Here is a 115343-nt window from a genome sequence, read left to right as displayed (position 1 = left end):
CCCGCCCAGGCACAGCTCGCTGACCGTGGTGCGCCGGGCGGCCTGCTCGTCGGTGAGGTCGCGGACGGTGTACCGCAGGAAGCCCCGGTGCTTGTCCAGCGTCTGCAGCAGGTCCGCCCGCTCCCCCGACAGCGCGGCGGAGTCCGAGGTCACTCCGCCACCATCCCCGGCATGTCCCCGGCCGTCCTCCCGAGGTCGATCACGCCGAACGCGGCCCCCTGCGGGTCGCCGACGGCCGCGAACCGGCCGAACGGGCTGTCCATCGGGCCGAAGTACAGCTTTCCGCCCCGCTCGGTGATCTTCGCGATCGTCGCGTCGCAGTCGTCCACCGCGAAGTACACGCTGAGGTAGTTCGGCGCCTCGGGCGGCAGGTCCTTCGGGCCCGCCTGCATCCGGCCGAGCACCGGCTGCTCCCGGACGTGGTAGATCTTGTAGTCGATCTGCCCGGAGTCCATCCGCTTCACGGCGTACGGGAAGACGGCGGGGAAGAAGCCGTCCGCGGCGGCCCCGTCGCGGGTGATCACCTCGGCCCAGGTGTACGCGCCCGGCGCGCCCTGCTTCTCGAAGCCCTCGTGGGTGCCGGCCTGCCAGACGCCGAAGACGACGCCCGCCGGGTCCTTGGCGATCACCATCGAGCCGAACTCGCCGACCGTCATCGGGCCCATCAGCACCTCGCCGCCGTTGCCGCGGATCTTCTCGGCGGTGCCGGCGGCGTCGGGCGAGGCGAGGTAGAGGCACCAGGCGGAGGCCGCCTCGCCCTCCTGGTTCGGCATCGGCGGGACGATCGCGGCGACCGCCTTGCCGTCGGAGTAGGCCTGGGTGTAGTTGCCGTACTCGGTGGAGGACTCGCCGAAGGTCCAGCCGAGCACCTCGCCGTAGAACGCCTTGGCGCCCTCCAGGTCGGCGAACATCGCGTCGGCCCAACAGGGCGTTCCCTCGGGTAGCACAGCCATGGCGAAGCCTCTCGTGTGACGTTTTGTCCCGATTTGCCACCCTAGCCAGTCCGCCACCCGCTCGCGCGCGCACAGCGGCGGCGGCCCGTCGGGGCCGGAACCCCCGACGGACCGCCGCACACCGTCCGGCCGATCCGCTACCCGACGGCCACCCGGCCGACCGCCCCCGCGACCGAGGCCGCCGACGTCCCCAGCCCGGTGGGCCGCACCAGCAGGGCACCCACCACCCCGCCGCCCGGCTCGACGGCCTCCTCCGCGACGGCGCCCGGCGCCCCGGCCGCCTCCCGCCCGAAGTGGCGCAGCAGGTCCTCCTCCCGGTACCGGCGGCAGTCGCGGTGCCACACCAGGATCCCGGCGAGCCAGTTCTCCAGCTCCTTGACGTACCCGGCGAGCACCGCCCGCGCCGGCCCGTCCAGCCCGAAGTCCTCGAACAGCACCGGGAACTCCTCGGCCACCACGTGCCGGAACTGGTCGAGGCGCGCGTGCATGAGGTCGTCGACGATCCGCACCGCCGCCGGGTAGTCGCAGTTGAAGAAGTTCTGCACCACCAGGGTGGCGTTGTGCACCTCGCCCTCGAACTCGATCTCCTTCTGGTACGAGAACAGGTCGTTCATCATGCAGGCGTAGTCGGCGGCCGCGTTCTCCAGCGAGCGCATCGGGCCGCTCGCGTAGACCTCGACCGGCACGACGGCCCCGTGCGCCAACCGCGAGAGGCCCATGGTGAGGTCGGAACCGAAGGTGGAGCGGCGCATCTCCAGGTAGTCGACCGGGTCCGGGATCCGGTTCTGCGCCTGGTTGTGGAGTTCCCAGATCCAGCTCAGCGTCATCTTCTCGACGGCCTCGCGGAACGTCCCGCGCGCCTCGGCGGTCATCGGCCCGGCGGTCCGCTCCCAGAGGTCGGCCAGCCCGCGCTCCAGCGCGGTGAGCGGCTCGGCGGCGGGCTCGCCGTCGACCGGCATGAGCAGCTGGAACCGTGCGTGCTGGGCCTTGGCGCCGGCCAGGTCGCCGGTCCGGCCGAACGCCACCGGGAAGTAGTCGTCCGCGTAGGTGCCCCAGGCCAACCAGTCGGTGGTGCGGTCGAGTTGGTCGGCACTGGCGTCCGGGTGGATACCGGCCGCACAGAGCGCGAGGTCGTAGTCCGCCATGCTCTCGGCGGTCCACAGGCCCGCGGTCGGGTCGTCCGGCCGGGTCTCCAGCAGGCCGATCCGCTCCGCCCACGCGAGGGTGTGCAACCGCGAGGACTCCAGGTAGGGACTCAGGTCGGCCGTGAACGGCAGCCGGAACTCCGGCAGTCGGGACGGTCCGACGGCCTGGAACGGCACGTGCGCGTGCGACCGCGCCCGCCGCACCCCCGGATCGGCGTCCCCGTGCGAACCCCCGACCAGGCCGGTCCCGGGCGACTCCAGCGACGCACCCGAACCCGCCCCGGCCGTCGCCGCCCGCATCGCCTCCAGCAGCGCGGCCACCGGCGACTCCCCGACCGTCGGAGCCCAGGCCTTCGTCACCGGGCCCGACCGGCTCAACGAGCCCAGCTCGTCGGCCAGATCGTCCAGCGCCCCGCCCGCCTTCAGCACGTCCAGCGCCGACGTCCCCACCCCGCCGATCGCGAACGGGTCCCACCAGCTGGCCCCGCCCGCCGAACCCGTCCCGCCCACCGTGCCCGCCGTACTTGCCGAACCCGCCGAACCGGCCGAACCCGCCGCCGCCCCACCGCCGTTCATGTACCGGCTGGACCGCATGTGCCATTCGTGCCCGCCGGCCTGCCAGTCCTGCATGCCCTTGACGTACGCCAGCACCCTGGCACAGCCCTCCGGGTCCAGCCCGGTGTCCGCGAACAGCTGCGGCAGCTCGGTCACCGCGGTGTTCTCGAACTGCTGGAGCCGCGAGGTGAGCAGGTCGTTGACGGCCTCCGCCGCCTCCTGCGTCGAGCACTCCAGGAACTTCTCCAACACCAGGACGCCATTGCTGAGTTCGCCCTCGTCCTCGACCTCCCGCTGGTACGAGAACAGGTCGTTGCGCAGGTGGACGCCGTCCGAGAAGGCGTCCATCAGCACCCGCAGCGGCCGCGCACCCGACACCGCCGCCGGCACCTCCGCCCCGGCCGCGTACTCGATCAGCCCGGCGGACCAGGGCGCGCCGCCCACCTTCCGGCGCATCTCGATGTACTCGACGGGGTTGGAGACCCGGCCCGCGTTGATGTTGGCGAGCTCCCAGAGCGACTCGTTGAGCAGGTTCCGGGTGCTCTCCGCGAACCGCACCCGCCAGTCCTCGCCCATCGCCGGCACGGTCCGCCGCCAGAGGTCCGCCAGCCCGGCCTCGACCGGGTTGGTCGGCTCGGGCACGACCGCCTCCGGGTCGGCCGGCATGAACAGCGGCAGCCGGTCCAGGTACGCCTTGCCGCCCGCCCGGTCGTTGGTCCGCTTGAACATCTCCAGGAAGTGGTCGTCGAAGAAGAACACCCAGACGTACCAGTCGGTGACCAGCGACAGCGCCTCCGCGGACGCGTCCGGGTGGGTGTACGCGCAGAGCAACCCGTAGTCGTGGGCCTCCAGATCCGCCTGCGTCCAGACCCCCGACCCCTCCAGCATGCCCATCTCCCGGGCCCACCCCGAGGAATGGTCCCGGGCCTCGTCGAGATGCGGGTTGAGCCGCGCCGGGTGCGGCACGTAGAAGGACGGCAGTTCGAACGGCTGGGACACCGGGCGAGCCTTTCTGGACGCGTCGACAAGGCCGACTCAGCTTTACCCGAGTTCAACGATCTCAGCCGGAGAACCGGAACAGTCATATGAGATAGGCCGACCCAATCGAACACCTGCCCAACTCCCCACCCCCGACTAGCTCATCCGTGCGACTGATCGGCCCCACCCCACCCTTCCCCGGTTCCCCGTGGCTCTGCCCTCCGGCGAATCGGGTTCCACCACACCCCCGACCGTCCGCTGGTAGGGTCCGTCCGCACCCGCACCCGCACCCGCACCCGCGACTTCGACAACTGACAAGGGGTCCGCCCTCCGTGGAGTACATCGAGGTCGAGCAGAAGTTCCGACTCCTCGGCCCCTCCGGCGAGTTGAAGGACCGGCTCACCGCGCTCGGCGCGACGCCGGGGCGGGCGGGGCGGCAGGTCGACACGTACTACAACGCGCCGCACCGGGACTTCCTCGACGGCGACGTGGTCTCCGAGTGGCTGCGGGTGCGGGTCGAGGACGGGGCGGCGTCGGTCAACTTCAAGCGGTTCCATCCGATCGCCTCGCCGGTGAAGACGCACTGCGACGAGTACGAGAGCACCGTGTCGGACGCGGAGGCGGTCCGGCGGCTGCTGGCCTCGCTCGACTTCGCCGAGCTGACCGTCGTCGACAAGACGCGCGAGGAGTGGCACGTCGACGGGATCGCGGTCGCCTTCGACACCGTGGCCGGTCTCGGCGACTTCGTCGAGTTCGAGTTCAAGGGCGACGCGGAGACCGTCGAACAGGCCACCGCCCGCCTGGACGCGTTCATCGCCGCGCTCGGCGTCGGGCTCGGCGACCGGATCCGCCTCGGTTACCCCCATCTGACCCTCGGCCTGGAGTAGGCGGCTCCCCACCTCCGGCCCCTCCCCCGCCGGTGTTCCGCTTCGAACAGCTCTGCCGACGAACCACCCCTTGCCCCCAAGGAATCACCCGGTCATGGCGTGTTGACGCGGCCGCCTCACCGCCCGTCCAGCAGACTGGGCGCGACCCGAGTCCACGCTCCGAGGAGGTCGTCCCATGAACGTCACCGTGCGGCTCGCGCAGCAGCCCCGGGCCGACGAGCTGCTCGGGCGGAGCCCGCTCGCCGCGCTCGTCGGGATGCTGCTGGACCAGCAGGTGCCCATGGAGTGGGCGTTCACCGGGCCGCTCACCATCGCGCAGCGGCTGGGGCACGAGGACCTCGACGCGCACGAGATCGCCACCTACAACCCGGAGGAGTTCGTCGCGCTGCTCTGCGAGAAGCCGGCCGTGCACCGCTATCCGGCGGCGATGGCGAAGCGGGTGCAGCAGCTCTGCCAGTTCCTGGTGGCGCAGTACGACGGGGACGCCGGCGCGCTGTGGAAGGACGTGGCCACCGGCCGCGAGCTGCTCAGCCGGCTCAACGCCCTTCCGGGGTTCGGGAAGCAGAAGTCGCAGATCTTCCTCGCCCTCCTCGGCAAGCAGTACGGCGTGCGGCCGCAGGGCTGGCGCGAGGCGGCCGGGCTCTACGGCGAGGAGGGCTCGTTCCGCTCGGTCGCGGACATCACCGGGCCGGAGTCGCTGGAGCAGGTGCGCGCCACCAAGCAGGAGGTGAAGCGCGCCGCCAAGGAGGAGAAGGCCGCGAAGGAGGCCCAGGCGAAGGCCAAGGTCCGCGCCTGAGCGGCCCCCGCGCCCTGCCCCGCCACCGGCCGCCGACCGCCGGCCGCCGACCGCCGAAAACCCGTTGCCGGATGCCCGTCCCGCGCGCGACGCTCGTCGGATGACCACCCCCGCCGTCTCCGCGCTGTTCGCCCCCGACGGGCGGCTGATCGCCGTACCCCGCCGCGCCGCCCGCCGCGAGCAGCTGCTCGACCACCTCGCCCGGACGCTCTTCGAGCCGGACCGCTCCTACACCGAGCGCGAGGTCAACGACGCGCTGCGGACGGTCCACGACGACTTCCCGGCCCTGCGCCGCTACCTCGTCGAGGGACGCCGCCTCACCCGGGCCGAGGACGGCAGCAGCTACCGCCTCGCCGCCGCGTAGGGCCCGCTCACCGCAGCCGCCGCCAGTCGTACCGGTCCCGGATCTCCCGGACGAAGTACCGTCCGCGGCTCTCGGCCGCCATCAGTTCGCGGTGCACCCGCCCCGGCACGGCCAGGTACGCGTACACGCCCCCGGCCGCGAACTCCAGCTCCAGGACGCGCCGCGCCGCGTCGTAGCCGACCGAGCGCAGCGCCGAGGAGTCCACCGGCGTACGGTTCATGGCCCTCCCAGTGTGCGCACGAAGGCCCCGGCCGCGCACACCGCGCGCGACCGGGGCCCGACCCGCCGGACCGGCTACACCAGGACCAGCTCCTGCTCGGCCTCCTCGGCGGCGGCCGGGGCCGGGCCGGCCTTCCGGCCCCCGGGCAGCGCGAACATCAGCAGGAACACCACCCCCAGCACCCCGAGCACCCACCACATCGCGTGCTGGAACGCCCCGACGAACGGCTCGCCGGCCACCGTCCCGGTCGGCACCGCGCCGAAGAACGCCACCGACACCAGGCCCAGGCCGAGCGCCAGGCCCACCTGGTTCACCGTGTTGATCAGCCCGGACGCCGAACCGGCGTGCTCGCGCGGGACCTCGGCCAGCACCGCGTTCGTGATCGGCGCGACGATCAGGCCCATCCCGGCGCCCATCACCACCAACGGCAGCGCCATCTGCCAGGGCGCGATCCCGGTGCCGTACCGGTCCGCCTCCGCGATGTAGACGAGCACCCCGGCCGCCATCACCAGCGCGCCCGCCTGGAGCACCTTGCGCCCGAACCGGGGGACGAGCTGCTGCACGGAGACGCCGGCCGCCGTCGAGCAGGCGAGCGAGAACGGGATGCCGGTCGCGCCGGCCTTCAGCGGGCTCCAGCCGAGGCCCAGCTGCATGTAGAGGGTCCAGACCAGGAAGAAGATCCCGGTGACCACACCGAAGGTCAGCTGGACGCCGATGCCCGCGGCGAAGGACTTCACCCGGAACAGCGACAGCTCCACCAGCGGCGAGCCGTCCCGCCTCGTCTTCACCCGCTCGTAGGCGACGAACAGCGCGAACACGGGCAGGCTGCCGGCCATCACCAGGTGGCCCCAGAGCGGCCAGCCGGCCTCCCGGCCGTGGGTCAGCGGGTAGATCAGCATCAGCAGACCGGCGCTGGCCAGCAGCACGCCCGGCAGGTCCAGCTTCAGTGCGCGCTCGGCCTTCGACTCGCCGATGAAGACCCGGCCGAGCAGCAGGCCGGCGATGCCGACCGGCAGGTTGATCAGGAAGATCGGGCGCCAGCCGAGGCCGAACACGTCCCACTCCGTCAGCACCGCGCCGATCAGCGGGCCGCTGACCGCGCCGAGCCCGACCACCGCGCCGAACAGGCCGAACACCTTGCCGCGCTCCTCCGCCGGGAAGGTCGCGTGGACGATCGACAGCACCTGCGGCACCATCAGCGCCGCCGTCCCGCCCTGCAGGATCCGCGTCGCGACCAGCATCTCGGAGCCACTCGCGAAGCCGCAGAGCGCCGAAGCGATCGTGAAGCCGGCCATACCGATCAGGAACAGCCGCTTCCGGCCGTAGACGTCACCCAACCGGCCACCGGTGATCAAGCCGATCGCGAAGGCCAGCGCATAGCCACCGGTCACCCACTGCACGGCGGAGAACGACGCGCCCGTGGACTCCTGGATGCTCGGGATCGCGATGTTCACGATCGTGACGTCCACCAGGTCCATGAAGGAGGCCGTCATCACGATCGCCAGCGCGATCCACCTCCGCCGGTCCGTCACCGGATCCGCCACCGGATCCACCACCCGCTCCGCCATCCCGCCCTTGCCCACCACATGCTCCTCGTCGCCGTTCCTCGTCAGCACGTCGAGGAAACTACGGGGCATCTAGGTCAGATCCTGACCGCGACTTCCGGCACCCTGGACCCCATGACCGACACCCCGGCACGACTCCTCAGCCTGCTCTCCCTCCTCCAGACCCCGCGCGAGTGGCCCGGCAGCGAGCTCGCCGAACGGCTCCAGGTCAGCCCGCGCACCATCCGCCGCGACATCGACCGGCTCCGCGAGCTCGGCTACCCGGTCGAGGCCACCATGGGCCCGGTCGGCGGCTACCGGCTGGTCGCGGGCACCGCGATGCCGCCGCTGCTGCTCGACGACGAGGAGGCCGTGGCCATCGCGGTCGGCCTGCGGGCGGCGGCCGGGCACGCCGTGGTCGGCATCGAGGAGGCCTCGGTGCGCGCCCTCGCCAAACTGCTCCAGGTGCTGCCCGCCCGGCTCCGGCACCGGGTCGCCACCCTCGACCGGGCCACCCTCCCGCTGCTCAGCGGGGACGGCCCGACCGTCGACCCGGAGGACCTCACCGTGCTGGCGGGCACCGTCGCCAACCGCGAGCGCCTGCGCTTCGGCTACCGGGCCGGCGACGGCGCCCAGACCCGGCGCCAGGTCGAGCCGGACCGGCTGGTCTCGGCCGGCCGCCGCTGGTACCTGGTCGGCTTCGACCTCGACCGGGACGACTGGCGGCTGTTCCGGGTCGACCGGATCAGCGAGCCCTTCGCCACCGGCGTCCGCTTCACCCCGCGCCCGCTGCCCGCCGAGGACGCCGCCGCGTACGTCGCGGGCAAGCTCCGCCGCCAGTCGCCCACCCCGACCCTGGAGGCCACCCTCCACCTCTCCGCCGACGAGGCCCGCCACCGCCTGGGCAGCCACGGCGACGCCGACCAGGTCGACCCGGTCGACGAGCACACCTGCCGCCTCCGCTCGCACACCGACGCCCCCGACTGGCTGGCCGTCCGCCTCCTCATGCTCGACTGCGACTTCGAGGTCCACTCACCCCCCGAGATGCGCACCCGCCTCCGCGCCCTCGCCACCCGTGCCGCCCGCGCCGCCGACCCGGCCTGAGAACGACGACGCCGCCGCCCGTGGTCGCACGGGCGGCGGCGGCAGGACTCCGGACGCGTCAGACGCCGAACTCGGCGGTGATGACGGCGCGGGCCAGGGTGTGGAAGGTGATGTTGAAGCCGACCTGGGCCGGCGGGATGTCGGCCGCGACGTCCAGGGCGTCGACGTCCAGGGCGTGGACGGCGAAGGCGTAGCGGTGGGCCGGGCCGGGCGGCGGGGCGGCGCCGTCGTACTTGTTGCTCGGGAAGTCGTTGCGGGCGTGGAAGGAGCGCTCGCCCGGCAGGTCGGCGTCCGAGGCGCCGGCGCCGCGCGGCAGCGAGGTGGTGCCGGCGGGCAGGTTGAGGGCCAGCCAGTGCCACCAGCCGGAGCCGGTCGGGGCGTCCGGGTCGTAGCAGGTGACGGCGATCGAGCGGGTGCCCTCCGGCAGGCCGGACCAGGCCAGCTGCGGCGAGAGGTTGTCCCCGCCGTAGATGAACTCCTTGGCCAGCGTCCCGCCGTCGGTGATGTCCTCGCTGGTCAGCGGGAAGGACGGCACCTGCGGCAGGAACTCGTACGGCAGCGGCGGACGCACACTCATGGAGGGTCACCTCTCGGCACGGTGGGAAGGGGGCGTCCGGCCCGGGTGCGGGCTGTCGGACAGGGTTCACCTTAGTGGGGTGACCAACCACCCACTTCGGCCCTACAGTCGGATCATGTCACCGCGATTCGCCCGACTGCTCCGTGACTCCCGCGCCGCGCTGTTCACGATGCTCGGCGTCCTGGCCGCCATCTGGGCGGTCCAGGTGGCGAACTGGCTCGACGACTACCGGCTCTCGTACGAGTACGGGATGAACTCCGGGGAGCTGACCGAGCTGCCGGACATGCTCACCATGCCACTGCTGCACTTCGGTTGGGACCACATCGAGGCCAACTCCTGGCCGCTGTTCGCGTTCGGCTTCCTGGCCGCGTACCGGGGCATGAAGCGGTTCCTGCTGGCGACGGTGCTGATCGTGGTGACCAGCGGCCTGACGGTCTGGTTCTTCGAACGGCCCGACGTCGTCACGGCGGGGGCCAGCGGGGTGGTCTACGGGTACTTCGGCTACGTGGTGCTGCGCGGGGTCTTCGACCGCAACCTGGTGGACACGGTGATCGGCGTGGTCGTGGCCGCCGTGTACTCGTACCTGCTGCTGGGCGTGCTGCCGAGCGCCCAGGGCGTCAGCTGGCTGGGCCATCTGGGCGGGCTGATCGGCGGCCTGGTCGGCGCCTGGCTGCTGCGCGACCGCGGCGACCGGGCCACCGGAACCGGCTCCAAGGCCGCCGCGACCCCGGCCGGCCCCGGCTCCGCGCTGCTCAAGGAGCTCGACGACCTGGGCATCTGAGGGCGGCACCGCCTCGGCCAGGTATAGACCACTCCCTTCCCCTGCGGTTAGCGTGAGCGGGCACCTGCCCCCAGCTCCGGAGCCGCACCGTGGAGTCGTCCGTCCTCGCCTTCGCCACCGACCTCCTCGACGAGGGTGCCGACACCTTCTTCGGCAACCTCACCGACCGGGCCGGGGTCGGCGGCGTCACCCTCGCCTCGGTCTACCACGAGGCCCGCGACGTCTTCCCGCACAACCCCCGCCGGGTGATCCGCTACCTGGAGCCGGGCGCCGCCTACTTCCGCCCCGACCCGGCCCGCTGGTCCGGACGGCGGCTGCGGCCCGTGCCGTCCACCGCGATCGGCGAGCGCGACCCGTTCGCCGAGGCCGCCGAGGAGGCCCGCCGGCGCGGCCTGAAGCTGCACGCCTGGACGGTGTTCTGCCACAACGACCGGCTCGGCTTCGAGCACCCGGACTGCGCACCGGCCAACGCCTTCGGCGACCGCCACCTCACCGAGCTGTGCCCGGCCCACCCGGAGGTGCGCGCGTACGCCCGCACCCTGGTGGAGGAGCTGGCCCGGTACGGCGTGGACGCGATCCGGGCGGAGTCGCTGCACTTCCACGGCCTGCGCCACGGCTACCACCACGAGCGCTACTTCGAGGAGCTGGGCCCGGCCGCCGAGGCGCTGCTCGGCCTCTGCTTCTGCGCGAACTGCCGGGCGGCGGCCGTCCGCGCGGGCGTGCCGGCCGACGAGGCGGCCGCGGCGGTCCGCGCCGAGCTGCGCCGCCGGCTGGCCGACGACGCGGCCGCCGCCGAGCCGGCCGCGCTGGACGAGCTGGCGGACGGCGCCGTCGCCGCCTACGTGGACGCCTCCGCCGCGACGGTGACCTCGCTGGCCGCCGAGCTGGCCGAGGAGGCGGCGCGGCACGGCATGCGGCTGAGCTTCATGGACGGCGGCGGGCCGGGCACCGGCTGGCTGTCCGGGATCGACCTGCCGCGGCTGGCCGAGGCCGCCCACCAGATCGAGACGCTCGGCTACGCGCGCACCCCGGAGGAGGTCCGCGAGAAGGTCGCCGCCTTCGCCCTGCACGGGGTGCGGCCGCAGGACATGGCGGTGATCCTGCGCCCGATGGCCTCGGACTGCGACGGCCCGGAGAACCTCGCGGCCAAGATCGCCGTGCTGCGCGACCTGGGCGTGCCGGAGGTCGAGTTCTACCACTACGGCCTGATGCGCCTGTCCTCCCTCGACCGGATCGGCGCCGCCCTCGGCTGATCGGCGCGGCGCCAATGCTCGGCGCGCCACCACTGCTCGGCGCAGCGCCGCACGGTCGGAACCGCTCTCCGGTTGGCCGGAATCGATCGATCGACTGCGCGAAATGATCCTGACCATGCCAACATACGGACCCTAAGCTCCCCCTCAGTCGTGATCATCCGACGAGGGGGAGCACTCCATGTCCGCACCACGGATCACCCGCCGCGGCCTGCTCGCCGGTGCCGCCGGCACCGCCGGCGCCGCCGCACTGGCCACCGTCGCCGGGGCCGCCGAGGCGTCCGCCGCCACCGTCCCGGCCGCGAGCCCGTACACCCTCAAGCTGCCGCACCAGATCGAGGCCGAGGCGCTGATCGACAACCTGCGCCTGCGCCCCTGGGAGCACCTCGCCAACCGGTACAAGCGGGCCGGCGAGTTCGAGGACGTCCCCACCGGCGTCCGCTGGGGCACCGCCGGCCACCCGGAGGAGTTCTCCAACCTCTCCCAGTGCTCCTCGTTCCTCACCCTGGTGCTCCAGCGCGCCTACGGCACCGCGCCCACCGCGCCCGCCGGCACCCCGATGCCCTGGGGCGGCTACAGCTACGGCTGGGCGACCCGGGAGTACTTCCAGCAGTACGTCATCAAGGATCCGGCCAACACCAACCCGTACCCGACGGCGGAGAAGTACCAGCAGGCCTTCCTGGACACCGCCGCGCTCCCGCACTTCACCCGCGTCACCAAGCCGGTGAACCTGCGCCCCGGCGACCTGGTGGCCCTCGACTACTACCCGAACGAGGACAACACCAAGCCGTACACCGGGCACATCGTCATGATCCGCGAGCGCAAGGGCACCTGGTCGGAGCCGGCCGTGGACGCCAGGATCGGCCGCCCGGTCGTCCCGTACGTCTTCGAGGTCATCGACTGCACCAGCGACCCGCACGGCAACCCGGCGCTCGGCGGCACCGCCACCGACCTCTACCGGGCCTTTCCCGACACCCGGATCGAGGAGGTCCCGGGCACCACCGGCACCTCCACCTGGAAGGAGCACGACGGCGTCGGCTACGGCCACATGGTCCTCTACGCGGACGCCGAGACCAAGCTGTTCGCGGGCTACCGCTGGAGCCTGAACTCCACCGTGCCGCGCACCGTCGCCGAGCGCCCGATCTCGGCCGGGCGGGTCTGGCTCAGCGACAGCGTCTGACCCCCGCACGGCCCTTCAGCGGCGCCGCCGGGACGTCCCGAACAGGCTCCGGGAGATCTCCCTCCCGAGCTGTGTCCCGGCGGAGCGGGCGAAGGACTTCAGCGCCGGGTTGCCCAGCAGCGACCCGAGCAGCCCGGCGCCCTCCTTCTCCCGCCCGCGCCCCGGCTCCCGCTCCCGCCGCGCCTCCGCCTCCTCCGCGGACGCCGGCACCGGCACCGGCTCCGCCTCCGGCCGGGCCGCCCGCGCCGCCAGCTTCTCGTACGCCGACTCCCGGTCGATCGCGTCCCGGTACTTCCCCACCAGCGCCGAGCCGTCCACCGCCGCCCGCAGCGCCGCCGGCTCCAGCGGCCCCATCAGCGACTGCGGCGCGCGCAGCCTGGTCGCCGCGACCGGCGTCGGCGCGCCCTTCTCCGACAGCACCGTGACCACCGCCTCGCCCGTCCCCAGCGAGGTCAGCACCTCCCCCAGGTCGTACGCGGGCGACTTCGGGAAGGTCGAGACGGTCGCCCTGAGCGCCTTGGCGTCGTCCGGGGTGAACGCCCGCAGCGCGTGCTGCACCCGGTTTCCCAGCTGCGCCAGCACGTCCCCCGGCACGTCCTTCGGCGTCTGGGTGACGAAGAAGATCCCCACCCCCTTCGAGCGGATCAGCCGCACGGTCTGGGTGATCGCCTCCAGGAAGGCCTTGGATGCGCCCTTGAACAGCAGGTGCGCCTCGTCGAAGAAGAACACCAGCTTCGGCCGGTCGAGGTCCCCGACCTCGGGCAGCTCCTGGTAGAGGTCGGCGAGCAGCCACATCAGGAAGGTCGAGAAGAGCCGCGGCCGGTCCTGCACCGCGGGCAGCTCCAGGACCGACACCACGCCCCGCCCGTCCTCCGCCCGCCGCAGCAGCTCGGCGGTGTCGAACTCCGGCTCGCCGAAGAACGCCCCGGCGCCCTCGTTCTCCAGCAGGGTGAGCGAACGCAGGATCACCCCGGCGGTGGCGGCGGAGAGCCCGCCGATCCCCTTCAGCTCCTCCTTGCCCTCGGGCGAGGCGAGGAAGGTGATGACCGCCGTGAGGTCCTTGAGGTCGTACAGCTCCAGGCCCTGCCGGTCGGCGTAGTGGAAGACCAGGCCGAGCGAGGCCTCCTGGGTCTCGTTCAGGTCCAGCACCTTGGACAGCAGCAGCGGCCCGAAGCTGGTCACCGTCGCCCGCAGCGGGATCCCGGTGCCCTGGCCGCCGAGCGCGTAGAACTCGGCGGGGCAGCCGCGGGCCCGCCAGTCCTGGCCGACCTCGGCGGCCCGGGCGGCGGTCCGCTCGCCGGGCGCGCCGGGCGCGGCCACCCCGGAGACGTCGCCCTTGATGTCGGCGAGGAACACCGGCACGCCCTGGGCGGAGAGCTGTTCGGCGATCAGCTGGAGGGTCTTGGTCTTCCCGGTGCCGGTGGCGCCCGCCACCAGCCCGTGCCGGTTGAGCACCCCGAGCGGCACCCGCACCGGCGCACCGGCGTACGCGGTGCCGTCCAGCAGCACCGCGCCGAGGTCCAGCGCGGGCCCGGTGAAGGCGTACCCGTCGGCGATCTCCTGGACGGCGGACGGAACGGCAGGTGACATCGGACACCCTCCAGAGGGGCACGGCGGACCGGCTGAACGGTCGGCGACCGCGTGGGACCTACACGACATTTCCCATGAAACAGCCGCAATCCCCCGCCCGCAGCCCGTACCCGTGCGCGTGGCGGCGTCGCGGCTGCTGCGCCATCCGCCGCCCAAACGGTAGGCTTTCCGTGTGATCTTCAAGCGCATCGGCAATGGGCGGCCGTACCCGGATCACGGCCGTACCAGCACCCGCCAGTGGGCGGACGTCGCCCCGCGCCCGGTGCGACTGGACCAGCTGGTGACCACCAAGGGACAACTGGATCTGGAAACCCTCCTGGCGGAGGACTCCACCTTCTACGGGGACCTCTTCGCGCACGTCGTGAAGTGGCACGGTGACCTGTACCTGGAGGACGGACTGCACCGGGCGGTCCGCGCCGCGCTCCAGCAGCGCCAGGTGCTGCACGCGCGCGTCCTCGAAATGGAATGACCCGGGGGCCGGCCTCCCGGCCCCGCACGCGTTCGGACCGCCCGCCGGCCAGCCCGGCAGGGCGGTCCGTTCGTACCCGGGTGCGGGCGCGGTGCCGCCATTCGGGTACCGGCGTACTCCTGATGATGATCGTTTAGTACCTTCACCGCTGTACGGCACTAATCTGCTGACTACGGCCGCGAGGGCGTTCGCGTGACACCGCGTTCGCGCGACACCGCGCCCGGCCCACCGTCACCCGATCCCCGCCCCGGCACGAGGGGGAGACAAACCGTGAGCATGTTGACTCCCCAAGGCCTGAAGGGGAAGCAGTACCGGATCACCGGCAACTCCTATCCGCGGCTGGGCCGCCCGCCGAAGAAGAGCCGCAAGGTGTTCGCGCTGATCGGCGCACTGCTCGCACTGGCCCTGATCGGGCTCGGCGGCGTCCAGCTCTGGGACATCTTCAGCGGCAAGGGCAAGAACGCCTCCGCCGAGGCCTGCGCCACCCCGTCCGGCAAGCCGCTGGCCGCTCCGGCCACGGAGGCGCCGCCGACCGTGCCGGGCTCGGCCGCCGCGCCGATCGACCCGGCGGCCGTGCCGCAGCCGGCGGCGGTCACCGTGAACGTCTACAACGCCACCGCCAAGGCCGGACTGGCCGCCCGCACCGCCGAGGAGCTGAAGAAGCGCGGCTTCACCATCGGCAAGGTCGGCAACGCCCCGGCCGAGCTGGACAAGAAGGTGCCCGGCACCGCCCAGGTGATCGCCGGCCCGGCCGGCGCCGGGGCGTCCACCCTGGTCGGCTCGGTGATCGCGGGCGCGACCAGCACCGCCGACGCCCGTACCGACGGCACCGTGGACTTCGTCATCGGCGACAGCTACAACGCGCTGCTGGACGAGACCCAGGCCGCCGCCGCGCTGGCCCTGGCCACCAAGCCGGTCCCGGCCCCGAGTTCCACCGGCAGCTGCTGACCGGTCCCCGAGGAACGGACGAAGCCCCCCGGCGGCGCGCCGGGGGGCTTCTCGTCGTCCGGGAGCGTCCGGGGGACCGCTCAGCCCGCCGTGCCGTACAGCCGGTCGCCCGCGTCGCCGAGGCCCGGGACGATGTAGCCGTTCTCGTTCAGCCGCTCGTCGACGGCCGCGGTGACCACGGTGACCGGCAGGCCGGCCAGCTCGCGCTCCATCACCACGACGCCCTCGGGGGAGGCCAGCAGCACCACGGCGGTGACGTCGGTGGCGCCGCGCTCGATCAGCATCCGGATCGCCGCGACCAGCGTGCCGCCGGTGGCCAGCATCGGGTCGAGCACGTACACCTGGCGGCCGGAGAGGTCGTCCGGCATCCGGGTGGCGTAGGTGGAGGCCTCCAGGGTCTCCTCGTTGCGCACCATGCCCAGGAAGCCGACCTCGGCGGTCGGCAGCAACCGGGTCATGCCGTCCAGCATGCCGAGGCCGGCCCGCAGGATCGGCACCACCAGCGGGCGCGGGTACGACAGCCGGGTGCCGGTGGTCACGGCCACCGGGGTGGTGACCTCCACCTCGTCGGTGCGGACGTCCCGGGTGGCCTCGTAGGCGAGGAGGGTCACCAGCTCGTCGGTCAGGCGACGGAAGGTCGGCGAGTCGGTGCGCTCGTCGCGCAGGGTGGAGAGCTTGTGGGCGACCAGGGGGTGGTCGACGACGTGGATCCGCATGCATCGAGGTTAGCCCGGGTCCGGACGCCCGTACGACACGCCGTGCCAGGCCGGGGCGGCGGGCCGACCCGGGCGGGTGCGGGTTCCACCGTAACGCGCCGTGACGCCGGGAGAATGTCCGGACGGATCGGCCTCCTGTGGTATCAATCCGGCCGATCTGGGAAAGTCACGTCCTATGACGAGCAACCCGAACCCCGGGAACGGCTCGGCGGACGGGGCCGCGGCCCCGTCGGGCGGCCGCTCGGACCCGCCCCCGGACCGTCCGGAGACCGAGGCGGAGCGCCGCAGGCGCCGCGCCGTCTTCCTGCGCGAGCTCACCGAGGCGCGCGAACTCCGCGAGCGGGTGCAGCCCCGTCGGACCAAGGAGCGCCGGATGCGCGAAGCGATGCGGATGCGAACCTTCCGCATCTGACGCGCCCTCCACGGCTTCTCCACACCGCCGCTGCCGGCCGGTCGCCGTTCACCGTCCGGCGGCCAGCCCTTCCGACACGACCTGCAAAGACGCGCTGCAGAACACCCCCCGCAGAGCCGTGCTTTCTGTCACGATTCCGATGGGACGGTCCGAACAGCGGACCGCCTCTGGCGCGGGGGCGGCCAGTTCCGCGCCGCCCGCGAGCGCCGACAGCCGAGACCGAGAGATCTTGGGAGTGTCCCTGGTGGCGTACTTCGCTGCAGTGCTTGCTCGCACCGAGGACGGGTGGGATGTGAGCGAGACGGAGCTCGACGACGTCGAAACCCTCGCCGACCTCGCCGACCTGGCCCGCGAAGCGGCCCAGGACGACGACAGCGTCCTGGTCTTCATCGAACAGGAGGACGCGTGGTTCGCCATCGTCCGGGTGGACGGTGAGGAGGACCCGCGGATCTTCGTGTCCGACGGCGCCGCCGCCGCGCGCAGCTCCTACGGCTCCGTCCTCACCGACGAGCTGGTCGACCAGGCCGGTGAGAGCGAGTTCGGCGACCTCGACAACCTGGTCGCGGAGCTGGAGGACGGCGCGGAGGCCGAGGAGCAGGAGGACGCCGAGGACGGCGACGGCCGCGGCGGCGTCCCGGTCGGCCCGCTCGGCGACTCCCACCTGCTGACCGAGTTCGGCCTCGCCTCCGAGGAGCTGCTCGCCCTCAGCGGCGAGGGCGCGGTGCCCGGCGACGCCCTGGAGGAGATCGCCGAGGCGCTCGGCTGTGGCGAGGTCCTGGAGGCCGTCCGGTAACGCACCGTGTCCGCCCTCCGGACGGCCGGACCCCCGCCATGCCCGACACTGGATGCCATGCAGTCCGCCCGCCCGATCCCCCCGCTGCCCGCCCCCGTCCGCCCCGACCCGGTCCGCGACCGCTGGGCGGCGCCGATGCGCCTCGCCATCGCCGAGGCCGCCCTGGCGCCGGCCACCGGTGACGTCCCGGTCGGGGCGCTCGTCCTCGGCCCGGACGGCGAGGTCCTCGGCCGCGGCCACAACGAGCGCGAGGCCGTCGGCGACCCGACCGCCCACGCCGAGGTGGTCGCCATCCGGGAGGCCGCGAGGAAGCTCGGAGGGGCCGCGCGAAGCGCGCCGAGCGGGGCCGGCGGCGGGCGACGGGAGGGCGAGTGGCGGCTGAGCGGATGCACGCTGGTCGTGACGCTGGAGCCCTGCACGATGTGCGCGGGCGCGATCGTGCTCTCCCGGATCGACCGCGTGGTCTACGGCGCCCTCGACGAGAAGGCCGGCGCGGCCGGCTCGCTCTTCGACGTGATGCGCGACCGGCGGCTCAACCACCGGCCCGAGGTGATCTGGGGCGTCCTCGCCGACGAGTGCGGCGAGCAGCTGCGCGCGTTCTTCGACACCCATCGCTGAACCCCCGCCCGGCCCCGCCCCCCGGCCCCTCCCCGGATACGGATTTCGTTCCCGCGCCACCCGTCCGGTAGAGTTCCCCTCGGTAGCGTGTCCGAGCGGCCAAAGGAGCACGCCTCGAAAGCGTGTGTGGGGGCAACTTCACCGTGGGTTCGAATCCCACCGCTACCGCCAGCAAGCCCGAAGGCCCGTCCGGTCGAACCGGACGGGCCTTCGGCGTTCCCGCGCACCCTCGAACGCGGAAAGGGCTCCGTACCCGTCGGCCGATGACCACCAACGCCTGTCGAGTACGGAGCCTGGAAGAGGGGGAGCGGCTCGGGGGGACTGACCGCTCCCCCGGGCGGAGTCCCACAACCGGGGCCGCGTCGGGGGGAAGTCGCGGCGCCCGGTCCCACAGCGGGGAGCTCCGGATCCACGTACCGGGGATTCCTGCCAGATCCTCGGTACATCAACCATCCTGCCGCCCGCCGACGACCGGGGCACCCGGAGAAAGGCCCCTGTCGCGGGGACCTTCGTCCCGGCAGCTGAACGCGTCGCACACCTGATAGGCCGTCCGGGTGGATAAGCTGCCCGTTGCACCGGGCCGCTCGGGGACCGAGTGACGACGGCCCACAGCAGGGAGGAAGGTCACCGGATGGCACAGGCGAAGAAGATCGGAATGGTCCTCCTGCTCGTCTTCGTGCTCTACACGATCATCACGTCGCCCGCCCGTGCGGCCGAACTGGTCCAGTTGGGGTTCGAAGGAATCTCGAACGCCGCGAAGGCGGTCGGCACCTTCATGACCGGCCTGGTGAAGTAGCCAGGACCCCACCGGCTACGGTGGGCCCGACACCCGACCCCGTCCGCGAGGAGCGGCACCGTGATCCGCCACCTGGTCCTGTTCAAGCTCAACGAAGGCGTCAGCAAGGACGACGAGCGCGCGCTCGCCGGCGCCGAGGCCTTCGCCGGGCTCGGCCCGGTCGTTCCCGAGCTGCGCGAGTGGGAGTGCGGCTGGAACACCACCGACCGCGACATCGCCCACGACTACGCCATCAACAGCCTCGTCGAGGACCGCGAGGCCCTCCAGGCGTACCTCACCCACCCGGCCCACCAGGCCGCGGCGGCGCAGTGGCGCGAGTTCGCCACCTGGGTGATCGCCGACATCGAGGTCTGAGTCAAGCGCGTCCCCCGGACGGCCCGCGGCGCCCCGCCCGACATCCGGGCGGGGCGCCGCGCGCTGTCCCGGGACGGCCCTTCCCCCGCACCGCCCCCGCACCGCCGCCACGCCCGGACGGGCCCGGACGGCGCACCAACACACCTCCCTCGGTACTTGCCCGACGCGTGCCCGCCTTGTGATGCTATGACCGGTTTTGCCGGACATGGCGAGGGCGGTGAACGAGACGCGACACCCGGTCCGCAGGTCCCGCCGTTGTCGACTTTGGGAGGGGTGACGTGTCCGTGCGGACACCAGGGAGCGCACCGGACGACGAGGTGCTGGCCGCCGTGATCAGCCCGGCCGGCGAGCTCCGCCCGGACCGCCTGCGCGGCCCCGGCGGCCGCCCCGTCGTCGACGTCCGCACCCTCACCCGGGTGCTCTTCGAGCGGCTCGCCGAGCTGCCCCCGGACGCCCCCGAGCGCGAACGGGTCCGGGCCGCGCTGATCGAGGTCAACATCCCCCTCGTCCGGTACGCCGCCACCCGCTTCCGCAGCCGCAGCGAGCCGATGGAGGACGTCGTCCAGGTCGGCACCATCGGCCTGATCAACGCCATCGACCGGTTCGACCCCGGCCGCGGCGTGCAGTTCCCCACCTACGCGCTGCCGACCATCCTCGGCGAGATCAAGCGCTACTTCCGGGACAACGTCCGCACCATGCACGTCCCGCGCCGGCTCCAGGAGCTCTGGGTGCAGGTCAGCGGCGCGATGGAGGAGCTGACCGTGCTGCACGGCCGGGCCCCCAAGGTGCCGGAGATCGCCGCCAGCCTGCGCATCCCCGAGGAGGACGTCCGGGCCTGCCTGGACGCCGGGCGGGCGTACAACGCGGCCTCGCTGGAGGCCGCCCAGGAGCACGAGGGCGGGCTGGCGCTGCTCGACCGGCTCGGCTACGAGGACTCCGCGCTGGCCGAGGTCGAGCACCGGGACATGGTCCGCCACCTGCTGGTGCAGCTGCCCGAGCGGGAGCGCCGGATCGTCATGCTGCGGTTCTTCGCCAATCTGACCCAGTCGCAGATCAGCACCGAGCTGGGGATGTCCCAGATGCACGTCTCGCGGCTGCTGTCACGGATCCTCACCAGGCTGCGGACCGGAAACTCCTGGGAGGACTGACCGGCGGAGCCGTTACGGCGCGATAGCGGCCCGTCACCACCGCGTGACATCTTGCGACGCTCGGGTTTGCCGGGGACCGTGAGCCGGTATGCAGGGTGGGAGGGGGCCGGACGCGAGCGCGGGAACGTTCCGACGACGGCACCCGTTGGACCGTCAGTCACAAGGGGGTGGGTGCATGTCCGGAGATGTGGGCACTGCGGAGATCCACGCTGCACCGGCCGGCGCCGCGGAGATCCCGCTCCAGCGCGCCGCGACCGCGCCGGACGCCGGGCTCGACACCCGGACGCTCTCCCGCTCCCTCTTCGGGCGGCTGGCCGCCCTCGACCCGGGCAGCGCCGAGCACACCTACGTCCGCGACACCCTGATCGAGCTCAACCTGCCGCTGGTCCGCTACGCCTCGGCGCGCTTCCGCAGCCGCAACGAGCCGATGGAGGACATCGTCCAGGTCGGCACGATCGGGCTGATCAAGGCGATCGACCGGTTCGACCCGGAGCGCGGGGTCGAGTTCCCGACCTTCGCGATGCCGACGGTGGTCGGCGAGATCAAGCGCTTCTTCCGGGACACCAGCTGGTCGGTGCGGGTGCCCCGGCGGCTCCAGGAGCTGCGGCTGGCGCTCACCAAGGCCGGCGACGAGCTCTCCCAGCGCCTCGACCGCTCCCCCACCGTGGCCGAGCTGGCCGTCTGCCTCGGCGTCAGCGAGGAGGACGTGGTGGAGGGCCTGGCGGTCGGCAACGCGTACACCGCCAGCTCGCTGGACTCCAGCCCGAGCGAGGAGGACGGCGAGGGCCCGCTGGCCGAACGGCTCGGCTACGAGGACCTCGCGCTGGAGGGCGTGGAGTACCGGGAGTCGCTCAAGCCGCTGCTGGCCAAGCTGCCGCCGCGCGAGCGCCGGATCATCATGCTGCGGTTCTTCGGCAACCTGACCCAGTCCCAGATCGGCGAGGAGATCGGCATCTCGCAGATGCACGTCTCGCGGCTGCTGACCAGGACCCTCACCCAGCTCCGCGAGGGCCTGACCGCCGAGGGGTGAGCGCGGCGGGCCCGGCGGGCGCCGGGGGCCGCCTCAGGGCGCCAGCAGGTTGGCCCGCAGGCCCGCCAGCACGGCCTCGTCCAGCCCGAGGCCGTCGGCCCAGAACGCGCCGAAGTCCGGCCAGCCGGTCTCGACCTCCGCGAAGGCCGCCTCCAGGTAGCGGCGTTCGGCCCGGAACACCGGCAGCAGCAGCTCGGGCTCGTGCATCAGGCCGCGGGCCCGGAAGCCCTCCAGGACCGACTCCACGACGGCGGCCGACCGCTCATTGGTGAGCAGGTAATCCGTGACCACCGTCTCCCGGTCCACGCCGAGCGCGGTCAGCAGCACGGCCGCCGTCCAGCCGGTGCGGTCCTTTCCGGCCGAGCAGTGGAACAGCAGTGGCGCGCCGTCCGGATCGGCCAGCAGCCGCAGCACGCCGGCGAACCGTTCGCGTGCGATCCGGTCGGTGACGAACCACCGGTAGAGGCCGGTCATCATGGCGTCGGCGCGACCGCCGCCGAGCAGGGCGCGCTGCCTGCCCGGATCGCGGTCCGCGAGAGCCTCGCGCAGCATCGCGAAGATGTCGAAGTCGGCCGCGAAGACCGGGAGCTGATGGAGCGCCATGCCGTCGGCGATCCGGTCCGCGCCGGCCTCGCGGACCTCGTCCGGGCTGCGCAGGTCGACGACCCGCCGCAGGCCCAGCCCGGTCAGCCGCCCGAGGTCCTCGTCGGTGAGCCGGTTGAGGCCGTCGCTGCGCAGGGCGACGCCGGCCCGGAGCACCAGCCCCTCGGCCGTCCGGTAGCCGCCGAGGTCGCGGGCGTTCACGGCGCCGAACAGGCCCAGGCTGCGGGCGGCCGGAATTGCGGCGGTTTCGGTCTGTTGTTCGGCCACTCGACGACCTCCATTGGATATTCGGACGGTGACGTTGCACAACCCTGAGCGATATTGCATGAACCTGCCCACCTAAACGACAGGATGTGCAACAGTGTCAGGGGCAACGCCGCCAGTGTAGGGTCCGGTTCATCCATCGGATCGCACGATGGGTGAGCAGCGGTAACGCTAGGTTCCGGGTTTTAATTTTTAATTCATTATTTGCGCAGCCGGTACGGTTTCGGCCACAATCAGCGCCCTCATGGCCTGACCATGAACGTTGGTAACAGATTCGCTGCACTCCTGCCCATTCGGTCCCTCCTGCCACGGATGTTCCATCAGGATGGGCGCCGGGCAGCCTGCTGCCCGCGAACAGCTACAGGGCAGGTGGACGCCGGCAGCGGAGCGCCCTGCCCAGGGGAGGAAAGACAACATGGGTCGAGCGACCCGAAGAGTCGCCGCCTGCGCGGCAGCCGTCCTGCTGGCCGGAGGCCTGCAGTCGTCCCTCGCGCACGCCACCACCACCACGCCCCGGATCGATCTGACGGTCCTGGTGCTCAGCGACGGCGGGCCGGCCACGGCCGCGATCGCCGCGGAGCTCAAGAGCCAGGGCGCGCCCTACAAGCTCATCGACCTCAACGACACCAACCGCCCGGTGATCGACGCGGCCTTCCTCAGCGACACGCTGAACGGCCAGCCGCGCGGCAAGTACCAGGGCATCGTGCTGCCCAACGACAACCCGTTCGCGGCCGGCTCCCCGGAGATGGCCGCGATCGCCACGTACGAGGCCGCCTTCGGCGTCCGCCAGGTCGACGCGTACACCTACGCCCGCCCCGACGTCGGCCTGAACTGGGCCCAGAACCCGGGCTACATGGGGACCCTGGACGGCTTCCAGGGCCAGGTCACCGCGGCCGGCCTGAGCGGACCGTTCGACTACCTCAAGGGCGGCGTCCCCTTCGAGGACAACGACCCGACCGTCTCGGAGAGCTACGGCTACCTGGCCACCCCGCTGGCCACCTTCCCGGCCGGCGCCGGCTTCACCCCGCTGGTCGAGGTGCCGATCCCGAACAGCACCGCCAAGGGCTCGCTGGTCGGCGAGTACCAGCACGCCGGCCGCAAGGAACTGGTCGTCACCTTCGTCTACAACCAGTACCAGCAGCAGTACCGCCTGCTGGCCCGCGGCATAGTCGACTGGATAACCCAGGGCGTCCACCTGGGCTACGACCGCAACTACCTCGCGGCCCACGTCGACGACGTCTTCCTGGCCGACGACCGCTGGGACACCGTGCTCAAGTGCACCCCCGGCGACGTCACCTGCCCGCCCGGCACCCCGGAGACCGCCAACCCGATCCGGATGACGGTCGCCGACGCGCAGTACGCCAAGCAGTGGCAGCTGGACCACAACTTCACCCTGGACATGGTGTTCAACGGTGGCGGCAGCGAGGACTGGAAGTCCGACCACGAGACCACCGCCGACCCGGTGGTGGACCAGATGGTCGCCGACCAGACCAGCTACCGGTGGATCAACCACACCTACACCCACCCGTACCTGGGCTGCCTCCAGGACGTCTCGGTGGTCCCGTGGAAGTGCACCAAGACCTCCTCGGGCAGCACCGTCTGGGTCGACCAGGCCACCATCACCTCGCAGATCAAGAACAACCTCGACTGGGCCGCCGCGCGGGGCCTGCAGCTCGACAAGACCGAGCTGGTCACCGGCGAGCACTCCGGGCTGCTGACGGCGCCCCAGGAGACCAGCGACAACCCGTACCTGGCCCCCTCGCTGGCCGCCAACGGCGTCAAGTGGACCGCCAGCGACGCCTCCCGCGAGCCCGCCCAGCGGGCCGTCGGGGCCGCGCTGACCGTGCCGCGCTACCCGATGAACATCTTCTACAACGCCGCCACGGCGAAGGAGGAGACGGACGAGTACAACTGGATCTACACCAGCGTCGCCAACGGCGGCAGCGGCGTCTGCGAGAACAACGCCAACTCCACCTGCCTGCCGGCCCCGCTGGACGTCAACACCGGCTACCAGTCGTACATCGTGCCGCTGGAGGCCCGGATCGACCTCGGCCACGTGCTGAACAACGACCCGCGGCCGCACTTCATCCACCAGTCGAACCTGTCCGAGGACCGGATCGTCTACCCGGTGCTGGAGAGGATCCTCTCCACCTACCGGTCGCTGCACGCCGACAACGCCCCGGTCGTGAACCTCTCGCAGAAGGAGATCGGCCTGGAGTTCCAGCGGCGGGCGGCCTGGAACAGCGCCCTCGCCTCCGGCCAGGTCACCGCCTACCGCACCGGCGACTCCGTCTTCGTGCATGCCCCGGCCGGCGTCCAGATCCAGGCCACCATGCCGACCGGCACCGTCCAGCAGCTCGCCATCGGCACCACCGCCTTCGGCACCGCCTACGCGGGCGAGGTCTCCGGCTGGGTCAAGCCCGGCCAGCTGCAGAGCGGCGTCCAGCTGACGCTGCCCGCCGCGGGCACCCCGGCCGCCCCGGCCGGCACCAGCCCGAGCCTGGCGGCCAAGTCCGTCGCGGCCCCGGCGCCGGCCGACACCAAGGTCGTCCCGCAGGGCACCGCGGACGCCGTCCCCGCCGGTCCGGGCGACACCGACCGCACCGACGCGCCCACCCTGGTCCCCGGTAGTGGGGCCCCGGTGGCGGGCAAGGACGCCGCTCCTGGTACGACTTCGGGTACGGCGAGCAGCACCGGCGGGAAGGCGGCCGGCCACGGCGGCACCCCGCAGCAGCACGGCAAGGCCTCCGGGGGGAAGGCCGAACCCGCGAGGAAGACTGCCGGCTCGCCCGGCAACCGCTAGACAGGTGAACCCGGTGGCGGCCGCAGTGCGGCGGCCGCCACCGGCACCACCCGACCGGCCTGCTCGGCCGGGAGCTTGAGGCAAGAACAGGAGGGGGGACAGAGATGCGCGTCACCCTGCTCACCGAGGGGACGTACCCGCACCAGCACGGCGGTGTGAGTGTCTGGTGCGACCAGCTCGTGCAAGGCATGCCGGACGTCGACTTCGACATCATCGCCGTCACCGGCACCGGCCACGAACCGTTGGCCTGGGAACTGCCCGCCAATGTGCGGTCGGTCACCACCGCCCCGCTGTGGGGCCCGGCCTCGGAGGCGAAGGCGCCGCGCGGCAAGGAGATGCGCCGCTTCCTCAACGCCTACGAACGGTTCCTGCACTCCCTCCTGGACCCGGTCTACACCACCCACTTCGGCACCGAGCTGTACGGCTTCGCCGACCTCGCCCGGCGCGGGCTGCTCAGCCCGGCGCTGCGCAGCGAGCGCGCCCTGCGCACCCTCCAGCACGTCTGGACCCGCGACTACCTCTCGACCGCCGTCTCCCGGCCCACGATGCACGACGCGCTGAACGCCACCGACCTGCTGGAGCACGCGCTGCGTCCGCTCGCGGTCGAGCCGCCGCGCGACGGAGTGGCCCATGCGGCGAGCGGCGGACTGGCCACCCTTCCGGGGCTGATAGCCGCTCAGCAGTTCGGCGTACCGTTTCTCCTCACCGAGCACGGCATCTATCTGCGCGAGCGCTACCTCGGCTACCGCACCGGCCCCTACCGCTGGCCGGTCAAGGCGCTGCTGCTCGGCTTCTACCGGATGCTCGCCGAGGAGAGCTACCGGCGGGCCGCGCTGGTCACCCCCGGCAACCGGTACAACCGGCGCTGGGAGGAACGCGGCGGCACCCCCTCCACGCACATCCGCACCGTGTACAACGGCGTCGACCCGGCGGCCTTCCCGCCCGCCGGGCCGGAGCCCGACACCCCGACGCTCAGCTGGGCCGGCCGGGTCGACCCGATCAAGGACCTGGAGACGCTGATCCGCGCGTTCGCGATCGTGCGGCGCGAGATACCCGACGCCCGGCTGCGGCTGTTCGGCGGCACCCCCAAGGGCGGCGAGGCCTACCGCGAGACGTGCGAGGCCCTGGCGGCCGAACTCGGCACCGCCGACTCGGTGGTCTTCGAGGGCCGGGTCGCGGACATCACCGACGCGTACGCGGCCGGGAACGTGGTGATGCTCTCCTCGATCAGCGAGGGCTTCCCGTTCACCCTGATCGAGGCGATGTCCTGCGGCCGCGCCACCGTCTCGACCGACGTCGGCGGCGTGCGCGAGGCGGTCGGCGACACCGGACTGGTCGTCCCGCCGCGCGAGCCCGAGCCGATGGCCGCGGCGGCGATCGAGCTGCTGCGCGACCCGGAGCGCCGGGCCCGGCTCGGCGAGCAGGCCCGGCTGCGGGTGATCGAGCAGTTCACGCTCCGCCAGAACATCGACGGCTTCCGCGGCATCTACACCGAGTTGCTGGGCACCTCCCGCTGGCTGCCCGAGGGCGTGGTCGCCGTCACCGACGGACCGCCGGACCCGGACTGGGAGCAGGATCCGGGCCTCCCGGAGCGTAGCGAGGTGACCGCATGAGCGAGCGCAGCGAGCTCATCATCAACAGGTGCGCGTCCCGCGAAGCGGCCGCCGAGCGCAGCGAGGTGGCGGCATGAGCGAGCGCAGCGAGCTCGTCATCAACAGGTGCGCGTCCCGCGAAGCGGCCGCCGAGCGCAGCGAGGTGGACGCATGAGCGGGCCGCTGCGCCTCGTTCCGAACGAGGCCGACGAGACCGTCCAGCTGCGGGTCCTGCCGCTGAAGCGGCGCCGCCCGACGCTGCCCGCGCAGCGCGGCGGGCCGGAGACGGACCAGCTCGACCTCTCCCCCGACCCGCTGGACGAACTCGCCGAGCGGCTGCAGGACATCTGCGCCGACGCCGTCCACCCGTACGAGATCGCGGCCTTCCTGGAGTCCGACGGCCTCTCCGACGAACAGGCCGGTCTGCTGTACGGCCGCCCCGACGCGTTCACCGTCGCCGAGGAGCTGTTCGAACGGGTCGAGCGCCGCTACCCCGGGCCGAGCGCCGAGTTCGCCAACCCCTGGCGGGCCGACCCCTGGCGGTGCGTCGTGCGCGGCCTGGTGTTCGCCCTGCCCGGCCTCGGCTACCTGCTCGGCGCCAACCTGTTCGCCGCCGACCGGATGCGCTTCGGCCTGCCCTCGGGCATGCTCGCGCTGTCCGTGGCGACCCTGGTCAGCTGGTCGTGGAACCAGGCGCTGGCGCACCGCGCCTACGCCTGGCTCGGCCGCGGCCGGCGCCGGTCGGCCGCGGCCTGCCTGGCGATCGGGGCCCCGGTCGGCGCGCTGACTGCGGCCACCGCCGGCTACGTGGTCGGCGGACCGCTGGGCGCGCTCTGCTTCGCCGCCGGGCAGTCCGTCTACCTGGCGGCCGCCACCGTGCTGCTGGTGCTCGGCCGGGAGAAGTTCCTGCTGCTGGCGCTGGCGCCGTCGGCGGTCGGCGCGGGCGTGGTGCTCGCCGTCGACGTGCCGCAGGCCGTCCGCACCGCGGTGCTGCTGGCCTCCCTCGGCCTGGCCGTCGGGCTCGCCGCCCGGGAACTGCTGCGCTGCCGGCGCGCCGAGGCGGAGCCCGTCCCGCTGCGGCTGCCGCTGCACAAGGAGATCCCGCACCTGCTGTTCGGACTCGCGGTCGGCACCCTGACCCTGATCGCCGGACTCGGTGTCACCGTCCACCAGGCGGTGAGCACCGGCAGCGCCCAGGGCGCCTCGGCCAGCCCGACCGGGCCGGCCATGATCGCCCTGACGCTGAGCCTCGGCCTCGCCGAGTGGCTGCTCTTCCGCTACCGGGCGATGGCGGTGGCCGCGCTGCGCACCAGCCACACCCCGGTCGAGTTCGCCCGCCGCACCGGCGGCGTGCTGCTCGGCTGCCTGTTCATCTACCTCACCACCGTGGCCGCCCTCGACGCCGCCGCCACCGTGCTCTGGCCCGGCGCCCCCGCGCTGGGCGTCCCGGAGCTCGGCGCGCTGCTGCTGCTCGGCGGCTCGCTCTGGCTGGCGCTGCTGCTGAACGCCTTCGGGCTCAGCTGGAGCACCGCCCTCATCTGTCTGGCAGCCGCGGGCGCCGAGTGCGCCGGACTGCTGACCGGTGCGGACCCGACCGTCCTGCAGCTGATCGGCTGCGGGGCCGCGGCGGCCGTCCTCACCGCCACCGCCGGGCCCGTGCTCGGCCGCACCACCAAGCACCGCTGAAACCGGCACCGCTGAACAGCTGAACAGCGCACCACGGAACCAGCACGACGGAACAGCACCACCCGTACCGCCCGGCCGGGTCACCACCGTCGCACCACCCGGCCGGGCCCGTACACCACGTCCCCTGAAGACACAGGAAGCGATTCACCATGAGCAGCGTCGCCGTCACCGGAGCCGAGGGTTTCATCGGCTCCCACCTCGTCGAGACCCTGGTGGCCGACGGCCACCGGGTCCGGGCGATGGTCCAGTACAACTCGTTCTCGTCGTTCGGCTGGCTGGAGACCCTCCCGAAGGAGGTGCTGGACTCCGTCGAGATCGTCCTCGGCGACGTCCGCGACCCCGGCTCGGTCAACGGCCTGGTCAAGGGCACCGAGGCGGTCTACCACCTGGCCGCCCTGATCGCGATCCCGTACTCCTACCGCGCCCCGCACTCGTACGTCGACACCAACGTCACCGGCACCCTGAACGTCCTGGAGGCCGTGCGCCACCTGGAGATCCCGCGCCTGGTGCACACCTCGACCAGCGAGACGTACGGCACCGCGCAGACCGTGCCGATCAGCGAGGACCACCCGATCAACACCCAGTCCCCGTACGCCGCCTCCAAGGCCGGCGGGGACCGGCTGGCCGACAGCTACCACGCCAGCTTCGAGACCCCGGTCGTCACCCTGCGCCCGTTCAACACCTTCGGCCCGCGCCAGTCGATGCGCGCCGTCATCCCGACCGTGATCGCCCAGCTCGCCGCCGGCGAGACCGAGATCACCCTCGGCGACCTGCGCCCGACCCGCGACTTCATGTTCGTCAAGGACACCGCGCTGGCGTTCCGCACGGTCGGCACCGCCCCCGCGGAGACCGTGGTCGGCCGGACCTTCAACGCCGGCACCGGCGGCGAGATCTCGGTCGGCGACCTGGTCTCGCTGGTCGGCAAGCTGATGGGCGTGGACGTCACCGTCAAGGAGGACGAGCAGCGCATCCGGCCGACCAACTCCGAGGTCATGCGCCTGGTCGCGGACGCCACCCGGCTGCGCACCGCCACCGGCTGGGCCCCGGCGTACTCGCTGGAGGAGGGTCTGGAGCAGACCATCGAGTTCTTCCGCGACCCGGCGAACCTGGCCCGCTACAAGACCGACATCTACAACGTCTGACCCGGCTCCGCCTTCCGTCCGCTCCCGGCACCGAAGGCCCCTTGTCGAACCGACTTCCGTGGGGGAACCACATGCACGCAGTGATCCTGGCCGGCGGTAAGGGCGTACGCCTCCGCCCGTACACCACCGCGCTTCCCAAGCCACTCGTCCCGATCGGCGACCAGCACGCGATCCTGGAGATCGTGATGCGCCAGCTCGCCGCCGCGGGCTTCCAGACCGTCACCCTGGCCATCGGCCACCTCGGCCACATCATCCGCGCCTACGTCGGCAACGGCTCCCAGTGGGGGCTGCGGGTCGGCTACGCGGTCGAGGACAGCCCGCTCGGCACCCTCGGCCCGCTGCTCAACCTGCAGGACCGGCTGCCGGACAACTTCCTGGTGATGAACGGCGACGTCCTCACCGACCTGGACTTCGCCGGGGTGCTCAAGCACCACGAGGGGTCCGGGGCCCCGCTCACCATCGCGACCTACGCCCGCCAGGTGAAGATCGACTTCGGTGTGCTGACCTCCGAGGGCGGGTCGATCACGGGCTTCCAGGAGAAGCCGAGCATCGACTACCGGGTCTCGATGGGCGTCTACGGCGTCTCCCGCGCCGCGCTCGCCCGCTACACCCCGGGCCTGCCGCTCGGCTTCGACGAGCTGGTCCTGGACCTGCTGGCCGCCCAGACACCGCCGTCCGCCTACGAGTTCGACGGCTACTGGCTGGACATCGGCCGCCCGGACGACTACGACCGCGCCAACGCCGAGTTCGCGCTCAACCGCTCGCTGCTGCTCCCGGGCGAGCCGGCCGGCACCGCCCCGGCCGCCGGCGAGGGCCTCTACGCCGTACCGAACGGGCAGGGACTGCCGATCCCCGCCGCCAGAACCGCCCCGGAGGCCGCCGACGGGCAGCAGACGGCCACCGTCCCGGCCGGCCCCGAGAACGACGGACGGGCCGCGTGAGGATCCTGCTGCTCGGCGCCGACGGCTTCCTCGGCCGGCACGCCGCCGCCGCCCTGCGGGCCCTGCCCGGTGCCACCGTGCTGACCGCCGGGCGGCGGGCCGACCACGACCTGCGGCTCGACCTGGCCGCCGCCCAGGCCGGCCCGCTCGGCGAGGACCTGGCCGCGCTCGCCCCGGACGCGGTGGTGAACTTCGCCGGCGCCGTCTCCGGCAGCGCCGTCACCCTCGCCGAGGTCAACGCCCGCGGTCCGGCCGTGCTCGCCGAGGCGCTCGGCCGGGGCGCCCCGGCGGCCCGGCTGGTGCACATCGGCTCGGCCGGCGAGTACGGCGTCTGCGCCCCCGGCAGCTCGCTCGCCGAGGACGCCGACGCCCGCCCGGTCGGTGTCTACGGCGCCACCAAGCTGGCCGGCTCCCTCGCGGTGGCCGGCTCCCCGCTGGACGCCGTGGTGCTGCGGGTGTTCAACCCGGTCGGCCCCGGCGCACCGGCCGGCTCGCTGCCCGGCCGGCTCGCCGCCGAGCTGCGCCGGGCCGTGCCCGAGGGCGCCGACGGAGTGGTGCGGGTCGGGGACCTCTCGGCCCACCGCGACTTCGTCGACGCCCGGGACGTCGCCCGCGCGGTCGCGCTCGCCGTCACCGCCCGGGGCCCGCTGCCCCGGGTGCTCAACCTGGCCTCCGGGCAGGCCCGGCCGGTCCGGGCGATCGCCGACGGTCTGGTCGCGGCGGCCGGCTTCGCCGGCCGGATCGACGAGAGCGGCGCCGGTTCGGAGCGGTCCGCGGCGGTCTCCTGGCAGCAGGCCGACGTGTCGGCCGCCGCCCGGACGCTCGGCTGGCACCCGGCGACCGGACTCGACGAGACGCTGCGCGACCTCTGGCTGTCCACCGAACCGCTGGTCGCCGCATGACCGGGGGCCACCACCCCGACGGCCGCCTGCTGGTGCCGCTCTACGTCCACCCCGCGGTGGACCCGGCGGCCTGGCAGGCGGTCGCCGCCGCCGACCCGAAGCGCGTCGCCGCCGTCGTGCTCAACCTCGCCGACGGTCCGGGCGAGCCCGACCACGTCTTCACCGAGGCCGCCGAGAAACTCCGCAAGGCCGGCCTTCCGCTGCTCGGCTACGCCGACACCGACTACGGCCGGCGGCCGCACGCCGCCGTGGTGAACGACATCCTGACTTACCGTCAGCGCCACGGCATCTCCGGCGTCTACCTCGACCAGGTGTCCGCCGTGCCCGGCGCGCTGCCGCACTACCGGCGCCTGGCCACCGCGGCCCGGGCCGCCGGCTGCGCCACCGTGGTGTTCGGCCACGGCGACCACCCGGACCCCGGGTACGCCGAAGTCGGCCTGGCCGACCTGCTGGTCACCTTCGAGGGCGACTGGACGGCGTACCAGGCGCTGGCCCTGCCGCTGTGGACCGGACGGCACGCCGCCGCCCGGTTCTGCCACCTGGTCTACGACGTCCCCGCCGAACGGGCCGGGGAGGCCACCGCGTTGATCGCCGCCCGACGGGCCGGGGTCGGCTGCGCGGTGCCGGGAGCCGGGGAGAACCCCTGGAGCACCCTGCCGCACCAGCTGACCGCCGACCGGCCGCTCGCCGAACCCGAACCCATCTGACCCGATCCGGAGTCCGTGCACCGTGACCCGCCGTACCCGGCCCCTGTGGGCCGCCCTCGCCCTCGCCACCGCCACCGCGATGCTGGCGACGTCGTGCAGCAGCTCCGGCTCGGACAACGAGGACGACGCCTCGGCCGACGCCACCGCGGCCCCGCCCCCGGCGGCCACCGCCGCCCCCGTCCCGGGAGCTCCGACCGCGCCGGCCACCCCGGACACGCCGAGCACCCCGGGAACACCGGCCACCCCGGGCACCCCGACCTCGCCCGACGGCCCGGGCTCACCGACCGCCCCGGGCCGCCCTCCGGCCCCGTCCGGCACCCCGGGCACCCCTGCTGCTCCTGGCACCCCGGGAACCCCGGGAACCCCCAACTCCCCCGGCACGCCCGGCACTCCGGGCACCCCCGGCACGCCCGGCGGCGCCGGGGCCCGCTGGCAGCCCGCCCCCGGCCTCGCCTGGCAGTGGCAACTCGGCGGCAGCGTCGACCAGTCCGTGGACGTCCCCGTCTACGACATCGACGGCTTCGAGACCGACGCCTCCGTGGTCGCCGCCCTGCACGCCAAGGGCCGCAAGGTGATCTGCTACATCAACGCCGGCTCCTGGGAGGACTTCCGCCCCGACTCCGCCGCCTTCGCCCAGGCCCTCCAGGGCTCGGGCAACGGCTGGAAGGGCGAGAAGTGGTTCGACATCCGCAAGATCGACCAGCTGAGGCCCCTCATGGCCGCCCGCTTCGACATGTGCCGGCAGAAGGGCTTCGACGCCGTCGAACCCGACACCATCGAGGCCTACAACCAGAACAGCGGCTTCCCGCTGACCGCCGAAGACCAGCTCCGCTACAACCGGATGCTCGCGGCACTCGCCCACGAGCGCGGCCTGGCGATCGGCCTGAAGAACGACCTGGAGCAGGTCCCGGCGCTGCTGAACGACTTCGACTTCGCCGTGAACGAGGAGTGCGCGCAGTTCGACGAGTGCGCCCGCCTCTCCCCCTTCATCCAGGCGGGCAAGGCGGTCTTCCACGTCGAGTACAAACTGGGCACCGAGAAGTTCTGCACCCGTACCAAGGCGTTGGGCTTCAGCTCGATGCAGAAGAAGCTTGAGCTGGACGCCTGGCGGAAGCCCTGCTGAAGAGGCAGGGTCCGGCACCCGCGGGCCGCCGGACCGCCAGGCATTCCACCCCGGGAGCTACTTGACGGCCAGCCAGACGACGGCACCCAGCACCACGAGGGCGACCACGGCGATCACCGCGATCTTGCCGGTACGGCCACCGCTGTTGCCGCCGTAGGTGTTGACGGAGGAGCCCGGCGCCTGGGGTGCCGGGGTCTCCTCGACGAAGGCCCGGAACATCTGGGTGCTGCCGGCGGGGTCGTACTCGTTGTCAGCCATGGCACGGACTCTAACGAATCCGCGGACCGCCCCGACACCCGGTCTCCGCGCTGCGGACGTGCGAAGGGCGTGTGAAGTCCGCCTCGTTCACGGAATGACCACCCGGCCGATCGGGTTGACTCGGACCATGACCGATTCCCGCAGCGACGCCCCCCGTTACGTGCAGCTCGGCCACTCCGAGCTCTCGGTGTTCCCACTCTCCCTCGGCGGCAACGTCTTCGGCTGGACCGCCGACGAGGCCGAGTCCTTCGCCGTCCTCGACGCCTACGCCGCGGCCGGCGGCAACTTCGTCGACACCGCCGACACCTACTCCTCCTGGGTGCCGGGCAATACCGGCGGCGAGTCGGAGGCCATCATCGGGAAGTGGCTGCGCAGCCGCGGCAACCGCGACTCCGTCGTCGTCGCCACCAAGGTCGGCCTCCACCCCGAGGCCCGCGGGCTGGCCGCGACCACCATCAAGGCCTCCGCCGAGGGCTCGCTGCGCCGCCTCGGCGTCGACCACATCGACCTCTACTACACCCACCAGGACGACGACACCCCGGTGGAGGAGTTCGTCACCGCCCTGGACGCGCTGGTGCGCGAGGGCAAGGTGCGCGCCGTCGCCGCCTCCAACATCGGCGCCGACCGGCTCGCCGAGGCGCTCGCCTTCGCCGAGCGCGAGGGCCTGACCGGCTACACCGCCGTCCAGCCGCACTACAACCTGGTCTCCCGCGGCACCTTCGAGGGCCCGCTCGCCGACGTGGTCGCCGCGCACGGCCTCGCCACCGTGCCGTACTACGCGCTGGCCTCCGGCTTCCTCACCGGCAAGTACCGCCCGGGCGGCGCCGAGGTGGCCAGCGCCCGCGCCGAGGGCGCCGCCCGCTACCTGGACGACCCGCGCGGCCCCAAGGTGCTGGAGGCACTCGACACCGTGGCCGCCGAGCACGACGTCGAGCCCGCCACCGTCGCCCTGGCCTGGCTCACCGCCCGGCCGACGGTCGCCGCACCGATCGCCAGCGCCCGCACCGTCGGCCAGCTCCCGCCGCTGCTGGCCGCCGCCGCGCTGGAGCTCACCCCGGCGCAGACCACCCTGCTGGACGAAGCCTCCGCCTGAGTCCGTCACCCGGAAGGGGCGCGCCGTCCACCGGTCGTGGACGGCGCGCCCCTTCGCGCGCTCGCGCGCCGGGCCCCTACGGGCGGCCGAAGTGGGTCGGGTAGAAACCGCTGCTGATCACCGACACCCGGACCGTCTTCCCGGGCCGGGGCGCCTCGACGAACTTGCCGCCGCCCAGGTAGATCCCCACGTGGTGGATGCCCGAGGCCCGACCGCTGTCCGACCAGAACAGCAGGTCGCCGCGGCGCAGCTGCCCCGCCGTGATCGGCGTGGTCGCCGCGTACTGGTCGTCGGCCACCCGCGGCAGGCTGATCCCCGCCCGTCGGTAGGCCTGCTGCACCAGCCCCGAGCAGTCGTAGCCGGAGGGACCGTTGCCGCCCCACACGTACGGCTTGCCCTGCTGCGCGAGCGCGTACTCGATCGCCGACTCCAGACGGCCGGCAGACCGCGTCTCGGGCTGGGCGGGCGCCGAGGTGCCGGCCGACGCCCCCGAGCCGCCGCCGGACTGGCCGGTGCGGGCCAGGTAGACGTCGTAGTGGCTGGTGTAGCGCCACTCACCGCTGCCGTTCTTGAACCAGTACTTCGAACCGTCCCAGCCCTCCCGCATCCCGCCGGAGGAGGCCGAGCCGTTGGAGACGGCCTGCTGCGCGGTGGAGGAGCCGGAGCCGCCGCCCCCCACGGCGCTCGTGTAGACGCTGTAGTGGCTGGTGTAGCGCCACTCACCGCTGCCGTTCTTGAACCAGTACTTCGAACCGTCCCAGCCCTGCTTGCCCGGCGCGGCGTGCGCGGCCCCGGCGCCCGCGGTCAGTCCGACCACGCCGGCGCCGGCCAGCACCGTGGTGGCCAGGCAGGTATTTCGCACCGCCCGGTGTATTCGGCCCCCGCCGGACGGCTCCGCCGGGCGGGCGGTGCGCGGCCGGGCGGCGCAGTTCGGGCAGGCGCAGCCCGTGATCGCCGGGACGCTGCCGAGGCTCTCCTCGAAGCCGATCAGCGCCGCGTCGTCCGCGTCCACGTCCGCGAACGCCGCGACGGCGTCCGTGCCGGTGGCTATCCTCATGCCGGTCGTCCTTCCTTCCGCCCGGCCCGGGCGGCCGGGGACGGTACCGAGGCGGCCACTCCGGCCGGGGCGACGAAGGCGACCAGCAACTGCTCCATCAGCGCGCTCCGGGCGGCTTCGTCCAGCTCGTGCGCGGTGGCCCGCTCCAGTCGGCGCACGGCCAGCGCCGCCGCCTCGACCGCGTCGTCCACCAGCACCGTGCGCAGGCCCGCGTCCAGGTCGGCCAGCCGGCGGCGGCGCATCGACTCGGCCACCTCCGGCGCGTAGTCCAGCGCCAGCGGCTGCGCCGAGTAGACCTCCAGGCCGGCCGGCGCGACCTCGGCGGCCAGCGCCCGGGTCAGCTCGTCCGCGAACCACTGGCCGTCGCGCAGCGCGGGCCCGGGCGCCGCGTTGCTGTCGCAGGGCAGGGTGGAGGCGGTCCGGGTGAGCACCGCCTGGACCTGCTCCCGCAGGTAGCTCTCGTGGTCCTCGATCGCCAGGGTCGCGCGGGCGGTGTCCTTGACCCGCCAGACGATCAGCAGCCGCACGACGATCGGCGTCCCGGTGCGGTCGACCACCTTGACCGGCTCGCTGCGCCAGTGCCGCAGCCGGACGTCCACCCGGCGACGGCGCAGCAGCGGGTTGACCCAGACCAGGCCGGTGCGGCGGACGGTGCCCCGGTAGCGGCCCCAGCGGGTGAGCACCCGGGTCTCGCCGCCCGCGTTGGCCAGCAGGCCCGCGAGCGAGAGGACGACGAGCATCCCGGCGGCGGCCACGGCGGCCACCGAACGGGCGGTCACCTCGGCCCGGCCGCTGGCCCTGGCGGCCTCCGAGCGCAGGTCGGGCAGCACGTCCCAGTGGGGGACGGCGCCGTCGCGCACCAGCACCAGCAGGACGGCGGCCGTGCCGATCAGCAGTCCGAGCAGGGCGACCCAGCCGGGCAGACCGGAGGCGGTGTGCTCGCGGAGCGCCTGGTCGGCGCGCGGGGGGCGGCGTGAGGTGACGGTGGTCGCCGCCGCGGCCGGGGAGGTGTCCGCCTCGTCCAACGACGGGAGGCTCGCGGTCACCGACGGCATCGGGTCCGCCGTCTCCAGCGGATCGCGCAGGTCGACGGGCGTGCCGACGGCCGGCCCGGGGACCACCGCGATCGGGGTGGTGGCCGGGCCGCTGTCGACCGGCTTGGCGGGTCTGGGCGTCCTCGCCGCCCTGGCCAGCGGGCTGGAGCCGGAGGCGGAACGTTCCGGCAGTGCCGGAGGGAACGCCTTGGGCAGGTGGTCGGGTCGCTGCGAAGAATCGCGGGTGACGTCCATGCACGGATCCTCAGGTTCAGTGTGTCGCGCAACGGGCGGCCCGGATCTGACGGGCAGTGCCAGAGCCAGGCTAAGTTCATACGTCATCAAATGCGACATTTGAACCAGTGCGTGTCGACATTTCTTGACGAATCATCCGAAGCCGGGACTGACGCGCAGACACATGAGCGGACTGGGAGAGCGGTTCAGCGCCGCCGGGGGCCGGATCCCCGGCCGACCACCCGGCGGGTGATCAGCCCGATGCCGGCGAGCACCAGCAGGACCCCGGCGAGCGCTCCGCGCCAGCCGTCCGACCGGTGCCGGTCGGACGCCGTCGGCGAGGACGGCTCCGGCGCGTCCGCCGGGCCGGCGGAGTCGGTGGGGTCGGCGGTGTCGGCCGCGGCGTCGGTGGCGGTGGTCCGGGCCGACTGCCGCGACCCGCCCGGCGGCGGCGCGGCCGGCGCCCGGTCGGCCCGCTCCTGGTCCGAGGCGGCGGCCGGCCCGGCGGGGGCCGGGGTGACGGAGGGGGTGACGAACGGGGTGACGGTCGGGGTCGGGGACAGGGACGGGGTCGGAACGGAACTCGGACTCGGGGAGGTCGGGGCCGAGGAGGGCCGAGCCGCGGAGACGGGAGCCGGGAAGGCGCTCCGGGTCGCGGTCGGGGACGGGTTCGCCGGGGCGGGCGCCACCGCGCTGACCGGCGGCACGACGACCGGCAGCAGCCCGGGCGGGACGGAAGCCGGCACCGCGGCGGGCACGGGCACCGTCGGAGACGGGGTTGCCGGGACGGACGCGGCGGGGACGGACGGGGACGGCACGGACGGGGACGGCCGGGCCGGGGTGGCGGCCGAAGGCTTCGGCACCACCGGGGAGGCGGTCGCCGGGGACGGGACGGCCACCGAGGGCGCGGGCACGGAGGGCGTCGCCGAGGGCCTGACCGTGGTCGGCACCGCTGCGGCTGTGGCCTGGGCCGTGGGGATGGGCGTGGGCGTGGGCGTTGTCACCGGCGTCGGCGTGGCAGCCGTGGCGGTGGACGCGGCGGGCGTCGGCACGGCGCTCGCCGTCGCCGTCGAGGTCGGCGTCGGCGTCGAGGTCGGCACGGGGGCCGGAACCGCCGCCTGGCCGGCCGTCTCGACCCGGACCGCGACCGCGTCCGCCGCCGTCCCGTTCCCCGCCAGGTCGGTCGCCGTGACGACCAGCCACTGCTCCCCGTCCGTCAGATCCCGGTTGGCCGTGCAGGTCCAGCTGCCGTCGACGGCCGCCGTCGCCCCGCAGGCGACGATCCGCGCGGCCCCCTCACCGCGCTCCGGCCCCGCGGTGACGAGCACCCGCGCCCCGGGTTCGGCCTTCCCTGCCAGCCGGGGCCGGGCCGCCCGGACGGTCTCCCCGGCCGCCGGCGCGGTCAGCACCGGGCGGTCCGGCGGCACGGTGTCGACCACCAGCTCGACCGGCTGCCCGGCGGTCCGGTTCCCGGCGAGGTCGGCGGCGGACGGGGTGAGCCGGTGCCGCCCGTCCGCCAGGTTCTCCACCGGCAGGCAGGACCAGCCGCCGTCGGCCCGGACGGCCGTGCTGCAGAGGTCGGCCTCCTGGCCGTCGGACGTCCGGTCGGTGACGACCACGGTGCTGCCCGCGCCGCCCGTGCCGGTCAGCCGGATGCCGGGGTCGTTGGTGGACTCGGGCAGGGCGAGCACGGCCGTGCCCGGCGCCGCGGTCCGCACGGTGAGCCGGACCGGATCGCCGCGCAGCACCGCGCCGGCACCGGTGGTCAGCACCGGAGTGAGGGTGTGCGGGCCCTCGGCGAGCGCCGTGTCCGGGCGGCAGGACCAGTCACCGCCCCGGGCGGCCCGGCCCCGGCAGAGCGCGGTGTCGCCCTCGCGCACCTCGACGGTGGCGCCGGTCGCCGCCCGCGTACCGGAGATCCGGGGGCGGGTCTCGGTGAGGGTGGCGCCGTCGGCCGGCTGGGAGATCTCCGGGCGGGCGGCCCCGACGGTCAGTCGGACCCGCTGGTCCAGGACCTGCCCGGAGTCGGCGAAGCCGTCGGCCGGCACCACCTGGGCGGCGTCCCGGCCGATCCGCAGCCGGGCCCAGGTCTCGCCGGAGGAGGCCCCGGCGGGGACGGTCCACTCCAGGGTGGCGCTGCGCTCGCCGGGGGCGATCTCGGTCTGCACCCGTTCGACCGGGTCGAACCGGCCGTTGCGGTCGAAGTCGACCCAGCCGGCCAGCACGGCGGGCGCGTCGCCGACCGCGACGGGCAGGGTGAGCCGGTAGTCGTGGCCGACCGCCGCCTCTGCGGGGAAGCCGACGGCCGGGTCGGCGCCCTGGTACTCGTCGCGGCCGGGCTGCAGCCGCGGTGGCTCCGGGGTGGTCCCGGCGGCGGGCTGCCGGACCAGCCGGGTGGGCCGGGCGTCGGCGCGGGCGCCCGAGGTGGCGGCGTCACCGCCCAGGTAGAGGTCGGAGCGCAGGTGGGAGGCGCTGCCGTAGCCCTGCGGGGCACTGCCGACGCCCTCGTCGAGGGTGACCGTGTACGCCTGGGTGAGCGGCGGCGGGGCGGTGGTGGAGCCGGCCCGGGCGGTGGAGCGCCGCTCGACCCGGAAGACCGCGGAGCGGACGGTGCCGACCAGTTCCAGGCTGCCCTCGGCGGCGGACCCGGCGTCGCCGTCGGCCGCGCCGTCCGCCCGGGCCGGGGCGAGCGTCCTGCCGTCGACCGTCCAGCCGGGCCAGTCGGTGCGGTTGACCAGGGTCGGGGCGGCCGGGGCTCCGTCGATCAGGGTGAGCCGGGTCGCGGTGCCGGTGGAGCCGGAGTTCCCGGCGGCGGCTCCGGTGAGTCCGCTGAGGTGCAGCCGGGGATTGCGGACCGCCCGGGAGAACGTCAGCCGGAGCGTTCCGACGGTCCGCCAGGAACCGTCCGCCTGCGGACGGTCCTCGGAGATCCGGAAGGCCTGCGCGGGCTCCCCGGGCCGGATTCCGTCCGCGTACGGCGCGGTGGAGCGATCGCTTCCGGAGCGGTCGGCCAGTTCCCCGGGACCGCCCGTGACGGTCACGCCGGGAGCGGCGGAGAAGTCGAGCTGGGCGGAGAGGCCGGAGGGGAACACCGCACGCCGTTCGGCGGTCCAGGTGGCCGGGGCCTGCCGGGCGGCCGAGAGCGGCGGGTTCCAGCCGATCAACAGCCCGGCCGCCAGGGCGGCGGCGGCCGCAGCCGGGAACTGTCGGTTCATCCGGCCTCTCCTTCGCATCGACTGCCGAGCGGCCTGGATGGCCGGGCAGGCTGGACACAAGATCAGACAAAACGGAATCACGATCCTGAGCCGGTCATACCGCGACACTTGCGCCCTTGGCCGCATAACACCCGATTGGCGGCCCTCCGACCGGCAGGACGGGATGTACCCGAAAGAACCGCATTTCACCCATAGGGCGGCCAACCGGGCCGAACACCCGAACCCGGGCCCGGCAAACGCAGAGACCCCCGGCCGACGGCCGGGGGTCTCTCGATGGTGCGCTCAGCAGGATTCGAACCTGCAACCTCTTGATCCGTAGTCAAGTGCTCTATCCGTTGAGCTATGAGCGCAAGTTCCGGGCGGACCCGGTCTTGCGGGATTTGGTGCGCTCAGCAGGATTCGAACCTGCAACCTCTTGATCCGTAGTCAAGTGCTCTATCCGTTGAGCTATGAGCGCTCGCCCTGGCGAACGTTCCTCCGGGGCGGTGCGGGGACAACATTACATGACCTGCGGCGCGGGGCGAAATCGATTGATCCGGGCACCTCGGACACCCCTCGCCGGCCCGCCCCGGGTGCGTCCGCAGGGCACGCCCGACACCTCCCGGACACACCCCGGCACACCCCCGGACATGCCCCGACATGCGAAGAGCCCCGCCGACAAGATCGTCGGCGGGGCTCCCGGCTGGCGGAGGCTGAGGGATTTGAACCCTCGATCAGGAATAACCCCGAAACCGCATTAGCAGTGCGGCGCCATAGACCGGACTAGGCGAAGCCTCCTCCACATGGAGCAAGCCCGCGTGCGCGGACTCGTTCCCTGTGCCTGTGATGATGCCACAACCCGGGGGCCCGGCACCAACCGCCGCCAACGTTACTAGGCGGGTCGTCCCCGCCGCAAAGAAGAATGAGATACTGCCGTCTCCGGAGAGAGCTGCCCTGAGCCGAGGAGACCTGTCGACGTGAGCAGCAGGCCGATCCGAGGCGCTGCTCGCCTCGCCGCCATACTCGACGCCCTGCCCGACGCGCTGTTGCTGGTCAACAGCAACGGCACCGTCGTCGACGCCAACAGCGCGGCCGTCCAGGCGCTGCAGGCGCCGGGCACCTCGCTGGTCGGCATGGGCGTGCTCGACCTGCTCCCGGAGTTCGACCCCAGCCGGATCCCCGGCTCGATGCGGCCCGCCGCCCGCGAGGACGAGGCGCTCGACCGCCCGGTGCGGATGACCGCCCGGCGCACCGACGGCACCACCTTCCCGGTCGAGGTCTCCGGCAACGACTTCGACGACGACGGGTCCGGCTCCGGTTCCGGGTCGAGCTACGCGCCCCCGGCGCCCTACGACCCGTACCGCGAGGGCTCCCGCTCCTCCGACCTGCTCCTGCTGCTGGTCCGCGACCTCACCGGCCGGCTCGGTGTCGAGGCGGAGCTGCGCCGCCAGCACAAGCAGACCGAGATGATCCTGCGGGCCGCCGCCGAGGGCGTGCTCGGCGTCGACCTCGAAGGCCGCTGCGTGCTGGTCAACCCGGCCGCCGCGCACATCCTGGAGTACCGGGCGAGCGAGCTGGGCGGCCGCGAGCTGCACCCGCTGATCCAGCACTCCCGGGCCGACGGCACCCCGCTGGCGCTGGAGGAGTCCGCGCTGCTGGACACCCTGACCTCCGGGCGCAAGCACCGGGTGCGCGGCACCGTGCTGTGGCGCAAGGACGGCCGCCCGGTCACCGTCGACCTCACCACCGCCCCGGTCCGGGACGGCGACCAGCTGGTCGGCGCCGTCATGACCTTCACCGACCGCAGCCGCGAACTGGCGCTGGTCGCCCGCAACGAGCACCTCACGGCGGTCCTGGAGAGCGAGCTGGGCGGCGCGCTGACCGCGCTGCACCGGCGGATCGACGCGCTCGCCGCCGACCCGGCCGGGCAGCTCTGGCCGGAGGCCAACTGGACCCTGCGCCGGCTGGCCGACGAGTGCCGCCGCTACGGGAAGCTGATCGAGGGCGTGCTGGACCACCAGCGCTCCGAGGCCGGCGAGGGCGGCGGCTCCGACGGCAAGGGCGCCGACGCGGACGGCAAGGGCGGGCGGAAGACCGCCGAGCGGGTGCCGGTCGCGCTGGACAAGGTGGTCCGCCGGGCCGTCGAGCACGCGGGCGAGCTGGTCGGCGCCGGCCGGGTGCGGTTCTCCGTGCACGCCGCCGCCGTCGAGGTGATCGCCGACGAGCACCGGCTCGCCCGGGCGCTGGCCCACCTGGTCGCCGACGTCAGCGGCATCGGCCTCGCGCTGGACGACGCCGCCCCCGAACTCCCCTCCCCCGGACTCGCCACTCCTGGTACGCCCGCCCTGCCGCCGGCCGGCGGCGACGTGCCGGCCGTGGTGCTCGCGGCCGCCCAGCGCGGCGAGGTCGCCCGGGTGGAGATCCGCGGCCCCGGACGCGGCGGCAGCCCCGTCCACCTGCCGATAGCCCGCGCGGTGGTCGAGCGCCACGGCGGGGTGCTCCAGCCGCACGAGCTGCCGGGACGCGCCGGCACCACGTACGTCGTCGAGCTGCCGCTGGACCCGGCCGCCGCCAAGGCGGCCGCCGAGCGCGCGTCCACCGAGGGCCGGTCGGACCGGCCGAAGGAGAGCGACAGCGCCGTCCTGCCCGACCTTCCGGGCATCCCCCAGCTGCCGAGCGCGGCCCCGGCCGAGGAGCCGGCCGCCGACGAGGGCGCCGCCGCGGACGGTCCGGCGGCCGCGTCGGCGGAGCGTTCCAGGGAGGGCGCGCCGGACGGTTCCGCCGACGCCCGGAGAGCCGGGGCCCGGACCGACCCGGCGACGGCGGGCGGTGCGCCGGACGAGGCGCCGGCCGTCGAGCAGCGGCGCGGACGCCGCGGCCGGCCGGCCGTCGAGCTGCCGCCCGCCGCCCCGGAGCAGCCGGGCCGCGACGGTGCCGCCCCCACCGCCCCCGTCGGCGCCGACGCCCCGGACATCCCCGCCGACCAGTGGCCCAACGCCCCCGCCCGGATCGAACGGGCCGTCCCCGAGCAGTGGAACGGCACCGGCAACGACCCGGCGTACGGGCGCCAGGGCCTGGGTGGCCCGAGCGGCCCGCAGAACGACCCCTGGGGCAAGGACGACGGCCGCTCCGGCACCGCCTACGCCGTCCCGGTCGACGGCGGACGTCCCGACGAGCGGCCCGGTGACGGGAACGGCGGGGCCGCCGGTACCGGCGAGCGCCGGGCTGCCGGCGGCGAGGGCGCCGCGCGCGCTCCGATCGCGCTCGGCCCCGGCGGCGGCGAGTCCGCCGCGGCCGCCCCGGCCGGCCCCGACGGTGGCGGCGAGGCCGAGGCCCGACCGTCCCGGCGCCGCCGCGCGCTGCCCGGCGGCGAGGACTCCTCCGGCGGGTTCGCCCTGCCCGGGGTCACCGACACCCCCGTCTACCCGGGGCTGGAGCACGCCCTGCCGGCCGGTCCGGCGCCCGCTCCGCCCGAGCCCGCCGCGCCCACGCCGACCGGTCGGCGGCGCCGGCTGGCCGTTCCGCCCGGCCCGGGCGGCGAGGCCGGCGGCCCGTCCGCGCCCGAGGGCGCCGCGGCGGGCGGCTCGGCGCTGCCCGCGCTGCCGTCGGCCGTCCCGGCGCTGCCCGGCGCCCCCTCTTCTCCCGGCTCTGCCGGCTCTGCCGTCGACCAGCCCGAGGGCGGCCCGCGCCCGGTCGGCTCCGGCCTCGGCGAACTGGCCCCGCCGCGCCCCTTCGGCGCGCCCGGTGCCGTCATGCCGGTCACGCCGGTGGCACCCGTCGCCGACGCCCGGCCGCGGGCGGCCCTGGAGCTGCCCGCCGCGCCCGCCCCCGCCCCGACGGCCCCCGGTGCCCCGCAGGCCAACGCGCCGATCGCCCTTCCGGCCGGCCGCACCGAGGCCGGCGAGCCCCGCGCGGTGCCCGCCCCGGCCCCCGACGGCGGTCCGCGCCGCCTGCTGGTCTGGCCCGAGCCCGACCCCGCCACCCGGCAGGCGCTCCAGGACCGCGGCTACCGCCCGGTGATCGTCCGCTCCCGCGAGGAGGTGGACGCGCAGGTCGCCGGCTTCCCCGCCGCGCTCTTCGTCGACCCGCTGACCGGCCCGATCACCCGCACCGCCCTGCAGTCGCTGCGCACGGCGGCGCTGAACAGCCGGGTCCCGGTGCTGGTCACCGCCGGCCTCGGGCAGGCCACCCGGGACGCCGCGTACGGCGCCGACCCGGCCGTCCTGCTGCGCGCGCTCGCCCCGCGCGACGGCGAGAACCACGCCCCGCGCGTCCTGCTGGTCGAGGGCGACCCGGACATCGCCGCCGCGATGATCGGCAGCCTGGAACGGCGCGGCATGCACGTCGAGCACGCGGTGGACGAGAACGACGCCGTCGCCCGGGCCAGCAGCGTGCAGCCCAACCTGGTGGTGATGGACCTGCTCCAGATCCGCCGCCGCCGGGTCGGCCTGCTGGACTGGCTGCGCGCCAACGACCGGTTGCACCGCACCCCGCTCGTCGTCTACACCTCGGTGGACCTCGACCCGCGGGAGCTGCCCCGGCTGCGCACCGGCGAAACGGTGCTCTTCCTCGCGGAGCGCTCGACCAGCGACGACGTGCAGTCCCGGATCGTCGACCTGCTCGGGCGGATCGGCTCCATGGGCGAGGCGGGCGTCGCCGCGGCGGGCTGACCTCCGAGAAGGCCGAGGGCCGGCCACCCCTGCGCGGGGTGGCCGGCCCTCGGCCTTCGGTCCGTCCGGCCCTACTCCTTGCCGAGCCGGGTGACGTCCAGCTTCTGCGCCGCGTAGTCGGCCCGGATCACCTTCTTGTCGAACTTGCCGACCGAGGTCTTCGGCACCGCCTCGACGATCGCCCAGCGCTCCGGCAGCTGCCAGGAGGCGATCCGCCCGGCCAGGAACGCGCGCAGCTCCGGCAGCCCGGCGGTGGCGCCCGGCCGCAGCACGACGGTGGCCAGCGGCCGCTCTCCCCACTTCTCGTCCGGGACGGCCACCACGGCGGCCTCGGCGACCTCCGAGTGGGCCATCAGGTGGTTCTCCAGGTCCACCGAGGATATCCACTCGCCGCCGGACTTGATCACGTCCTTGGCCCGGTCGGTGAGGGTCAGGTAGCCGTCCGCGGTGATCGTGCCGACGTCTCCGGTGCGCAGCCAGCCGTCCTCGGAGAACTTGTCGTCCGGGCGCTGCGGGTCCTGGCCCGCGCCCCCGTAGTACGCCCCCGCGATCCACGGGCCGCGCACCTCCAGCTCGCCCGCCGAGACCCCGTCGTGCGGCATCCGCTCGCCGCCCGGGCCGATCAGCCGGGCCTCGACGGAGGCGGGGAAGATGCCCTGGGTGACCCGGTACGGCCACGCCTCCTCCGGGGTCAGGCCGCCCGGCGGCTGGGCGAAGGAGCCGAGCGGCGAGGTCTCGGTCATGCCCCAGGCGTGGATGACGGGGATGTTGTGGCGCTCCTCGTAGGCCTTCATCAGCGACGGCGGGCAGGCCGAGCCGCCGATCACCACCATGCGCAGGCTGGAGGTGTCGTAGTCGCCGGCGTCCAGCTCGTCCAGCAGGCCGCTCCAGATCGTCGGCACGGCCGCGCTGACGGTGGGCCGCACGGCGGCGATCATCTCGGCCATCGGCTTGGGCTGGAGGAAACGATCCGGCATCAGCAGGTTGGCGCCGGACATGAAGGCGGCGTGCGGGATGCCCCAGGCGTTGACGTGGAACATCGGCACGACCGGCAGCGCGGTGTCGCGCGGGGTGAAGGCGAAGTTGTCGCCGGTGTTGACCTGCAGGCAGTGCAGGTAGACCGAGCGGTGGCTGTAGAGCACGCCCTTCGGGTCGCCGGTGGTGCCGGAGGTGTAGCAGAGCACGGCGGCCCGGCGCTCGTCGATGTCGGACTGCCAGGGGTAGGCGGTCGGCCGGTCCGCGATCAGCTCCTCGTAGTCGTGCACGCCGCCCGCGAAGCCGGCCAGCACCGACCGGTCGCCGGGGCCGCTGACCACGATGTGCTTGAGGGTCGGGGCGAGCTCGGGGAGCACCGCCGCCAGCAGCGGAAGGACGGTGCCGTTGACGATGATCACGCGGTCGGCGGCGTGGTTGACGATGAACGACAGCTGGTTCGCCGGGAGCCGCAGGTTGAGGGTGTGCAGCACGGCGCCCATCGCCGGCACCGCGAGGTAGGCCTCCAGGTGCTCGGCGTTGTTCCACATCAGGGTGGCGACGCGGTCGTCCCCCGTCACGCCGAGCTCGTCCCGCAGCGCCCACGCCAGCCGGGCGGCCCGTGCCCCGGTCTCGGCGTAGGTCCGGACCACCGGGCCGGTGCCGTCCCAGGTGGTGACGGTCGAGCGGCCGTGGATCGTGGACCCGTGCTCCAGGATTCGGGCGACGGTGAGCGGTACGTCCTGCATCGTGCTGAACACGGGTCCTCCTCGACCTGGGCGGCACTGCGGCGGCTCCTGCCCCACACCCGGCCGAAACACCGGCTACTGGGCGGTAATACGGCAGTAGGGCCCGATTCTGCCGCGCCGGGTCCCGGATGTCAGCCTTCCGGCCGCGTTGCGCCGATCACGACCCGGCCACGGTCCGGCCACGTTCTCCCCGGCCGGGCGGGGGCGGCCCGGGCTCCCGACCGGGCCGCCGGGATACTGGGGGCATGGGCGACGGACACGGCGAACGGCGGGTGGGGCGGGGTCTGGCCGGGTTCCGGCTGCCGTGCCCGTGCTGTTCCGGCGGGGTGCGGACGCAGGCGCGGATGGGCCTGCGGGCGGGCCGCACCGGCACCGGGTACGTCTCGGAGACCTGCCGCTACTGCCAGGGCCGGGGCTGGCTGGGGCTCGCGCTGCGGGAGTGACGGTGCGGGGGTGGCATGGCGGGAGCGGCCGTGCGGGAGTAGCCGCGCGGGAGTAGCCGCGCGGGAGCGGCCTGCGTCCGGGCGGCCGCCCGTCAATCGGCCAGCGGGGCGTCGACGTGGTTGCGGTCGACGGTGAGCGTCGCCCCGCCGTAGGTCTCCTCGACGTTGCCGCGGTACTGGTGGACCCGCTGGTGCTCGGCCCAGAGCTCCGCGGTGAGCGGCCCGCCCCCGGCGGTGTCGGCGTGGTCGTCCCAGCGGGCGTACCAGAGGGTGTCGGGCAGCGGCGAGCTGCCGGCCCGCGCGGCCGCGGCGAGGTCGGAGATGCCGGAGTCGAGGCTGGAGTAGAAGCCGGAGCGGTAGCCGGCCGCGTGCAGCGCCTGGGTCCAGCCGACGGTGAAGTCGACGACGGCCTGGCCGCAGGACGGGTCGCGCATCGGATAGGCCTCGATGTCCAGGAAGACCGGGCTGCCCTGGCCGAGCCCGACCGCCCGCAGGCCCTCGACCGCCTCGGCCGCCTCCTCGCGCCCCTGCTGGGCGGCCCGCGCGGGGTCGATCCGCTTCGGCTTGCGCTTCAGGTCGCTGCACGGCGCCTGGAGACCGACGTGGACGGGCAGGAACCGCCACCCCATCGCCCGGGCCTGCCCCACCCAGTCGGCGGTGAGCCTCGGCTGGGCGCAGCCGCGCTGGCCGCCGCTGGTGTAGATGCCGAGCGCCCCGTACGGGGAGGCGTCGCGCCAGGCCCGCAGGGTCTCCAGCGGGGGCGCGGTGCAGGCGTCGAAGGCCTCGCCGGCGTAGAGGTCGCGGGGCCGGGCGGGCGGCGGTCCGAGCCGGTCGGGCAGGACCGCGGCGCGGATGCGGGGGACGACGGCGGCCGCCGGAGCGGCGTCGTCGGCGCTCGCGCCCGGGCCGCCGACGGCCAGCAGGAGGACGAGTGAGGCGGCGGCGAGGGCCGCGGGGCGGAGATGGCGCACGCCGCCTTGATACTGACGGACCGTCGGAGGCCGGAGGCCGCCGCGCCGCACGCACCGCCGGAGCTCACCCTTTCGGACGCACCCGTCCACATCCGTCCCGATTCCGGTAACGAGCTTGCCGCCCAGTGGCTCCTTACGGCAAACTCACCACCATGCCCACGTCCCATCCCCGCGAAACCTCCGCCCCGACGCCGGCCGCCGCCGTCGCCGAGGCGCTTGCCATGCCGCCCGCCCCCAAGGGCGAGCCCGCCGGCGAGCGGGGCAGCTGGCGACGAGGCGGGGCGCCCGGCGAGGGACTGCCACCGGACGCACGACCCGGCCGACCGACCGGCCGACGGTTCCAGAACCTCCTGCGGCGCCCGGAGAGGATCCCGGCGCCGCTTCTCTGTGTCGCGGCGATGTTCCTGGTGCAGACCGGGATCGCGTTCTCCAAGCCGCTCTTCGGGCCGCTCGGGGTGAGCGGCACCACCTTCCTGCGGCTGAGCTTCGCGGCGGTCATCCTGCTGGCCGTCACCCGGCCCCGGCTGCGCGGGCGCCGACCGCGCGACCTGGCCGCCGCCGCCCTGCTCGGGATGGCCTCGGCGGGGATGACGCTGCTGTTCGCCGGGGCGATCGACCGGCTGCCGATGGGCACCGCCGCCACCATCGAGTTCCTCGGCCCGCTCGCGGTGGCCCTGGTCTTCGCCCGCCGCGCCAGCCACCTGCTCTGGGCGCTGCTCGCGGCCGGCGGCGTGGCGCTGCTCACCCTGCTCGGCGAGGGCGGGGAGGGCGGCGGACTCGACCCGGTCGGCCTGCTCTACGCCTTCGGGGCTGCCGCCTGCTACGCCGCGTACATCCTGTTCACCGACAAGGTCGGGGCGGCGTTCCAGGGCTTCCAGGGGCTGGCCGTGTCGATGACGGTCGGCGCGCTGACGGTGGCGCCGTTCGGGCTCGGCCAGGCCTGGGACGGGCTGACCGCGCCCGGTGCCTCGCCGCTGATGCTGCTGCTCGCGGTGGCCGGGGTCTCGCTGCTGCTGCCGGTGATCCCGTACGCGCTGGAGATGACGGCGCTGCGGCGGATGCCCCAGCGGGTGTTCAGCGTGCTGGTCAGCCTGGAGCCGGCGGTCAGCGCGCTGGTCGGCCTGGTCGTGCTGGGCCAGCTGCTGGGCGCCGCGCAGTTGGCCGGCATCGGCTGCGTGGTGGCGGCGAGCGTCGGGGCCACGCTGACCGGGCGGCGCTGAGGCGCGGCGTGGCGGTGGGCCGCGGGGGCGCGCATCTGATCGATGCGCGCCCCCGCGGCTCTTCGGGTTTACGGCCCCGCGGCTCTACGGCTCTACGGCTCTGCGGCTCTACGGCTCTGCGGCTCTACGGCCAGAGCAGGGTGCGCGACCACTCCGGGGTGCGGACCGGGCCGGTCCGGGTGTAGCGGAGCCGGACGTGGTGGCGCTCCGCGTCGCCCTGCCAGAACTCCACCTCGTTCGCCCAGAGCGTGTAGACGGCGTGCCCGGCGGCGACCGCGTCCGGGGTGGCCTCCAGTCGGCGGCGGGCCACCGCCACCGCCTCCTCGTACTCGGCCGGCGAGGCCAGCGGCTCGCTCTGCCGGCCGACCAGCGCGCCGATCCGGGCGGCCGGGGAGCGGGTGGCGAACTCGGCCCCCGCCACCTGGTCGGCGGCCCGTTCGACGGTGCCGCGCACCCGTACCTGGCGGCCGAGCTGCGGCCAGTAGACGGTGAGCGCGGCGGCCGGGTGGTCGGCGAGCTGGCGGCCCTTGGGGCTGTCGGCGGCGGTCGAGAAGACCCAGCCGGTGCCGGCTGCGTCGACGTCGCGCAGCACCAGGACGCGGGCGTCCGGCATGCCGTCGGCGTCGACCGTGGAGAGCGTGAACACCTGCGGGTCCAGCACACCGGCGTACAGGGCGGTGGCGAGCCAGTCCACGAAGAGCGGGCCGGGTTCGGCCGGGGCCGCCTCGGCGTCGAAGGTCGGCAACGGGCGGGCCATCGGCGGACGGCCGAGCATCAGCTCGGGCACGGACCGGGGTACGGCCGGAGCCGGCTCCCCGCCGGACCCGGGGCCCGGTGCGGGCCTGGTCTCGCCGGGGCCGGTCAGGCCCTCCTCCTCCGCTGCCATCGCACCCTTCCTTCCGGTTGCCGCGGCCGCAGCCCCGCGGCGGGCCGGTCGCCGGGGGCGGGCCTGGCGCGGAGGTGCGCTGTCGGAGCGCAACCGTACCGCCGTGCGGTGACGGCGCCGGGCGCGGGCCCTGGACTGGACACCTTCCGGGCCCCGGACGCGCCCGTGGGCGGCACCGATGTGCGGTGCCGCCCACGGGACCGGGTGCGCGGTGACCCTTTCCGCTGCCCGGTTGCGCGCTGTGCGATCCCTTCCGACCGCTCGGTTTCCGATCCGCTCCGCGGTCCGTTCCAGCCGGCCCCGGTCGTCCGCCGACGGCGCCCCCGCCGTCGGCGGCACCCGGTCGGCGCCGGTTCCCGGACGCTCAGGTGCTCGGTTGTTCAGGTACCCGGCTGCCCGGGTGCTCAGGTGCCCGGTTGCTCAGGCGAAGACCGGCGCGAAGACGATGTTGTCGTTCTTGTTGAACTGACCGGCCTGGACGGTGCCCGCGTTGTCCTTCACCGCGAGGGTGTTGGCCTGGTTCGAGGCGCCGGCGCCGGTGGCCGTCTGCTGGGTGGAGGTGTGGTTGCCGTCGACCGAGCCGAAGACGTTGCCCGTGCCGACGTTCGACACCACGCCACTGGTGGACCCGTCGTGGGCGAGCGCGCCGCTGTCGGCGGCGGCGGAGCCGGCACCGGCGATCAGCAGACCGGCCGCGAGCGGGGCTGCCAGCAGTAGACCGGCCGCCCTGCGCGTTCGGATGCGAGCCATGAAAGCCTCCAAGAAACGGTAATCGTGCCAGGTGTGCGGGAGGTGTGCGGGAGTTCGCCGGCCGGACGAACACCTGCGGGCTGCGACGCCGGGAGACAGACTTCCGCAACAAATCGACAAAGCGCCACCTCGCGGCCGCATTTTCGCCCTTTAGCGTGACATCCAACAGCCCGGCGCATAACTGCCGACCAAGCCGAAAACGCGCCCTTCACACCACCTTCCACCTGCGGCGCAGTCGAATCTTCCGGCCTCGATCCATGCGCCCGAAACAGCGCGAAGAGAGTGCCCGGACAACCCAGCGCACCACCATGGCGCACGATGAACGCGAACGCGCCCCCTGCCGGTGCGGTCGCGCTACCGAGTCGACAATTCAGGCCACCCTGCGGCAGTCTGAAAATCATCAAAGAAATGCGCCGGAACCGGGCCGGGGAACGGTCGGGACCGGTATCAGACCGCCTTGCCGGGATTGAGGATTCCCAGCGGGTCGAAGACCGCCTTCAGCTGCCGCTGCAGGTCCATCGCCACCGGCCCGAGCTCCCGCGCCAGCCACTCCCGCTTGAGCAGCCCCACCCCGTGCTCGCCGGTGATCGTGCCGCCCAGCTCCAGCCCCAGCGCCATGATCTCGTCGAAGGAGCGCTTCGCCCGCGCCGACTGCTCGGCGTCCGCCGCGTCGAAGATGACGATCGGGTGGGTGTTGCCGTCCCCCGCGTGGCTCACCACCCCGATGGTCAGCCCGTGCCGCTCGGCGATCGCCGCGACGCCCTCCAGCATCTCGGCCAGCCGCGAGCGCGGCACCGCCACGTCGTCGATCATCGTGGTGCCCAGCCGGTCCAGCGCGGGCAGCGCCTGGCGGCGCGCCTCCAGCAGCAGCTCGGACTCGGCCTGGTCCTCGGCGGGCACCACCTCGGTCGCCCCCGCCGCCCGGCACAGCTCCCCGACCGCGGCCAGCTCGGCCACCCGGTCCGGGCCGTCGAAGGCCACCAGCAGCAGCGCCTGGGTGGACTCCGGCAGCCCCATCCGCCCCAGGTCGTTGACCGCGCGTACGCTCACCGCGTCCATCAGCTCCATCAGCGACGGGGTGAAGCCGCGCGCCATCACCTCGCAGACCGCCGCGCCCGCCGCGGCCGCGCTCGGGAACTCCGCCGCCAGTGCCAACTGCGGCGCGGGGGCGGGGCGCAGCGCCACCACCGCGCGGACCACCACGCCCAGCGTGCCCTCGGAGCCCACCAGCAGCCGGGTCAGGTCGTAGCCGGCCACTCCCTTCGCCGTCCGGCGGCCGGTGGACAGCAGCCGCCCGTCGGCCAGCACCACGTCGAGGCCGAGCACGTACTCGCTCGTCACGCCGTACTTGACGCAGCAGAGGCCGCCCGCGCCGGTGCCGATGTTGCCGCCGATGGTGCAGGACTCCCAGCTCGACGGGTCGGGCGGGTAGACGAGCCCCGAGGCGGCGGCGGCCCGGGACAGCTCGGCGTTCACCACGCCCGGCTCGACCACCGCGATCCGGTTCACCGGGTCGATCTCCAGGATCCGGTTCATCTTCACCATCGACAGCACGATGCAGCCGTCGACGGCGTTGGCCGCGCCGGACAGCCCGGTCCGGGCGCCCTGCGGGACCACCGGTACGCGCAGCGCGGTGGCGGTCCGCAGGACGTGCTGCACCTGTTCGACCGTCTCCGGGAAGACCACCACCGCGGGGGTGCCGGCCGGGCAGAAGTCCGCCATGTCGTACCGGTAGGCGGCCGTCACGTCCGGGTCCACCGCCAGGGCGCCGGGCGGGAGGCCCTCCGCCAGCCGGTCCGTCAGGTCACTCATCGCCGCCTCCGCTCGCACCGCCCGCTCCACCGCACCGCGGGGCGCCGGCCGTATCCGTCCGTCCGCGCCCGGCTCTCGCACTCTGCCCGCCGCCCGCCCGCCCGGCAAGTACACCGCCCCGGCGCAGGACGGGCGAGACCAGCGCGAGCGTCCCGGCGGCGCCGGTGGCCGCCGCGCAGAGCGCCATGGGCACCCGGGGACTGGCCGCGTCGGCGAGCAGCCCGAGCAGTCCGGTCGAGAGCACCAGCGCCGCGCTCTGCACGAGGGTCAGCAGCGCCTGCACCCGGGAGAGGTGGCCGTCCGGCGCGGCCCCCATCACCAGCGGACCGATCCGGCAGGCGAACAGGCCGGAACCCGCACCCGTCACCACCCCGCCGGCCACGGCCGTCCCCGGCCCCGGCGCCGCGGCCAGCAGCGCGATGCCCGCCGCCACCGCGCAGAGCCCGAGCGCGGCACCGGTGCCGCCGCCCCCGCGCACTCCGCCGCCGCGCCGCGCGAGCAGGCCCGCCACCACCAGCGCCGTCCGCGACACCGTGATCGCGGTGAGCACCAACCCGGCCGCGCCCCCGCCGTGCGCGGCGGCGGCCCAGCCCAGGGCGAAGGCGAGAGCGGCATCGCCCAGGGCCCCGAGCTGCGCCCCGGCGAGCCAGAGCAGGTAGGTGGCGGGCAGCGCGGCCCGTTCCGGACGGTTCGGGTCGTCCGGGTCGTCCGGGTCGTCCGGGCGGGTGGCACCGTCGGGCGCGAGGGCCCCGGTGGTCGTCATGCCGGCCGACGCCATGACCCTCGACCAGCCTGAGGGCAAGCGCCGGACGCCACCCGTCCGACTACCCCCGCGCCACCGGCTCCTGCAGCTCCGTCACCCAGTCCGCCTCCTCCTCCGGGCACTCCAGGTACACCTCACGGGCGTACCCGGTCGAGCGGTAGCCGCTCTCCTCGATGAACCGGGCCAGTGCCTGGACGGAGCCCAGGGACTCGTCCATCGAACCGCGGTGCACCACGGTCGCCGCCTCCTCGACGGCCGGCAGGTCGACCACCGCGAAGCCGTGCTCCCCGGCCGGGTCGACCGCGGTGGAGACCGGCACGGCCACCCGGATCAGCACCGAGCCGTCGCCGTCCCCGGTGTCCTCGTACCGGGCGACGGACGGGCCGGTGTGCGCGATGCCGGCCGCCGCCAGCCGTCCGCAGAGCTCCTCGAACAGCGGGCCGATCACCGGCCCGATGTCCTGCGGCTCGTAGCTCGCCGCGACGCCCGTCAGCTCGGCCACCCGCACCGACGGCACCCGCTTCACCACGACATCCTGCGTGGACATGGTCCCCTCGCTCTCGATCGTCCGGAGCCTCGCCTCGACCCGGGCCAGCCGTTCCGCGTCCGCGGCCATCGCCGCGGCGAGCTCGGCCCGCCGCAGCCGCAGCATCCCGCGCAGCTCGGCCGTGTCCACCTCCTCGTCCAGGACGGCCCGCACCTGTTGCAGCGTGAAGCCGAGTTCCTTGAGGGCGATGAGCCGGTTGAGCCGGGCCAGTTGGGCCGCCTCGTAGCAGCGGTAGCCGCTGACCGGATCCACCCGGGCGGGCCGGAGCAGTCCGATGGCGTCGTAGTGGCGCAGCATGCGGACCGACACCCGGCCGTGCTTGGCGAAGTCTCCGATGTTCAACATGGTTCCTCCAGTGCAGACCCTCACACGGTGTCACGGTCAAGCACCGGCTTCGCCGCCCGTCCCCCCGCTCCCGGCGGCACGCTCAGTCCGTCACGTCGAACCCCCTCCGCTGACCCAGCACCTGGAGGCTGCGCTGCCCGGGGATGCCGTTGGCGTCGCTGCCGCTGTAGCCGAGGCTGCGCTGGAAGGCGGCGTACGCCTGCACGGTGCGCGTGCCGAGCGAGCCGTCCACCCAGCGCTGCTCCAGGAATCCCTCGTCCGCCAGGGCCTGTTCGACGATCCGCACCTCGCCGCCGTACGTCTGGTGGCCCTGCTCGGCCCCCGGGTCGGTGCGCGCCGCCGCGACCACGTGGGCGAGCGAGACCCGCTGCGGGGAGGGCAGCCGGCCCAGCAGCCGGCGTAGCGACCCCTCGCCCGGCACACCGTCGGCGTCCGAGCCCAAGTACCCCAGACTGTGCTGGAAGTCCTGGTAGTTGAGGGTGTCGGCGTCCCGCCAGTCCTGGTCCGGCCCGGACTGGTAGTGCCGGCCGAAGCCCTGCCGGACGAGCGCCTCGCCCACCTCCTGGACCTGCGGCCCGTGCGCGCCGTAGCCGTACTCCAGCCCGTTGATGGTCACCCGGTAGCGGGCCGGCCCGGACCCGCCGCTCGGCGGGGGCAGCGGCGCGCCGCCGGACACCGCGACGATGCCGGGCAGCACGACCTCGCGGAACTGCCGGGCCCGGACGTCCCCCGGGCAGGCCGTCCCGCCGTTCGACCACTCGGGGAACATCCGGTGCACGCCGAAGCCGGGCTCGTCCCACTCCGAGCAGATCCGCAGCGGGATCCCGTGCCGGTGGTGCAGCCACACCCCGAGCGCCACGAGCGCGGCGACCTGGGCATCCGTCCACGGGTCGGTGCTCTGGTCGTCACTGGCCGACTCCACGCTCACCGCACCGGTGCCGTCGGCCCTGCGGTTGGCGCGCATGTTGGCGTCGGCGCGGGTCTCGGTGCCGATGAACTGCCCCACGCTGCCGTCGTACCCGACCCCGAAGTGGGACTCCAGGTTGGTGGAGTCCCGCCAGTACTCGTACATCCGCCGCGGCGTCCACGGCGCCGCCACACTGTGGAAGATCACCTGCGTCGGCGTGATCGCCGGCTGCTCGTCCGACTCCGGTTCGAGCTCCATCTTCTCCGCACCGGGGTACCAGGCCATCCGTCTCTCCTTGCCGGGCCCAGGGCAGTTCGCCCCTTACGCCCTGAAAGACGGACCCCGGCCCCCCACAAGACGACGCATCCGCCCCAAACCCCCCGTTCAGGTGAAACCGGACGCCGCCCCACCCGCCCCACCACCCCCGAACACCCCCGAACACCCCCGGAAACGCACGAAGGCGGGTGCCGAGACGATCTCGGCACCCGCCTTGAGCAGGTGGTTCTTCCCCTACCGGCGGAGAGCGTGGGATTCGAACCCACGGTACGGGGTCACCGCACGACAGTTTTCAAGACTGTTCCCTTAGGCCGCTCGGGCAGCTCTCCAGGCGGAGGTCAGCCTAACGGGTCCGGCGGGGTTCGGTGCACAGGGTTTCCGGGGCGGGTCGGGGGGTCAGTCGCCGACGCGGGTGCCGAGGGTGACCTTGGTGGTGGCGGTCTGGCCGTTGCGGGTGTACTCGACGTCGACGGTCTCGCCGGGCTTGTGCGTCCAGATCTTGCTGACCAGGGCGGGGCCGTTCTCGATCGGGCTGCCGCCGAGCTTGGTGATGACGTCGCCGGGCTTGAGGCCGGCCTGGTCGGCGGCGCCGCCGGGGGTGACGGGCGCCTGGCCCTGGATCTCGCGGGTCGAGATCTGCGCGCCGTCGCCCTTGTAGTCGTCGTTGCGCAGCACGTCGAGCTTGGCGTAGACCGGCTTGCCGGTCTTGATCAGGGTGTCGGCGACCCACTTGGCCTGGTTGATCGGGATCGCGAAGCCGAGGCCGATGGAGCCGGCCCGGCCGTTGCTGGAGGCGTTGGACTGGATCGCCGAGTTGATGCCGATCACGCCGCCGCCGGAGTCGAGCAGCGGGCCGCCGGAGTTGCCGGGGTTGATGGAGGCGTCGGTCTGCAGGGCGTTCATGTAGGAGGCCTGCGCGCCGGTCTCGTCGCCGGAGGCCACCGGGCGGTCCTTGGCGCTGATGATGCCGGTGGTGACGGTGGACTCCAGGCCGTACGGGGCGCCGATGGCGATGGTGGAGTCGCCGACGTTGACCTTGTCGGAGTCGGCCAGCGGAAGCGGCGTCAGCTTGTCCTTGGGCGGGCTGTCGAGCTTGATGACGGCGACGTCGTAGCCCTCGGCGCGGCCCAGCACCGAGGCGCCGTAGGAGGAGCCGTCGGCGAACTTGACGGTCAGCTTGCCGCCGCTGGTGGAGGCGGGCGCGACCACGTGGTTGTTGGTGAGGATGTGGCCCTCGGTGTCGAAGACGAAGCCGGTGCCGGTGCCCGACTCGCCGTTGCCCTGGGCCTTGATGGTGACGACGCTGGGCAGCGCCTTCTGCGCGATGCCGGCGACCGAGCCCGGGGCGGGCTCGTTCTTCTGGGTGTTGTTGGCCTGGACCGTGGTGGAGTTGCGGTCGGCCCTGGCGCTCACCGAGCGGTCGTCGCGGTCCGCGACGGCCACGCCGACCGCGCCGCCGGCCACGCCGGCCACCAGGGCGACGGCCGCGACCAGGGCGATCAGGCCGCCGCGCTTCTTGCGCGGGCCGCCGGGGCCGGGGGCGCCGGGGTACTCGCCCGGGTAGCCGAGCGGGCCGCCGGGACCGCCGGGGGCCCCGGGCGCGCCGGGGGTGATGTCGTGGGCGCCCCAGCCGCCGAGCGGCTGGCCGGCGCCGAACGGGTGGTGGTGCTGGCCGGTCGCACCCGGGCCCTGCGGGGCGCCCGGGGCGGCGAACGGGTCGTGCGCGGCCAGTGCCGGGGGAACCGGCGTGCCCGGGGCCGGGGTGGCGTACGGGTTGCCGCCGTACGGGGCGGCCGGCGGCGCGGCGGGAGCCGCGGGCGGCAGGACCGGCGGCGGAGCGTCGAGGTACCCGGACTCGACGGCCGGGGCGGGCGCCGGGGCGGCGGCCGGCTCCGGCGCGCCGACCTTGCTGAACGCCAGCGTGGGCGTGAACCCGCCGGAGCCCCCCTCGGCGGCCGGGGCCGGCCGGGCGGACGGGTCGGCTGCGGGCGTCGTTACGGGGGCGGGGGCGGCCGCAGGCTGCTGCGCCGGACCGTCAGAAGCGGAACCCACCACCCCCTGGCCGACGGAGAGCTGCTCCCCCTGCGGCCCGGTGGACCCAACCTCGCGCTCGGTGCTCACGGACGACCTCCATAGCTGACAGGACCAACAACCATAGTTTTTCGCACACCCGATTCGATTGCCGTAAGGACCCTTCTGAAGAACTCATAAGAATCCTTAGCCGGGCCCGACAGCCGCCGCAGCGCCGCGTCCGACCCGGCCCGCCTTGGCGTTCCCCCCGACGGCGACTAGCCTGTCGCTCCGAACTGACACGCGGGAGCTTGGACCCACCAGGCTGAGAGTGCGCCGGTCGACCGTACGCCACGGACCCCGTGGACGGCCGTCGAGGGGGCGCAGACCGCCGGAACCTGTCCGGGTAATGCCGGCGTAGGGAGAAATCGGCCATGCCGTCCGCTTCATCGTCCTCGTCCTCGGGCGCGCCCGCGTCCGCGCACGTCCCCCCGCAGCAGGACGCCGCGGGCACCGCCCCCGGTTCCCCCGAAGGGAGCACCGCGCCCGCGGCCACCGCCGTCCTGGAGCCCGCGGCCCGGACCGAGGCGCCGCTGGTGCTGGACACCGAACCGCCCCGCACCCTGGGCTTCCGCGACCACTTCGCGCTCTGGATGAACCTCGGCGTCTCGCTGATCGGGTTCACCACCGCGGCGACCGTGCTCGGCGCCAAGGGGAGCGAGCTGTCGCTGGCCGCCGCCGTGACCGCGATCGTGGCCGGCACCGCGGTCGGCACCGCGATGCTCGGGGTGGCCGCGCTGATCGGCGCGCGCACCGGCGCGCCCGCCATGGCGAACCTGCGCGGCCTGTTCGGCACCCGGCTGTCCTACGTGCCGACGGTGCTCAACATCGTCCAGTGCATCGGCTGGGGCGTCTACGAGCTGCTGACGATCGCGCTCGGCGCGCAGACGGTGGTCGGCACCGAGGGCTACCGCTGGGTCTTCGTGGTGCTGGCCGGCGCGGTGACCACCGCACTGACCATCTGGCCGCTCGGCGCGATCGCGGTGCTGCGCCGCTTCGTCGCGGTCGCGGTGGCGGTCGCGATGGTCTACTTCACCGTCCAGCTCGGCCGGCACGGCGTCCCGGACCCGGGCGCGGGCAACTGGCACGGCTTCCTGCGGGCGACGGACGCGATGATCGCGGTGTCCATCTCCTTCGTCCCGCTCGCCGCCGACTACACCCGGCACTCGCGCACCCCGCGCGCGGCGTTCTGGGGCAGCTTCTCCGGCTACACGATGGCGCAGGTCTGGTGCTACGTGCTCGGGCTGATGGCGCTGCTGCAGGCGGACGGCGACCCCGCCCGGATCTTCGACTCCTTCCTGGGCGTCTGGGCCGGCTGGCTGTTCCTTCTGGTGCTGGTGCTGCGCGAGACCGACCAGTCCTTCGCGAACGTGTACTCGACCGCGATGTCGATCCACAACCTGCTGCCCAGGGTCGACCGCCGGGTGCTGACCGGCGGCATCGGTGTGCTGATCACCGTGCTCGCGCTGCAGATCACCGAGTTCACCGACTCCTACTACGCCTTCCTGGGGCTGATCGGCTCGGTCTTCGTGCCGATGTTCGCGGTGCTGGCGGTCGACTACTTCCTCGGCGCCGGGCGGCGCGGCTGGGACCTCTCCGCCGACGCGCCCTCGCGCTGGCTGATGCTGCTGCCGTGGGCGCTGGGCTTCGCCGCCTACCAGCTGATCGCGCCGACCGCGGTGGCCGGCTGGTGGACGGACCTCTGGACCTCCGCGCAGGAGGCGCTGCACTTCACCCCGCAGGAGTGGACCTCGGCCTCGCTGTTCGGCTTCCTGGTGCCGGCCCTGGCCACCTGGGCGCTCACCCCGCTCACCCGGGGCCGGGGCGCCGAGGCGCGCTGACCCCGGCCCGGCGCCGCGGGCCCGGAGGCGAGACGGCCCCGCAGGTTGGGGCGGTCGTCGCCTCCGCGTCATGTACGCGGCCTATCGTGTAGGGCGTGACCAGCCCTGATGTCTCGCCCGCGACGGCCCGCACCGCTCCGCCCGTCCAGGTGATCGCCCACCGCGGTTCCTCGTTCGCCCTGCCCGAGCACACCCTCGCCGCCTACCGCCGGGCGCTCACCGAGGGGGCGGACGCCCTGGAGTGCGACGTGCGGGTGACCGCCGACGGGCAGCTGGTCTGCGTGCACGACCGGCGGATCGGCCGGGTCTCGGACGGCCGGGGCACGGTGTCCGCGATGACGCTGGCGGAGCTGGAGGCGCACGACTTCGGCGCCTGGAAGACCGGCCGGCCGAGCGAGGACCCGGAGCTGCGCGGGGTGCTGCGGCTGGAGAGCCTGCTGGAGCTGGTGGTGGACTGCGGGCGCCCGGTGGACCTCGCGATCGAGACCAAGCACCCGGTGCGGTTCCGCGGCCGGGTGGAGTCCGAGCTGCTGCGGATGCTGGACCGGTTCGGGATCGGCGGCGGCGCCAGCGGCGGCACGGACGGCGGCGGTACGGACGGCCGGGACCACGGCGTCAACGCCCGGATCATGAGCTTCTCCTCCCTCGCGCTCGCCCGGGTCGCGGCGACCGCGCCGCAGTACCAGCGGGTCTTCCTGTTCGAGCGCGGCCTGGTGCTGCGCGGGCGGCTGCGCCCGGGCGCGCCGCTGCCGGGCGGGGCGCGGATCGCCGGTCCCGGCATCGAGCTGGTGCGGGCCCGGCCGGGGCTGGTGACCAGGCTGCGCGAGCTCGGCCACCAGGTGCACGTGTGGACCGTCGACGAGCCGGCCGACGTCGAGCTCTGCCTGGAGCTCGGGGTGTCGGCGATCATCACCAACCGTCCGGCGGAGGTCCTGGCCCAGCTCGGCCGCTGACCCCGGCGGCCGACCCCGGCGACCGGTACCGGCCCGGGGCGGGTGGTCGTCCCGTGATGCGTGGTACCGCTGTGGTGAACCGTTCAATCACCATCGGCCGTTGACCGTCTTGGTAGGGACTCAAACCTTTCGACAACGATTTCTGCCGCAATTCATACAGTTTCACGACACAGGGTGAGCATCGAATCACCTCTCGCGCACCGACGGTGGACGGCCGTCAAATGTCCGCGCGGGATCGCCGCACGGTCGTTTCCGACGTATTGCCAAGGGGCATCCATCCCTCGGCATACGCTGAAGGAGGTCCGGGGGTGGCGTTGATGGTGGCGCGTGAAGTGCCGACTTCATCGACCATGGCGGTGCCGCACGGCCCAGCGAGTGTCGGGGTCGCGCGGCGCCGACTGCGTCGAGATCTGGGAGACCGCGAGATACCGGAACCGGTCATTGATGATGCCGTTCTGATCCTTTCCGAACTTTTGAGCAACGCTTGTCGCTACGCCCGTCCGCTCGGGCCCCTGCCCGCACTCGGCCGGGGCGCCCGCGCCGGAGCCGTCGAACCCCTGCTGGTCGGCGGACCGTCACGGAGCGGCGGGCCGGGCGCACCGGCCGCCGTGCCGGGCGAGGCCGGCGAGGACCCGGGCGGCGTCCTGGTCCGCTGGCAGATGCACGCGGACGGCGTGCTGACCCTGGAGGTCACCGACGGCGGGGCGCAGACCCGGCCGGCGCCGTCCAGCCCCTCGCTGACCTCGCACGGCGGTCGCGGACTGAGCATCGTGGACCAGCTGGCCAGCGACTGGGGCGTGCGCGACGCCCCCGGCGAGGTGACCGTCTGGGCGGCCCTGCCGGCCCGGGCGCGGCACGCCCGGCGGACCGGCGGCGGGCACCACGGCAGCGGCCACCACGGCGGCTGAACGGCCGGTCGCCAGGACCGGTCGGCACCACGACGGTCGGCACCACGACCGGGTCGGCCACCGGGCCGGCCGAACGGCGGGCACGGCCCCCGCAGCGCCCGGGCGGCGGGCACCGCGGGCCCGCCCGCGCCCCGGCGCACGCCCACCCGCCCGGGGAACGTCAGTAGGCTGCCGGGAGCACAACACCACCGTTCCCGGGAGAGCCGCACCATGGGCAAGAAGGCCGCCAAGAAGGCGCCGCAGCGCAGCCAGTCCACCCCCGCCGCCACGGGCGAGATCCCCGTGGTCGGGGCCCGCGAGAACTGCCCCTGCGGCTCGGGCCGCCGCTACAAGGCCTGTCACGGCCGGGAGGCCTCGCACGCCGTCCAGGAGCTGGTGCACCGCCCGTTCGAGGGCCTGCAGGGCGAGGCCGACTGGGTGGCGCTGCGCGAGCTGGTGCCCGCCGCCACCGTGCCGCTGACGCTGGCCCCCGAGGTGGCCGCGACGGCCACCGGCGAGGTGCCCTCGGTCACCCTGGCCACCGTGCTGCCGCTGGCCTGGCCCGCGCTGCGCCGCCAGGACGGCTCGATCCTGCTGGGCCTGCAGACCCAGTCGTCCTCCGGCGACCTGAGCCGCGACCTCGCGGACGCCCTGGAGCTGGCGCTCGCCACCGAGCCGGGCACCCCGGTGCCGGCCCGCCGGACCGTGCCGGGCGGCCGCCGCCTGCAGGACCTGCTGGACGCCTCCGCCGCCTTCGAGCCGGCCGTGCACACCGGCTTCGAGTTCTGGCTGGAGGACGCCGGGACCGCGACCGGCGAGGTGGCCGCCTCGCTGGAGCGCGCCAACGCCTCGGCGATCCCCACCGAGAAGCTCACCGGCGTCGACGCCGCCTACTGGTGCGGCACCCCGGACAAGAACCACCTGCGCTGGGTGATGACGGTGCCGGAGGAGCAGCTGCTGGACGCGCTGGCCCGGCTGACCGCCGCCGAGCAGTCCGCGATCGGCCCGGACACCCGCCTGGTCGGCTCGTTCCGGGCGCACGGCCTGACCGTGCCGGTCTGGGACCTGCCGCTCGGGATGACCGCGGCCGACTGCGAGAAGCCGGCCGCGGAGTTCGCCGAGCGGCTCGCCGCGACGCTCGCCGACCCGGCCCCGCTGACCGCCGACGAGCGGCGGGCCCGCGCGAACCTGGTGAACCGTCAGGTCACCCTGAACTAAAGGCGGGACGGAACACCGGGGCCACGCCCGGCCGATCCACGTGATACGCGTCACATTGGCGCCCGCAACCCGCAATTTCCGGGCTACGAGGGCGTCTTGGAAATTGGCGCGGGCGCGGATCCTTGTTACTGTCTAAAGAGTCCGGTCGCTGGTGCATCCCCCGTCGCCAGCGGCCGGATCTTTTGTTTTCCGAACGCCCCACGCGGGGGCCGGTCGGCCGTGCCCGATCAGTACGTCGACGACGGATCGTCAGTACGCCGAGCGGCCGCTGTCCAGCTGGACCGCCGCCGCCACCAACTCGCCCAGCAGCGGCTCGACCTGCGGCAGCCAGACGCCGCCGTCGGCGTCCTGCCGCGGCGGCAGCACCCAGCGCACCCGGTCGCCGTCCCCGCCGCCGGGCGGCAGCGGCAGGAAGCCGCCCACCCCGTGGTAGCGCAACGACCCCGGCACCCAGGGGAGTTGGACGAGCATCTCGCCGAGCGCGTCGAGCGAGTAGGGGGCGACCAGCATCGCGTACCGGTCGGGCATCGCCAGCACCGGGCCGAGCCGCAGCCGCAGCGCGGCCAGGTAGGCGAGCGCGCGGGCGCCGGCCGCCGCCGGGAGGCTGACCGCGCAGACCGTCCGGCCGGTCGCGAGCAGCACCGGGGCGTCCGGGCAGCGCCGCTCCCACCACCAGCGCACCATCCGGGCGTCGGTGGTGGCCGCGAGCAGCGGCGGGTCGTGCGGATGGGCGCCCGGCACGGGGCAGTCCGGGTCGCCGCAGGAGCAGTGTCCGCCGGCGAGCAGGACGGCGCCGGGGACGACGGGCCAGCGGTGCCCGGCGGCTGCCGTCAGGGCCCCGGCCAGCCGGTCCGCCCGGGCCGACCGGCGCTTCGGGTCGTCGCGCAGTGGGTTGTCGCGCATTGGCACCCGTTCCTTTCCGTGACCGCTCGGTGGCTCCGCCCCGCGGTCGCCGGACCGGCCGCCGCCGCGCGTCCGGGGAGGCCGGACCGGCCCGCGAACCGGAGGGAGGGAAGCGGCCGGGATCCGGGTCGGGAAGGACCGGGGCCGGACGGCTGGCGGGGCGGACGGCGGGTACGGACGGCGGTGCGGACAACGGCGCGGGCCCGGAGCACGCGGTGGAGCACGATGTGAAAGGACTGCGGAATAGAACAGCCCTTGGAACGAGAATCCCGTATGCGACCGGATGGACGCCGCCCGGCCGCGGTTGGTTCCACCGTACGAGTGAGTCGCTTCCGGCCGACCCGGCCGGCCGGCGCCAGGGGCATACGATCCGGACGGCCGCCGGAGCCGTCCCCCCGGTTCTGCCCGTTCACCGGCTGCTCCATGCCCGACCGGCGGGGGTGCCGCGTCCCGCCGGACCGCGGCGCAACCGACCGGCGCGCGCGGAACGGAACGCGCCCCCCGACCGGACCCGCGACGACGCGGAACCGGCCACCAGCCTTGTCATGGCTCTGGACATGCCCCGAATGGCCTGTGTAGAAGTGGTGGCATTGCTGTCGATCAATGACGAGTAGTAGCGAATCGAGGCGAAACACGCCCTTTTGGCCGTGCTCGCTCCAACGGCCGTACCTGGGGGTTCCGCATGATCCGCGTGACACGCACCACCGCGTCAGGAGTGGCGGCATGACCGAGTCCCACCCACCGTCGACGTCCTCCGAGCCGGCCGAGCCCGGCGGTACCAGCGGGCTCTCCGTGCTCGACCCGCCGGGCTTCCGCGATCCGGCCGCGCCCGCGGGCCGACCCGCGGGCCAGGCGGACGGCCAGGCGAACGGCCAGGCGGGCGGCGATCCGGACGGCCGAGCGCCCGGAGAGCTGCCGGGCGGCGGCGAGGGCGCGGGCCGCGCCGCGGGCGCCCCCGGCGCACCCGAGGGAGTGAACCCCGCCGCGTCCGCCACCGGAGTGCAGGACCGTTTGGCCGGACGCCTGTCCGATTTCACCAGCCTGTACGAGCACACCGAGCGGCTCGCCCGCGTCCGCGGCCTGGCCGCCACCCTGGACGCCGTGCTCGCCTCCGGCGCCGCGCTGCTCGGCGCCAGTCGCGCCCTGCTGGTCACCCTGCTGCCCGGCGGCGGCCCCAGCCAGCCGGTCGGCCTCGGCCTGGACCGCGCCAGCCTCGGCTCGCTGGAGACCGTCCCGACCGACCAGAGCCTGCTCGCCCGGCTGCTGCGCGCGCACGACCGGCCCGCCGAGCTGCAGTCGCACGACCTCGCCCGCGACCCCGCGATCGGCGCCCGGCTGCGCGAGCTGGCCGGCCACCTCGGCCTCGGCGGCTGCTACGGCCTGCCGCTCGCCACCGAGGAGGACGGCCCGCTGGCCGCCGTGCTCTGGTTCTACGACGAGCCCGCCGAGCCGACCGAGCGCCGGCGCGAGCTGGCCCGCCGGTACTGCGCGGTGGCCGCCCCGCTGCTGGCCAAGCAGCTCGACGCGGAGAAGGTCCGGCGCACCACCGAGGCGCTGCGCCGCGGCCTGCTGCCCGACCGCCTCCCCCAGCCCGCCGGCCTGCGGCTGGCCGCCCGGCTCGTCCCGGCCGGCCTGGACCGCTCCTGCGGCAGCGACTGGTACGACGCCATCCCGCTGCCGGACGGCACGGTCGGCCTCACCGTCGGCTCGGTCTCCGGCGACGGGCCGGGCGCCGGACCGGGCTCCGCCCCCGGCGCGGCCGCCGCGATGGGCCGGGTGCGGGCCGCGCTGCGGGCGTACGCGGTGCTGGAGGGCGAGGACCCGGTGTCCGTCCTCGGCGACCTCGAACTGCTGCTCAAGACCACCGAGCCGGCCCGCACCGCCACCGCCGTCTACGCCTGGGTGGAGCCGGAGGGCCGGCGGATCACCCTGGCCGGGGCCGGCCACTGCCCGCCGGTGCTGGTCACCCGGTACGGCGCCGAGTTCGTGGAGACCTCGCTCTCCGCGCCGCTCGGCGTGCTCTCCTGCTGGGAGGCGCCCGGGGTCGAGTTCACCGCCGAGCGCGGCGACACCCTGGTCCTCTACACCGAGGGGCTGGCCCGCCGCTTCGGCCCGACCCTGCACGTCGGGCAGGCCAACCTGCGCCGGGCCGCCGCCGACGCCCCGCGCGACGTGCGGATCGACCCGGACCGGCTCGCCGCCCACCTGGTGGCGGCCGCGGCGGAGCACGACGCGGCCGGCGCCGTGGGCGGCCCGGCCACCGACGACCTGGTGCTGCTCGCCGCGCGCTTCGAGTAGGCCGGTCGGCAGCACGGTCGGCAGCGCGGTCGGGAGCGCGCGGTCGAGCGGACACGAAGGACGCGACCGCCCGGCCCGCACGGGTGCGAACAGGCCGGGCGAAGGCCCGAACGGGTGAGCGGCCGGGCGTCCGTACCATGGACGCACGGCCGCCCACCTGTGTCGCGATCCGACGCGCCCCGGGCGGCACCACGCGCAAGGAGGCGACGTACGTGACCGAGGACCGCACCCCCGCGGTGGCCGAGAACCCCGAGGCCGTCGGCGGCGACGAGGAGCCGCAGCAGTTCAAGGGCCGCAAGAACGGCCTCTACTCCGCGGTCTCCGACGAACTGGCCGCATCGATGAAGTCCGGCTGGGCCGACACCGAGCTGCACGGCCTGGCCCCGGTCCCGCAGGCCCCGTACGCCGCCGAGCGCCGCGCCAAGCTGTCCGCCGCCTTCCCCGGCGAGCGCCTGGTCGTCCCGGCCGGCACCCTCAAGGTCCGCTCCAACGACTGCGACTACGCCTTCCGCGCCGCCAGCGAGTACGTGCACCTCACCGGTGACCAGACCGAGGACGCCGTCCTGGTCGCCGAGCCCGCCGGCGCCACCGGCCACACCTTCGGCCTCTACCTGCTGCCCCGCTCCGACCGCGAGAACGGCGAGTTCTGGCTCGACGGCTACGGCGAGCTGTGGGTCGGCCGCCGGCACAGCCTCACCGAGCAGGAGCAGCTGCTCGGCCTGCCGGTGCGCGACATCCGCAAGGCCGCCGACGAGCTGGCCGAGCGCGCCGGGGACGGCGTGCCGACCCGGATCGTGCGCGGCTACGACGCCGGCCTGGAGACCGCGCTCGCCGCGGTGCTGGACGCCGGGAAGGACGCCGAGCTCAAGGAGTTCCTGAGCGGCCTGCGGCTGGTCAAGGACGCGTGGGAGATCGGCGAGCTGCGCGCCGCCTGCGCCGCCACCGTCAAGGGCTTCACCGACTGCGTGCGCGAGCTCGGCCAGGCCGTCGCCACCTCCGAGCGCTGGATCGAGGGCACCTTCTGGCGCCGGGCCCGGGTCGAGGGCAACGACGTCGGCTACGGCTCGATCTGCGCCGCCGGCCCGCACGCCACCACCCTGCACTGGGTGCGCAACGACGGCGAGGTCCGCCCCGGCGAGCTGCTGCTGCTGGACGCCGGCGTGGAGACCAGCACCCTCTACACCGCCGACGTCACCCGCACCCTGCCGATCAACGGCCGCTTCGACGAGCTCCAGCGGAAGATCTACGACGCGGTCCACGACGCGCAGGAGGCCGGCATCGCGGCCGTGAAGCCCGGCGCCCGGTTCCGCGACTTCCACGACGCCTCGCAGCGGGTGCTCGCCGAGCGGCTGCTCGCCTGGGGCCTGCTGGACGCCTCGGTGTACGACGTCGAGAAGGTCCTGGAGCTGGGCCTGCAGCGCCGCTGGACCCTGCACGGCACCGGCCACATGCTCGGCCTGGACGTCCACGACTGCGCCCACTCGCGCACCGAGGAGCACGTCGACGCGCTGCTGGTGCCGGGCATGGTGCTCACCGTCGAGCCCGGCCTGTACTTCCAGCAGGACGACCTGACCGTCCCCGAGGAGTACCGCGGCATCGGTGTCCGGATCGAGGACGACATCCTGGTCACCGCCGACGGCAACGAGAACCTCTCGGCCGGCCTGCCGCGCCGGGCCGAGGACGTCGAGGCGTGGATGGCCTCGCTCGCCTGAGCCACCGGGCCGCCGTGCCCGAGCCGCCGGCGGCCCGGCCCCCGAGCAGTGGGGGCCGGGCCGCCGGCGTGCTTTCCGGGGGCGGCCGGGGCGGTCACCGGCCTTCCAGGTGGTATCCCGGGTAGATGACGTCCGGTGCGGCGTTCCGGCCGTCCCCCTTGGCCCCCACGAACACCGCGAAGCTGCCGATGTCGGGCCGCCAGTCGTCCGGGACGCTCAACGAGAACGTGAAGGACGTCGAGTCGAACGGCCGCAGCAGCCGTTCCAGCAACGTGGTGTCGACCACCAGCCGGCCGGTGGCGTCCGGTGCGACCGGCAGCGTGCGCAGTCCCTCGGCGCCCGAGCCGTACCGGGCCCGGACCACGATGGCGGCCGAGGACGCCGACCTGCTCAGCATGATCGTCGGGATCACCGAGGCCAGCGGCGCCGCCCCCGGATTGCGGACGGTCATCGTGAACGTGCCGGCCTCCGTCGTGCTGATCACGGTCCCGATCTCCGGTGCCTTCTGCGCGTCGGCGGGGGCCCTGGACAGCCGCAGGGCCGTCGTCGTCGACCCCGCGACGGTCCGCTGCGGCAGGGACGGCAGCAGCGCGAGGCCCTCGATCAGCAGCGTCCCCTCCGCGCTGTTGATCGCGGGGAGCAGCCGGTAGCGGACCGTCCGGGCGGCCCCCGGGGCCAGCGCGAACGCCGCCTCGTCGCCCGAGGCCAGGTAGGTGCCCGAGGCCTCGGTCAGCGGCACGGTCGTCCAGGTGCCGTCCGCGTCCTCGCGCTGCAGTTGGCCCTGCACCGACGTGCCCGGGCCCACCTGGTCGGCGAGCGAGCTGACCGCCACGACCGGGGCCACCGTCTCGTACGGCCGACCGGTGGTGTTCCGCCAGGTCACCGAGAAGGCCACCGCCTTGCCGCCGACGATCGCCTCCGCCCCCGCCAGCCCCTCGAAGCTCGGCTCGATGTCCTGGGACGGGCGGACCACCGCCTGGCCGGCGGCCGCGGACGACCCCGCCGCGGGCGGCGCGCCGGCCGTCGCCCCGCCGGGCGGAGCGGTCGCCCCGCCACCCGGCCGGGTTCCGCCCTCCCCCGGGCCCCCCTCCCCCGCGCCGTCGGCGACGGCCGGACCGGAGGCGGTCGCCGAGCCCCGGGACGACCCCGCGGCCGGTACCCCGGCCGGGCGGCCGAGCGCGTCGGTGGGCTGCGCGCTCGGGGAGGCCGGGTCCGGCCCCCGGGTCGGATCGGGGCTGCCGCTCATCGTCGCCGCCGGCGCGTCGCCGTCCCGGTCGGCGAGGGTGTCGGCGGGGACGGTGAGCAGACCGATGACCGTCGCCGCGGCCAGCCCCATCAGCGGCAGGCCCACCAGGTAGGCGGGCCGGCGGTGCGAACGGGGGCCCGTGGGCGGATCGGCCGGGCGCAGGTCCTGGGTGGTGATCCGGGCGGCGCGGGCCGCCATGGCTTCGCGGAGCAGGCGCTCCACGGGCGACTCGCCGACGGGGCCCGGGCCGCGGCCACTGCTGCGCTCCCCGTCGGCCCCGGGGCGCCACTCGTCGCTCATCGGGCGTCCTCCAGCTTCTTCTCCAGGGCGGCCAGGGCCCGACTGGCGGTGGACTTCACGGTTCCCCGGGACACCGCGAGGATCTCCGCGATCTCCGACTCGGACAGGTCGGACCAGTAGCGCAGCACCAGCACCTCGCGCTGGCGGGCGGTCAGTTCCTGCATGGCCAGCAGGACCCGGCGGTGCTCGTCGTGGAGGACGACGTGGTCCTCCGGCGACGGCGCGTCCGCCTCGTGCGGCGGCACGTACTCGCGGGCCGTGCGGCGGCGGCGCAGCACCGACCGGGAGCCGTTGACCACGGCGGTGCGCAGATAGGCCAGCGCGTCGTCGAGGTCGTCCAGCTGCTCGCCGTACCGCTGGTAGAGCTTGGCGAAGGCCTCCTGCACGACGTCCTCCGCCTGATCCTGGTGATCGACCAGCAGCACCGCGAGGCGGACCAGGCTGAGCCGGTGGGTGAGGTAGAGGTCGGTCAGCGTGGGGCCGGCCTCCCGCGCGCGGCCGCCTCCGGGCAGCAGGCGGAACCCGGCCCGGCGCCGGGTCGCCGACTGCGCGGCGACGGGCAGGTCGAACACCTCGCCCGCGCCCTGCGCCTCCTGGGCGCCGAACAGCAGCGTCACCAGCCCGCGGAGGGGCGCGCCCCACGGCTGGGCGGCCCCCGCGGTCGGCCCGGTGGCCATGGACATCCGCCTTCGCTTTCCCCCCGACGGCGTACCGGTTGCGCACCGGTGCGTCGGGACCTCGTCATCGGACGGCCGGGCCCGCCGGGCCCGGCCGGATCGTCGCGGCTGCCGACCGGTCGTCAGCGGTCGGCGAGCAGCGGCACGCGGGCCCTCCGCGGGGGCTGGGCCTGGCCGTCGACGTGCTGGCCGACCACCAGTTCGAGACCGGTCCCGGCCCGCCACCCCTGCGGGAGGTTGACCCGGAACCGGTAGACCGTGGTCTCCCCCGGGCCGAGCACCTGGGAGAGCCCGGAGGTGTCCAGCCGGACCAGGCCCTCCGCGTCGAGGGTGCCCTGCAGACGGCGCCACTCGCCGTCCACCAGCACCTCGGCGGTCAGGTCCTGCGGCACCAGGCCGTGGGCGGCCTTCCCGCCGACCGGGTCGGTCGCCGCCAGGTCGGGGGTGACGGTGTGGCTGGCGAAGCCGTCGACGTTGGCCAGTTCCACCCGCAGCTCGGACGGGACCCGGCCCATGGTCCCTTCGGTGGGCCTGCCCAGCGACAACCCGACCGGCTGGGCCACCGTCACGTCCACCCCGGTCACCGCGCCGCCGGCGCGGACCGCCCCGGCACCGCCGCCGATCCAGCCCTCGGCCGCGATCGGCAGCCGGCCCGACATGCCTCCGGCGGCCAGGGTCAGCCGGTAGCGGACCGTCCGGCTCTCCCCGGGGTCGAGCGAGAACGTGCCCTGCTGGGGGCCGCTGCCCACGCCCGGCTGGTTCAGCGCGACCTCGCGCCACTCGTCGAGGTCCTTGCGGTCCAGCATCCCCTTGGCCGTCGTGCCGGGGCGGGCGACGGCGGCCGGGAAGTCGTACGGGAGCACCCGCACCACCGGGACGACCTCGTCGTAGTGCCGCTCGGTGGGGTTGGTCCAGGTCACCTCGAAGTCGAGGTAGCTGCCGTCGGCCGGGGTCCGCCAGAGGCCGGTGAGCGAGCGGACCGAGACGTCGACCCGCTCGGCGACCGTGTTGGGCATCTCCCCCGGCCAGACCGGGGCCCCGCCGGACGCGGGGGCGGGCCGGAACGGCTCGTCCTCGCGGTAGGGGTCGGGGGCGGGGTCGGACACCCGGAGGAGAGCCGACGAGGAGCCCGACGAGGAGCCCGACGAGGAGCCCGGTGCGAAGCCCGGTGCGGCCAGGGCCGACCGCATGGAGGCCGCGCCCGGTCCCGCCGGCCCCGCCGCCCGGACCGGGCGGACCTCCTCGTCGGCCTCGACGGGGACCAGCGCGTAACCGGCCGCACCGGCGACGACGGCCGCCAGCGGAACGGTCCTGACGAGACGCCGAACAGTAGACGGGCGCATGGTGTGTTCCCCGTGGTAGTCGGACTCGGCCTGTGCGGCGAGGTCCGGCACCGGCTCGGTGGAGCCGTGCCGGATCGGGCCTCACCCTGTCAGACGCCCAAGTCCCCGAGGGGTTGCGGGGTGTTCGAAGAAAATTTCGTAGTGGCCGGAACCAATCCATTCATTGGTATCCCACCGACACGTCCTCGGCGGAACGTGCCGGTACTGCTCCGGCCACGACGCCCGTCCCACCGCCGCGCCCGACCGCCCGCCGCTACGCCCGATCGCCGGTGCGCCGGTCCGCGTTGGCGAGCATGGCGTCGTGCAGCCACTGCGCGAGGCCCGGGGCGAGGTCCTCGTAGACCTGCGTGAAGCGCGGGTCGGCGAGGTACATCCCGGCGATACCGCGGTGGATCTCGAAGGTGCAGTCGTAGAAGTTCTGGCAGATGTGCTGCCGGTGCGCCTCGGCGAGCTCCGTGGCCGGGCCGCCGTCGGCGGGCTCGCCCGCCGTGAAGGCCTCCACCAGGCGAGCGTTGAGCGCGTCCGTCTCGGTCTTGATCCGCTCCCAGTCCGCCTTGTCGTAGCCGCCGGTGCGGCGCTGGGACTCCGCCCAGGCCGCGGTGTCGCCCCAGCGCTGCTCGGCCTCGCTCTCCCACTCCTCCCGGTAGTTCTCGCCGAAGAGCTCGAACTTCTCCTCCGGGGTCAGCTGGATTCCCATCTTCTCTGCCTCCATGGCGTGTTCGACGGCCGCGGCCAGTGCCTGGAGATGCGCGATGCGGTCGGTCAGCAGCCGGTGCTGGCGCCGCAGGTGCTCGCTCGGGCTCACCGAGTCGTCGTCCAGGACGGCCGCGATCTCCTCAAGGGGGAACCCGAGTTCGCGGTAGAACAGGATCCGCTGCAGCCGGCCGAGGTCGGCCTCGTCGTACCGGCGGTAGCCGGCCGGCGTGCGGCCCCGGGGGGACAGCAGGCCGATCTCGTCGTAGTGGTGCAGGGTGCGGACGGTCACCTTGGCGATCCTCGCCACCGCGCCGACCGGGTACCCGTCTCCGGGGTTCATCCGGGTTCTCCCTCCGTGCTGACCACGACCCTCCCTCCTCCCGTTGCGTGAGGGTCAAGCCGGTTGCCGGTGCGGGTCAGACCGCGGCCGCCTCGCGTTCGGCGCGCCGCCGCGCGCCGTCCTCACCGGCGGCCCGCCGGGAGCCGCCGCGCCCGCGCCGCCGCTGGGCGGGCCAGAGCAGGACGTACCCCGCCGAGACCACCACGAAGGCGAGCCGGACGAAGCCGCGCGCCGGGTCGGAGGGGAGCAACAGCGTGCCGCCGTAGAGGGCGGCCAGCGCGATCCAGCTCCACCACGGCACCAGCCGCCGCTGCCCGACGGTGTCCCAGAGCAGCGTGCCCAGCAGGATCGACGCGGAGTAGTACGTGTAGACGCTCGGGTCGAGCAGGATCCGGGCGTCCGCCCCCAGCAGGACGACGGCCGGCCAGCGGCCGCGCCAGACCGCCAGGACGCCCAGCGACAGGCCCAGGGCGAACTGCGCCGGGCGGTCCCACCACGGCGTCGCCGAATCGGTCACCCCGAACCAGCGCAGCGCCGAGGCGGGCTGGTTGGGGATGGTGAACTTCGCGGCCGCCATGGTGTCCAGGTCGCCCAGGTAGAACGGCAGCCAGGCGAGGGCCACCAGTCCGGCGAACCAGAGCACCGTCCGCGGCCACCTGGCCCGAGGCAGCGCGAGGATCAGCGGCGCGAAGGCGAGCGCCCACGGCTTGGAGTCCACCGCCAGCGCGAGGTACACACCGACCGGGGCGGCCCGGCCGCGGCTGAGCTCGTACGCGGCGAGGGTGGTGAAGAACAGCGCCAGCACGTCGTCCAGGTGCGCGAAGCGCACGGACACCTCGACCCACATCGGGATGAACGCCAGGCCGGCGATCAGCAGCCGCTGCTGGAGCCGGCGGTGGTTGGTGCCGGTGCCCAGGTAGTGGAGGGCGGCCGTGCGGCCGACCAGGACCAGCATCGCCAGGCCCAGTCCGGACATCACCGCCTCGGCCAGCAGCTCGCCGGTGTGCGGCGGGAACGGGGCGAAGAGCCGCGCCACCGCCAGGCTGACCGGGCCGATCTGCAGCTCGGGGTGGTGGGCGTAGAGCGCGAGGCCGCCGTCCGGCCGGTCACTGAAGAGCAGTTCCTCGCCCTGGCGCAGGTAGTGCCAGGAGAAGCCGCCGCTCGGCTCGACCAGCAGGAACCACAGGACGGTCCAGCCGAGCAGCACCACGTGGTGTCTGCGGACCGGCAGACCGACGATCCGGCCGGTGGAGGCCTGGTAGTCCGTACCGGCCCGCGCCGCGCGCCCCGACCGTCCCGGCCCTGCCGAGCGCCCCGCGCCCCGTCCCCGCACCCCGTACCTCGCCTGCCCGTGTCGGCCCCCCTCGGAGGGTCATCCTAGGACGGGTGCCCGGACGGCACCGCCCGTGCCCCCGGTGGCCGGGGACACGGGCGGTGGGCGTCGTGCTGCGCGGTCGGCGGGTCAGCCGTGCTGCGCGGCGCGGCGGCGGCGGAGCACCACCAGGGTGCCGACACCGGCCGCGAGGACGGCGCCGCCGGCGAGCGCGATGGCCGTGGTGTCGTCACCGCCACCGGTGGTGGCCAGCGCCTTGTCCGCGTTGGACCGGGCCTGGACGACGGCCTCCGGGGTGATCGGCAGCGGCGCGATGGCCGGGACCTTCACCGGGAAGTCGATCGGCTGGCGGGCACCGGTCTCGTCGTCGCCCCCGTTGTCCCCGGGGGCCGGGGTCGCCGGGGCGGTGGTGCCGGAGGCGCTCGGCGAGGCGCTCGCGCCGGACGTCGTCGACGCACTCGGCGAGGCGCTCGGCGACGCGCTTCCCGACGGCGTCGCGCTCGACGTGGCGGTCGGCGTCGCGGTGGCGGACGGCGTGCCGCCTTCCGTCGGCAGCGTGGTGGCCGACGGGCTGGTGCTCGTGCTCGGCGTGGCCGTGGCGCTCGACGTGGCGGTCGGCGTCGCGGTGGCGGACGGCGAGGTGGTCGCCGACGGCGAGGTGGTGGCCGACGGGCTGCCGGTCGGCGACTTCGTCGGGCTGGCGCTCGGGCTGGTCGGCTTGGTGGTGGTCGGCTTCGCGGTCGGGCTCGGCTTCCCGCCGCCCCCGGCCACGATCTTGAAGCGGTCGCCGCACTCGCCGTCACCGACGAACTCGCCCGAACCGGCCTTGTTCCCCTCGACCTTGGACGCGAACGCCACCGGGACCACCCCGGCCGTGCCGAGCGGCGCGTCCTTGGTCACCGAGACGCGGACCGTGACGGTGACGCTGTTGCCCTTGTTCACGGCGAGCAGCGAGTTCTTGTAGTCCGGGATCGAGTTGTCGATGAGCTTGGCGAGCAGGAACAGCACGCCGTCGTCGTCGCTCTCGCCGCCGCCCGGCGCGGGCTTGGCCGGCAGCCAGGTCTTGGACTTGTCCAGCGACTCGGGCAGCTGGTACTCGACCTTGAGGTGCTCCCCGCGCAGCGTCCCCTTGGGGTTCTTGAACTTGAGCAGCGGGTAGTACACGAAGTCGTGCTTGGTGTTGTTGTCGACGGTGAAGTTGAACAGCTTGGTCTCGCCGCCGGCGACGAAGGTCCGCGGCACCCCGTCCAGGGACAGGTCGAGCGCGCGGGCCTTGGCCTTGTCGGCCTGCGGCGTGGCGGCGGCGGAGGTGGATCCGGTGGTGGCGGCGGCCACCGCGCCCTGGGCGCCGGTCAGGGCCATCGAGGCGGCGAGCGCGGCGGCGCCGGCCAGGGCGAGACTGCGAGGTATGGAGATGGACAAGGGAGACCTCACGAGAGTGTCCGGGCGCGGCCCGGGGGCGCGGAGGGACCGGGCGGCTGTCCGAGCCGCGATCCCCCCGCGAAGCTGAAAGTCCGACGGAGACTACCGAAGTCTCCGGCCGTGGCGTGAGTCGGGTGCCGGTTTTCACGGGGCGCGGCCCGATTTCTGTCCGATTGGCCCAACTCTGCCCCGAGGAAGGGCTTTTGCTCCTGCGCCACCGCTCCGCCGCGGCCGCCCGCCCGGCTACTCCGGCAGCCCGGCCCGCCGCCGCGCGACGGCCGCGACCGCCGCCCAGTCCTTCTCGCCGTCCCCGTGCGCCAGCGCGTCCAGGAACGCGTCCCGCAGCACACTGCCGAACGGCAGCGGCACCCGCGCCGCCGCGCCGGCGGAGAGCGCGAGGTCGACGTCCTTGAGCCCGAGCGGAAGCTTGAACCCGGCGGGCTCGTAACGGCGTTCGGCCACCATCGATCCGTAGCCGGAGTAGATCGGCCCCGGGAAGAGCGTGCCGCTGAGCATCTCGATCAGATCGGTCGGACGGACGCCGTTCGCCTCGGCCAGGCTGCACGCCTCGGCCATCGACTCGATCGCGCAGGCCAGCAGGAAGTTGGTGCTGATCTTGGCGGTGTTGGCCTGGCCCGGGCGCTCGCCGAAGTGCCAGACCCGCCGGCCCATCGCGGCGAACAGCGGCTCGACCGCGGCCAGCGACTCCGCGCTCCCGGCGGCCAGGATGTTGAGCTCCCCGGCCTCGGCCACCGGCGGGCGGCCGAGCACCGGCGCCGCGACGTACCCGACGCCGTACTCGGCGTGCAGGGCCTCGGCGCGCTCGGCCAGGGCGACCGAGACGGTCGCCATGTTGACGTGCACGCCGGCCGTGGCGGCCTCCAGCAGGGCCGGGTCGAGCAGCAGCCGCTCCACGGCGGCGTCGTTGGCGAGCATCGAGACGACCACGTCGGCCGCGAAGACGTCGGCCAGGCCGTCGGCGGCCACGGCGCCCCGGGCGACCATGGCGGCCACCGGCTCGGGCGAGCGGTTCCAGACCCGGACGGTGTGCCCGGCCTTCACCAGGTTGCCGGCCATGCCCCGGCCCATCCCGCCCAGTCCGACGAAGCCGACCGTCATCCCGCTCATCGCACACTCCCGCTGCCGCCCGGCGGCCGGACCGGCCGTCCGACCACGATCAACCGACTGTACGTCAGCCCGCCGGGCGGCCGGGCCGTCGTCCGAGCGGGCCGCCGTCCCGGTCAGGCCGCCGCGGCGTGCCGCCCGTCCGCCGAGCCGGCCCGGAGGTGCGCGAGGGCCCGGTGGCGCAGCAGCTGGTACTGGGCCTGGAGCCGCCCCGGGCGCAGCGGGCGGGCGACCGGCCGGCCGGGGCCGACCCGCTCGTCCGGGCCGAAGCGCGAACGGGTCATGTCCACCTCGGCGCCGGCCGCGGAGCGGTTCCACCAGTGCAGGTCCGTCCGGACCCCGCCGGTGTACACCTCGCCCATCATCAGCTCGCCGCCGAGCAGGTCGTGCACCACCAGGGCGGTCGCCCGGCACTGGCCGTGGGCGGGATTGTCGGGACGCCAGTGGGCCTGGTCCTCGGGCGCGCAGGTGTCGACACCCCAGGAGGAGCGGATCGCACGTTCGATGTCGTTGAGGGTCCACGCCGTCATAGCGGGAAGCCTGCCACGCGGCACCGACAGCGGCAGCGGCTTTTCGGCCGTCGGCCCCGTGTTCTGCGGTGACCCGCACCACCTTCACCCGTACGGGGAGCCCGCCGGGGTGGTGGAGTGCGCCGGGGTGGTCGGGGGATCCGCCCCGGCGCACGGGCCGGCCGCACGCCCTCGGCGCGGGCCGGCGGTCCTCGGCCGGTGCTCGGCCGGTCCTCGGCCGGGCTACTTGGTGAGCGCCTCGACGCCCGCCTGCGCGAACTGCTCGTCCAGGTCGCCGCTCGGCGCGCCCGCGACACCGATGCCCGCCACCGGCGCGCCCTTGGACTGCACCGGGGCGCCGCCGGCCAGGAACAGCGTGTTCGGGATGTCCTTGAGCTGCGGGGCCTGGGCGAGGCGCTTGGCCAGCTCCGAGGTGGGCGCGTTCCAGGAGACCGCCGTGAACGCCTTCCGGACCGCCGACTCCGGCGACTGCGGGCCGGCACCGTCGCCCTTGAGCAGCACCCGGGTGACGCCGTCGCGGTCGACGACCGCCACCGAGACGCGCTGGCCGGCCTTGGCGGCCGCGTCCAGGGTGGCCTGGGCGGCCCTGGTGGCGGCCTCGATGGTCAGGCCGGTGGTCTGCGAGAGGTTCTTGTTCTGGGCGTCGGCCTTGACCGCGGCGGCGCTGACCGCCGGGGTGTCGGTGGCGTCGGCGCTGGCGGAGACGGCGCCGACGGTGGCGGCGGCCAGCGCGGCGGCGGCGACGGTGCCGGTCAGCACCTTGGCGCGAACGGAGGTCTTCTTCATGGTCCGGCTCCTCGTCGGATGGGCGGTGGTGGGGACGGATCCGATCCTCCGTTCCGGACCCCCTGCGCCACATCGGCGGTCCGGACACCGCGCCCGGGCATGATGGAGGACGGACCCGTCAGCCGATCGGCTGATGCGGCCCCGGACCGGACGGGTCAGGATCGAGGGATCGCCGCGGCCCGGGCGGCCGGAGCGAACGGAACGGACAGAGCGAGGAGCGGCCCCGTGCACCACCCCGGCCCCCTGCCCGCCCCGCCCGCGCCGCCCGTCCTCCCCGCCTCCTCCGACCCGGACGCCGGCCGGCTGGCCGTGCTGCTCGACTCCGCCTTCCTCCTCCTGCTCGCCACCTCGCTCAGCCGCTTCCTCGACCACCACCCGGACAACCCGCGCATCCCCTGGGTGATCGGCCTGAGCGCCGTCCTGGCCACCGTCCAGCCGGTCGGCTCCTGGCTCGCCCACCGCCGCCCGCCCGCCCCCGGGCAGCGCCGCCGCCGCTGGCCGCTGGCCGTGGTGACCGTGCTCTGGGTGGTCCTGGTGGTGATCGCGCCGAGCTTCTCCTGGTGCGCCGTCCCGCTGGTCTACACGGCCCTGCGGACGCTGCCCACCCGGGCGGCGGTCCCGCTCGTCGCGGCGCTCACCCTGCTGGTGGTCGTCGGGGAGGTCCGGCTGCCGGGCCCGCTGGACGCCAACCTCCTCCTGCTGCCGCCCGCCGTCGCCGCGCTGGCCACCGGCGTCTTCCTGTACATGGAGCGGCAGGCCGAGCGGCAGCGCGCGCTGATCGCCGACCTGGTCCGCACCCGGCGCGAACTCGCCGCCACCGAACGGCGGGAGGGGACGCTGGCCGAGCGGCAACGGCTGGCGATGGAGATCCACGACACCCTCGCCCAGGGCCTGTCCAGCCAGCAGATGCTGCTCCAGGCCGCCGACCGCACCTGGGAGGGCGACCCGGCGACCGCCCGCGGCCACGTCCGCACCGCCGCCGAGGTGGCCGCCCGCAACCTCGCCGAGGCCCGCCGCTTCGTCCACGACCTCGCGCCCGCCGAGCTCGCCGACGGCCGCTCCCTGGACCAGGCGCTGCGCTCGCTCGCCGAGCGGGAGTCCGCCGAGAGCGGGCTGCCGGTCCGCTTCCACCTGGACGGCGCGCCGGTGCCGCTGCCGGCGGCCGCGCAGTCGGCGCTGCTGCGGATCGCCCAGGGGGCGCTGGCCAACGTCCGCGAGCACGCCGGGGCCTCGGCCGCCGCGCTGACCCTCTCCTTCCTCGGCGACCAGGCCGTCCTGGACATCGCCGACGACGGCCGCGGCTTCACCCCCGCCGCCTCCCCTCCCCCCGCGTCGTCCTCCTCCGGCCGCGGCCACGGCCTGCCGGCCATGCGCGCCCGGCTGCGCCAGCTCGGTGGCACCCTGACCGTGGAGAGCGCCCCCGGCGAGGGCACCGTGGTCTCCGCGGCCGTCCCGCTCACCCCCGACCGCCTCTAGGCCCTGGAGCAGTCCGATGAACGCCACCCCCGCCCCGTCCCCGGTCCGGCTGCTGGTCTGCGACGACCACGCCGTGGTCCGGGCCGGCCTGCTGGCCCTGCTGGCCAGCGCCGGCGACATCGAGGTGGTCGGCGAGGCGAGCAGCGGCGAGGAGGCGGTCGAGCTGGCGGCCCGGCTGGCCCCGCAGGTGGTGCTGATGGACCTCCAGCTCGGCGACGGCATCGACGGCGTGGAGGCCACCCGCCGGATCACCGCGGCCCCGGACGCCCCGCACGTCCTGGTCCTGACCACCTACGACACGGACGCCGACATCACCCGGGCGATCGGCGCGGGCGCGACCGGGTACCTGCTGAAGGCCGAGCGGCCGGAGGAGCTGTTCGCCGCGGTGCACTCGGCCGCGCGGGGGCGGACGGTGCTCTCGCCGCCGGTCGCCTCCCGGGTCATGGCGCAGATGCGGGCCCCGGCGCCGCAGCTCACCGAGCGCGAGACGGACATCCTCGCCCAGCTCGCCCAGGGGCTCGGCAACCGGGAGATCGCCCGCGCGCTGTTCATCAGCGAGGCGACCGTCAAGACCCACCTGGGCCGGATCTACGACAAGTTGGGCGTCGACACCCGGGCCGGCGCGGTGGCCGTCGCCAAGGAGCGCCGGCTGCTCCGCTGATACCGACACTCCGTTCGGAATGTCGGATTCCGAACGAACGTCCCCACCCCGCCCCGGCACTCACCGGCGGCATTCGAACGACCGGCCCTCATCAGCCCTTTCCCACGCCTTCCCCGGCACCCCTTGCCATCCGGACACCCATCCCCGATTGTGGATGTTCCGTGGATTTGGGCATTGACAAACCAACCATGCGGTTTGTTACCGTAACGATCAACGACGCCCCACCTCAAGGGGGCTTGCCGGGCCTGTGCGGAACGCTCTCGCCGGAGAGCTGTGCCAGGGGGGACGGCGGGAGTCCGGGGCGATCGGGGGGAGCGGCGCGAAGCCGTGCGTCGACGCGGCGCGGAGCGGGTCCGGGGGGACCCGCTCCGCGCCTCCCTGCTTCCCGCCCCCGCTCAGGCCCCGGCCCTCCCTTGCCCGGCGGATCGCTCCGGTCCACACTGATCACCGGGACGAGGGGGACGCCATGGCGGAGCAGACGGCGGCCGCGGCGGGCGGGCCGACGGCGTTCGGTGCGCGGCTCCAGGCGTACCGCGGGCGGGCCGGACTGAGCCAGGAAGCGGCCGCGGAACGGGCCGGGATCAGCACCAGGGCGCTGCGCGACCTCGAACACGGACGGGTCCGGCGGCCCCGGGCGGACACCCTGCGACGGCTGGCCGAGGCGCTGGAACTGACCGGCGCCGAGCCGGCGGACCTGCTGGCCGCCGGCCGCGCCGAGCCGGCGCGCGACGCCGGGCCGCCCCGGCTGCTGATCCTCGGACCGCTCGCCCTCCAGCACGGCCGCACCCCCGTCCCGGTCACCGGTCCGATGCTGCGCCGCCTGCTCGGGCTGCTGGCGCTCAAGCACCCCGGGCCCGCCACCCGGCAGGAGATCACCGACACCCTCTGGCCGTCCGGACCGCCCGGCTCCCACCGGAGCCTCGTCCACGGCTACGTCAGCCAGGTCCGCCGGCTGCTGGCACCCGAGGGCCCGCGGACGGCCCCGCCGCCGACCGTCGTCCGCACCCCCACCGGCTATCTGCTGGAGGCCGCCCGGGACCAGCTCGACCTCGGCCGGTTCGACGAACTGCTGCGGCGGGCGCACCACTTGCACCGCGCGCCGGACCCGGGGGCCGCGTACGAGGCGCTGACCCGGGCGCTGCGGTGCTGGCGTGGCCCGGTGCTCGCGGACGCGGACCCGGCGCTGCGCCGGCACCCGGCCGCGGTCGCGGCCGACGAACGGCGGGTCGGCGCCGCCCTGTTGCACGCCGACACGGCGCTGCTGCTGCGCCGCGCCGGGGAGGCCGTCCCGGTGCTGTCGGAGCTGGTGGCCGCCGAGCCGCTGCACGAGGGCCTGCACGCCCGGCTGATCCTCGCGCTCGCGAGCTGCGGCGAACAGGCCGCCGCGCTCACCGTGTTCGGCCGCCTGCGCGACCGGCTCGACGAGGAGCTGGGCATCGCGCCCGGCCCGGAGGTCCACGACGCCCACCTGCGGGTGCTGCGCCGGCAGGTGCCCCTCGCCCCGGTCTGCGGCACCGCCCCGACCGGCCCGACCGGCCCGAGCCCGGCCCAACTGCCCGCCGCGACCGGCACCTACGTCGGCCGGCGGCGGCAACTGGAGGAGCTGGACGCCCTCGTCGCGCCCGATCCGGCGCGGCGCCCGCACGTGGTGGCGGTGGTCGGCGCGCCCGGGGTCGGCAAGACGGCCCTCGCCACGCACTGGGCGCACGCCCGGCGCCGGCACTTCGAGGACGGGCAGCTGTTCGTCGACCTGCGCGGCCACTCCCGGCTCCCGGCGCTGCGCCCCGGCGACGTCCTGGCCCGGTTCCTCCGGGCCCTGGGCGTCCGGCCCGACCGGCTGCCCGCGGACCAGGACGAGGCCGCGGCGCTGTACCGCACGCTGCTCGCCGACCGGCGCGTGCTGATCGTGCTGGACAACGCCCGCGACGCCGAGCAGGTCAGACCGCTGATCCCGGGCGCCCCGGGCTGCGCCGTCCTGATCACCAGCCGCAGCAGGCTCGCCGGGCTGGTCGTCGACGGCGCCCGCCGGCTCGGGCTGGACGTGCTCGGCCCGGACGAGGCCCTCCGGCTGCTGGCCGGCACCATCGGCGAGTGCCGGGTCGCGGCCGAGGAGGAGGCGGCCCGCTCGCTCGTCCGGCTCTGCGGCGGCCTGCCGCTGGCGATCCGGATCGCCGGCGCCAACCTGGTCTCCCGCGGCACCGGGATCGCCGACCACTGCGCCGAGTTGGCGGGCGGCAACGTCCTCGGCCAGCTGCACGTCGAAGGCGACCGGGGCTCGACGGTACGGGCCGCCTTCGACCTCTCCTACCGCGCCCTCCCGCCCGCGGCCCGGCGGATGTTCCGGCTCCTCGGCCTGATGCCCGGCCCCGACCTCACCGCGGACGGCGCCGCCGCGCTGACGGACGCCGCTCCGGCCGCCTCCGCCGCGCTGCTGGCGGCGCTGGCCGACGCCCACCTGGTGCAGGAACGGACGGACGGCCGCTTCGCACTGCACGACCTGCTGCGCTCCTACGCCCGCGAGCTGGTCGGCGCCACCGAGGCGCACGCCGCGCGCAAGCGGCTGTTCGGCTGGTACCTGGAGCGCACCGACGCCGCGGCCCGGCTGCTCTTCCCCACCGCCCCCGCCGAGGCCCCGGCCGCCGGAGCGGCGCCGCCCGCTCCCGCCTTCCCCGACCACGGGCGGGCCGCGGAGTGGCTGGAGCGCGAGCGCGAGAACCTGGCCGGCGCCGTCCAGGAGGCGTCCGGCACCGGCTTCACCGCCGTCGCCCGGCGCCTCGCCCGGCACCTGCGCAGCTACCTGTCGACCGGGATGTACACCGGCGACTGCTTCGACCTCGCGACCGCCGACCGGCTGCGAAGCGCCCGGCCCGGCCGCCGGGAGGAGCCCGACGAGGACATCGCCGTCCTCGGCCTGGTCTGCTGGAAGCTCGGCCGGCTGCACGAGGCCGCCGCGTACTTCACGCAGGTGGCCCGGCACTTCCGCGAGCTCGACGCGGACCGCGCGGAGGCGGTCTCGTACACCAACCTCGGAGTCGTCCACCGGGCGCTGGGACGCCCCGAGGACGCGATCCGGGTGCTCGGCGGGACCCTCCCGGCCCATCTGCGCAGCGGCAACAAGTTCAGCGAGACGGTGGCCCTGAACGCCCTCTCCGGCGCCCACACCGATCTGGGCGACCACGCCACCGGCCGGCTGCTGGCCCGCACCGCGCTGGCCGGCGCGCGGACCCTGCGCAACCGGGCGCTGGAGGCCAACGCCCAGCTGGCCCTGGGCGCGGCGCAGGAGCGCGCCCAGCGGCCGTCCGACGCGGCCGACAGCTACCGCGAGGCGCTGCGCCTCGCCGAGTCGGTGCACGACAGCTTCCCGCAGGCCGCCGCGCTCGTCGGGCTCGCGACGGTCCAGGCGGGCCGGGAGCCGCGGGCCGCCCTGCGCACCGCGGAGCGCGCCGTGGCGCTCTCCCGCGAGGCGCGGTTCCGGATGCTCGAAGGCTGCGCGCTCGACGCCCTGACCCGGGCCCGGTTGCGGCTGGGCGAGTCGCGGACCGCCCTGGAGAGCGGACACGCCGCCCTCGCCGTGCACCGCGAGACCGGGCACCGGCCCGGCGAGGCGCGCAGTCAGCTGGCGCTCGGCCACGCGCAGTCGGCCCTCGGCGCGCGCGGCCGGGCGTTCGAGCACTGGCGCGAGGCACGCCGGCTCTCCCGGGCGATGGGCGGCGTCCGGCTCCGCTGAGCACCGGGCGGCGGCAGAAGGACCGGACCGGCAGTTTCCGCGGTTCTGCCGGTTGCCCCCGCACGGCCGCCGGAACGCGGCAGAACCGCAGGTCAGCCGGCCCGGGACAGGCCTGCCGCCGGGCCGCTCCCCCTCCGGTCCGGCTACCGGGAACCGGCCGGTGCGGCTCCGTACGGTGGTCGCACCCCAGACCGTGATCCCCCAGGAGCGTCCGATGAGCCGCTACGACCACCTCGCGTTCACCCCCGCGGTGCGCCGGGCCCAGCAGGAGCTGGGCAGCGCCGCGGCGGCCGACCGCCGCCTGCGGATGCCGGGCGGCACGGAGGCCCAGGCGCTCACCGGCGCCGAGGCCGACTTCATCCGCGGCCTCGACAACTTCCTGTTCGCCACCGTGGGCGCGACCGGCTGGCCGTACCTCCAGTTCCGGGGCGGTCCACCGGGCTTCGTCCACGTCCTGAACGAGCGGACCCTCGGCTACCTGGACGTCCGGGGCAACCGGCAGTACATCACCACCGGCAACCTGCGCGGCGACGGCCGGGTCGCGCTCTTCTTCCTCGACCACGCCCGCCGGGCCCGCCTCAAGCTGCTCGGCCGCGCGACCGCCGTCCCGGCCACCGACGCCCCCGCGCTCGCCGCCCGGCTGGACTCGCCGCGCACCGACGGCACGGTCGAACAGATCGTCACCATCCGGGTGGAGGCCTTCGCCTGGAACTGCCCGAACCACATCACCCCCCGCCCGAGCCACCGCGAACTCACCGACCGGCTCGCACGGCTGGAGCGGGAGAACGCCGCCCTGCGCGCGGAACTCGCCGCGCACGACCGAGGAACCGAACGCCCGTGGAAGACCTCCTGACCGACCCGTCGGTCTCACCGCCCGCGCCGCCCACCGCCGAACCGGCGATCTGGTCCCGCACCTTCCGCTCCTACTTCACGGCCCGCAGCGCCGGCCTGCTCAGCTGGGCGATGCTGCCGGTCGCGGTCTCGGCCGGCCTGCTCAGCGGCGGGTACGGCCTGGACACCGCCGGGTACGCGATGGCCTTCCTGGTCGGCCCGTTCGCCGGCCTGGTGCTGTTCGGCGGGGTGCTCGCCGACCGCTTCACCGCCCGCCGGATGATGATCGCCGCCGACCTCGCCAACCTCGCCGCCCACGTCCTGCTCGCCCTGCTGTTCCTCCACGGCATCGACCACCTCTGGCAGCTGTACGCGCTGCTGGTGGTGGCCGGCACCGCCAACGCGATGTTCCAGCCGGGCGCCTCCTCGACCGTCCCGCTGGTCGCGCGCGACGTCCAGGGCGCCAACGGCGTCCTGCGCACCGCCGAGGCGCTCACCGGACTCGGCGGCCCGGCGCTGGCCGGCGTCCTGGTCGGGCTCGGCGACACCGCCTGGGTGATGGTGATCTCCGCCGTCGCCTACGGAACCAGCGCCGCCTGCCTGTTCACGCTCCGGCTCGGCCCGGTGCCCGCCCCGCCGGCCGGCGGCACCCTGTGGCACAACCTGGCGGTCGGCTGGCGGGAGTTCCGCGCCCGCAGCTGGCTCTGGGGCGTGATCGTCATCTGGATGGTCTTCGCGGTGCTCTCCTGGGGCCCGCAGCTGTCGGTGGCCGCCGGCGTCATCGTCCCCGAGCACGGCGCCACCGCCTTCGGCCTGCTCAACTGCGCCCTGGGCGCCGGCACCGTCGCCGGAGGCCTGCTGGCGATCCGCTACAAGCCCGCCCGCCCGCTCGCCGCCGGAGCCGTGGCGATGCTGGCCTTCCCCCTCTACCCGCTCGGCATCGTCCTCGGCTGGCCGGTCTGGCTGCTCGCCGCCGCCCAGGTCGCGGTCGGCACCGGCACCGGCGTCTGGGGCGTCATGTGGGCCACCAGCGTCCAGACCCAGGTCCCCGGCGAGGTCCTCAACCGCGTCCACGCCTACGAGGTCGCCGGCTCCGTCGGCATGTACCCCCTCGGCAGCGCCCTGGCCGGCCCCGCCACCCACGCCTTCGGCACCGACCGCGTCCTCCTCCTCGGCGCCGCCGTCGCCCTCCTCACCGCCCTCGCCCTCCTCGCCGCCCACCCCGTCCGCACCCTCCCCCGCGCCCACCCCTGACCCCGCCCGGACAACGCGAAAGCCGCAGGTCAGATGACCTGCGGCTTTCGGTGTGGAGCGGGCGACGAGAATCGAACTCGCGCTCTAAGCTTGGGAAGCTCATGTTCTACCATTAAACTACGCCCGCCTGATGAGCCGTCAGAGACCGCTCGATCTGTCCCTCACTGTACCCCATCCGTGACGGCGGCCGCACAGGTGGGGGTGGCGTGGCCCGGGCGCGGGGGGTGGGGGCGGGGGCGTACTGTGTGGGCCGCGTGAGAGTGCCCCGGCGGGTGGGCGCGGGCGGCGAGCCTTGGTGTGGAATGTCCGGTACATCCCCTAATGTGACGCTGGTCCCGGGGGCTCCGCCGTTCGGGGCGACGAGTACGGGTGAGTACTGGGGTAAGGATGGGAAGGGGATCGATGGAGCAGCGCGCCGTCGTTCGTTGTGCCGAGGGGCACCTGTTCAGCACCACCACGTTCCCGATGCAGAACCTCGGGCCCGGCCGGCTGGGGCCCGGCCGGCTGATCAGGTGTCCGCAGTGCGGGCGGTTGCGGAGTTCGGTGCTGGCCGACCTGCGGGAGCTGTCCGAGCCGCAACTGGCCCGGGCACTGCGGCTGGAGGCCGCGGAGTTCCTCGCCTGACGAGGGCGGACACGGGAGTGGAGTGACGGGCGCGGCCCCGGGCGATTCGTCCGGGGCCGCGTCGTGCACGTAACCTCGAAGCGTGCTGCTCTCTGACAAGGACATCCGGACCGAGATCGACAACGGCCGGGTGGTGATCGATCCGTTCGACCCCGCGATGATCCAGCCGTCGAGCATCGACGTGCGACTGGACCGCTTCTTCCGGGTCTTCGAGAACCACCGCTACCCGCACATCGACCCCTCCGAGGAGCAGCCGGACCTGACCCGGCTGGTCGAGCCGGAGGGCGACGACGCGTTCATCCTGCACCCGGGCGAGTTCGTGCTGGCGTCGACCTACGAGGTCATCACACTGCCCGACGACGTCGCCTCGCGGCTGGAGGGCAAGTCCAGCCTGGGCCGGCTCGGGCTGCTGACGCACTCCACGGCCGGCTTCATCGACCCGGGCTTCAGCGGGCACGTGACGCTGGAGCTGTCGAACGTCGCGACGCTGCCGATCAAGCTCTACCCGGGGATGAAGATCGGGCAGCTCTGCCTGTTCCGGCTCTCCTCGCCCTCGGAGCACCCGTACGGCTCGGAGCGGTACGGCTCGCGCTACCAGGGGCAGCGCGGTCCGACGCCGTCGCGCTCCTACCTGAACTTCCACCGTACGGACGTCTGAGTCGGACGAAGAGCGCACGGTGCGGGCGGTCACCCCTGGAGGGGGGACCGCCCGCCGGCGTTTCAGGCCCGCTTCGGGCGGGTGACGGCGACCAGCTCGCTGCCGTCCTCGGAGAGCCGCAGCTCGGTGCGGAGCTCGGCGAGCTCGCCCAGGTGGTGCAGGTGGGTGCCGCCGCAGAAGATCCGCGCCGCGCCCTCGGGCAGCTCGCAGTGCCACTGGCGGCGGGCGGTCAGCTCCGGGCCGGGGACGTCGATGCGCACCGGGGCGTCGGCGGCGACCCAGGCGGCCAGCCGGCGGTTGACGGCCTCGGTGAGCGCGGGGAGGGCGTCCGCGAGGGCCGGGAGGTCCTCGGCGGCCTCGGTGGTGAAGCCCTTCTTGCGCAGCGACTTGCCCAGCCGGTAGGTGTCGGTGCTGGCCTCGGTGTCCATCACCGAGCTCGCCATGGCGAGGCTGTCGAAGTCCGGGTGGCCGAAGGCGTCGGCGCGGCCCGGGTCCTTGCGCCAGCGCGGCGCGAGCGCCTCGTTGAGGGCGAGGGCGAGCAGGTGGCAGCCGCTGTGCGAGGCGCTGAGCGCGCCGCGGCGCGCGGCGTCGACGGCGAGGACGGCGCCGCGGCCGACGAGGTCGCCCGGGTCGGCCGCGAGGACGTGCAGGACCAGCCAGGACCACTCCTCGTCGCCGCGCCGGACCGGGATGTCGGCGCCGACCAGCGGCGCGCCGCCGTCCGGGCCCACCGCGCCGGTGAGGCAGTCGACGACTGCCAGCTCGACGCCGTCCACGGTGAGGGTGCCGAGGTCGGCGGGTTGGTCGGGCCAGGTGTGGTCGAGCGGGTGGAACGGGGTCGCCCCGGTGACCACGGCGTAGCGGCCGTCGTCCAGCGGGTGCACCGCGAGCACCGTCGACTCGCCGGTCACCGCCCCGGCCGGGAAGCTGACGTGGGTGGTGGGGAGGGTCATGCCTGGCTCCGTGCGGGTGAGGGTGGACGAGGGGATGGGCAGGACAACGCGACGGGCCCCGCGAGGCGAGGCCCGTCGTCCATTGTCGCCGAGGGTCAGCCCAGGGTCGGCAGCTTGATCAGCACCAGCAGGGCCAGCAGCTGCAGCGCGGCCGCGCCGGCCGCCTTGCCCCAGGGCAGGTCGTGCACCCGGCGGACCATGAGGGCCAGCAGGTAGCCGCAGAGCAGCCAGGTGGCCCAGCCGACGGCCTGGACGACCAGGTTGTCGGCGGGCAGGACGAGCGCCAGCAGCAGTCGGGGCGCGTCGGTGACCCAGCCGATCAGCATGGCGAGGCCGACCGTGGACTGCCACGGGCCGTCGCCGCCGAACTGCCGGGCCAGCCCGTAGGTCACGGCGCCGAGCATGGCGCCGGCCAGGGTGAAGCCGATCGCGGCGGCGAGCATCGCGGTGAGCGCCACGGTGAAGGTCGAGTTGAACACGTCGTCGCGGGTCAGACCGATGCCGAGCACGGCGAGGGCGCCGTACACCAGGGAGACGGCGACGGCGGGGAGCCAGACCTGGTGGTCCCGGGTGCGGTCGAGGATCGCGGTGGGGGTGCGGAACAGACCGGTCAGCAGCTCGCGCCAGGCCGGCCGGGGGCCGGTGGCCTGCGGCGCGGACTGGCCGCCGGCCCGGTAGACGGCGACGTTGTCCTGGCCGTAGTCCTGCTCCTGGCCGTAGCCCTGCTGGTCGTGGCCGTAGCCCTGCTGGTCCCGGCCGTAGCCGTCCGGGTGCGGGTACGGCGGCTGCGCCTGGCCGTAGGAGGACGGATCGCCCGCGTACGGGTCGGCGCCGACCGGGAAGGCCCGGGTGTGGCCCGGGTTGTCGGCCGCGTACGGGTCCTGGTGCGGGGCGTGGTGCGGGGCGTGCGGGGCCTGGTGCGGGGCGCGCGGACCGTACGGGTCGTAGGGTCCGTACGGCTCCTGGTGCGCCCCCTGCTGCGGGCCGGTGAAGTACTCCGGTCCGTCCGTCGGCCCGTACCCCCCGGGCGTCGCCTGCTGCTGCGGCGGCGCCGACCACCCGCCACGGGGGTCGGCGCCCTGACCGCTGTCGTATCGATTGCCAGCCACGTTCCGAAGGTACCCGTCCGGCGGGCGCCGTGGTGGGCGGGCACCGGACCGGATCCGGTTTGCAGCGAGCCTGTTACCGCCGCCCGGCTACCGCCGTGCGCCGACCTTCGGCCCGTGCACCGCCGCCGCGGCGCTGGTGCCGGCCGGGCACCCGCCCGGGCCGGCCGAGGTGCGCACGGCGCCGACCGGCAGCAGCGTGCCGCAGGCGATCCGCACGCCGTTCGGCAGCTCGTTGTCGGACTCGACGATCGCGCCGTCGCCGATCACCGCGCCGTCCAGCGCGGTGCGGTCGCCGATGGTCGCGAAGGCGCCCACGATCGAGTCCTTGACCAGGGTGTCCGCCCCGATGACGGCGCCCGGCAGGATCACGCTGCCCTCGACGATCGCGCCGGCCTCGACCACCGCGCCCTCGGCGACCACGGTGCCGCCGCTGAGCACCGCGCCGTGCCGGACGGTCGAGCCGGGCAGCGGCAGGGCGTCACCGGTCGGGCCGGGGACGGCGGGCGAGTCGACCTTGCCGAGCACCAGGTCGGCCGAGCCGCGCACGAAGGCGGCCGGGGTGCCGAGGTCCAGCCAGTAGGAGGTGTCGACGACGCCGCGCAGCAGCGCGCCGGTGGCCAGCAGCTCGGGGAAGGTCTCGCGCTCGACGGAGACCTCGCGGCCGGCCGGGATGCGGTCGATGACCGAGCGGGTGAAGACGTAGCAGCCGGCGTTGATCTGGTCGGTGACGATCTGCTCGGGCGTCTCCGGCTTCTCCAGGAACTCCAGCACCCGCCCGTCGGCGTCGGTGGGGACGAGTCCGAAGGCGCGCGGGTCCTCGACCCGGGTGAGGTGCAGGGTGACGTCGGCCCCGGCGGCCACGTGGCCGTCGCGCAGGGCGGCGATGTCGACGCCGGAGAGGATGTCGCCGTTGAAGACCAGGACCGGCTCGTCGGGGCCGCAGGTCAGCCCGGTGGCCGCGTTGCGGATGGCGCCGCCGGTGCCGAGCGGCTCGCGCTCGGTCAGGTAGACCAGCTCGATGCCGTAGGGCGTGCCGTCCTGGAAGTGGTCCTCGAAGACCTCGGCGAGGTAGGAGGTGGCGAGCACCACGCGGGTGACCCCGGCCGCGGCCGCGCGGGCCAGCTGGTGCGCGATGAACGGAACGCCTGCCACCGGCAGCATGGGCTTGGGGGTGTGAGTGGTCAGCGGACGCAGTCGCGTGCCCTTACCACCGACCAGCATGATCGCCTCGGTCATGGTCTGCGCTGTTCCCCTTGTGGTCTCTGCGGCCCGGCCCGGCGGGCCGATACCTCCGTCGGTCTGCTGTACGCCGTTCCGGGGGCCGGAACGGATCGACCGGCGCGCGGCCGGTCCGGCGCCTACTGTATTTCCTCCCGAACGCCGGGCCGCCGGGCGGCCCGGCGTTCGGCGCGGGGGGCGGTGTCCGCGCGGCGTCCGCGGGAGCGGGAAAAGCCCGGCCCGAACGGGCGCTGGTGGCACCCGCCGGGCCGGGCGGTTGTTGCAGAACTGTCGAACAACGCGCCTCAGGCGTCGACGGTCCGCGGCTCCTCGGCCTCGGCCGGCGGGACCGCCTTGACCGAGTCGAGCAGCAGCTGGGCGACGTCGACGACCTTCAGGTGCTCCTTGGCCGCGCCCTCGTTCTTCTTGCCGTTGACCGAGTCGGAGAGCATGACGAGGCAGAACGGGCAGGCGGTGGAGACGATGTCCGGGTCGAGGGACAGCGCCTCGTCGACGCGCTCGGTGTTGATCCGCTTGCCGATGCGCTCCTCCATCCACATCCGCGCGCCGCCGGCGCCGCAGCAGAAGCCGCGCTCCTTGTGGCGGTGCATCTCCTGCTGGCGGAGCCCCGGGACCTTGTCCATGATCTCGCGCGGCGGGCTGTAGACCTTGTTGTGGCGGCCCAGGTAGCAGGGGTCGTGGTAGGTGATGAGGCCCTCGACCGGGTTGACCGGCACGAGCCTGCCCTCGTCGATGAGGTGCTGCAGCAACTGGGTGTGGTGGATGACCTCGAAGTGGCCGCCCAGCTGCGGGTACTCGTTGGCGATGGTGTTGAAGCAGTGCGGGCAGGTCGCCACGATCCGCTTGACCGGGGCGTCCTCCAGCGCGGCGTTCAGGGTCTCGACGTTCTGCGCGCCGAGCATCTGGAAGAGGAACTCGTTGCCCAGGCGGCGGGCGGAGTCACCGGTGCAGGACTCCTCCTTGCCGAGGATCGCGAACTGCACGCCGGCGGTGTGCAGCAGCTCGGCGAAGGCCTTGGTGGTCTTCTTCGCGCGGTCCTCCAGGGCGCCGGCGCAACCCACCCAGTACAGGTACTCGACCTCGGCGGGGTCGATGTCCTCGCCGATCACCGGCACCTCGATGCCGGTCTCCTTCTTGAGCTCCTTGACCCAGTCGAGCCGGGCCTTGGTCGCCATGCCCCAGGGGTTGCCCTTGTTCTCCAGGTTCTTGAGCATGGTGCCGGCCTCGGTGGGGAACGAGGACTCGATCATGACCTGGTAGCGGCGCATGTCGACGATGTGGTCGATGTGCTCGATGTCGACCGGGCACTGCTCGACGCAGGCGCCGCAGGTGGTGCAGGACCACAGCACGTCCGGGTCGATGACGCCGTTCTCCTCGGCGGTGCCGATCAGCGGGCGCTCGGCCTCGGCCAGGGCGGCCGCGGGGACGTCCTTCAGCTGCTCGGCGGTGGCCCGCTCGGTGCCCTCCATGTCCTTGCCGCCGCCGGCGAGCAGGTAGGGGGCCTTGCCGAAGGCGTGCTCGCGCAGGCTCATGATCAGCAGCTTCGGGGAGAGCGGCTTGCCGGTGTTCCAGGCCGGGCACTGCGACTGGCAGCGGCCGCACTCGGTGCAGGTGGAGAAGTCGAGGATGCCCTTCCAGGAGAAGTGCTCGACCTGGGAGACGCCGAAGACCGCGTCGTCGGCCGGGTCCTCGAAGTCGATCGGCTCGCCGCCGCTGGTCATCGGGCGCAGTTCGCCGAGCGCGGTGGAGCCGTCCTCCTCGCGCTTGAAGTAGATGTTGAAGAAGCCCAGGAAGCGGTGCCAGGCGACGCCCATCGAGGGGTTGACGCCGATGGTGATCGCCCAGGCGAAGGAGATGCTGATCTTCAGCATCGCGAAGAGGTAGACCAGGTTCTCCAGCGTGCCGTGGGACAGGCCGCGGAAGGCCGCCACCAGCGGGTAGGAGATGAGGTACTTGGCCTCGTAGGAGCCGACGTTCTCCAGCGCGCCCTCCAGGCCGCGCAGGATCATGATGCAGAGGCCGATGCCGAGGATCGTGTACTCGACGTAGAAGGCCTGCCAGGCGATCGATCCGGCGAAGCGGGACTTGCGGCCGGCTCGGCCGGGCAGGCTCAGCAGGCGGATCACGATCAGCGTCGCGATGCCCAGCGTGGTGAGGGTGCCGACCAGTTCGGTGAACAGCTCGTACGGCAGCCAGCCGCCGAGCACCGGCAGCACGAACTCGGCGTCGAACAGCTGGAAGAACGCGGTCAGCAGGGTCAGGCCCAGGGTGAAGAAGCCGACCGCGACGAACCAGTGGGCGATGCCGACGATGCCCCAGCGGTTCATCCGGGTGTGGCCGACGAACTCCACGGCCACGGTCTTCACCCGCTGCGCGGGCTGCCCGAAGCGGGTGGGGTCCGGCTGGCCGGTCCGCACCACCCGGTAGATGTACAGCGCCGCACGAGCGGCGAGCGCGGTGCCGACCACGAATGTGACCAGCGAGATGACGATCGCTGCTAGCTGCATCGGCTCTCCGTCTCCTGCGGCTTGCGTGTAACTGGTGTGCAGTGTCCCCGAGGGGAGTGTACTCGTCGGTAACTTCCAGGGCCGACGGGCCGGACATTACCGTTCGCCAACACTTCTCCTGAAGATGCTCAAGGTATGGCGGCAGTCACGCGCGTGCACCTCCGGCACGGCCCGCCCGCCGCGCTCCGGACGAACGGCTCAGCAAAGTTGAGCGCCGAGGACTCAGTCCTGTTGACGGCGCCCGCTCCGTCATGCATCCTTGAGCCCGTAAAGCTCAACTCTTCCGTGGAGGTATCTACGATGGCACGCGCGGTCGGCATCGACCTCGGTACGACGAACTCGGTCGTCAGCGTTCTGGAGGGTGGCGAGCCCACCGTCATCACGAACGCCGAGGGTGCGCGGACCACGCCGTCCGTCGTCGCCTTCGCGAAGAACGGCGAGGTGCTCGTCGGCGAGGTGGCCAAGCGCCAGGCGGTCACCAACGTCGACCGCACCATCCGGTCGGTCAAGCGCCACATGGGCACCAGCTGGAAGATCGGGCTGGACGGCAAGGACTTCAACCCGCAGCAGATCAGCGCCTTCATCCTGCAGAAGCTGAAGCGGGACGCCGAGGCCTACCTGGGCGAGACCGTCACCGACGCCGTCATCACCGTCCCGGCGTACTTCTCCGACTCGGAGCGCCAGGCCACCAAGGAGGCCGGTGAGATCGCGGGCCTCAACGTCCTGCGCATCGTCAACGAGCCCACCGCGGCCGCCCTGGCCTACGGCCTGGACAAGGACGACCAGACCATCCTGGTCTTCGACCTCGGCGGCGGCACCTTCGACGTCTCCCTGCTGGAGATCGGCGACGGGGTCGTCGAGGTGAAGGCCACCAACGGTGACAACCACCTCGGCGGCGACGACTGGGACCAGAAGATCGTCGACCACCTGGTCAAGGTCTTCCAGGCGGGCCACGGCGTGGACCTGTCGAAGGACAAGATGGCCCTGCAGCGTCTGCGCGAGGCCTCCGAGAAGGCCAAGATCGAGCTGTCCTCGTCCTCCGAGACCTCGATCAACCTGCCCTACATCACGGCCTCCGCCGAGGGCCCGCTGCACCTGGACGAGAAGCTCACCCGGGCCCAGTTCCAGCAGCTGAGCTCCGACCTGCTGGAGCGCTGCAAGATCCCGTTCAACAACGTGATCAAGGACGCCGGCATCTCGCTCTCCGAGATCGACCACGTCGTCCTCGTCGGCGGCTCCACCCGCATGCCGGCCGTCGCCGACCTGGTCCGCGAGCTGACCGGCGGCAAGGAAGCCAACAAGGGCGTCAACCCGGACGAGGTCGTCGCCATCGGCGCCTCGCTCCAGGCCGGTGTCCTCAAGGGCGAGGTCAAGGACGTCCTGCTGCTCGACGTCACCCCGCTGTCCCTCGGCATCGAGACCAAGGGCGGCATCATGACCAAGCTGATCGAGCGCAACACCACGATCCCGACCAAGCGCTCGGAGATCTTCACCACGGCCGAGGACAACCAGCCGTCCGTGCAGATCCAGGTCTACCAGGGCGAGCGCGAGATCGCGGCGTACAACAAGAAGCTCGGCATGTTCGAGCTGACCGGCCTGCCGCCGGCCCCGCGCGGCCTGCCCCAGATCGAGGTCACCTTCGACATCGACGCCAACGGCATCATGCACGTCGGCGCCAAGGACCTCGGCACCGGCAAGGAGCAGAAGATGACCGTCACCGGCGGCTCCGCGCTGCCGAAGGACGACATCGAGCGCATGATGCGCGAGGCCGAGCAGTACGCGGAGGAGGACCACAAGCGCCGCGAGGCCGTGGAGACCCGCAACCAGGCCGAGCAGCTCGTCTACTCCACCGAGAAGTTCATCGCCGACAACGCCGACAAGCTGCCGGCCGACGTCAAGACCGAGGTCGAGACCGCGATCGGCGAGCTCAAGGAGGCCCTGAAGGGCGAGGACATCGCGAAGATCCGCGAGGCCTCGGAGAAGGTCTCCACCACCGCCCAGAAGCTCGGCCAGGCGCTGTACGCCAACGCCGACGCCGCCGGTGCGGCGGGCGCGGGCGCGGGTGCGGCCGGTGACGCCGGTGCCAAGGACGACGACGTCGTCGACGCCGAGATCGTGGACGACGAGAAGCCCAAGGGCGGTGCGGCATGACGGAGAAGCCGCAGGGTGCCGAGCCCGGCGACGACTCCGCCGCCGAGGAGGCCGTGATCAAGGCGGCCGAGGAGGCCGCCGCGGCCGGGGCCGAGGGCTCCTCCGGCACGGACGAGGTCGCCGCGGCCAAGCGCGAGGCGGCCGAGCGCACCGCCGACCTCCAGCGCCTCCAGGCCGAGTACCAGAACTACCGCAAGCGGGTCGAGCGCGACCGGCTGACGGTCCGCGAGATCGCCGTCTCCAACATCCTGGAGTCGCTGATCCCGGTGCTGGACGACATCGGCCGCGCCCGCGACCACGGCGAGGTGACGGGCGGCTTCAAGTCCGTCGCGGAGTCGCTGGAGACGGTCGTCGCCAAGCTGGGCCTGCAGCAGTTCGGCAAGGAGGGCGAGCCCTTCGACCCGACCATGCACGAGGCGCTGATGCACAGCTACTCCTCGGACGTCACCGAGGACACCTGCGTCCAGATCCTCCAGCCCGGCTACCGGATCGGCGAGCGGATCATCCGCCCGGCGATGGTCGCGGTCGCGGAGCCCCAGCCGGGCACCCAGACCGCGTCCGGCCCGGACGCCGACGCCGCCAAGGGCGGGGAGAAGAAGGACCAGGCCGACGGTGGCTCGGACAGCTGACCACCGGTGACAGCTGACAACCCTTGCGCTGCGGAGTCGTACGCCGGCCAGTACGGCGGCCGGCTCCGCAGCGCGTTGTCGATGTGCCCGGGCACGGACGGCCGTGCCCGGACCGTTGACAGCACTGTGACGATGGACCTCGGGAGGTGGCGCCGGCCATGAGCGGCAAGGACTACGTGGAGAAGGACTACTACAAGGTCCTCGGCGTGCCCAAGGACGCCAGCGCCACGGAGATCAAGAAGACCTACCGCAAGCTGGCGCGCGAGTTCCACCCCGACGCCAACAAGGGCGACACCAAGGCCGAGGAGCGGTTCAAGGACATCTCCGAGGCGTACGACGTCCTCTCCGACGAGAAGCGGCGCAAGGAGTACGACGAGGCCCGCAGCCTGTTCGCCAACGGCGGCTTCCGCCCCGGCGGACCCGGTGGCACCGGCAGCTACAGCTTCGACTTCGGCGACCTCTTCAGCGGCAGCCAGGGCGGCGGCGGCCAGGGCGGGCTCGGCGACGTCTTCGGCGGCCTGTTCAACCGCGGCGGCCGGCAGGCCCAGCCGCGGCGCGGCGCCGACGTCGAGACCGAGGTGACGCTCTCCTTCGAGGAGGCCGTCGACGGCGCCACCGTCCCGCTGCGGATGACCAGTCAGGCCCCCTGCCGGCTCTGCAACGGGACCGGCGCCAAGGCTGGCACCACGCCGCGGGTCTGTCCGACCTGCGTGGGCTCCGGCACGGTCAGCCGCGGCCAGGGCGCCTTCGCGCTCTCCGAGCCCTGCCGGGACTGCCGCGGCCGCGGCATGATCGTCGACGACCCGTGCCCCGACTGCCACGGCAGCGGCCGCGCCAGCTCCGCCCGCACCATGCAGGTCCGGATCCCGGCCGGCGTCCAGGACGCCCAGCGGATCCGGCTCAAGGGCAAGGGCGCCCAGGGCGAGCGCGGCGGCCAGCCCGGCGACCTGTACGTCACCGTCCACGTCGACGCCCACCCGGTCTTCGGGCGCAAGGGCGACAACCTGACGGTGACCGTCCCGGTCACCTTCCCCGAGGCCGCGCTCGGCGGCACCATCGAGGTGCCGACCCTGAACGGCCCGTCGGTGAAGCTGAAGCTGCCGCCGGGCAGCGCCAACGGCCTCACCCTGCGGGCCCGCGGCAAGGGCGCCACCCGCAAGGACGGCACCCGCGGCGACCTCCTGGTCACCGTGGAGGTCGTGGTACCCCAGCACGTCACCGGCGACGCGCTGACCGCTCTGGAGCAGTACCGCGAGGCGACCGCCTCCGACGACCCACGAGCCGCCCTCTTCCGGGCGGCGAAGGGAGCGTGACGACCAGATGACCCCCGACGACCCCATCGGCCCCGGCCTCGGCGAGGGCCTGCCCGGTGGCGGCGGCGCCCGTCGCACCACCCGCAGGAGCGCCCCGCAGCCCCAGTACGTGCTCACCGAGGAGACCCCGGTCTACGTGATCTCGGTGGCCGCCGAGCTCTCCGGGCTGCACCCGCAGACCCTCCGTCAGTACGACCGGCTCGGCCTGGTCTGCCCCGACCGCACCGCCGGGCGCGGCCGCCGCTACTCCTCGCGCGACATCCAGCAGCTGCGCGAGGTCCAGCGGCTCTCCCAGGACGAGGGCATCAACCTGGCCGGCATCAAGCGGATCATCGAGCTGGAGAACCAGGTCACCGCCCTCCAGTCCCGGATCGCCGAGCTGGCCGACTCCCTGGAGGGCGCCGCCACGGCGCTCCAGCAGCGCGAGGCCACCATCCACGCCTCCTACCGCCGCGACCTCGTCCCCTACCAGCCCCCCACCCCCCACTCCAGCGCCCTCGTGGTCTGGCGCCCCAAGCGCTGACGGCCGCCGCGCCGCCGCACTGCCGCCGGTTTCCCCCTGGCCGGGGGGTGCCGGCGGCGCGGCGTTGGTGAGAGGGTGCTGAGGACCGGGCCGGGCTTCCCCCGCCGGCGAGGCCCGATCTGGCATGCTGCACGGCGTTTCCTGCTTGGATACCTGGCAGTACCGGTAAGCACGGCCACGGCAAGGAGCCTCAGATGAGTGGACGAGAGCAGCTCGGTGCCACCACGGGTGGGACGGGCGTCCTCTCCCAGGGGGCACGTGCGCTGTACCTGGCCATCATCGGGGAGAACGGGCGGCTCCCCAAGGACTCGGAAATCCTGTGCGGCGACGCGGCCCGGGACGAGCTGGTGGGCCTCGGCCTGCTCGTCCCCGACACCGACGAGCCCGACGTCCTGGTCGCGGTCGACCCCCGGCAGCTCTCCGAGAGCCTCAGCGCGAGCTGGCAGCGCCAGGCCCTGGACCTGCTCACCCGCGCGTCCGCGCTCAGCAACGAGCTGCACGACCTCACGGCCGCCTACCACTCGCCGGAACAGGCCGGCGGCACCATCGAGTACGTCCGCGGCAAGGTCCTGATCAACCAGCGGGTCCAGCAGATCGTCGCGGGTGCCGCCGAGGAGATACTCGCGGCCCAGCCCGGCGGGCCCCGGCCGTCCGACGCCCTGGCGGGCATCCTCGAACGGGACCTGGAGGCCCTCCGGCTGGGGATCACGCTCAGAACGATCTACCACCCGAGCACCCGCTACCACGCGCCCACCCGGGAGTACGTCGCCGCCATCACGCAGGCGGGCGGCAGAGTCCGGACGCTCGACGAGCCCTACACGCGCCTGATCGTGATCGACCGCCGCATCGCGGTGATCCCCATCGCCGAGGACCTCAACCTCGCCGCTTTCATCCACGACCAAGCCGTCATCAGCTATCTGATCAGCGAGGTCTTCGAGCGGAACTGGAGCCACGCGCTGGACTTCGACGGCGCGCGTGGCGTCCCGCAGCAGGTCGTCTCCGGGATGCGGCAGACGATCATCGACCTGATGCTGGAAGGCGTGAACCACCGGGTGATCGCCCGCCGACTGGGCATCAGCGAACGGACCCTCGCCCGTCACCTCGCCGAGATGCGGGACGAGCACAACGTGGAGTCACTGTTCCAGCTCGGCTACGCGCTGGCGCGCAACAGCGGCACCGGCGAGCATCCCGAACTGTACGGGTGACCGGTCCCCCGGCTCCGGGTTCAGTTCCAGATCGTGTCCGTCGCGAGGGCGACGGTCTTCTCCGCCGACGCGTCGTGACCCACCCGGATGTTCCAGATCGTGTCGTCCGCCGAGCCGGCGCCGCCAATGAGAATCGCCGCCCCAACGGCGAGTGGAACCAGGACAAACCGAACCACTCGACGTATACGAGACATGATGTCCTCTCTCCAATTCAGGGCTTTTCGCGGGTATCCAGCCCATTGTTTCGAACAACCTGCCACATAATGCCGCACCGCCGCACCGCGGGGCCAGAGGGCCGGAGCTCCCAGTGCGTCATCTCTCTGCCAGTCATCGAGATGACACCGCAGGTCTGTGGACGGTGGTCGCGGTCGACAGAGACGATCAGTGCACTCCCCGGAGAGTCGGTCGAGAAGAACACGGGGGCAACAAAGCCAAACATGAGCACGACAACTTAGTTTTGACGGCAACGAATGCGCAGCAGCATTCCGATGGTCACCACCCAACGGGGCGCACCAGCCTAGTTGGCACCTATCCCCGGAGTCGACATGACCGAGCCCTACCTGCGTCACCACGACAGCCAGGCCCATGAGGGCCGGCGTGCACGCGTGTTCCTAGCCGCGCCGCTGATGCGGTTGACCGGGCCGGCGGACAGCGTGGTGACGCTCGCCAGCCGGACGCGGCTGACGACCCTTCGCACCACCCTCCTGCGCAGCGGCGCCGCCGTGTACAGCGCCCACCACAGCGACGCCTGGACCGTCGCCGGGCGCGCCCCCGAGCCGCGCGTGCCGTCGGACTTCCGCGCGCTGCAGTCCGCGGACCTGGTCTTCGCCTACGTCGGCGCGCCGCTCTCGGCCGGCGTGAGCCTGGAGCTGGGCTGGGCCTCGGCGCTGCGCAAGCCGATCGTCCTGCTCGTCGACGAGGCGATCACCCACAACCCGCTGATCGCCACCATCGAGCAGGTCGCCCCCGTCCTCCCGCTGGTCTTCGACGACACCTGGTCCCAGGAGGCCCTCCACCACACCGTGGAGACCGCCCTCGACTGGGCCGGCATGGCGCTCTCGCTGCGCGAGGGCTTCTGGACCGCCCCCGGCGAGCAGTTCACCGTGCCCCGTCAGCAGCCCCCCGCCGTCGGCCCGTCCGGCTACTGGCCCACCGGCGCGGCCACCGGCTGACCGCGGCTCAGCCGTCGCGGGCACCCCTCGCCCGCCGACCGGTCCGGTGCGGCCCCGGCCCGTCGTGGTCGCCCCGCATCAGCCAGCCGAGCTGGAACAGCGTGCGGGCGCCGTGGCGTTCGCGCAAGCCGGCGATGTGGCCGGCCACCGAACGCTCGCTCAGGCCGATCCGGGCGGCGACGGCGCGCTGGGTGAAGCCGCGGGCGAGGAGCCTGCCGATCCGGTCGGCCACCGGATGCGGACCGTCGGCCGACCAGTCGACGACGGCGGCGCGGCGCCAGTCGCGCTCGAAGGTGGCGACCAGCGCGTCCACCGTGGCCCGGTCGGTGATGAACGCGGCGGCGCCGTGGTCGGCCTGTGCGGAGACGACCGCGGTGGCCCGGTCGACGATGATCATCCGGTCGAACGCCTCGTCCAGCAGGCGGATCCGCGAACCGTGCGGGACCACCGTGCGCGCGTACTCGATCACCTCGGGCTGACGGCGCACCACGGGCTGGTAGATGGTGCGGATCCGCCGCCCGGTCATCAGCAGCGGCACGTCCTGGGTGAGGGACAGTCGGAGGGTGGCCCGCCGGCGGGTCCCCGGCTGGGCCGTCAGCAGTTCCTCCCGGCACTCGGCGACCAGCAGGGACAGCCGGTGCCGGATGGCCTCCGGGCCCTCCACGTAGGACGGCTCCGGGGCCGGGCGCCGGGTGGCGTCGAAGGCGGCGCTCAGCGGGGCGAGGGCGTCGGGCAGGCGCTCGGCGCGGACCAGCAGCCGGGTCGCCTCGGTGCGCAGGCCGGCGGCGCGGCGGTCGCCGGCGGTGCGCGGGCTGACGGCGGTGTACCCGCCCGCGGTGCGGACGAGCAGACCGCGGGCGACCAGGCCCGCCAGCGCCGCCGGGTCGGCGGTGAGCGGCGGGACGAGCCGGCCGCCGTTGGCGAGGGCGGTCAGGTAGAGGCCGTGTTCGGAGGGCGTGGGCTCATCCGTCGTCACGGCCGCCCCGCATCAGCCAGCCCAGCTGGAAGAGGGTCTGGGCGCCGTAGCGGTCGCGCAGGCGGGAGATGTGGGCGGCGACGGTGCGTTCGCTCAGGCCGAGGCGGGTGGCGACGGCGCGCTGGGTGAGGCCCCGGGCGAGCAGGCGGCCGACGCGCTCGGGGGCGCTGTGGGCGGGGCCCTGACTGAGGACCGCCGACCAGTCGGTGGCGTCGGCGCGGGACCAGTCGCGTTCGAAGGCGTTGACGATGAAGGCGATCGCGGCCGGGTCGGTGATGAACGCGGCGGTGCTGTGGTCGTCGGTGGCGGAGATGACCGCGACCGAGCGGTCGAAGACCATCAGCCGCTCGAAGGGCTCGTCCAGGATCCGGATCAGCGAGCCGCGCCGGGTGACCTCCTCGGCGTAGGCGAGCGCGGGGGGCTCGGAGAACGCCACGGGCTGGTAGATGGTGCGCAGCGAGCAGCCGCGCTGGAGGAGTTGGACGTCCTGCTGGATGGCGATCTTGAGCGCGTCCGCCGGGCGGGCGCCGGGCTGGGCGGTGAGCACCTCGGTGCGGCAGTCGGCGACCAGTTGGGAGATCCGGTGCCGGATGTGGATGTGGCCCTCGATGTAGACGGCGCCGCCGGAGCGCTCCGGCGGGCGGGGCATCGCGTCGTAGGCGCGGGTGAGGGCGTCCAGGGCGCCGGGGAGGCTCTCGGCGCGGACCAGCAGCCGGGTGGCCTCGCTGCGCAGTTCCGCACCGAGCCGGTCGCTGACCGAGCGGGGGCTGACGGCGGTGTAGCAGGCGTCCATGGGGTTGGTCATCAACAGGCCGATGGAGACCAGCCGGCGCACGGTGCCCTGCTCGGTCTCGGGGACGTCGGCGATGCGCATCCGGCCGCCGTCGGCGAGGATCGCGAGGTAGAGCCGGCGGGCGGCCTCGTCGGGCTCCCCGGTGGTCGCGGCACCGACCGTGCCGTCGGCCCCGACCGGGCCGCCCGGGGCGGCCGCCGGGTCCGCCGTCGCCTCGAACGTCACGTCGACCGCTCCCTGCCGGATGCTCTCGGGTCTCTGGCGCACCGCGCGCCGCGCGCGGTGGCCGGCGGTGATCACGGTACTGGGAACCGGCGGTCCCCCGGACCCCGGGTGCCGTCGCACGCGGGTCCGGGGACCGCCGGTGTACGCCGCGGTCCCAGCGCTCCCGGCGAGGCGGAGCAGCAACGCCTCGCCGGCTCCGGTCCCGGGGGCCATCACCACACATGGCGTCCCGGCCGGCGCTCTTCCCCCCGATATGCAGGCACGTGCGGACGTGCCGGTCGCATCCAGCAATGAAGAGCGAGTCGCCGTCATCGGGCTGCGATGGCCCGGACGACCTGGCGTGACTCCACCCTCACAGCGTGACGGCCGGTGAACAAGTGCCGCCCTGCTGCATGTTCTCGCAATTGCAGGAACCTGCACCGCCGGTGGGGCGCGTACCGTTGCGGCCCGCTTCCGCTTTCTGCGAAAGCGCAGGTCAGCGAGGTGGATCGGGGATTTTCCGACCGTCCGGCCGGTCGGTCGCGGAGTCGCGTGTTCCGGAACCCCGGCCGGTTCCCGGGGTCGGTCCGCCCCGGCGGGCCGGTCCGCTCCCGGGCTCGGTCCGCCTCAGCGGGCCAGCAGCCGCCCGCCCGCCAGCGCGGCCGCCGTGCCGCCCGCCGCGAGCGCCCAGCCGGCCAGCAGCAGGACGAACAGGCCGGCGGCGAGCGCGGTGAAGCCGGCGAACCCGGTGTGCCGGGCGAGCGCCGCCGCGCCGGTGACGCAGGTGCCGACCGGGAAGGTGAACGCCCACCAGGTCATCGCGAACCCCATCCCGGCCCGCCGGGCGCGCAGGTTGGCGGCCAGCGCGAGCAGCAGCCAGAGCATCGCCGCACCGAGCACCGCCACCCCGAACAGCTCGGCGAGGGCGCGCGCCGCGTGCGCCGACTCGGGCAGGACCGGGCCGGCGGCGTCGGCGAGCTGGTGGACGGCGGTGGTCGACTGGCCCAGCGGGCCGAGCACCAGGAACAGCGTCGGGGTGAGCGCCAGGGCCGGCAGCTTGCTGTGCACCAGTCCGGTGAGCACCACCGGCAGCAGCGCCAGGGTGGCGAGCAGCCCGATCCCGAACAGGGCCGCGCAGCCGTACAGCAGGGCCTCCCGGGCGGCTCCGGCCGGCAGGTGCGGGACCAGCGCCGGGCCGGTGGCGGAGGCGACCAGCGGGGCGACCACCGGCAGCAGCCAGGTCGGGTTGGCGGCGAGCGGGGAGACGCCGTGCCGGGTGATCATCAGGTACGGGATCCCGGCCGCGACGGCGAGCGCGTACAGCGTGCCGGCCGTCCAGAGCACGAGGTCGAGCGCGACGGCCGGGCCGGTGCCGACGACCCGGGAGCCGACGGTCAGGGTGCCGAGGCCGACCGAGAGCAGCGCCATCGGCGGGCAGCCGTAGAAGACGGCGGTGGCCGGGTTGTCCAGCAGCTGCTCGCGGGCGGCCGCCCGGTGCCGGGTGAGGTGGACGGCCCGGCCGGTGCCGAGCACCAGCAGGGCGGCCAGGGCGAGCGCCCACATCAGCTCGGCGAAGCCGGTCAGCCCGGGCCACCGGACCGGCAGGGCGGCCGCGCCGTTGGCGACGATCGCGGTGCCCATGACCGCCGCGTACCAGTTCGGACCGAGCTGGGCGAGGTCGAGGCGGCGGACGCGGGTGGACAGGCGTGGGCGGGGTGCGGTGCTGAGCAGGGTGGCCATACCCCCACCGTCGCCCGGGGCGGCCACCGCCGGTAGCGCCGCACGCTCTATGAGGGCATAGCCTGAACCTATGGCCCTTTCCCCGCGCGTCCCCGAACTCGGTGCGCTGGAGCTGCTGCTCGCGGTGGCCCGGCTCGGCAGCGTCGGCCGGGCGGCCGCCGAACTCGGGGTGAGCCAGCCGACCGCGAGCGCCCGGATCAAGGGCATGGAGCGGCAGATCGGCGTCCCGCTGCTGGAGCGCTCCCCGCGCGGCTCCCGGCCCACCCAGGCGGGCCGGCTGGTGGTCGAGTGGGCGCGGCAGGTGGTGGAGGCGGCGCAGGCCCTGGACGCCGGGATCGACGCGCTGCGCGAGCGCCGGGACGCCCGGCTGACCGTGGTGGCCAGCCTGACCGTCGCCGAGTACCTGATGCCGGGCTGGCTGATGGCGCTGCACGCGGTGAGCCCGGGCACGGCGGTGACGCTGCGCACCGCCAACTCGGCGGACGTGGCCGGCCACGTGCTGGCCGGGGACGCCGACCTCGGCTTCGTCGAGGGCCCGCTGCCGCCGGCCGGGCTGGCGGGCGCGGTGGTCGCGGCGGACCGGCTGGTGCTCGTGGTGGCGCCGGACCATCCGTGGGCCCGGCGCCGCTCGCCGCTGTCCGGGCGGGAGCTGGCGGCGACGGCGCTGGTGCTGCGCGAGCCGGGTTCGGGGACCAGGGAGGTGCTGGAGATGGCGCTGGCGCCGTACGGCGGCACCGCGCCGCCGCGGCTGGAGCTGGCCTCCTCCACGGCGTTGAAGTCGGCGGCGATGACCGGGGCCGGGCCGGTCTGCCTGAGCGAGCTGGCGGTGGTGGAGGAGCTGGCGACCCGGCGGCTGGTGGCGGTGCGGCTGGCGCCGGAGCTGGACCTGCGGCGGCCGCTGCGGGCGGTCTGGCCGTCCGGGCAGCGGCCGACCGGGCCGGCCCGGGAGCTGCTGGCGCTGACCCGGCGGACGGCCGGGCCCCACCAGGCGCGGATGGCGCAGGCCCGGGCCCTCCCGCCGGAGACGGCCCGCAGGAGCACCGCGGCGCCGGAACGCCCCGCGCTGCGGGTCCGCCCCGACCGTTCATCCAAAAGTTGAGCGGAATAGACTCAACTTAGTGCATGCTGTACCCAGCAGACATCACGCACGACGAGGGAGGACCCCCCAGCAGTGGACGCCAGCAAGTTCACCACCAAGACGCAGGACGCCCTGTCCGCCGCGATCCGGCAGGCCGGTGCCGTCGGCAACCCGGACGTCAAGCCGGTGCACATCCTGATCGCCCTGCTGGAACAGCCCGAGGGCATCGCCAGGCCGCTGCTGGAGGCGGTCGGCGCGGACGTGTCCCGGATCGACGCCGAGGGCCGTCGCCGGCTCACCGCGCTGCCCAGCGCGTCGGGCACCACCGTCGCCGCCCCGCAGCTGGCCCGCGACACCCTGGCCGTGCTGACCGAGGCCGGCAAGCGCGCCGACGACCTCGACGACCAGTACGTCTCCACCGAGCACCTGCTGGTCGGCCTGGCCGCCGAGGGCGGGTCGGTCGCCGAGCTGCTGGTGCAGCAGGGCGCCACCCCGAAGGCGCTGCTCGCCGCGTTCAAGGACGTCCGGGGCAGCGCGCGGGTCACCTCGCCGGACCCGGAGGGCACCTACAAGGCGCTGGAGAAGTACGGCACCGACCTCACCCAGGCCGCCCGCGACGGCAAGCTCGACCCGGTGATCGGCCGGGACCAGGAGATCCGCCGGGTGGTCCAGGTGCTCTCCCGCCGGACCAAGAACAACCCGGTGCTGATCGGCGAGCCCGGCGTCGGCAAGACCGCCGTCGTCGAGGGCCTGGCCCAGCGGATCGTGGCCGGCGACGTGCCGGAGTCGCTGCGCGGCAAGCGCCTGGTCGCCCTGGACCTCGGCGCGATGGTGGCCGGCGCCAAGTACCGCGGCGAGTTCGAGGAGCGGCTGAAGGCCGTCCTCAACGACATCAAGCAGAGCAACGGCCAGGTCGTCACCTTCATCGACGAGCTGCACACCATGGTCGGCGCGGGCGCCGGCGGCGACTCCGCGATGGACGCCGGCAACATGCTCAAGCCGATGCTGGCCCGCGGCGAGCTGCGGATGGTCGGCGCCACCACCCTGGACGAGTACCGCGAGCGGATCGAGAAGGACCCGGCGCTGGAGCGCCGCTTCCAGCAGGTGCTGGTCGGCGAGCCCAGCGTCGAGGACTCCATCGCCATCCTGCGCGGCCTCAAGGGCCGGTACGAGGCGCACCACAAGGTGCAGATCGCGGACGCCGCGCTGGTCGCCGCGGCCACCCTCTCGAACCGGTACATCACCTCCCGCTTCCTGCCCGACAAGGCGATCGACCTGGTCGACGAGGCGGCCTCCCGGCTGCGGATGGAGATCGACTCCTCCCCGGTCGAGATCGACGAGCTCCAGCGCGCCGTCGACCGGTTGCGGATGGAGGAGCTGGCCCTGGAGAAGGAGTCGGACCCGGCCTCGGTCGACCGGCTGGCCAAGCTGCGCCGCGATCTCGCCGACAAGAACGAGCAGTTGAGCGTGCTCACGGCCCGCTGGGAGCAGGAGAAGAAGAGCCTGAACCGGGTCGGCGAGCTCAAGGAGCGGCTGGACGACCTGCACGGCGCGCTCGAACGCGCCCAGCGGGACGGCGACTTCGAGCGCGCGTCCAAGCTGATGTACGCCGAGATCCCGGCCGCCGAGAAGGAGCTCACCGACGCCCAGGAGCGCGCCGCCGGCGAGGACTCCTCCGCCTCGATGGTCAAGGAGGAGGTCGGCCCGGACGACGTGGCCGATGTGGTGGCCTCCTGGACGGGCATCCCGGCCGGCCGGCTGATGGAGGGCGAGAGCGCCAAGCTCCTGCGCATGGAGGAGGAGTTGGGCCGCCGCCTGATCGGCCAGGCGGAGGCCGTGCAGGCCGTCTCGGACGCCGTGCGGCGCACCCGCTCGGGCATCGCCGACCCGGACCGCCCGACCGGCTCGTTCCTCTTCCTCGGCCCGACCGGCGTCGGCAAGACCGAACTCGCCAAGGCCCTGGCCGACTTCCTCTTCGACGACGAGCGGGCGATGGTCCGCATCGACATGAGCGAGTACGGCGAGAAGCACTCGGTCTCCCGCCTGGTCGGCGCCCCGCCCGGGTACGTCGGCTACGAGGAGGGCGGCCAGCTCACCGAGGCGGTCCGCCGCCGCCCGTACAGCGTGGTGCTGCTGGACGAGGTGGAGAAGGCCCACCCCGAGGTCTTCGACGTGCTGCTGCAGGTGCTCGACGACGGCCGGCTCACCGACGGCCAGGGCCGCACGGTGGACTTCCGCAACGCGATCCTGATCCTCACCTCCAACCTGGGCAGCCACGCGTTCAATGAACCGAGCCTGGTGGACCCGGCCACCCCGGAGGAGCGGAAGAAGGACCTCGTGCTGGAGTCGGTGCGGGCCGCCTTCAAGCCGGAGTTCCTCAACCGGCTCGACGACATCGTCGTCTTCGACCCGCTGGGCACCGCCGAGCTGACCCGGATCGTCGACCTCCAGGTGTCCCGGCTGGGCGACCGGCTGCGCGACCGCCGGCTCACCCTGGAGGTCTCCGCGGCCGCCCGGGACTGGCTGGCGCTCACCGGCTACGACCCGGCGTACGGCGCCCGGCCGCTGCGCCGGCTGGTGCAGTCCGCGATCGGCGACCAACTGGCCAGGTCGATCCTGGCGGGCCAGGTGCACGACGGCGACACCGTGCTGGTCGAGCGGGACGAGGACGGCGAAAGGCTCACCGTCCGTGCCCGCGGGCCGCTGGAGAAGTAGCCGCCCGTCACGCCCGGACGATCATGGCCCGGCCCCGGGATTCACCGGGGGCGGGCCGTGATCCGGCCATGCCCCTCGCGGTCGCTGCCACCCCTGTGAGGTGAGCCCCGGATGAGGCAGGATGGACTCGGAAGGGCGGCCTCTCATTGCCGACCACCACGTGCACTGAGGAAGAGGACCCCATGAGCATCGACCCGTCGTCCATCCCGTCGTTCGGCGTGCCCCAGGGCGGCCAGCCCGGAGGCCAGGGCGGGCGTCCGGCCGGCCCGCCGCCGATCATCGTCCCGGACCAGAACCTGGTGGGCCAGCTCCTCGACCAGATGCAGCTCAAGCACGGAGTCGACGAGGAGGGCGACCTCACCGCCCCCTGGGAGGGCTTCCGCGTCTACTACATGTTCCGCGGCGAGCAGAAGGAGCTCTTCGCGGTCCGGGCGTTCTACGACCGCCCGTACCCGCTGGAGAAGAAGGGCGAGATCCTCGACCTGATCGACGAGTGGAACCGTGAGACCCTCTGGCCCAAGGTCTACACCCACACCCACGAGGACGGCGTGGTCCGCCTGATCGGCGAGGCCCAGATGATCGTCGGCACCGGCGTCAACCTGGACTACTTCGTCACCACCACCGCCAACTGGACCCAGGCCGCCGTGGGCTTCGAGCAGTGGATCGTCGAGCGCCTCGGCCTGCAGGACGACATCGAGGGCGAGGACGGCGAGGGCAAGCCGTCCGACGGCACCGACCAGAACTGACCTCCCGGGGGACTCCCCCGCACGGCCCGCCACCGGCACCCGGTGGCGGGCCGTCGCCGTGCCCGGACGGGCGGCGGGGACCGGCGGCCGGAGCGGTCAGCGGCGGCGCCGGCGGTGCCGGTGGAGCAGGACGCCCAGGGCGGCGAGGAGGAGGGCGGAGAGCCCGACCCTCACGGGGGTCGGGAGGGTCCCCGACCCGGCGGCCGACGCCTCGACCGCCCCGGCGCCGCCGGGATCCCTCGGGAAGGTGACGGTGGCGCGCGCGGTGTGCTCGGCCAGGCCGCTCCGGAGCGTGAGCTCCACGGTCCACGGGCCGTCCGGCAGCCCCGCGTCCAGCGGGACGAACGCCTCCCCGGCGTCCCCCGGGGCCAGCGTGGTGCCCGCCTTCACCGGGAAGGGCCCGGCGCGTAGCCCGCCCGGCCCGTCGCGGAGCGAGAGCGCCCCGCCGATGTCCAGGGCACGGCCCCCCGTGTTGCGGACCCGGGCGTGGAGCTCCCCCCGCCCGTCGCGGGCCCTGGTCGGATAGAGCCGCTCGATCGCGAAGTCCGCGGGCGGCTCACCGCCGGGACCGACGTCGACGTACATGCGGACCCCGACCCGTCCCAGGATCGTCAGGTTCCGCGAGCGGTCCGCGGGAGCGGCCGTCTGGGCCCAGATGACGCCGTACCGCTCCCCGGCGGCGGCCTCCCCGGGGACCCGGATGGTGGTGCGCACGCGGGCCGTGGCCGAGGGCGCCAGATCGAGGTCCGTCGTGTCGAGCGACGTCCAGCCGGTCAGCTCGTTGGGGGTGCGCTCCGGTGCGAAGGTGAACTGCCCCTTCTCGATGCCGGCCGCCCCGGCGTAGACGCTGACGCGCATCGGCACGGACGACTCGTTGGAGACCTCCACCCGCCGCTCGACGGTCGAGCCCGGCGCGACGTGGTCGACGATGTACGCCTGCGCCCGGGGGTCGTCACGGCGGTTCTCCGGAGCGTCGAGCAGCTTGATGCCGATGCTCCGCTCCGCGGGGCCCGGCCGTGCGGAGGGCGTCGCGGGCTTCCCCGGGGGCGCGGGCGTCGGGGATGTCGCGGGCGTCGAGGATGTCGGGGGTGTCGGGGGTGTCGGGGGTGTCGAGGGCATCCCGTCCGCCGCTGCCGGGAGCACCCCGACCGCCAGGACGACGGCCGGCACCGCCAGCAGGACCCGGTACCGGCGCGCACCCCTCATCCGGTCACGCAACGGAGTGGGTCAGCGTTCCGGTGTAGATCCCGCCGATGGCGCCGGCGGGCAGGGCGACGGCGACCGTCGGGTTCCAGGTCGCGGTGTTGTCGCCGACACCGCTGCTCCCGGTGACCACCGCCTGCGGGGAGTTGCTCAGTGTCACGCTCGTCGGGGTGACGGTGATGGTGCCGGTCGTCGTCACCGTCCCGGGCGTGTAGGTCGCGCTGGTCGCCGGAATCGTCGACGGACCGTTGGTGAAGTCCGTCGACGACGCGGTCACCGTCCAGGAGGCCGAGAGAAGGGCGCGCAGGTCGGTGACGGTCACCGGCCCGATCGGCGCGCCGACCTGGGTGCCCGGCGCTCCCGAACCGAGGGCGGCGCTGACCGGCACCGTCATCGTCAGCGCGCCGGACGTGACGACGAACGTGAGCGTGGTGCTGGGGTCGAACGCCGCGACGGCGGTACCCGGCTGGACCACGGCGAGGGCGGCGGCCGCGGCCGCGACGGAGATGATTCGTAAGCGCATGACTGCTCCCGGGACGACGCCCGCCGACGGGCGTTCTGAGTGACGTGATGTCAGGCAAAAGCCGGTGACCGGTTCCCGCAAGCCGCGATCCGCCGCACTCCGCCAGAGGAGCCGTATTTCAGCCGGATCGCGGACCGGACCGCCCCGCCGGGACGCCGGGGACCGCGCGGCGCCCCGGGAGCTTGTCCGCGGCCCGCGGCCGTCGGAGGATTGGCCCGACCGCGATCTGTGAGGAGCCGTGATGGGTGCGAGGCCACTGTTGAACCGCCGACTGGCGGGCATGGGAACGACGATCTTCGCGGAGATGTCCGCCCTGGCCACGGCCACCGGCTCGATCAACCTCGGCCAGGGGTTCCCGGACACCGACGGCCCCGAGGAGGTCCGCGAGGCGGCCGTCCGGGCCCTGCGCGAGGGGCGCGGCAACCAGTACCCGCCGGGCCCCGGCGTCCCCGAGCTGCGGCAGGCCGTCGCCGAGCACCAGCAGCGCTTCCACGGCCTGACCTACGACCCGGACACCGAGGTCCTGGTCACCGCCGGCGCCACCGAGGCCATCGCCGCGACGCTGCTCGCGCTGCTGGAGCCCGGCGACGAGGTGATCGCCTTCGAACCCTTCTACGACTCGTACGCCGCCTGCATCGCCATGGCCGGTGCCGTCCGCGTCCCGCTCACCCTCCGGGCGCCGTCCTTCCGGCCGGACCTGGACGAGCTGCGCGCCCTGGTCACCCCCCGCACCCGGCTGCTGCTGCTCAACTCCCCGCACAACCCGACCGGCCTCGTCCTCACTCCCGACGAGCTCACCGCCATCGCCGAACTCGCGGTCGAGCACGACCTGTTGGTGGTCACCGACGAGGTCTACGAGCACCTCGTCTTCACCGGCGCCCACCACCCCCTCGCCGCCCTCCCCGGTATGCGCGAGCGCACCGTCTCCATCTCCTCGGCCGGCAAGACCTTCTCCTTCACGGGCTGGAAGGTCGGCTGGGTGACCGGCACCCCCGAACTGGTCGCCGCCGTCCGCACCGCCAAGCAGTACCTCACGTACGTCAGCGCCGGCCCCTTCCAGTACGCCGTCGCCGAGGCGCTGCGGCTGCCGGACGGCTACTTCGGCGACCTCCGCGCCGACCTGCTGCACAAGCGCGACCTGCTCGCCGAGGGCCTCACCGCCGCCGGTTTCCGGGTCTTCCTCCCCGAGGGCACCTACTTCATCACCACCGACATCACCCCCCTGGGCGAGAAGGACGGCATCGCCTTCTGCCGCACCCTCCCGGCGCGCTGCGGCGTCGTCGCCATCCCCAACGCCGTCTTCTACGACGACGTCGAGGCCGGCCGCCCGCTGGTGCGGTTCACCTTCTGCAAGCGGACCGCCGTCCTGGAGGAGGCGGTCGAGCGGCTGTCCCGGCTCTGACGGCCGGCGAGCCGGGTGCGCCCGGGTGACGCCACGCACCCGGAGCACCGACCTCTCGCGCGTTCTGACGAATCGTCAAATCCCCGGTGGGTAGCGGTTCTGCTACCCACCGGGCCATTCGCCGCCGTCTTCGCGGCAGGGCCCGGACCGGGCGGCGGGGCGGGACGGCGGGGGCGGTGCGCCCGGGGCGAAGGGGGTGGGGCGCACAGGACGTGCGGGCAGCGCGTGAACGGCGCAGACGGCGCGTGGGCCGGGGCGAGGGGCGCGCGCTGTGCATAGTCGCACACCGGGTCGATCAGAGCAGGGAAGCAGATGTGCTCGAAACGGTGAATGCTTGACAAAGTTGGGTAAATCACCGACGGACCCGGCGTATTCGTGCTTCTCTGCTGCTGAATCTCCAGCCGGAATCCTTCCTTCCACGGTCGGCCGCGCCCTGGACCGCACAGCCACGAACAGCCTCGCCTTTGCCTGGGCCTACTCGCTGCTGCTCGGCGGGCGCGCACGGAGCTGAAACGCGGAGCCGAGCATGCTCACCACTTTGCAGACCTCCTACACGGACACCCGCGCGGGTGACCTGGCCTGGTGCCTGGGCGGCGAACCGCTGCCCGCCCTCGCGGTCCGCGACCTGAGACTCGACGGCCCCGGCCACCCCGGCCCGTCCGGCACCCTCCAGCTGCGCCTGCTGGGCGCCTCCCACCAGGTGGCGATCGCCGCCGGGCCGGGCCGCTGCCTGGAGACCGTCGCCTGCCTGCCCGGCCGCCGCACGCCGCTGCCCGCCCGGGTGGCCAAACAGGTGGACGGCTGGGAGTACGAGTTCGCCGCCCGGATCGAGGCGCTGCCGCCGCACGACTTCGCCGCCCGCGCACAGGAGTTGCTGGCCCTGGTCGAGGGGCATCCGCGCGGTCTGGCCGGCGTCTTCCCCGGTGACCCCAGCGCCTTCACCGCGCTGGTCGCCCAGGGCGGGGCGGACCGGTTGCTCTGGCGCACCTGGCACGCCTATCCACAGGAGGGACGGCTGGTCTGCACCCGGTCCTCGCTGGTGGTGTCCCGATGACCGCCACCGACGAGCCGCTCATAGATCAGGAGATCGGCTTTCATTCGCACGCAGGAACGATTCGTCAACCTGCCATACCGCGCTGTCCTTCGAATGGGCGCAGCCGTCCGTCCCGCACGTCGCCTAGCGTTTGTTCGTGATCAATCATCCGGCCGGTCCGCCGCCCGCACAGCCGAGCCTCGACCTCGACGACGGCAGCCCGCCCCGGCCCGGGCGGAGCCTGACCCCGCTGCCGACCCGCCGCCGCTCCCGACTGCGCGCCCGCCCCGAACTCGCCCGGTTGACCGTCCTGCTGGCCGCGTTCGTCTGCGCGGCCTGCGGCCTCGTCTACGAGCTGGAACTCGTGGCTCTCGGCGACTATCTGCTCGGGGACTCGGTCACCCAAACCTCGGTCGTGCTCTCCGTCATGGTGTTCGCGATGGGCCTCGGCTCGCTGCTCGCCAAGCGGTTCACCCGACGGCCGGCCACCGCCTTCGCCCTGGTCGAGTGCGCCCTCGCGCTCACCGGCGGCCTGTCCGTCCTGGCGGTCTACTCCTGCTGGGCCTGGGTCGGCCACCACCGGGCCGTGGTGGTCGGGCTGACCTGCCTCATCGGCGTCCTCATCGGGGCCGAGATCCCGCTGCTGATGACCCTCGTCCAGCGGATCCGCCGCGAGGACGCCGGACGCGCCGCCGCCGACCTGTTCGCCGCCGACTACGTCGGCGCGCTGATCGGCGGGCTCGCTTTCCCGTTCCTCATCCTGCCCGTCCTCGGCCCCGGCGACGGTGCGCTGGTCACCGGCGCGGTCAACGCCGTCGCCGGGGGCGCCGTGGTGCTCTGGCTCTTCCGCGAGGAACCGGCGCCCCGGGTGCGGCTGCTGCTCTGGGGCGGCTGCGGGCTCGTCCTGGCCCTGCTCGCCGCGGCCGCCGCCTGGTCCGGCGCGATCGAACGCGCCGCCCGGCAGGCGCTGTACGGCGGGCAGGTCCGCTCCGTCAGCCAGAACCGGGACCAGGAGATCGTGCTCACCGGCCCCGCCGAGGGGCCGCTGCGGCTCTACCTCGACGGCCGGCTCGCGGTCTGCGGGCCCGACGAGTACCGGGGCAACGAGGGCCTGGTCCACCCGGCGATGGCCGCCGGGCCGGACGCCCGGGTGCTGCTGCTCGGCGGCGGGGACGGACTGGCCCTGCGGGAGGTGCTGCGGCACCGCGGCGTGCGCTCCGTGCTGGTGGTCGACCGCGACCCGGCGCTCCCCCGGCTCGCCCGCACCGACCCCGGCCTCGCCGCGCTCTCCGGCCGCTCGCTGGACGACCCCCGGGTGCGCACGGCCCAGGCCGACCCGCTGGAGTGGCTGCGCACCGTCCGCCCCGGCCCCGGGGAGTCCTTCGACGTCGTCCTCGCCGACCTGCCCGCGCCCGCCGACGGCGGGCCGGTGACGTTCCACTCCCAGGAGTTCTACGGCCTCACCACCCGGCTGCTCGCCCCCGGCGGGCGGCTCGCCGTCCGCGGCGGCGACGAGCAGCACGGCCGGAAGGGCCTGTGGCAGGCGGAGTCGGGGCTGCGGGCCGCCGGGCTGCGGACCGTTCCGTACGCGGTCGCGGGCAGCGCGACGGCCAGCTGCCGCCCGGGGCCGGAGGGCAGCCAGAGCTTCCTGCTCGCCGCGGCCGCCCAGCCGCCGCTCACCCTCGCCCCGGACGCGCCGCCGCCCCGCGCCCTCACCCCGGACGCCCTGCGCGCCTCCGCCGCCCGCCTCACCGCCCTCCGCCCGCTCCACCCTCCCGCCGCGCTCACCCTCCTCGGGCCGCACTGACGGGGGGAGGGAGGAGCGCCGCCGCCGGGCGGCCGCGGGGGCGGGGGTCCCGCAACCGCCGCACGGCCCTCGGGCCCCGCCCCGGGGACCCCTGCGGGAGCACGCGGGCGGAACGCCGACGGGGCGGTCGCAGGGGGCGCGTGAGCGGTGGAGCGCGGCGGCAGGTAGGGGACAGGGCGGGGCCGGGAGGGGGTTCGGTCGGTAGGCTCCGTGGCATGGAGCATGAGGTTGTCGTCCCGATGCCGGCCGGGCAGGTCCGGCAGGCCCTGCAGGATCCCGCGCTGCTGGCGCGTTCCGTGCCGGGGCTGAGCACCGAACCCGCCGCCGTCGGCAGTGGCGGGGCGGAGGAGATCGGCGGGCGGTTGAAGCTGCGGATCGGCACCTCCACCATCACGTACAAGGGCGTGCTCTCGCTGATCGAGGGCCGCGAGGGCGTGCTGACCGCGTTCGCCGAGGGGCAGGAGGCGCGCGGCGGCGGCGAGGCCACCGCGACCGTCCGGATCAGCGTCGCCGAGGGCGCCGCGGAGGGGACCGCGGTGGTCCGCTTCACCGGTGACCTGAGCGCCACCGGGCGGCTCACCGAGTTCGACGACGAGACGCTCGCCGCGGCCGGCCGCCGGCTGCTGGACCGTTTCGCCACCGCCCTGACCTCCCCGGACGACGAGACCGAGGCCGAGCTCGACGCCGAGAGCGACGGCGGGACCGGGAGCGGCGGCAGCGAGGACGACGCGGACAACGCGGACGCCGCGGGCGACCAGGACGGCGCGGCCGAGGAGGCCACCGTGGTGTTCCTGGAGAGCCGCCAGGAGGACCGCGAGGACGAGCCCGGCGACGACCTCGACGACGACCTCTCCGACCTCATCGCCTTCTCCGACGCCGACGCGGAGCGCTTCGGCCTCCCGCTCGGGAACGCCGACGCAGACGACGACGACGTGGAGGAGCCGGCCGCGGCCGAGGAGCCCGCCGCCGCGGCCGAGGAGGAGGTGTCCGCCGAGCTCCCCGCCGAGCTGCCGTTCGGCTACGAGCAGGAGCCGGTGCTCGGCGGCCCGGTGCGCCGCAGCATCGTCGGCCGCTCCGCCGAGGAGGTCGACCACGCCCCGCCGCGCGGCCCGTACGCGCCCGCCCTGCCCGCCCGCAGCGCCCGGGCCCGGGCCGCCACCCGCTGGGGCGGGGACGCCGGCGGCATCGTGGTGCCGGGCACCGGCGGCCGCAGCGCGGTGCCGTGGGTGATCGCCGGCGGCGGGGTGGCCCTGCTGGGCGGCGCGGTGGTGCTGGTCAGGGCCCTGCGGCGGCGCTAGCGGCCGGCTCGGGGCCGGGGCGCGGCCCGGGCGGGGATCCGAAGGAGAGGGCCTGGGCCCTCTCCTTCGGATCACGTCGGATCAGCGGGCGTCTCCCCCAGCCTTCGGCCGGGGGTACCCCCATGCGTGCGTGCATTGGCGGTGCGGAGGAGGGAGTCCATGCGGTGGGGGCACCTCCCGGCCGCCAGGCTGGGGGCCATCGGCGACCGACGACAAGCCGTCGAGGTGCGTGCTCCGGCGGCGCCCGCCCGGCGTGATCCGAAAGAGAGGGCCTAGACTGGACGCTCATGAGCAACGACCGCGACGCCCTGCTGGCACAGATCAAGGACAAGGCCGTCGTCCACGGCAAGGTCACCCTCTCCTCCGGCAAGGAGGCCGACTACTACGTCGACCTGCGCCGGATCACGCTGGACGGCCAGGCCGCGCCGCTGGTCGGCCGGGTGATGCTGGACGCCACCGCCCACCTGGACTACGACGCCGTCGGCGGGCTGACCCTGGGCGCCGACCCGGTCGCCGCCTCGATGCTGCACGCCGCCGCCGCGCGCGGCCGTGAGCTGGACGCGTTCGTGGTCCGCAAGGCCGGCAAGGCGCACGGCCTGCAGCGCCGGATCGAGGGCCCGGAGGTCAAGGGCCGCCGGGTGCTGGCCGTCGAGGACACCTCCACCACCGGCGGCTCGGTGCTGACCGCCGTCGAGGCGCTCCGCGAGGCGGGCGCCGAGGTGGTCGGCGTCGCGGTGATCGTCGAGCGCGGCGGCGCCGCCGCGGTCGAGGCCGAGGGCCTGCCGTACGTCACCGCGTACACCCTGGAGGACCTGGGCCTCTGAGCCCACCCCTCCCCCTCCGCACAGGCGAACGGCCGGGGGCGGGGGGTTTTTAAGGATAAAAAAACCCCCCCCCCCCAGGACCAACCCCCCGAGGCGCGCCAAACCCCCCCGGGGGGGCCCCCCCCCGCCGGGGCGGC

At 74.2% G+C, this 115343-nt stretch carries 94 protein-coding genes, 6 tRNA genes, 2 pseudogenes and 1 riboswitch (1 of these 103 running past the window's edge); of the genes and pseudogenes, 56 read left to right on the top strand and 46 right to left on the bottom strand.

All coding sequences use genetic code 11. The annotated features are described in order from the left end of the window. The 3 genes from ACFC0B_RS18350 to ACFC0B_RS18340 form a co-directional block, all read right to left on the bottom strand. Positions 1-153: the 5' portion of a DinB family protein gene (locus tag ACFC0B_RS18350; protein WP_376086841.1), read on the bottom strand. It extends 369 nt beyond the left edge of the window; the window shows 153 of its 522 coding nt (coding positions 1-153); the start codon lies at positions 151-153; its stop codon lies off the left edge, out of view. Then, a complete protein-coding gene (locus tag ACFC0B_RS18345) occupies positions 150-953 on the bottom strand; it encodes a VOC family protein (RefSeq protein ID WP_376086840.1) in 804 nt (267 codons plus the stop codon). The genes ACFC0B_RS18350 and ACFC0B_RS18345 overlap by 4 nt, the downstream gene beginning before the upstream one ends. A 137-nt stretch (positions 954-1090) precedes the next feature. Continuing rightward, entirely contained in the window at positions 1091-3652 is a 2562-nt protein-coding gene (locus ACFC0B_RS18340; protein WP_376086839.1) for a germacradienol/geosmin synthase, read from the bottom strand. Between the two features lie 311 nt (positions 3653-3963). Here ACFC0B_RS18340 and cyaB point away from each other — a divergent pair, with 311 nt between their 5' ends. From cyaB to ACFC0B_RS18325, 3 genes are all read left to right on the top strand, one after another. Beyond that, positions 3964-4518, top strand: a complete 555-nt coding sequence (gene cyaB, locus ACFC0B_RS18335; protein ID WP_376086838.1) for a class IV adenylate cyclase — start codon at positions 3964-3966, stop codon at positions 4516-4518. Positions 4519-4693: 175 nt separating this feature from the next. Next, entirely contained in the window at positions 4694-5314 is a 621-nt protein-coding gene (locus ACFC0B_RS18330) for an HhH-GPD-type base excision DNA repair protein (protein ID WP_376086837.1), read from the top strand. Between the two features lie 100 nt (positions 5315-5414). Next, a complete protein-coding gene (locus ACFC0B_RS18325) occupies positions 5415-5678 on the top strand; it encodes a DUF2087 domain-containing protein (protein ID WP_376086836.1) in 264 nt (87 codons plus the stop codon). Positions 5679-5685: 7 nt separating this feature from the next. Here ACFC0B_RS18325 and ACFC0B_RS18320 read toward each other — a convergent pair whose 3' ends face one another. Together ACFC0B_RS18320 and ACFC0B_RS18315 are read right to left on the bottom strand one after the other, a co-directional pair. Then, positions 5686-5898 (bottom strand): KTSC domain-containing protein, encoded by a 213-nt coding sequence (locus tag ACFC0B_RS18320; protein ID WP_376086835.1) that lies wholly within the window; start codon positions 5896-5898, stop codon positions 5686-5688. 74 nt (positions 5899-5972) lie between these two features. Then, positions 5973-7466, bottom strand: coding sequence for an MFS transporter (locus tag ACFC0B_RS18315; RefSeq protein ID WP_376086967.1), 1494 nt, complete (start codon positions 7464-7466; stop codon positions 5973-5975). A gap of 111 nt (positions 7467-7577) precedes the next feature. On the opposite strand from ACFC0B_RS18315, the gene ACFC0B_RS18310 reads away from it, so the two are divergent. Continuing rightward, on the top strand, positions 7578-8546 hold the full coding sequence (locus ACFC0B_RS18310; protein ID WP_376086834.1) for a helix-turn-helix transcriptional regulator: 969 nt from the start codon (positions 7578-7580) through the stop codon (positions 8544-8546). A gap of 58 nt (positions 8547-8604) precedes the next feature. Here ACFC0B_RS18310 and ACFC0B_RS18305 read toward each other — a convergent pair whose 3' ends face one another. After that, positions 8605-9123 carry a YbhB/YbcL family Raf kinase inhibitor-like protein gene (locus ACFC0B_RS18305; protein ID WP_376086833.1) on the bottom strand — a complete coding sequence of 173 codons (519 nt, stop codon included), beginning with the start codon at positions 9121-9123 and terminating at the stop codon, positions 8605-8607. Between the two features lie 115 nt (positions 9124-9238). On the opposite strand from ACFC0B_RS18305, the gene ACFC0B_RS18300 reads away from it, so the two are divergent. From ACFC0B_RS18300 to ACFC0B_RS18290, 3 genes are all read left to right on the top strand, one after another. Continuing rightward, positions 9239-9904: a rhomboid family intramembrane serine protease gene (locus ACFC0B_RS18300; RefSeq protein WP_376086832.1), complete on the top strand. Its 666-nt coding sequence runs from the start codon at positions 9239-9241 to the stop codon at positions 9902-9904. A gap of 89 nt (positions 9905-9993) precedes the next feature. Next, complete coding sequence (locus ACFC0B_RS18295; RefSeq protein WP_376086831.1) at positions 9994-11157, top strand: hypothetical protein; 1164 nt, start codon at positions 9994-9996, stop codon at positions 11155-11157. Between the two features lie 178 nt (positions 11158-11335). Then, on the top strand, positions 11336-12334 hold the full coding sequence (locus ACFC0B_RS18290; protein WP_376086830.1) for a hypothetical protein: 999 nt from the start codon (positions 11336-11338) through the stop codon (positions 12332-12334). 15 nt (positions 12335-12349) lie between these two features. Here the strand turns inward: ACFC0B_RS18290 and ACFC0B_RS18285 are convergent, their stop codons facing one another. Continuing rightward, positions 12350-13924, bottom strand: a complete 1575-nt coding sequence (locus ACFC0B_RS18285) for a helicase HerA-like domain-containing protein (RefSeq protein WP_376086829.1) — start codon at positions 13922-13924, stop codon at positions 12350-12352. Between the two features lie 172 nt (positions 13925-14096). Here ACFC0B_RS18285 and ACFC0B_RS18280 point away from each other — a divergent pair, with 172 nt between their 5' ends. Then, positions 14097-14393, top strand: a complete 297-nt coding sequence (locus ACFC0B_RS18280) for a type II toxin-antitoxin system VapB family antitoxin (RefSeq protein ID WP_030061387.1) — start codon at positions 14097-14099, stop codon at positions 14391-14393. Between the two features lie 276 nt (positions 14394-14669). Continuing rightward, positions 14670-15341, top strand: a complete 672-nt coding sequence (locus ACFC0B_RS18275; protein ID WP_376086966.1) for a LytR C-terminal domain-containing protein — start codon at positions 14670-14672, stop codon at positions 15339-15341. 80 nt (positions 15342-15421) lie between these two features. Here the strand turns inward: ACFC0B_RS18275 and upp are convergent, their stop codons facing one another. Continuing rightward, on the bottom strand, positions 15422-16057 hold the full coding sequence (gene upp, locus ACFC0B_RS18270) for a uracil phosphoribosyltransferase (protein WP_376086828.1): 636 nt from the start codon (positions 16055-16057) through the stop codon (positions 15422-15424). 175 nt (positions 16058-16232) lie between these two features. Between upp and ACFC0B_RS18265 the strand changes: the two genes are divergently transcribed. From ACFC0B_RS18265 to ACFC0B_RS18230, 8 genes are all read left to right on the top strand, one after another. Beyond that, complete coding sequence (locus ACFC0B_RS18265) at positions 16233-16469, top strand: hypothetical protein (protein ID WP_376086827.1); 237 nt, start codon at positions 16233-16235, stop codon at positions 16467-16469. A gap of 244 nt (positions 16470-16713) precedes the next feature. Then, positions 16714-17262 (top strand): tRNA adenosine deaminase-associated protein, encoded by a 549-nt coding sequence (locus ACFC0B_RS18260; RefSeq protein WP_376086826.1) that lies wholly within the window; start codon positions 16714-16716, stop codon positions 17260-17262. 57 nt (positions 17263-17319) lie between these two features. Then, positions 17320-17880: a nucleoside deaminase gene (locus tag ACFC0B_RS18255; protein ID WP_376086825.1), complete on the top strand. Its 561-nt coding sequence runs from the start codon at positions 17320-17322 to the stop codon at positions 17878-17880. 81 nt (positions 17881-17961) lie between these two features. Next, positions 17962-18051 (top strand) — tRNA-Ser (locus ACFC0B_RS18250). Between the two features lie 484 nt (positions 18052-18535). Next, a complete protein-coding gene (locus tag ACFC0B_RS18245) occupies positions 18536-18676 on the top strand; it encodes a hypothetical protein (protein WP_376086974.1) in 141 nt (46 codons plus the stop codon). 60 nt (positions 18677-18736) lie between these two features. Further along, the gene (locus ACFC0B_RS18240; protein ID WP_030304383.1) at positions 18737-19030 is read left to right on the top strand and encodes a Dabb family protein; all 294 of its coding nucleotides are present in this window, start codon (positions 18737-18739) and stop codon (positions 19028-19030) included. Between the two features lie 278 nt (positions 19031-19308). Then, positions 19309-20178 (top strand): RNA polymerase sigma factor SigF, encoded by an 870-nt coding sequence (locus ACFC0B_RS18235; protein WP_376086824.1) that lies wholly within the window; start codon positions 19309-19311, stop codon positions 20176-20178. Between the two features lie 175 nt (positions 20179-20353). Next, positions 20354-21208: an RNA polymerase sigma factor SigF gene (locus tag ACFC0B_RS18230; protein WP_376086823.1), complete on the top strand. Its 855-nt coding sequence runs from the start codon at positions 20354-20356 to the stop codon at positions 21206-21208. Positions 21209-21241: 33 nt separating this feature from the next. Here ACFC0B_RS18230 and ACFC0B_RS18225 read toward each other — a convergent pair whose 3' ends face one another. After that, positions 21242-22078, bottom strand: coding sequence for a tyrosine-protein phosphatase (locus tag ACFC0B_RS18225; RefSeq protein WP_376086822.1), 837 nt, complete (start codon positions 22076-22078; stop codon positions 21242-21244). 412 nt (positions 22079-22490) lie between these two features. Here ACFC0B_RS18225 and ACFC0B_RS18220 point away from each other — a divergent pair, with 412 nt between their 5' ends. The 8 genes and pseudogenes from ACFC0B_RS18220 to ACFC0B_RS18185 all read left to right on the top strand — a co-directional run bounded on the left by ACFC0B_RS18220 (position 22491) and on the right by ACFC0B_RS18185 (position 32971). After that, entirely contained in the window at positions 22491-24878 is a 2388-nt protein-coding gene (locus tag ACFC0B_RS18220) for a hypothetical protein (protein WP_376086821.1), read from the top strand. A 104-nt stretch (positions 24879-24982) separates the two neighbouring features. Further along, complete coding sequence (gene pelF, locus ACFC0B_RS18215) at positions 24983-26491, top strand: GT4 family glycosyltransferase PelF (RefSeq protein WP_376086820.1); 1509 nt, start codon at positions 24983-24985, stop codon at positions 26489-26491. A gap of 150 nt (positions 26492-26641) precedes the next feature. After that, positions 26642-28156, top strand: coding sequence for a hypothetical protein (locus ACFC0B_RS18210; RefSeq protein ID WP_376086819.1), 1515 nt, complete (start codon positions 26642-26644; stop codon positions 28154-28156). A gap of 149 nt (positions 28157-28305) precedes the next feature. Beyond that, positions 28306-29298 carry an SDR family NAD(P)-dependent oxidoreductase gene (locus tag ACFC0B_RS18205; protein ID WP_376086818.1) on the top strand — a complete coding sequence of 331 codons (993 nt, stop codon included), beginning with the start codon at positions 28306-28308 and terminating at the stop codon, positions 29296-29298. Positions 29299-29369: 71 nt separating this feature from the next. Next, positions 29370-30077: pseudogene (locus tag ACFC0B_RS18200) on the top strand (NDP-sugar synthase); the annotation flags it as partial. 158 nt (positions 30078-30235) lie between these two features. Beyond that, positions 30236-31141 carry an NAD-dependent epimerase/dehydratase family protein gene (locus ACFC0B_RS18195; RefSeq protein WP_376086817.1) on the top strand — a complete coding sequence of 302 codons (906 nt, stop codon included), beginning with the start codon at positions 30236-30238 and terminating at the stop codon, positions 31139-31141. Further along, a complete protein-coding gene (locus ACFC0B_RS18190; protein ID WP_376086816.1) occupies positions 31138-31848 on the top strand; it encodes a spherulation-specific family 4 protein in 711 nt (236 codons plus the stop codon). Before ACFC0B_RS18195 ends, ACFC0B_RS18190 begins: the two co-directional genes overlap by 4 nt. A gap of 22 nt (positions 31849-31870) precedes the next feature. Next, positions 31871-32971, top strand: a complete 1101-nt coding sequence (locus ACFC0B_RS18185; protein ID WP_376086815.1) for an endo alpha-1,4 polygalactosaminidase — start codon at positions 31871-31873, stop codon at positions 32969-32971. Positions 32972-33028: 57 nt separating this feature from the next. Here the strand turns inward: ACFC0B_RS18185 and ACFC0B_RS18180 are convergent, their stop codons facing one another. Beyond that, the gene (locus ACFC0B_RS18180; RefSeq protein ID WP_376086814.1) at positions 33029-33229 is read right to left on the bottom strand and encodes a hypothetical protein; all 201 of its coding nucleotides are present in this window, start codon (positions 33227-33229) and stop codon (positions 33029-33031) included. 127 nt (positions 33230-33356) lie between these two features. Here ACFC0B_RS18180 and ACFC0B_RS18175 point away from each other — a divergent pair, with 127 nt between their 5' ends. Beyond that, positions 33357-34322 (top strand): aldo/keto reductase, encoded by a 966-nt coding sequence (locus tag ACFC0B_RS18175; RefSeq protein ID WP_376086813.1) that lies wholly within the window; start codon positions 33357-33359, stop codon positions 34320-34322. Positions 34323-34398: 76 nt separating this feature from the next. On the opposite strand, the gene ACFC0B_RS18170 is transcribed toward ACFC0B_RS18175, so the two are convergent. The 6 genes from ACFC0B_RS18170 to ACFC0B_RS18145 form a co-directional block, all read right to left on the bottom strand. Next, entirely contained in the window at positions 34399-35379 is a 981-nt protein-coding gene (locus tag ACFC0B_RS18170; protein WP_376086812.1) for a C40 family peptidase, read from the bottom strand. After that, a complete protein-coding gene (locus tag ACFC0B_RS18165) occupies positions 35376-36668 on the bottom strand; it encodes an SPFH domain-containing protein (protein ID WP_376086811.1) in 1293 nt (430 codons plus the stop codon). Before ACFC0B_RS18165 ends, ACFC0B_RS18170 begins: the two co-directional genes overlap by 4 nt. 185 nt (positions 36669-36853) lie before the next feature. Beyond that, positions 36854-39862 (bottom strand): Ig-like domain-containing protein, encoded by a 3009-nt coding sequence (locus tag ACFC0B_RS18160; RefSeq protein WP_376086810.1) that lies wholly within the window; start codon positions 39860-39862, stop codon positions 36854-36856. Positions 39863-40136: 274 nt separating this feature from the next. Continuing rightward, a tRNA-Arg gene (locus ACFC0B_RS18155) sits at positions 40137-40212 on the bottom strand. A gap of 31 nt (positions 40213-40243) precedes the next feature. Continuing rightward, a tRNA-Arg gene (locus ACFC0B_RS18150) sits at positions 40244-40319 on the bottom strand. A 226-nt stretch (positions 40320-40545) separates the two neighbouring features. Next, positions 40546-40639 (bottom strand) — tRNA-Ser (locus ACFC0B_RS18145). Positions 40640-40818: 179 nt separating this feature from the next. Here ACFC0B_RS18145 and ACFC0B_RS18140 point away from each other — a divergent pair. Next, complete coding sequence (locus tag ACFC0B_RS18140) at positions 40819-44511, top strand: PAS domain-containing protein (RefSeq protein ID WP_376086809.1); 3693 nt, start codon at positions 40819-40821, stop codon at positions 44509-44511. Between the two features lie 71 nt (positions 44512-44582). On the opposite strand, the gene ACFC0B_RS18135 is transcribed toward ACFC0B_RS18140, so the two are convergent. Further along, a complete protein-coding gene (locus ACFC0B_RS18135; protein WP_376086808.1) occupies positions 44583-46244 on the bottom strand; it encodes a long-chain fatty acid--CoA ligase in 1662 nt (553 codons plus the stop codon). A 233-nt stretch (positions 46245-46477) separates the two neighbouring features. Between ACFC0B_RS18135 and ACFC0B_RS18130 the strand changes: the two genes are divergently transcribed. Continuing rightward, a complete protein-coding gene (locus ACFC0B_RS18130) occupies positions 46478-46675 on the top strand; it encodes a hypothetical protein (RefSeq protein WP_376086807.1) in 198 nt (65 codons plus the stop codon). Between the two features lie 92 nt (positions 46676-46767). On the opposite strand, the gene ACFC0B_RS18125 is transcribed toward ACFC0B_RS18130, so the two are convergent. After that, complete coding sequence (locus tag ACFC0B_RS18125) at positions 46768-47646, bottom strand: DUF1906 domain-containing protein (protein WP_376086806.1); 879 nt, start codon at positions 47644-47646, stop codon at positions 46768-46770. Positions 47647-47798: 152 nt separating this feature from the next. On the opposite strand from ACFC0B_RS18125, the gene ACFC0B_RS18120 reads away from it, so the two are divergent. Next, entirely contained in the window at positions 47799-48866 is a 1068-nt protein-coding gene (locus tag ACFC0B_RS18120) for a DMT family transporter (RefSeq protein ID WP_376086805.1), read from the top strand. Between the two features lie 124 nt (positions 48867-48990). Here the strand turns inward: ACFC0B_RS18120 and ACFC0B_RS18115 are convergent, their stop codons facing one another. From ACFC0B_RS18115 to ACFC0B_RS18080, 8 genes are all read right to left on the bottom strand, one after another. Continuing rightward, complete coding sequence (locus ACFC0B_RS18115; protein WP_376086804.1) at positions 48991-49752, bottom strand: pyridoxal 5'-phosphate synthase; 762 nt, start codon at positions 49750-49752, stop codon at positions 48991-48993. A 420-nt stretch (positions 49753-50172) separates the two neighbouring features. Beyond that, positions 50173-50502 (bottom strand): hypothetical protein, encoded by a 330-nt coding sequence (locus tag ACFC0B_RS18110; RefSeq protein WP_376086803.1) that lies wholly within the window; start codon positions 50500-50502, stop codon positions 50173-50175. A gap of 447 nt (positions 50503-50949) precedes the next feature. Next, positions 50950-52314 carry an FAD-binding oxidoreductase gene (locus ACFC0B_RS18105; protein ID WP_376086802.1) on the bottom strand — a complete coding sequence of 455 codons (1365 nt, stop codon included), beginning with the start codon at positions 52312-52314 and terminating at the stop codon, positions 50950-50952. Then, entirely contained in the window at positions 52307-53077 is a 771-nt protein-coding gene (locus tag ACFC0B_RS18100; RefSeq protein WP_376086801.1) for a hypothetical protein, read from the bottom strand. Before ACFC0B_RS18100 ends, ACFC0B_RS18105 begins: the two co-directional genes overlap by 8 nt. Positions 53078-53138: 61 nt before the next feature. Further along, positions 53139-53969: a MerR family transcriptional regulator gene (locus ACFC0B_RS18095; protein ID WP_376086800.1), complete on the bottom strand. Its 831-nt coding sequence runs from the start codon at positions 53967-53969 to the stop codon at positions 53139-53141. Between the two features lie 82 nt (positions 53970-54051). Beyond that, positions 54052-55161: a peptidoglycan-binding protein gene (locus ACFC0B_RS18090; RefSeq protein WP_376086799.1), complete on the bottom strand. Its 1110-nt coding sequence runs from the start codon at positions 55159-55161 to the stop codon at positions 54052-54054. A gap of 232 nt (positions 55162-55393) precedes the next feature. Continuing rightward, positions 55394-55481 (bottom strand) — tRNA-Ser (locus ACFC0B_RS18085). Between the two features lie 67 nt (positions 55482-55548). Continuing rightward, entirely contained in the window at positions 55549-57273 is a 1725-nt protein-coding gene (locus tag ACFC0B_RS18080) for a S1C family serine protease (RefSeq protein WP_376086798.1), read from the bottom strand. A 182-nt stretch (positions 57274-57455) separates the two neighbouring features. After that, positions 57456-57603, top strand: a riboswitch (TPP riboswitch). On the opposite strand from ACFC0B_RS18080, the gene ACFC0B_RS18075 reads away from it, so the two are divergent. From ACFC0B_RS18075 to ACFC0B_RS18060, 4 genes are all read left to right on the top strand, one after another. Continuing rightward, on the top strand, positions 57597-59063 hold the full coding sequence (locus ACFC0B_RS18075) for a purine-cytosine permease family protein (RefSeq protein ID WP_376086797.1): 1467 nt from the start codon (positions 57597-57599) through the stop codon (positions 59061-59063). Its footprint overlaps the riboswitch before it by 7 nt. A 95-nt stretch (positions 59064-59158) precedes the next feature. Further along, positions 59159-60016, top strand: a complete 858-nt coding sequence (locus ACFC0B_RS18070; protein WP_376086796.1) for a glycerophosphodiester phosphodiesterase — start codon at positions 59159-59161, stop codon at positions 60014-60016. A 473-nt stretch (positions 60017-60489) separates the two neighbouring features. Then, the gene (locus tag ACFC0B_RS18065; protein ID WP_376086795.1) at positions 60490-60924 is read left to right on the top strand and encodes an ATP-binding protein; all 435 of its coding nucleotides are present in this window, start codon (positions 60490-60492) and stop codon (positions 60922-60924) included. A gap of 210 nt (positions 60925-61134) precedes the next feature. Next, the gene (locus ACFC0B_RS18060; protein WP_376086794.1) at positions 61135-62121 is read left to right on the top strand and encodes a DUF5926 family protein; all 987 of its coding nucleotides are present in this window, start codon (positions 61135-61137) and stop codon (positions 62119-62121) included. Positions 62122-62370: 249 nt separating this feature from the next. Here ACFC0B_RS18060 and ACFC0B_RS18055 read toward each other — a convergent pair whose 3' ends face one another. Further along, positions 62371-63024, bottom strand: coding sequence for a bifunctional DNA primase/polymerase (locus ACFC0B_RS18055; protein ID WP_376086793.1), 654 nt, complete (start codon positions 63022-63024; stop codon positions 62371-62373). A 723-nt stretch (positions 63025-63747) separates the two neighbouring features. Between ACFC0B_RS18055 and ACFC0B_RS18050 the strand changes: the two genes are divergently transcribed. Beyond that, positions 63748-65322 carry a PP2C family protein-serine/threonine phosphatase gene (locus ACFC0B_RS18050; protein WP_376086792.1) on the top strand — a complete coding sequence of 525 codons (1575 nt, stop codon included), beginning with the start codon at positions 63748-63750 and terminating at the stop codon, positions 65320-65322. Between the two features lie 212 nt (positions 65323-65534). Further along, positions 65535-67034 (top strand): aminopeptidase P family protein, encoded by a 1500-nt coding sequence (locus ACFC0B_RS18045; RefSeq protein WP_376086791.1) that lies wholly within the window; start codon positions 65535-65537, stop codon positions 67032-67034. Positions 67035-67128: 94 nt separating this feature from the next. Here the strand turns inward: ACFC0B_RS18045 and ACFC0B_RS18040 are convergent, their stop codons facing one another. The 9 genes from ACFC0B_RS18040 to ACFC0B_RS18000 all read right to left on the bottom strand — a co-directional run bounded on the left by ACFC0B_RS18040 (position 67129) and on the right by ACFC0B_RS18000 (position 76832). Next, complete coding sequence (locus ACFC0B_RS18040; protein WP_376086790.1) at positions 67129-68580, bottom strand: hypothetical protein; 1452 nt, start codon at positions 68578-68580, stop codon at positions 67129-67131. Beyond that, on the bottom strand, positions 68577-69257 hold the full coding sequence (locus tag ACFC0B_RS18035; protein ID WP_376086789.1) for an RNA polymerase sigma factor: 681 nt from the start codon (positions 69255-69257) through the stop codon (positions 68577-68579). The genes ACFC0B_RS18040 and ACFC0B_RS18035 overlap by 4 nt, the downstream gene beginning before the upstream one ends. Positions 69258-69379: 122 nt before the next feature. Continuing rightward, positions 69380-70651 (bottom strand): hypothetical protein, encoded by a 1272-nt coding sequence (locus tag ACFC0B_RS18030; RefSeq protein WP_376086788.1) that lies wholly within the window; start codon positions 70649-70651, stop codon positions 69380-69382. A 202-nt stretch (positions 70652-70853) separates the two neighbouring features. Next, positions 70854-71636 (bottom strand): MerR family transcriptional regulator, encoded by a 783-nt coding sequence (locus ACFC0B_RS18025; protein ID WP_376086787.1) that lies wholly within the window; start codon positions 71634-71636, stop codon positions 70854-70856. A 76-nt stretch (positions 71637-71712) separates the two neighbouring features. Continuing rightward, a complete protein-coding gene (locus tag ACFC0B_RS18020) occupies positions 71713-72969 on the bottom strand; it encodes a hypothetical protein (protein WP_376086786.1) in 1257 nt (418 codons plus the stop codon). Between the two features lie 129 nt (positions 72970-73098). Continuing rightward, the gene (locus ACFC0B_RS18015) at positions 73099-74391 is read right to left on the bottom strand and encodes an LPXTG cell wall anchor domain-containing protein (protein ID WP_376086785.1); all 1293 of its coding nucleotides are present in this window, start codon (positions 74389-74391) and stop codon (positions 73099-73101) included. A 243-nt stretch (positions 74392-74634) separates the two neighbouring features. After that, positions 74635-75519, bottom strand: coding sequence for an NAD(P)-dependent oxidoreductase (locus ACFC0B_RS18010; protein WP_376086784.1), 885 nt, complete (start codon positions 75517-75519; stop codon positions 74635-74637). Between the two features lie 113 nt (positions 75520-75632). Further along, entirely contained in the window at positions 75633-76046 is a 414-nt protein-coding gene (locus ACFC0B_RS18005) for a hypothetical protein (RefSeq protein WP_376086783.1), read from the bottom strand. A 222-nt stretch (positions 76047-76268) separates the two neighbouring features. Continuing rightward, entirely contained in the window at positions 76269-76832 is a 564-nt protein-coding gene (locus ACFC0B_RS18000; RefSeq protein ID WP_376086782.1) for a heme-binding protein, read from the bottom strand. A 225-nt stretch (positions 76833-77057) separates the two neighbouring features. Here ACFC0B_RS18000 and ACFC0B_RS17995 point away from each other — a divergent pair, with 225 nt between their 5' ends. The 5 genes from ACFC0B_RS17995 to ACFC0B_RS17975 all read left to right on the top strand — a co-directional run bounded on the left by ACFC0B_RS17995 (position 77058) and on the right by ACFC0B_RS17975 (position 84781). Continuing rightward, the gene (locus ACFC0B_RS17995) at positions 77058-78308 is read left to right on the top strand and encodes a sensor histidine kinase (protein ID WP_376086781.1); all 1251 of its coding nucleotides are present in this window, start codon (positions 77058-77060) and stop codon (positions 78306-78308) included. Between the two features lie 16 nt (positions 78309-78324). Then, positions 78325-78969, top strand: a complete 645-nt coding sequence (locus tag ACFC0B_RS17990; protein ID WP_376086780.1) for a response regulator — start codon at positions 78325-78327, stop codon at positions 78967-78969. Between the two features lie 466 nt (positions 78970-79435). Continuing rightward, positions 79436-82696 carry a BTAD domain-containing putative transcriptional regulator gene (locus ACFC0B_RS17985; protein ID WP_376086779.1) on the top strand — a complete coding sequence of 1087 codons (3261 nt, stop codon included), beginning with the start codon at positions 79436-79438 and terminating at the stop codon, positions 82694-82696. A 214-nt stretch (positions 82697-82910) separates the two neighbouring features. Continuing rightward, positions 82911-83549 carry a pyridoxamine 5'-phosphate oxidase family protein gene (locus ACFC0B_RS17980; protein ID WP_376086778.1) on the top strand — a complete coding sequence of 213 codons (639 nt, stop codon included), beginning with the start codon at positions 82911-82913 and terminating at the stop codon, positions 83547-83549. After that, positions 83534-84781, top strand: coding sequence for an MFS transporter (locus tag ACFC0B_RS17975; RefSeq protein ID WP_376086777.1), 1248 nt, complete (start codon positions 83534-83536; stop codon positions 84779-84781). Before ACFC0B_RS17980 ends, ACFC0B_RS17975 begins: the two co-directional genes overlap by 16 nt. Before the next feature lie 53 nt (positions 84782-84834). Here ACFC0B_RS17975 and ACFC0B_RS17970 read toward each other — a convergent pair. After that, positions 84835-84908, bottom strand: a tRNA-Gly gene (locus ACFC0B_RS17970). Between the two features lie 260 nt (positions 84909-85168). Here ACFC0B_RS17970 and ACFC0B_RS17965 point away from each other — a divergent pair. After that, positions 85169-85405, top strand: coding sequence for a hypothetical protein (locus ACFC0B_RS17965; RefSeq protein WP_376086776.1), 237 nt, complete (start codon positions 85169-85171; stop codon positions 85403-85405). A gap of 82 nt (positions 85406-85487) precedes the next feature. Next, positions 85488-86063 (top strand): dCTP deaminase, encoded by a 576-nt coding sequence (gene dcd / locus ACFC0B_RS17960; RefSeq protein WP_376086775.1) that lies wholly within the window; start codon positions 85488-85490, stop codon positions 86061-86063. Positions 86064-86125: 62 nt separating this feature from the next. Here dcd and ACFC0B_RS17955 read toward each other — a convergent pair whose 3' ends face one another. The 4 genes and pseudogenes from ACFC0B_RS17955 to ACFC0B_RS17940 all read right to left on the bottom strand — a co-directional run bounded on the left by ACFC0B_RS17955 (position 86126) and on the right by ACFC0B_RS17940 (position 91871). Then, complete coding sequence (locus ACFC0B_RS17955; RefSeq protein WP_376086774.1) at positions 86126-87016, bottom strand: metal-dependent hydrolase; 891 nt, start codon at positions 87014-87016, stop codon at positions 86126-86128. A 95-nt stretch (positions 87017-87111) separates the two neighbouring features. Then, positions 87112-88125: a Yip1 family protein gene (locus ACFC0B_RS17950; protein WP_376086773.1), complete on the bottom strand. Its 1014-nt coding sequence runs from the start codon at positions 88123-88125 to the stop codon at positions 87112-87114. A gap of 162 nt (positions 88126-88287) precedes the next feature. Next, positions 88288-89361 (bottom strand): annotated as a pseudogene (locus tag ACFC0B_RS17945) (sugar phosphate nucleotidyltransferase); the annotation flags it as partial. Positions 89362-89648: 287 nt separating this feature from the next. Beyond that, positions 89649-91871, bottom strand: a complete 2223-nt coding sequence (locus ACFC0B_RS17940) for a (Fe-S)-binding protein (protein ID WP_376086772.1) — start codon at positions 91869-91871, stop codon at positions 89649-89651. 300 nt (positions 91872-92171) lie between these two features. On the opposite strand from ACFC0B_RS17940, the gene dnaK reads away from it, so the two are divergent. The 6 genes from dnaK (at position 92172) to ACFC0B_RS17910 (ending at position 98864) form a co-directional block, all read left to right on the top strand. Beyond that, the gene (dnaK, locus tag ACFC0B_RS17935) at positions 92172-94022 is read left to right on the top strand and encodes a molecular chaperone DnaK (protein ID WP_376086771.1); all 1851 of its coding nucleotides are present in this window, start codon (positions 92172-92174) and stop codon (positions 94020-94022) included. Further along, the gene (grpE, locus tag ACFC0B_RS17930; protein WP_376086770.1) at positions 94019-94651 is read left to right on the top strand and encodes a nucleotide exchange factor GrpE; all 633 of its coding nucleotides are present in this window, start codon (positions 94019-94021) and stop codon (positions 94649-94651) included. The genes dnaK and grpE overlap by 4 nt, the downstream gene beginning before the upstream one ends. A gap of 158 nt (positions 94652-94809) precedes the next feature. Beyond that, positions 94810-95964 (top strand): molecular chaperone DnaJ, encoded by a 1155-nt coding sequence (gene dnaJ / locus ACFC0B_RS17925; protein ID WP_376086769.1) that lies wholly within the window; start codon positions 94810-94812, stop codon positions 95962-95964. A 7-nt stretch (positions 95965-95971) separates the two neighbouring features. Further along, entirely contained in the window at positions 95972-96487 is a 516-nt protein-coding gene (locus ACFC0B_RS17920; RefSeq protein ID WP_376086768.1) for a heat shock protein transcriptional repressor HspR, read from the top strand. 194 nt (positions 96488-96681) lie between these two features. Next, positions 96682-97692, top strand: a complete 1011-nt coding sequence (locus ACFC0B_RS17915; protein WP_376086767.1) for a LuxR family transcriptional regulator — start codon at positions 96682-96684, stop codon at positions 97690-97692. Between the two features lie 545 nt (positions 97693-98237). Further along, on the top strand, positions 98238-98864 hold the full coding sequence (locus tag ACFC0B_RS17910; RefSeq protein ID WP_344335757.1) for a hypothetical protein: 627 nt from the start codon (positions 98238-98240) through the stop codon (positions 98862-98864). A 7-nt stretch (positions 98865-98871) separates the two neighbouring features. Here ACFC0B_RS17910 and ACFC0B_RS17905 read toward each other — a convergent pair whose 3' ends face one another. The 3 genes from ACFC0B_RS17905 to ACFC0B_RS17895 all read right to left on the bottom strand — a co-directional run bounded on the left by ACFC0B_RS17905 (position 98872) and on the right by ACFC0B_RS17895 (position 102577). Continuing rightward, entirely contained in the window at positions 98872-99840 is a 969-nt protein-coding gene (locus tag ACFC0B_RS17905) for a LuxR family transcriptional regulator (RefSeq protein WP_376086766.1), read from the bottom strand. After that, on the bottom strand, positions 99827-100858 hold the full coding sequence (locus ACFC0B_RS17900; RefSeq protein ID WP_376086765.1) for a LuxR C-terminal-related transcriptional regulator: 1032 nt from the start codon (positions 100856-100858) through the stop codon (positions 99827-99829). Before ACFC0B_RS17900 ends, ACFC0B_RS17905 begins: the two co-directional genes overlap by 14 nt. 606 nt (positions 100859-101464) lie before the next feature. Continuing rightward, positions 101465-102577, bottom strand: coding sequence for a TDT family transporter (locus tag ACFC0B_RS17895; protein WP_376086764.1), 1113 nt, complete (start codon positions 102575-102577; stop codon positions 101465-101467). Positions 102578-102647: 70 nt separating this feature from the next. Here ACFC0B_RS17895 and ACFC0B_RS17890 point away from each other — a divergent pair, with 70 nt between their 5' ends. The 3 genes from ACFC0B_RS17890 (at position 102648) to ACFC0B_RS17880 (ending at position 107116) form a co-directional block, all read left to right on the top strand. Next, positions 102648-103676, top strand: coding sequence for a LysR family transcriptional regulator (locus ACFC0B_RS17890; protein ID WP_376086763.1), 1029 nt, complete (start codon positions 102648-102650; stop codon positions 103674-103676). A 72-nt stretch (positions 103677-103748) separates the two neighbouring features. Further along, a complete protein-coding gene (clpB, locus tag ACFC0B_RS17885) occupies positions 103749-106370 on the top strand; it encodes an ATP-dependent chaperone ClpB (RefSeq protein ID WP_376086762.1) in 2622 nt (873 codons plus the stop codon). Positions 106371-106552: 182 nt separating this feature from the next. After that, the gene (locus tag ACFC0B_RS17880; RefSeq protein ID WP_376086761.1) at positions 106553-107116 is read left to right on the top strand and encodes a YbjN domain-containing protein; all 564 of its coding nucleotides are present in this window, start codon (positions 106553-106555) and stop codon (positions 107114-107116) included. Positions 107117-107212: 96 nt separating this feature from the next. On the opposite strand, the gene ACFC0B_RS17875 is transcribed toward ACFC0B_RS17880, so the two are convergent. Both ACFC0B_RS17875 and ACFC0B_RS17870 read right to left on the bottom strand, forming a co-directional pair. After that, positions 107213-108322 (bottom strand): peptidase, encoded by a 1110-nt coding sequence (locus ACFC0B_RS17875; RefSeq protein ID WP_376086760.1) that lies wholly within the window; start codon positions 108320-108322, stop codon positions 107213-107215. A gap of 4 nt (positions 108323-108326) precedes the next feature. Then, positions 108327-108842, bottom strand: a complete 516-nt coding sequence (locus tag ACFC0B_RS17870) for a hypothetical protein (RefSeq protein ID WP_376086759.1) — start codon at positions 108840-108842, stop codon at positions 108327-108329. Between the two features lie 241 nt (positions 108843-109083). Here ACFC0B_RS17870 and ACFC0B_RS17865 point away from each other — a divergent pair, with 241 nt between their 5' ends. From ACFC0B_RS17865 to pyrE, 5 genes are all read left to right on the top strand, one after another. Beyond that, on the top strand, positions 109084-110244 hold the full coding sequence (locus tag ACFC0B_RS17865; RefSeq protein ID WP_376086758.1) for a pyridoxal phosphate-dependent aminotransferase: 1161 nt from the start codon (positions 109084-109086) through the stop codon (positions 110242-110244). A 526-nt stretch (positions 110245-110770) separates the two neighbouring features. Continuing rightward, the gene (locus ACFC0B_RS17860) at positions 110771-111298 is read left to right on the top strand and encodes a DUF2617 family protein (RefSeq protein ID WP_376086757.1); all 528 of its coding nucleotides are present in this window, start codon (positions 110771-110773) and stop codon (positions 111296-111298) included. A 136-nt stretch (positions 111299-111434) separates the two neighbouring features. Continuing rightward, on the top strand, positions 111435-113084 hold the full coding sequence (locus ACFC0B_RS17855; RefSeq protein WP_376086756.1) for a spermidine synthase: 1650 nt from the start codon (positions 111435-111437) through the stop codon (positions 113082-113084). 215 nt (positions 113085-113299) lie between these two features. Continuing rightward, on the top strand, positions 113300-114382 hold the full coding sequence (locus ACFC0B_RS17850; protein ID WP_376086755.1) for a hypothetical protein: 1083 nt from the start codon (positions 113300-113302) through the stop codon (positions 114380-114382). A 287-nt stretch (positions 114383-114669) separates the two neighbouring features. Beyond that, entirely contained in the window at positions 114670-115206 is a 537-nt protein-coding gene (gene pyrE, locus ACFC0B_RS17845) for an orotate phosphoribosyltransferase (RefSeq protein ID WP_376086754.1), read from the top strand. The last annotated feature ends 137 nt before the right edge of the window (positions 115207-115343 follow it).

It is taken from the genome of Kitasatospora sp. NPDC056184 (assembly GCF_042268405.1).
In the GTDB taxonomy this organism is placed as follows: Bacteria; Actinomycetota; Actinomycetes; order Streptomycetales; family Streptomycetaceae; genus Kitasatospora.
Note: the sequence above shows the minus strand (reverse complement) of the source record. Positions and strands in the feature narration are given on the sequence as shown.

Coding starts and splice junctions, on each gene's coding strand:
- ACFC0B_RS18345 (WP_376086840.1), bottom strand. CDS start 953: ATGGCTGTGCTACCCGAGGGAACGCCCTGTTGGGCCGACGCGATGTTC.
- ACFC0B_RS18330 (WP_376086837.1), top strand. CDS start 4,694: ATGAACGTCACCGTGCGGCTCGCGCAGCAGCCCCGGGCCGACGAGCTG.
- ACFC0B_RS18325 (WP_376086836.1), top strand. CDS start 5,415: ATGACCACCCCCGCCGTCTCCGCGCTGTTCGCCCCCGACGGGCGGCTG.
- ACFC0B_RS18320 (WP_376086835.1), bottom strand. CDS start 5,898: ATGAACCGTACGCCGGTGGACTCCTCGGCGCTGCGCTCGGTCGGCTAC.
- ACFC0B_RS18315 (WP_376086967.1), bottom strand. CDS start 7,466: ATGGCGGAGCGGGTGGTGGATCCGGTGGCGGATCCGGTGACGGACCGG.
- ACFC0B_RS18310 (WP_376086834.1), top strand. CDS start 7,578: ATGACCGACACCCCGGCACGACTCCTCAGCCTGCTCTCCCTCCTCCAG.
- ACFC0B_RS18305 (WP_376086833.1), bottom strand. CDS start 9,123: ATGAGTGTGCGTCCGCCGCTGCCGTACGAGTTCCTGCCGCAGGTGCCG.
- ACFC0B_RS18300 (WP_376086832.1), top strand. CDS start 9,239: ATGTCACCGCGATTCGCCCGACTGCTCCGTGACTCCCGCGCCGCGCTG.
- ACFC0B_RS18290 (WP_376086830.1), top strand. CDS start 11,336: ATGTCCGCACCACGGATCACCCGCCGCGGCCTGCTCGCCGGTGCCGCC.
- ACFC0B_RS18285 (WP_376086829.1), bottom strand. CDS start 13,924: ATGTCACCTGCCGTTCCGTCCGCCGTCCAGGAGATCGCCGACGGGTAC.
- ACFC0B_RS18275 (WP_376086966.1), top strand. CDS start 14,670: ATGTTGACTCCCCAAGGCCTGAAGGGGAAGCAGTACCGGATCACCGGC.
- upp (WP_376086828.1), bottom strand. CDS start 16,057: ATGCGGATCCACGTCGTCGACCACCCCCTGGTCGCCCACAAGCTCTCC.
- ACFC0B_RS18265 (WP_376086827.1), top strand. CDS start 16,233: ATGACGAGCAACCCGAACCCCGGGAACGGCTCGGCGGACGGGGCCGCG.
- ACFC0B_RS18255 (WP_376086825.1), top strand. CDS start 17,320: ATGCAGTCCGCCCGCCCGATCCCCCCGCTGCCCGCCCCCGTCCGCCCC.
- ACFC0B_RS18245 (WP_376086974.1), top strand. CDS start 18,536: ATGGTCCTCCTGCTCGTCTTCGTGCTCTACACGATCATCACGTCGCCC.
- ACFC0B_RS18230 (WP_376086823.1), top strand. CDS start 20,354: ATGTCCGGAGATGTGGGCACTGCGGAGATCCACGCTGCACCGGCCGGC.
- ACFC0B_RS18220 (WP_376086821.1), top strand. CDS start 22,491: ATGGGTCGAGCGACCCGAAGAGTCGCCGCCTGCGCGGCAGCCGTCCTG.
- pelF (WP_376086820.1), top strand. CDS start 24,983: ATGCGCGTCACCCTGCTCACCGAGGGGACGTACCCGCACCAGCACGGC.
- ACFC0B_RS18210 (WP_376086819.1), top strand. CDS start 26,642: ATGAGCGGGCCGCTGCGCCTCGTTCCGAACGAGGCCGACGAGACCGTC.
- ACFC0B_RS18205 (WP_376086818.1), top strand. CDS start 28,306: ATGAGCAGCGTCGCCGTCACCGGAGCCGAGGGTTTCATCGGCTCCCAC.
- ACFC0B_RS18190 (WP_376086816.1), top strand. CDS start 31,138: ATGACCGGGGGCCACCACCCCGACGGCCGCCTGCTGGTGCCGCTCTAC.
- ACFC0B_RS18180 (WP_376086814.1), bottom strand. CDS start 33,229: ATGGCTGACAACGAGTACGACCCCGCCGGCAGCACCCAGATGTTCCGG.
- ACFC0B_RS18175 (WP_376086813.1), top strand. CDS start 33,357: ATGACCGATTCCCGCAGCGACGCCCCCCGTTACGTGCAGCTCGGCCAC.
- ACFC0B_RS18170 (WP_376086812.1), bottom strand. CDS start 35,379: ATGAGGATAGCCACCGGCACGGACGCCGTCGCGGCGTTCGCGGACGTG.
- ACFC0B_RS18165 (WP_376086811.1), bottom strand. CDS start 36,668: ATGGACGTCACCCGCGATTCTTCGCAGCGACCCGACCACCTGCCCAAG.
- ACFC0B_RS18160 (WP_376086810.1), bottom strand. CDS start 39,862: ATGAACCGACAGTTCCCGGCTGCGGCCGCCGCCGCCCTGGCGGCCGGG.
- ACFC0B_RS18130 (WP_376086807.1), top strand. CDS start 46,478: ATGGGCGACGGACACGGCGAACGGCGGGTGGGGCGGGGTCTGGCCGGG.
- ACFC0B_RS18120 (WP_376086805.1), top strand. CDS start 47,799: ATGCCCACGTCCCATCCCCGCGAAACCTCCGCCCCGACGCCGGCCGCC.
- ACFC0B_RS18115 (WP_376086804.1), bottom strand. CDS start 49,752: ATGGCAGCGGAGGAGGAGGGCCTGACCGGCCCCGGCGAGACCAGGCCC.
- ACFC0B_RS18110 (WP_376086803.1), bottom strand. CDS start 50,502: ATGGCTCGCATCCGAACGCGCAGGGCGGCCGGTCTACTGCTGGCAGCC.
- ACFC0B_RS18105 (WP_376086802.1), bottom strand. CDS start 52,314: ATGAGTGACCTGACGGACCGGCTGGCGGAGGGCCTCCCGCCCGGCGCC.
- ACFC0B_RS18100 (WP_376086801.1), bottom strand. CDS start 53,077: ATGACGACCACCGGGGCCCTCGCGCCCGACGGTGCCACCCGCCCGGAC.
- ACFC0B_RS18095 (WP_376086800.1), bottom strand. CDS start 53,969: ATGTTGAACATCGGAGACTTCGCCAAGCACGGCCGGGTGTCGGTCCGC.
- ACFC0B_RS18090 (WP_376086799.1), bottom strand. CDS start 55,161: ATGGCCTGGTACCCCGGTGCGGAGAAGATGGAGCTCGAACCGGAGTCG.
- ACFC0B_RS18075 (WP_376086797.1), top strand. CDS start 57,597: ATGCCGTCCGCTTCATCGTCCTCGTCCTCGGGCGCGCCCGCGTCCGCG.
- ACFC0B_RS18060 (WP_376086794.1), top strand. CDS start 61,135: ATGGGCAAGAAGGCCGCCAAGAAGGCGCCGCAGCGCAGCCAGTCCACC.
- ACFC0B_RS18055 (WP_376086793.1), bottom strand. CDS start 63,024: ATGCGCGACAACCCACTGCGCGACGACCCGAAGCGCCGGTCGGCCCGG.
- ACFC0B_RS18050 (WP_376086792.1), top strand. CDS start 63,748: ATGACCGAGTCCCACCCACCGTCGACGTCCTCCGAGCCGGCCGAGCCC.
- ACFC0B_RS18040 (WP_376086790.1), bottom strand. CDS start 68,580: ATGAGCGACGAGTGGCGCCCCGGGGCCGACGGGGAGCGCAGCAGTGGC.
- ACFC0B_RS18035 (WP_376086789.1), bottom strand. CDS start 69,257: ATGGCCACCGGGCCGACCGCGGGGGCCGCCCAGCCGTGGGGCGCGCCC.
- ACFC0B_RS18025 (WP_376086787.1), bottom strand. CDS start 71,636: ATGAACCCCGGAGACGGGTACCCGGTCGGCGCGGTGGCGAGGATCGCC.
- ACFC0B_RS18010 (WP_376086784.1), bottom strand. CDS start 75,519: ATGAGCGGGATGACGGTCGGCTTCGTCGGACTGGGCGGGATGGGCCGG.
- ACFC0B_RS18005 (WP_376086783.1), bottom strand. CDS start 76,046: ATGACGGCGTGGACCCTCAACGACATCGAACGTGCGATCCGCTCCTCC.
- ACFC0B_RS18000 (WP_376086782.1), bottom strand. CDS start 76,832: ATGAAGAAGACCTCCGTTCGCGCCAAGGTGCTGACCGGCACCGTCGCC.
- ACFC0B_RS17990 (WP_376086780.1), top strand. CDS start 78,325: ATGAACGCCACCCCCGCCCCGTCCCCGGTCCGGCTGCTGGTCTGCGAC.
- ACFC0B_RS17985 (WP_376086779.1), top strand. CDS start 79,436: ATGGCGGAGCAGACGGCGGCCGCGGCGGGCGGGCCGACGGCGTTCGGT.
- ACFC0B_RS17980 (WP_376086778.1), top strand. CDS start 82,911: ATGAGCCGCTACGACCACCTCGCGTTCACCCCCGCGGTGCGCCGGGCC.
- ACFC0B_RS17965 (WP_376086776.1), top strand. CDS start 85,169: ATGGGAAGGGGATCGATGGAGCAGCGCGCCGTCGTTCGTTGTGCCGAG.
- ACFC0B_RS17955 (WP_376086774.1), bottom strand. CDS start 87,016: ATGACCCTCCCCACCACCCACGTCAGCTTCCCGGCCGGGGCGGTGACC.
- ACFC0B_RS17940 (WP_376086772.1), bottom strand. CDS start 91,871: ATGCAGCTAGCAGCGATCGTCATCTCGCTGGTCACATTCGTGGTCGGC.
- dnaK (WP_376086771.1), top strand. CDS start 92,172: ATGGCACGCGCGGTCGGCATCGACCTCGGTACGACGAACTCGGTCGTC.
- grpE (WP_376086770.1), top strand. CDS start 94,019: ATGACGGAGAAGCCGCAGGGTGCCGAGCCCGGCGACGACTCCGCCGCC.
- dnaJ (WP_376086769.1), top strand. CDS start 94,810: ATGAGCGGCAAGGACTACGTGGAGAAGGACTACTACAAGGTCCTCGGC.
- ACFC0B_RS17920 (WP_376086768.1), top strand. CDS start 95,972: ATGACCCCCGACGACCCCATCGGCCCCGGCCTCGGCGAGGGCCTGCCC.
- ACFC0B_RS17915 (WP_376086767.1), top strand. CDS start 96,682: ATGAGTGGACGAGAGCAGCTCGGTGCCACCACGGGTGGGACGGGCGTC.
- ACFC0B_RS17910 (WP_344335757.1), top strand. CDS start 98,238: ATGACCGAGCCCTACCTGCGTCACCACGACAGCCAGGCCCATGAGGGC.
- ACFC0B_RS17895 (WP_376086764.1), bottom strand. CDS start 102,577: ATGGCCACCCTGCTCAGCACCGCACCCCGCCCACGCCTGTCCACCCGC.
- ACFC0B_RS17890 (WP_376086763.1), top strand. CDS start 102,648: ATGGCCCTTTCCCCGCGCGTCCCCGAACTCGGTGCGCTGGAGCTGCTG.
- ACFC0B_RS17880 (WP_376086761.1), top strand. CDS start 106,553: ATGAGCATCGACCCGTCGTCCATCCCGTCGTTCGGCGTGCCCCAGGGC.
- ACFC0B_RS17875 (WP_376086760.1), bottom strand. CDS start 108,322: ATGAGGGGTGCGCGCCGGTACCGGGTCCTGCTGGCGGTGCCGGCCGTC.
- ACFC0B_RS17870 (WP_376086759.1), bottom strand. CDS start 108,842: ATGCGCTTACGAATCATCTCCGTCGCGGCCGCGGCCGCCGCCCTCGCC.
- ACFC0B_RS17865 (WP_376086758.1), top strand. CDS start 109,084: ATGGGTGCGAGGCCACTGTTGAACCGCCGACTGGCGGGCATGGGAACG.
- ACFC0B_RS17860 (WP_376086757.1), top strand. CDS start 110,771: ATGCTCACCACTTTGCAGACCTCCTACACGGACACCCGCGCGGGTGAC.
- ACFC0B_RS17850 (WP_376086755.1), top strand. CDS start 113,300: ATGGAGCATGAGGTTGTCGTCCCGATGCCGGCCGGGCAGGTCCGGCAG.
- pyrE (WP_376086754.1), top strand. CDS start 114,670: ATGAGCAACGACCGCGACGCCCTGCTGGCACAGATCAAGGACAAGGCC.